92 protein-coding genes, 1 other RNA gene and 1 pseudogene (2 of these 94 cut by a window edge) are annotated in these 115,343 nt (G+C 42.5%); 33 read left to right on the forward strand and 61 right to left on the reverse strand.

The features are described 5' to 3' along the window. The 6 genes from ABIC84_RS04540 to ABIC84_RS04565 form a co-directional block, all read right to left on the reverse strand. Positions 1 to 993, reverse strand: partial view of a DUF4998 domain-containing protein gene (locus tag ABIC84_RS04540; RefSeq protein WP_426588183.1) — the 5' portion only. 252 nt of this gene lie to the left of the window's left edge; the window shows 993 of its 1,245 coding nt (coding positions 1–993); the start codon lies at positions 991 to 993; its stop codon lies beyond the left edge, outside the window. A gap of 34 nt (positions 994 to 1,027) precedes the next feature. Further along, the gene (locus ABIC84_RS04545) at positions 1,028 to 2,233 is read right to left on the reverse strand and encodes a DUF5000 domain-containing lipoprotein (protein ID WP_426588185.1); all 1,206 of its coding nucleotides are present in this window, start codon (positions 2,231 to 2,233) and stop codon (positions 1,028 to 1,030) included. Positions 2,234 to 2,270: 37 nt separating this feature from the next. Next, positions 2,271 to 4,247 carry a RagB/SusD family nutrient uptake outer membrane protein gene (locus ABIC84_RS04550; RefSeq protein WP_426588187.1) on the reverse strand — a complete coding sequence of 659 codons (1,977 nt, stop codon included), beginning with the start codon at positions 4,245 to 4,247 and terminating at the stop codon, positions 2,271 to 2,273. Between the two features lie 18 nt (positions 4,248 to 4,265). Then, a complete protein-coding gene (locus ABIC84_RS04555; protein WP_429262796.1) occupies positions 4,266 to 7,778 on the reverse strand; it encodes a TonB-dependent receptor in 3,513 nt (1,170 codons plus the stop codon). A gap of 239 nt (positions 7,779 to 8,017) precedes the next feature. Then, complete coding sequence (locus ABIC84_RS04560; protein ID WP_426588192.1) at positions 8,018 to 9,163, reverse strand: FecR family protein; 1,146 nt, start codon at positions 9,161 to 9,163, stop codon at positions 8,018 to 8,020. A gap of 37 nt (positions 9,164 to 9,200) precedes the next feature. Continuing rightward, entirely contained in the window at positions 9,201 to 9,731 is a 531-nt protein-coding gene (locus tag ABIC84_RS04565; RefSeq protein ID WP_176624545.1) for an RNA polymerase sigma factor, read from the reverse strand. Between the two features lie 436 nt (positions 9,732 to 10,167). On the opposite strand from ABIC84_RS04565, the gene ABIC84_RS04570 reads away from it, so the two are divergent. Then, positions 10,168 to 10,563 carry a hypothetical protein gene (locus tag ABIC84_RS04570; RefSeq protein ID WP_429262797.1) on the forward strand — a complete coding sequence of 132 codons (396 nt, stop codon included), beginning with the start codon at positions 10,168 to 10,170 and terminating at the stop codon, positions 10,561 to 10,563. A 147-nt stretch (positions 10,564 to 10,710) separates the two neighbouring features. Beyond that, a complete protein-coding gene (locus ABIC84_RS04575) occupies positions 10,711 to 10,962 on the forward strand; it encodes a hypothetical protein (RefSeq protein WP_426588197.1) in 252 nt (83 codons plus the stop codon). A gap of 34 nt (positions 10,963 to 10,996) precedes the next feature. Here the strand turns inward: ABIC84_RS04575 and ABIC84_RS04580 are convergent, their stop codons facing one another. Next, positions 10,997 to 12,850, reverse strand: a complete 1,854-nt coding sequence (locus ABIC84_RS04580; protein ID WP_426588199.1) for a right-handed parallel beta-helix repeat-containing protein — start codon at positions 12,848 to 12,850, stop codon at positions 10,997 to 10,999. A 355-nt stretch (positions 12,851 to 13,205) separates the two neighbouring features. On the opposite strand from ABIC84_RS04580, the gene ABIC84_RS04585 reads away from it, so the two are divergent. Next, a complete protein-coding gene (locus ABIC84_RS04585; RefSeq protein ID WP_429262798.1) occupies positions 13,206 to 14,897 on the forward strand; it encodes a sensor histidine kinase in 1,692 nt (563 codons plus the stop codon). 70 nt (positions 14,898 to 14,967) lie between these two features. Here the strand turns inward: ABIC84_RS04585 and ABIC84_RS04590 are convergent, their stop codons facing one another. The 3 genes from ABIC84_RS04590 to ABIC84_RS04600 all read right to left on the reverse strand — a co-directional run bounded on the left by ABIC84_RS04590 (position 14,968) and on the right by ABIC84_RS04600 (position 20,058). Then, complete coding sequence (locus ABIC84_RS04590; RefSeq protein ID WP_429262799.1) at positions 14,968 to 17,163, reverse strand: DUF5916 domain-containing protein; 2,196 nt, start codon at positions 17,161 to 17,163, stop codon at positions 14,968 to 14,970. 332 nt (positions 17,164 to 17,495) lie between these two features. After that, complete coding sequence (locus ABIC84_RS04595) at positions 17,496 to 18,560, reverse strand: M20 family metallo-hydrolase (protein ID WP_429262800.1); 1,065 nt, start codon at positions 18,558 to 18,560, stop codon at positions 17,496 to 17,498. A gap of 166 nt (positions 18,561 to 18,726) precedes the next feature. Then, positions 18,727 to 20,058 carry an MFS transporter gene (locus ABIC84_RS04600; protein WP_429262801.1) on the reverse strand — a complete coding sequence of 444 codons (1,332 nt, stop codon included), beginning with the start codon at positions 20,056 to 20,058 and terminating at the stop codon, positions 18,727 to 18,729. Between the two features lie 144 nt (positions 20,059 to 20,202). Here ABIC84_RS04600 and ABIC84_RS04605 point away from each other — a divergent pair, with 144 nt between their 5' ends. Continuing rightward, positions 20,203 to 21,489, forward strand: a complete 1,287-nt coding sequence (locus ABIC84_RS04605; protein ID WP_429262802.1) for a DUF2851 family protein — start codon at positions 20,203 to 20,205, stop codon at positions 21,487 to 21,489. A gap of 4 nt (positions 21,490 to 21,493) precedes the next feature. Continuing rightward, entirely contained in the window at positions 21,494 to 21,715 is a 222-nt protein-coding gene (locus ABIC84_RS04610) for a PspC domain-containing protein (RefSeq protein WP_022830549.1), read from the forward strand. Positions 21,716 to 22,137: 422 nt separating this feature from the next. Here the strand turns inward: ABIC84_RS04610 and ABIC84_RS04615 are convergent, their stop codons facing one another. Both ABIC84_RS04615 and ABIC84_RS04620 read right to left on the reverse strand, forming a co-directional pair. Then, on the reverse strand, positions 22,138 to 23,340 hold the full coding sequence (locus tag ABIC84_RS04615; protein WP_429262803.1) for a PepSY-associated TM helix domain-containing protein: 1,203 nt from the start codon (positions 23,338 to 23,340) through the stop codon (positions 22,138 to 22,140). Between the two features lies 1 nt (position 23,341). Continuing rightward, positions 23,342 to 25,699: a TonB-dependent siderophore receptor gene (locus tag ABIC84_RS04620; protein WP_429262804.1), complete on the reverse strand. Its 2,358-nt coding sequence runs from the start codon at positions 25,697 to 25,699 to the stop codon at positions 23,342 to 23,344. A 263-nt stretch (positions 25,700 to 25,962) separates the two neighbouring features. Here ABIC84_RS04620 and ABIC84_RS04625 point away from each other — a divergent pair, with 263 nt between their 5' ends. Together ABIC84_RS04625 and ABIC84_RS04630 are read left to right on the forward strand one after the other, a co-directional pair. Continuing rightward, on the forward strand, positions 25,963 to 26,361 hold the full coding sequence (locus tag ABIC84_RS04625; protein ID WP_429262805.1) for a hypothetical protein: 399 nt from the start codon (positions 25,963 to 25,965) through the stop codon (positions 26,359 to 26,361). Positions 26,362 to 26,411: 50 nt separating this feature from the next. After that, a complete protein-coding gene (locus ABIC84_RS04630) occupies positions 26,412 to 28,583 on the forward strand; it encodes a TonB-dependent receptor (protein ID WP_429262806.1) in 2,172 nt (723 codons plus the stop codon). Between the two features lie 157 nt (positions 28,584 to 28,740). On the opposite strand, the gene ABIC84_RS04635 is transcribed toward ABIC84_RS04630, so the two are convergent. From ABIC84_RS04635 to ppk1, 3 genes are all read right to left on the reverse strand, one after another. Further along, positions 28,741 to 29,304: a UbiX family flavin prenyltransferase gene (locus ABIC84_RS04635; RefSeq protein ID WP_426588220.1), complete on the reverse strand. Its 564-nt coding sequence runs from the start codon at positions 29,302 to 29,304 to the stop codon at positions 28,741 to 28,743. Positions 29,305 to 29,477: 173 nt separating this feature from the next. Continuing rightward, positions 29,478 to 30,356, reverse strand: a complete 879-nt coding sequence (locus ABIC84_RS04640) for an exopolyphosphatase (RefSeq protein WP_426588222.1) — start codon at positions 30,354 to 30,356, stop codon at positions 29,478 to 29,480. A 2-nt stretch (positions 30,357 to 30,358) separates the two neighbouring features. Continuing rightward, complete coding sequence (gene ppk1 / locus ABIC84_RS04645) at positions 30,359 to 32,404, reverse strand: polyphosphate kinase 1 (protein ID WP_426588224.1); 2,046 nt, start codon at positions 32,402 to 32,404, stop codon at positions 30,359 to 30,361. A gap of 193 nt (positions 32,405 to 32,597) precedes the next feature. Here ppk1 and ABIC84_RS04650 point away from each other — a divergent pair, with 193 nt between their 5' ends. The 7 genes from ABIC84_RS04650 (at position 32,598) to ABIC84_RS04680 (ending at position 40,800) form a co-directional block, all read left to right on the forward strand. Beyond that, positions 32,598 to 33,089: a YajQ family cyclic di-GMP-binding protein gene (locus ABIC84_RS04650; RefSeq protein ID WP_274988748.1), complete on the forward strand. Its 492-nt coding sequence runs from the start codon at positions 32,598 to 32,600 to the stop codon at positions 33,087 to 33,089. A gap of 943 nt (positions 33,090 to 34,032) precedes the next feature. After that, complete coding sequence (locus ABIC84_RS04655) at positions 34,033 to 34,941, forward strand: prephenate dehydratase (protein ID WP_426588228.1); 909 nt, start codon at positions 34,033 to 34,035, stop codon at positions 34,939 to 34,941. 90 nt (positions 34,942 to 35,031) lie between these two features. After that, positions 35,032 to 36,162, forward strand: a complete 1,131-nt coding sequence (locus ABIC84_RS04660) for a bifunctional 3-deoxy-7-phosphoheptulonate synthase/chorismate mutase type II (protein WP_110583756.1) — start codon at positions 35,032 to 35,034, stop codon at positions 36,160 to 36,162. Positions 36,163 to 36,169: 7 nt separating this feature from the next. After that, positions 36,170 to 37,483: a 3-phosphoshikimate 1-carboxyvinyltransferase gene (gene aroA, locus ABIC84_RS04665; RefSeq protein ID WP_429262807.1), complete on the forward strand. Its 1,314-nt coding sequence runs from the start codon at positions 36,170 to 36,172 to the stop codon at positions 37,481 to 37,483. 201 nt (positions 37,484 to 37,684) lie between these two features. After that, positions 37,685 to 38,779 (forward strand): chorismate synthase, encoded by a 1,095-nt coding sequence (gene aroC / locus ABIC84_RS04670; protein ID WP_429262808.1) that lies wholly within the window; start codon positions 37,685 to 37,687, stop codon positions 38,777 to 38,779. Between the two features lie 152 nt (positions 38,780 to 38,931). Then, entirely contained in the window at positions 38,932 to 40,164 is a 1,233-nt protein-coding gene (locus tag ABIC84_RS04675; RefSeq protein ID WP_429262809.1) for an MFS transporter, read from the forward strand. Between the two features lie 9 nt (positions 40,165 to 40,173). Beyond that, the gene (locus tag ABIC84_RS04680) at positions 40,174 to 40,800 is read left to right on the forward strand and encodes an HAD family hydrolase (RefSeq protein ID WP_429262810.1); all 627 of its coding nucleotides are present in this window, start codon (positions 40,174 to 40,176) and stop codon (positions 40,798 to 40,800) included. On the opposite strand, the gene ABIC84_RS04685 is transcribed toward ABIC84_RS04680, so the two are convergent. Continuing rightward, complete coding sequence (locus ABIC84_RS04685; RefSeq protein WP_429262811.1) at positions 40,787 to 41,302, reverse strand: DinB family protein; 516 nt, start codon at positions 41,300 to 41,302, stop codon at positions 40,787 to 40,789. The genes ABIC84_RS04680 and ABIC84_RS04685 overlap by 14 nt on opposite strands. After that, complete coding sequence (locus tag ABIC84_RS04690) at positions 41,302 to 42,312, reverse strand: glycosyl hydrolase (RefSeq protein ID WP_429262812.1); 1,011 nt, start codon at positions 42,310 to 42,312, stop codon at positions 41,302 to 41,304. The genes ABIC84_RS04685 and ABIC84_RS04690 overlap by 1 nt, the downstream gene beginning before the upstream one ends. A 225-nt stretch (positions 42,313 to 42,537) precedes the next feature. On the opposite strand from ABIC84_RS04690, the gene ABIC84_RS04695 reads away from it, so the two are divergent. Then, positions 42,538 to 43,980, forward strand: coding sequence for a L,D-transpeptidase family protein (locus ABIC84_RS04695; RefSeq protein WP_426588242.1), 1,443 nt, complete (start codon positions 42,538 to 42,540; stop codon positions 43,978 to 43,980). Between the two features lie 65 nt (positions 43,981 to 44,045). Here the strand turns inward: ABIC84_RS04695 and ABIC84_RS04700 are convergent, their stop codons facing one another. The 3 genes from ABIC84_RS04700 to ABIC84_RS04710 form a co-directional block, all read right to left on the reverse strand. After that, positions 44,046 to 44,810, reverse strand: coding sequence for a murein L,D-transpeptidase catalytic domain family protein (locus tag ABIC84_RS04700; protein ID WP_429262813.1), 765 nt, complete (start codon positions 44,808 to 44,810; stop codon positions 44,046 to 44,048). Between the two features lie 250 nt (positions 44,811 to 45,060). After that, entirely contained in the window at positions 45,061 to 45,639 is a 579-nt protein-coding gene (locus ABIC84_RS04705; protein ID WP_354483064.1) for a nitroreductase family protein, read from the reverse strand. A gap of 67 nt (positions 45,640 to 45,706) precedes the next feature. After that, a complete protein-coding gene (locus ABIC84_RS04710; RefSeq protein ID WP_429262814.1) occupies positions 45,707 to 48,142 on the reverse strand; it encodes an alpha-ketoacid dehydrogenase subunit alpha/beta in 2,436 nt (811 codons plus the stop codon). A 136-nt stretch (positions 48,143 to 48,278) separates the two neighbouring features. On the opposite strand from ABIC84_RS04710, the gene ABIC84_RS04715 reads away from it, so the two are divergent. From ABIC84_RS04715 to ABIC84_RS04735, 5 genes and pseudogenes are all read left to right on the forward strand, one after another. Further along, positions 48,279 to 48,677, forward strand: coding sequence for a DUF1573 domain-containing protein (locus tag ABIC84_RS04715; protein WP_429262815.1), 399 nt, complete (start codon positions 48,279 to 48,281; stop codon positions 48,675 to 48,677). A 134-nt stretch (positions 48,678 to 48,811) separates the two neighbouring features. Continuing rightward, positions 48,812 to 50,044, forward strand: coding sequence for a pyridoxal phosphate-dependent aminotransferase (locus tag ABIC84_RS04720; protein WP_429262816.1), 1,233 nt, complete (start codon positions 48,812 to 48,814; stop codon positions 50,042 to 50,044). 76 nt (positions 50,045 to 50,120) lie between these two features. Beyond that, positions 50,121 to 50,489: a transfer-messenger RNA gene (gene ssrA, locus ABIC84_RS04725) on the forward strand. A 249-nt stretch (positions 50,490 to 50,738) separates the two neighbouring features. Further along, entirely contained in the window at positions 50,739 to 51,017 is a 279-nt protein-coding gene (locus tag ABIC84_RS04730; RefSeq protein ID WP_426588254.1) for an Arm DNA-binding domain-containing protein, read from the forward strand. 48 nt (positions 51,018 to 51,065) lie between these two features. Continuing rightward, positions 51,066 to 51,371, forward strand: a pseudogene (locus ABIC84_RS04735) (phage integrase SAM-like domain-containing protein); the annotation flags it as partial. A gap of 143 nt (positions 51,372 to 51,514) precedes the next feature. On the opposite strand, the gene ABIC84_RS04740 reads toward ABIC84_RS04735, so the two are convergent. The 6 genes from ABIC84_RS04740 to ABIC84_RS04765 form a co-directional block, all read right to left on the reverse strand. Then, on the reverse strand, positions 51,515 to 51,952 hold the full coding sequence (locus ABIC84_RS04740; protein ID WP_429262817.1) for a PfkB family carbohydrate kinase: 438 nt from the start codon (positions 51,950 to 51,952) through the stop codon (positions 51,515 to 51,517). A gap of 13 nt (positions 51,953 to 51,965) precedes the next feature. Then, positions 51,966 to 52,118 carry a hypothetical protein gene (locus tag ABIC84_RS04745; protein WP_426588258.1) on the reverse strand — a complete coding sequence of 51 codons (153 nt, stop codon included), beginning with the start codon at positions 52,116 to 52,118 and terminating at the stop codon, positions 51,966 to 51,968. Between the two features lie 518 nt (positions 52,119 to 52,636). Further along, on the reverse strand, positions 52,637 to 53,422 hold the full coding sequence (locus ABIC84_RS04750; protein ID WP_426588260.1) for a PhzF family phenazine biosynthesis protein: 786 nt from the start codon (positions 53,420 to 53,422) through the stop codon (positions 52,637 to 52,639). Positions 53,423 to 53,611: 189 nt separating this feature from the next. Next, on the reverse strand, positions 53,612 to 54,148 hold the full coding sequence (locus tag ABIC84_RS04755) for an OsmC family protein (protein ID WP_426588262.1): 537 nt from the start codon (positions 54,146 to 54,148) through the stop codon (positions 53,612 to 53,614). A 312-nt stretch (positions 54,149 to 54,460) separates the two neighbouring features. Further along, positions 54,461 to 54,952 (reverse strand): GNAT family N-acetyltransferase, encoded by a 492-nt coding sequence (locus tag ABIC84_RS04760; RefSeq protein WP_426588265.1) that lies wholly within the window; start codon positions 54,950 to 54,952, stop codon positions 54,461 to 54,463. A 25-nt stretch (positions 54,953 to 54,977) separates the two neighbouring features. Further along, positions 54,978 to 56,039, reverse strand: coding sequence for a flavin monoamine oxidase family protein (locus ABIC84_RS04765; RefSeq protein ID WP_429262818.1), 1,062 nt, complete (start codon positions 56,037 to 56,039; stop codon positions 54,978 to 54,980). 196 nt (positions 56,040 to 56,235) lie between these two features. Here ABIC84_RS04765 and ABIC84_RS04770 point away from each other — a divergent pair, with 196 nt between their 5' ends. The 7 genes from ABIC84_RS04770 to ABIC84_RS04800 all read left to right on the forward strand — a co-directional run bounded on the left by ABIC84_RS04770 (position 56,236) and on the right by ABIC84_RS04800 (position 61,623). Further along, positions 56,236 to 57,135 (forward strand): helix-turn-helix domain-containing protein, encoded by a 900-nt coding sequence (locus tag ABIC84_RS04770; RefSeq protein WP_426588269.1) that lies wholly within the window; start codon positions 56,236 to 56,238, stop codon positions 57,133 to 57,135. Positions 57,136 to 57,221: 86 nt separating this feature from the next. After that, positions 57,222 to 57,980 carry an SDR family NAD(P)-dependent oxidoreductase gene (locus ABIC84_RS04775; RefSeq protein WP_429262819.1) on the forward strand — a complete coding sequence of 253 codons (759 nt, stop codon included), beginning with the start codon at positions 57,222 to 57,224 and terminating at the stop codon, positions 57,978 to 57,980. Between the two features lie 128 nt (positions 57,981 to 58,108). Next, complete coding sequence (locus ABIC84_RS04780) at positions 58,109 to 58,396, forward strand: hypothetical protein (protein WP_429262820.1); 288 nt, start codon at positions 58,109 to 58,111, stop codon at positions 58,394 to 58,396. A gap of 70 nt (positions 58,397 to 58,466) precedes the next feature. Then, positions 58,467 to 59,507 (forward strand): NAD(P)-dependent alcohol dehydrogenase, encoded by a 1,041-nt coding sequence (locus ABIC84_RS04785; RefSeq protein ID WP_429262821.1) that lies wholly within the window; start codon positions 58,467 to 58,469, stop codon positions 59,505 to 59,507. 18 nt (positions 59,508 to 59,525) lie between these two features. Then, positions 59,526 to 60,278, forward strand: coding sequence for an SDR family NAD(P)-dependent oxidoreductase (locus ABIC84_RS04790; protein WP_429262822.1), 753 nt, complete (start codon positions 59,526 to 59,528; stop codon positions 60,276 to 60,278). A 69-nt stretch (positions 60,279 to 60,347) separates the two neighbouring features. Beyond that, on the forward strand, positions 60,348 to 60,740 hold the full coding sequence (locus tag ABIC84_RS04795; RefSeq protein WP_426588279.1) for an OsmC family protein: 393 nt from the start codon (positions 60,348 to 60,350) through the stop codon (positions 60,738 to 60,740). A gap of 115 nt (positions 60,741 to 60,855) precedes the next feature. Then, positions 60,856 to 61,623 carry an MBL fold metallo-hydrolase gene (locus tag ABIC84_RS04800; protein WP_429262823.1) on the forward strand — a complete coding sequence of 256 codons (768 nt, stop codon included), beginning with the start codon at positions 60,856 to 60,858 and terminating at the stop codon, positions 61,621 to 61,623. Positions 61,624 to 61,892: 269 nt separating this feature from the next. On the opposite strand, the gene ABIC84_RS04805 is transcribed toward ABIC84_RS04800, so the two are convergent. The 22 genes from ABIC84_RS04805 to ABIC84_RS04910 all read right to left on the reverse strand — a co-directional run bounded on the left by ABIC84_RS04805 (position 61,893) and on the right by ABIC84_RS04910 (position 89,654). Continuing rightward, complete coding sequence (locus tag ABIC84_RS04805; RefSeq protein WP_429262824.1) at positions 61,893 to 62,651, reverse strand: LytR/AlgR family response regulator transcription factor; 759 nt, start codon at positions 62,649 to 62,651, stop codon at positions 61,893 to 61,895. A gap of 10 nt (positions 62,652 to 62,661) precedes the next feature. Further along, positions 62,662 to 63,711 carry a sensor histidine kinase gene (locus ABIC84_RS04810; protein ID WP_429262825.1) on the reverse strand — a complete coding sequence of 350 codons (1,050 nt, stop codon included), beginning with the start codon at positions 63,709 to 63,711 and terminating at the stop codon, positions 62,662 to 62,664. Positions 63,712 to 63,752: 41 nt separating this feature from the next. Continuing rightward, positions 63,753 to 64,127: a DUF2147 domain-containing protein gene (locus tag ABIC84_RS04815; protein WP_429262826.1), complete on the reverse strand. Its 375-nt coding sequence runs from the start codon at positions 64,125 to 64,127 to the stop codon at positions 63,753 to 63,755. A 35-nt stretch (positions 64,128 to 64,162) separates the two neighbouring features. Then, positions 64,163 to 64,339, reverse strand: a complete 177-nt coding sequence (locus tag ABIC84_RS04820; protein WP_426588291.1) for a hypothetical protein — start codon at positions 64,337 to 64,339, stop codon at positions 64,163 to 64,165. A gap of 123 nt (positions 64,340 to 64,462) precedes the next feature. Further along, complete coding sequence (locus tag ABIC84_RS04825) at positions 64,463 to 64,852, reverse strand: hypothetical protein (RefSeq protein WP_426588293.1); 390 nt, start codon at positions 64,850 to 64,852, stop codon at positions 64,463 to 64,465. Between the two features lie 7 nt (positions 64,853 to 64,859). Further along, on the reverse strand, positions 64,860 to 66,191 hold the full coding sequence (locus ABIC84_RS04830) for a TolC family protein (RefSeq protein ID WP_429263050.1): 1,332 nt from the start codon (positions 66,189 to 66,191) through the stop codon (positions 64,860 to 64,862). 1,664 nt (positions 66,192 to 67,855) lie between these two features. After that, the gene (locus ABIC84_RS04835) at positions 67,856 to 68,830 is read right to left on the reverse strand and encodes a hypothetical protein (protein WP_426588295.1); all 975 of its coding nucleotides are present in this window, start codon (positions 68,828 to 68,830) and stop codon (positions 67,856 to 67,858) included. Positions 68,831 to 68,862: 32 nt separating this feature from the next. After that, on the reverse strand, positions 68,863 to 69,558 hold the full coding sequence (locus ABIC84_RS04840; protein WP_429262827.1) for a hypothetical protein: 696 nt from the start codon (positions 69,556 to 69,558) through the stop codon (positions 68,863 to 68,865). A gap of 24 nt (positions 69,559 to 69,582) precedes the next feature. After that, on the reverse strand, positions 69,583 to 71,082 hold the full coding sequence (locus ABIC84_RS04845) for a RagB/SusD family nutrient uptake outer membrane protein (RefSeq protein ID WP_429262828.1): 1,500 nt from the start codon (positions 71,080 to 71,082) through the stop codon (positions 69,583 to 69,585). Between the two features lie 51 nt (positions 71,083 to 71,133). After that, the gene (locus ABIC84_RS04850; protein ID WP_429262829.1) at positions 71,134 to 74,319 is read right to left on the reverse strand and encodes a SusC/RagA family TonB-linked outer membrane protein; all 3,186 of its coding nucleotides are present in this window, start codon (positions 74,317 to 74,319) and stop codon (positions 71,134 to 71,136) included. A 608-nt stretch (positions 74,320 to 74,927) separates the two neighbouring features. Beyond that, positions 74,928 to 75,197: a hypothetical protein gene (locus ABIC84_RS04855; protein WP_426588303.1), complete on the reverse strand. Its 270-nt coding sequence runs from the start codon at positions 75,195 to 75,197 to the stop codon at positions 74,928 to 74,930. Between the two features lie 64 nt (positions 75,198 to 75,261). After that, positions 75,262 to 76,161 (reverse strand): AraC family transcriptional regulator, encoded by a 900-nt coding sequence (locus tag ABIC84_RS04860; protein ID WP_429262830.1) that lies wholly within the window; start codon positions 76,159 to 76,161, stop codon positions 75,262 to 75,264. 501 nt (positions 76,162 to 76,662) lie between these two features. Beyond that, positions 76,663 to 78,534 carry a DUF4859 domain-containing protein gene (locus tag ABIC84_RS04865; RefSeq protein ID WP_429262831.1) on the reverse strand — a complete coding sequence of 624 codons (1,872 nt, stop codon included), beginning with the start codon at positions 78,532 to 78,534 and terminating at the stop codon, positions 76,663 to 76,665. 465 nt (positions 78,535 to 78,999) lie between these two features. After that, positions 79,000 to 79,503, reverse strand: coding sequence for a quinone oxidoreductase family protein (locus tag ABIC84_RS04870; RefSeq protein ID WP_429262832.1), 504 nt, complete (start codon positions 79,501 to 79,503; stop codon positions 79,000 to 79,002). Positions 79,504 to 79,631: 128 nt separating this feature from the next. Then, the gene (locus ABIC84_RS04875) at positions 79,632 to 80,636 is read right to left on the reverse strand and encodes an NADP-dependent oxidoreductase (protein ID WP_429262833.1); all 1,005 of its coding nucleotides are present in this window, start codon (positions 80,634 to 80,636) and stop codon (positions 79,632 to 79,634) included. Between the two features lie 17 nt (positions 80,637 to 80,653). Next, a complete protein-coding gene (locus tag ABIC84_RS04880; protein WP_429262834.1) occupies positions 80,654 to 81,433 on the reverse strand; it encodes an SDR family oxidoreductase in 780 nt (259 codons plus the stop codon). A 40-nt stretch (positions 81,434 to 81,473) separates the two neighbouring features. Continuing rightward, the gene (locus ABIC84_RS04885) at positions 81,474 to 82,574 is read right to left on the reverse strand and encodes an alkene reductase (protein ID WP_429262835.1); all 1,101 of its coding nucleotides are present in this window, start codon (positions 82,572 to 82,574) and stop codon (positions 81,474 to 81,476) included. A 212-nt stretch (positions 82,575 to 82,786) separates the two neighbouring features. Continuing rightward, complete coding sequence (locus ABIC84_RS04890; RefSeq protein ID WP_429262836.1) at positions 82,787 to 83,377, reverse strand: TetR/AcrR family transcriptional regulator; 591 nt, start codon at positions 83,375 to 83,377, stop codon at positions 82,787 to 82,789. Between the two features lie 175 nt (positions 83,378 to 83,552). Next, a complete protein-coding gene (locus tag ABIC84_RS04895; protein ID WP_429262837.1) occupies positions 83,553 to 84,137 on the reverse strand; it encodes a TetR/AcrR family transcriptional regulator in 585 nt (194 codons plus the stop codon). A gap of 35 nt (positions 84,138 to 84,172) precedes the next feature. Further along, on the reverse strand, positions 84,173 to 85,465 hold the full coding sequence (locus ABIC84_RS04900; RefSeq protein WP_429262838.1) for a TolC family protein: 1,293 nt from the start codon (positions 85,463 to 85,465) through the stop codon (positions 84,173 to 84,175). A 10-nt stretch (positions 85,466 to 85,475) separates the two neighbouring features. After that, positions 85,476 to 88,583: an efflux RND transporter permease subunit gene (locus ABIC84_RS04905; protein ID WP_429262839.1), complete on the reverse strand. Its 3,108-nt coding sequence runs from the start codon at positions 88,581 to 88,583 to the stop codon at positions 85,476 to 85,478. A 9-nt stretch (positions 88,584 to 88,592) separates the two neighbouring features. Further along, a complete protein-coding gene (locus ABIC84_RS04910) occupies positions 88,593 to 89,654 on the reverse strand; it encodes an efflux RND transporter periplasmic adaptor subunit (protein ID WP_426588325.1) in 1,062 nt (353 codons plus the stop codon). A 259-nt stretch (positions 89,655 to 89,913) separates the two neighbouring features. Between ABIC84_RS04910 and ABIC84_RS04915 the strand changes: the two genes are divergently transcribed. Beyond that, the gene (locus ABIC84_RS04915; RefSeq protein WP_129570612.1) at positions 89,914 to 90,504 is read left to right on the forward strand and encodes a TetR/AcrR family transcriptional regulator; all 591 of its coding nucleotides are present in this window, start codon (positions 89,914 to 89,916) and stop codon (positions 90,502 to 90,504) included. Between the two features lie 1,086 nt (positions 90,505 to 91,590). Here ABIC84_RS04915 and ABIC84_RS04920 read toward each other — a convergent pair. The 4 genes from ABIC84_RS04920 to ABIC84_RS04935 form a co-directional block, all read right to left on the reverse strand. Then, entirely contained in the window at positions 91,591 to 92,142 is a 552-nt protein-coding gene (locus ABIC84_RS04920) for a hypothetical protein (protein WP_426588327.1), read from the reverse strand. A 127-nt stretch (positions 92,143 to 92,269) separates the two neighbouring features. Next, positions 92,270 to 93,814: an FG-GAP repeat domain-containing protein gene (locus ABIC84_RS04925; protein ID WP_429262840.1), complete on the reverse strand. Its 1,545-nt coding sequence runs from the start codon at positions 93,812 to 93,814 to the stop codon at positions 92,270 to 92,272. A gap of 94 nt (positions 93,815 to 93,908) precedes the next feature. Continuing rightward, positions 93,909 to 95,690 carry a RagB/SusD family nutrient uptake outer membrane protein gene (locus ABIC84_RS04930; RefSeq protein WP_429262841.1) on the reverse strand — a complete coding sequence of 594 codons (1,782 nt, stop codon included), beginning with the start codon at positions 95,688 to 95,690 and terminating at the stop codon, positions 93,909 to 93,911. 14 nt (positions 95,691 to 95,704) lie between these two features. Next, a complete protein-coding gene (locus ABIC84_RS04935) occupies positions 95,705 to 98,965 on the reverse strand; it encodes a SusC/RagA family TonB-linked outer membrane protein (RefSeq protein WP_429262842.1) in 3,261 nt (1,086 codons plus the stop codon). 1,166 nt (positions 98,966 to 100,131) lie between these two features. On the opposite strand from ABIC84_RS04935, the gene ABIC84_RS04940 reads away from it, so the two are divergent. Then, complete coding sequence (locus tag ABIC84_RS04940) at positions 100,132 to 101,535, forward strand: serine hydrolase domain-containing protein (RefSeq protein ID WP_429262843.1); 1,404 nt, start codon at positions 100,132 to 100,134, stop codon at positions 101,533 to 101,535. A 668-nt stretch (positions 101,536 to 102,203) separates the two neighbouring features. Here the strand turns inward: ABIC84_RS04940 and ABIC84_RS04945 are convergent. From ABIC84_RS04945 to ABIC84_RS04960, 4 genes are read right to left on the reverse strand one after another with little or no spacing between them, the layout of a single operon-like run. After that, a complete protein-coding gene (locus ABIC84_RS04945) occupies positions 102,204 to 102,611 on the reverse strand; it encodes a hypothetical protein (protein ID WP_426588337.1) in 408 nt (135 codons plus the stop codon). A 26-nt stretch (positions 102,612 to 102,637) separates the two neighbouring features. Next, the gene (locus ABIC84_RS04950) at positions 102,638 to 104,227 is read right to left on the reverse strand and encodes an MFS transporter (protein ID WP_429262844.1); all 1,590 of its coding nucleotides are present in this window, start codon (positions 104,225 to 104,227) and stop codon (positions 102,638 to 102,640) included. Further along, entirely contained in the window at positions 104,220 to 105,287 is a 1,068-nt protein-coding gene (locus ABIC84_RS04955; protein WP_426588341.1) for an HlyD family secretion protein, read from the reverse strand. The genes ABIC84_RS04950 and ABIC84_RS04955 overlap by 8 nt, the downstream gene beginning before the upstream one ends. A 1-nt stretch (position 105,288) precedes the next feature. Further along, entirely contained in the window at positions 105,289 to 106,608 is a 1,320-nt protein-coding gene (locus ABIC84_RS04960) for a TolC family protein (RefSeq protein WP_426588343.1), read from the reverse strand. 108 nt (positions 106,609 to 106,716) lie between these two features. Here ABIC84_RS04960 and ABIC84_RS04965 point away from each other — a divergent pair, with 108 nt between their 5' ends. Beyond that, positions 106,717 to 107,511 (forward strand): AraC family transcriptional regulator, encoded by a 795-nt coding sequence (locus ABIC84_RS04965; protein WP_208057843.1) that lies wholly within the window; start codon positions 106,717 to 106,719, stop codon positions 107,509 to 107,511. A 222-nt stretch (positions 107,512 to 107,733) separates the two neighbouring features. Here the strand turns inward: ABIC84_RS04965 and ABIC84_RS04970 are convergent, their stop codons facing one another. From ABIC84_RS04970 to ABIC84_RS04980, 3 genes are all read right to left on the reverse strand, one after another. Further along, on the reverse strand, positions 107,734 to 108,651 hold the full coding sequence (locus ABIC84_RS04970) for a helix-turn-helix domain-containing protein (RefSeq protein WP_429262845.1): 918 nt from the start codon (positions 108,649 to 108,651) through the stop codon (positions 107,734 to 107,736). A gap of 78 nt (positions 108,652 to 108,729) precedes the next feature. Next, positions 108,730 to 109,491, reverse strand: coding sequence for an SDR family NAD(P)-dependent oxidoreductase (locus ABIC84_RS04975; RefSeq protein ID WP_429262846.1), 762 nt, complete (start codon positions 109,489 to 109,491; stop codon positions 108,730 to 108,732). A gap of 338 nt (positions 109,492 to 109,829) precedes the next feature. Beyond that, positions 109,830 to 110,270: an Hsp20/alpha crystallin family protein gene (locus tag ABIC84_RS04980; RefSeq protein WP_090525968.1), complete on the reverse strand. Its 441-nt coding sequence runs from the start codon at positions 110,268 to 110,270 to the stop codon at positions 109,830 to 109,832. A gap of 135 nt (positions 110,271 to 110,405) precedes the next feature. On the opposite strand from ABIC84_RS04980, the gene ABIC84_RS04985 reads away from it, so the two are divergent. Next, complete coding sequence (locus ABIC84_RS04985) at positions 110,406 to 110,852, forward strand: acyl-CoA thioesterase (RefSeq protein WP_090525969.1); 447 nt, start codon at positions 110,406 to 110,408, stop codon at positions 110,850 to 110,852. 129 nt (positions 110,853 to 110,981) lie between these two features. Here ABIC84_RS04985 and ABIC84_RS04990 read toward each other — a convergent pair whose 3' ends face one another. Both ABIC84_RS04990 and folB read right to left on the reverse strand, forming a co-directional pair. Beyond that, on the reverse strand, positions 110,982 to 112,379 hold the full coding sequence (locus ABIC84_RS04990; RefSeq protein ID WP_429262847.1) for an FAD-binding oxidoreductase: 1,398 nt from the start codon (positions 112,377 to 112,379) through the stop codon (positions 110,982 to 110,984). Between the two features lie 2 nt (positions 112,380 to 112,381). Beyond that, a complete protein-coding gene (gene folB, locus ABIC84_RS04995; protein WP_426588353.1) occupies positions 112,382 to 112,777 on the reverse strand; it encodes a dihydroneopterin aldolase in 396 nt (131 codons plus the stop codon). A 201-nt stretch (positions 112,778 to 112,978) separates the two neighbouring features. Between folB and ABIC84_RS05000 the strand changes: the two genes are divergently transcribed. Then, positions 112,979 to 114,160: an acyl-CoA dehydrogenase family protein gene (locus ABIC84_RS05000; RefSeq protein WP_426588355.1), complete on the forward strand. Its 1,182-nt coding sequence runs from the start codon at positions 112,979 to 112,981 to the stop codon at positions 114,158 to 114,160. Positions 114,161 to 114,264: 104 nt separating this feature from the next. Next, positions 114,265 to 115,343, forward strand: the 5' portion of a protein-coding gene (locus tag ABIC84_RS05005) for a tetratricopeptide repeat-containing sensor histidine kinase (protein WP_429262848.1). It continues 1,018 nt past the right edge of the window; 1,079 of the gene's 2,097 nt are visible here — the first part of the coding sequence; its start codon is at positions 114,265 to 114,267; its stop codon lies beyond the right edge, outside the window.

A 115,343-nucleotide genomic window follows, 5' to 3' on the forward strand; every position in this document is an offset into this window, starting at 1 on the left:
AACCGATGAATTTGATTGCACTTCCGAATAGGCATCAAATGACACAGTATAACTTCCTGCCGATAGCTGCGAAGACGTAGCCTGATATACTATACCGTTTACAACAGGTGTATTGTTCCATGTTTCCCAGTTAATAGTACCGCCGCCATCAGAACTATAGCCCCCATTGGTACCGCCATCTTTATTTTTGGCCGCCGCATTGGTTATCCATGGCGCGGCGAGGGTTCCCCAACGGCCATCAAAGGTGTTTCTTTGAAAAGGCCCTGTGTTTAAGAGGTAAGCATTAGTTACATCGATTACTTTCTGATCTACGTAATCTGCATAAAAAGTATCGATGGCCGTTTTATTGGGTTTAAAACCTGTGCGGTAACTAAGCGTTTTTCCGGCATTAAATTTAGGCAGAGAGGTGCTTAAACCAGTTGGCTGTGATACAATTACTGTATCGCGTTGTTTATTGGCAGCATCTGTGTATTTTAGTTCCATTGAAACCAATCCGTCATCAGCATTAACGTCAGCCCAGTTAATTAACGCGGAGCCATCTGTTTGTAATTTGACCGCGATTATACCTCTATTGATAAGTGAACTTTGGTAAAGAGTACCATATACATTAGCAGCCAATGTAACCGGAACGGAAATATGGCCCCCGTTATCAAAAGTGCGGACCTCGAAGGTCATTGTACCTTCAGGTAAATTAGGTATGACCAATTTAGCCGTGTCAACCCCTGATGTACGGGTTACAGGCGTTTCTATCGAATCTTGTTTACTGTTCCAGTATACCCGGTATTTCACAATTTTAGGATCAGATGTAAACAGACCAGTTAGCAAAACACGGTTCTTGCCAGAAAACACCTGAACGGAATCCAGTTTGCCCGGATATATTATTGCCCCATTGGGCTCATATTTCTTTTTATAATCATCCATTTTTGTACAGGCGCTCATAGTGAAAGCAGCCAGCACTAAAAGATAGCATGATGTTATTTTATATAGTTTCATAATTGTAATTAAATTGATAAATGCATCGGCCTTGTTACTTTCCAAACATGGTAAATTCACTGATACTCATAAAGTACGATCCTGTCCAGTTACGCAAGCTCCTGATCCTGATGTATCTGTAAGCACTTAATCCGGCCGGAAAATCAAAGCCCCATCCATCGTGTGCGTATTTATAATCAGCGGCTGTTTCCGTACCTGAAGGTGAACCAGATGGTTTTACTATGTTACAGGTTAACAATTTCGTCCATGAAGCATCCAGCGCGCCATTCACATTTGGCGAATTTGATCCCCATATTTCAAAATCACGCAAATTACCCCTTACATAATATACATTACCGATCTCGATGAATGGATTGAGAATAAAGCGGCTGAATACCCTTTGTTTACCAAGATCGATTGTTACCATTTGCGGGCTTCCGGCACTTTCAACCGTAAAGAGGCAATTTGGCCAACCGCCGGTAAAGTTTCCATCAAAAATTTTGGTTACATCGGTATATGAATACAAGTTGGTTGCGTCGCCTGGCAGCTTGTAAACCGACCAATCCGATTTTGAAAACTGCTCCTCATAAAAAGGTGTAAGATTTAAAAATAAAGTGTCGGATTTATTTAAAAATCTATCCCTTACAAAGAATGCGTACTTACGCTCAATAGCCGGCTGACCTCTTACAGCAGCTTTTATTGAGATGCTGTTACTGTAAACATTATCCATACCCTTTGGCTGCACATATAAACCATTGTTAGCGGTATCAACCATTGGTACAATAACCAGGTTATCCTGGGTAAGGTTATCACAAGCAATGTTAAAACCACCGAAAGTAGCAGTTATTTTAAGTGATCGGTAAGCAAGAAGATACGGTGGCGTTAAAGGGTTTGCTGTGACACTAACAGGTGCCGAAACCTTTTCGCTTGAATTTACCGCGTAAAGCTTTATCACATGTGCCAGGGTATCGCCAAAGCCATCAACAGTTAATGTATTGGTGTAGCGTGATGCAATTACCTCGCGTGTTTTACCCGGAGAGGTTTCGTAAACTGCTTTTACGTAAAACAGATCATTATCTCCGGGTAACGTATAAGTTAAACTGGCTTTACCGTTTTCGTTTTGTACCTGCACGTTGGTAACAACTCCAGGCGGGTTGTTATTAGTTATAGTAGGTTTATTAAGTGTTTCCTGCTTACAGCCTGTTATTATTATTGCTAACAACCCGATCCAGAAAGCAGCCCGTAATTTCATTGTTTCCATGTGAATGTTTTTATTGTTAAACATATTGTCGCTATATCTACCAGTTAGGGTTTTGAACCAGGTTTTGGTTAACCAGTAAATCGCTTTCTTTTATTGGCCATAAGTAATCGCGCGGAATCACAAAATGCCTCGAAAAAATCAACCGTTCGCGATAATATAACTGAGGTGAATTTTCGCTTATTGTCCATCCTGTTACGTTTCCATTAAGTTCAACACCGGCTGTTTTCCAGCGTAAAAGGTCCCAAAACCGGTGGCCTTCAAAACAAAGTTCAAGGCTGCGTTCCCGCTGTATGATTGACCTCATTCCTTCTTTCGTAGTATATTTGGTTGGATTAATACTGTAATTAGTCCAGGCATCCTGAACCGTAGGCAGGCCGGCCCGCGCTCTCACGCGGTTTACGTAGGTATATACATCAGCTACAGGCCCCTGAGCTTCATTTAATGCCTCTGAATAAAGCAAATACAGATCAGACAAACGCATTTCGGGCCAAGGGTAATTGATATAGGTAACCGTTGCCCATTCGTAGTGCCAGTTAAGGGCTTTTTTCATATAAAAACCAGCAATTGGTATAGGTGACGATTGCCCAACTTCGGCACCGCGGGCCTTCATCCACCAGGTATCTTCATCGGTTTTAGTTGGGCTGTTGGCCATATACCAAACACCGCGGTCAAATCCAAGGTCGGCATAATAACGTGGCTCCCGGTCAAAATTAAGCCTTGCAGTTGTTTCCCCTTCTTTGATGTTAAAACGCTCGTCATGGGTACCAACCCTTAGCTGAGCTATATCACTAAAATCAAGCGTTTTATCTTCGTTAATCGGCACCCCGTTTTTAGTGTAGAACATCTTAGCCATTTTTAAGGTAGGGCCAAGTAACGGGCGATTGGCTGACTTTGCGGCATCGGCATTGTTAAAATCATATTGCCCGGCGCACATCGACTGGAAGAATGAATTATAGTTGATGTTATTATTGGCAGTTAGCCCCCATATCAGCTCTTCATTCCACTTTTCGCTCATCGCGTTTCTTATACCCATTTGAGTCATAGTAGTTTGACTAAGTGGATTAGTAGGTGTAGGAAACGTATAAAGGCGTATATTTTGCGACTCGCAAAAATCAATGGCTGCTTTGCAGGCATCGGCAGCGCGCTGCCATTTTTCGGCACTAAAAGTGGGGTTAAACAACTGCTCGCCATCCTTATTCTTGAATGAATTATAATCCGGGTTGCCATTAAACAACGGGCTCGCCGCCGTTACTAACAATTTGGCTTTCATACTCAAAGCAGCCGCCTTGGTAACACGCCCCAGTTCACTTCCTTCATTCCTGATTGTTAAAGGTAATTTTGCGGCAGCCTGATCATATAACCCGGCTATATAATTTACTACTTCATCAACCGGCCGGCGTTTTACCCGTATATCGTCAATGGAGGCGTCAATAGGCAGATTTTTATCGATAATGGGGATTGGCCCATAAGCCCTGAAAAGTTGAAAATGATAAAAAGCTTTTAAAAATTGAGCTTCTGCAATCCAACGCTCACGTGTGTCAATATCCAAATCAAGCACTTTGCCTTTGTCGCTTACATTTTCAATAAAAACATTACAATCCCGTATAGCCTTATAATTCGCAGCCGCGTCCCTGGTACCATTCATATAATTAGCAATAGGATCTGACGAGGTTTGGAATCCTCTGGGCAACTGCAGTACATTTGTTGACCGTATGTGATTTGCAGGGTCTTCCACCCAAACTTCATCACCGGCGGTAAGCCCAACATTATAAGTGGGATCTGTTTCCGTAGGTAGGTATGAGTAGCAGGTAAACAAATACTTTTCGGCCTCGGTTTGTGAAACAAAGGCGTTGGCTATTGTTGATACGTTATCAGGTACAACATCCAAAAAAGATTTTTTACAGGATGTTACCGGCACAATCATTATTAAGATCATTATTACCATGGAGATATTTCCCTTTGGTGTTTGATTTAATACCGATTGCTTAATTTTTTGTATAAAATTACTTTTCATATAATTAATTTGAAAGCTTTAAAATTCTACCCGCAGGCCCACGTTAAATACTTTTTGAATCGGGTAACCCAATCCTGAGGTTCCCATTTCGGGATCCCAAAGCTTGAAGCTACTGAAGGTTAACAGGTTTAAACCGTTTAGATAGATACGTGCGCTATTCAAATGGATAAACTTGAGTTGACTCTTATTGAAATTGTATCCAAGTTCTGCCGACTTCAGGCGCAGGAACGAGCCTTTTCTTAACCACCATGTTGATGTTGGAGAATTTGGTGTAGCGCTGTTGTTGGCTTGTATGGTATTACTTAAGCGTGGCCAAAACGCATAAGGGTTACGATTATCTTCAGACCAGTGATCATCGGCAATTGATTTTAACAGACCGCTTTGGTTACCTGTATTAAGGCCGTTGTTCTGCAGGCCGCTCACTAAATAAAACGGAGAAATATCTGCTGAATTGATGACAAAAGAAGACCTTGCCGAGCCCTGGAAAAACGCGCTGATATCAAAGTTTTTATACCCAACAGAAAAACCGAAACCGTAGATAATTTCCGGCACTTGCGGATACCCTATCGGCACTATATCTGAACTGGTTATTTTTCCATCGCCGTTCATGTCGCGGTATTTAATATCGCCGGCTTTATAGTCGCCAAAGCTTTGGACGGGCGAGTTGGCTACCTCTACATTGTCAATAAATAACCGCTCGGCTATAAGGCCATATATCTGGCTTAAGGAATTACCTACTTTGCTCAGGTATTGAAGGTTATTTGGATAAACAGGTTCTTCATTTTTCAACAGCTTGCTCTTAGCATAAGTAAGCGTACCGCGCGATTGGATCCAGAAAGAGTTGTTAAAGTTTTTCTTGTAATCCATAGCAATGTCCACCCCTTTACTGGATGATTTACCTGCGTTTGAAGATATATCAGCTTGCAAACCCATAGAGGTTGGGATGGTGCTGCGTACCATTAAAATATTGTCACGTTTTTGTTGGTAGGCATCAACTGTTAAGGTGAAGTTTTTGGCCACAGTTAAATCCATGCCGAGGTTAGTTTGCCTTGATTGCTCCCAGGTAATATTCTGATTTTCATAACGTCTGGTAGCTACGCCCGGCCTGCTATATAGGTAGTTGGTACCAAACTGGCCATAGGCGCCATTATTTAAACTAACGTCAGACAAATAGAAAAACCGATCTTCCGGCTTTCCGATCTGATCATTACCTACTAAACCATAGGTAACCCTGAATTTAAGGTTATCAATAGTTGAAAGCAATGGCTCAAAAAACTTCTCGTTCGACACTACCCAACCCGCACCTACAGACGGAAAAAAACCAAAACGGTGATTACTTGCAAAACGCTCAGACCCATTGTAACCAAAGTTAAACTCAAACAGATACCGGTTATCATAACCATAGGTAAACCTGCCCGATACCCCTTGATTACGTGACGGCAATGATAATTGTAATGTTTTGGCATTACCTGTAAGATAGTTACGCATAGTCCCGATCAGTAACCCGCTAACAGCATGTTTTTGAGCAAAGGTGCGGTTATAGGTTACCGCTGTTTCGATGTAAGCTATGGAATTAGAAACATTTAACGCCGGATCTTGATTATAAGTCAAATATTCGGTTGGCGTATTGCCAATGCTGCTGCCTGCCAATCCGTTATTAAGTAGCGTTAAGCCGTTAAAGGTTCCGTTAACTACATCTGATTGGTAATAATAAGGACTATACTGACGTGAAACAGTGAAGTATGAATAACGCGTAGTATACGCCATTGCCCTTGCCGATAAACCCTGCGTTATAAAATCAAGCTTTTGACTTAAGCTTAATTGCGCTGTCAGTGTGCTGGTATTTGAGCTTTGGAAACCAGACAGGGATTGCGCATAAGGATTCATATACAAACCGCCACCAGGTATAATGGCATTACCGAAAAGCGGGTGATTTACATATGGCAGCAAATTACCCGGATAAATTGCCGGAAAAGCTACAGGGTTACTCCAAAGGGCGTTTAAAAAAGTGTAACCACCACCGCCGATAGGGCCATGATAACTATCAAACTGGCCTTTTAAGCTCACCACCGCCTCGGTGGTTTTAGTAAGGTTTAAAGTTGTGTTTGATAAAAGAGAATATGATTGCAGCTTAATGTTGTTGCTGAAATTGTTAAGGCTGTTCTCGGCCAGGTTGCCATTATCAATATTATAGGTCATGGCCAGATAGTACTTAGCTTTTTCTGACCCGCCGCTGGCGTTCATATTAAACCGTTGGTTATTGGTTTTGGTTTTGATCAACTGCTTGATCCAATTATTACTGGGATATAACAGCGGGTCATCACCTTTTGCAGTATGGTCTATTTTATTTTGCGAATAAGGCAAGATGCCCAGCGGATTACGGGTAAGTACCGCTTCATTAGCCAATGTCATGTAACTAATATTATCGGCCAGATCAATATTCTTGACGTTTGATGATGTTGAATTTTCACCGCGGATATTGAATTTTACAGCCCCCGTCTCACCACGCTTAGTTGTAACCAATATTACACCGTTTGCCCCCCTTGCACCATATAGTGATGAGGCTGTAGCGTCCTTCAGCACCGAAAAGCCCGATATGTCATCTGGTTGAAGCCTTGCCAGATCGGTGGTGCCCATTTCAATACCATCGATCAATATCAGCGGATCAACCTTACCAGCTCCAAACGTACCCACGCCCCTGATAAAGAACTGGGCATTATCAGCACCCGGTTCACCGCTTCTTTGGTAAGAGATCATCCCCGGTACAACGCCTGCCAACATGGTGGTAAGGTTACTTGACGGCCCCTTGAGCTGTTTAGGGTTTATAGAGGTAATCGAACTAACAAGGCTCGCCTTTTTTTGCGTACCGTAGGCAACTACGGTAACTTCTTCAAGGCCATTTTTATCAGCGCCCATTTGCACATTAATTTTATAAACGCCGCCGGCTGATGGAGAATAGTTTGCAAGATCAAATTCCTGCGATTTTGATCCCACAAATGAAAATACAATAATTGAACCTCCGCCTTCCTTTAAATTAAGAGTGTACTTTCCATCCATGTCTGACTGTGTGCCGTTCATGGTTCCCTTAACCTTAACACTTACACCTGGTAAAGTAAGGCCTTTGTCGTCAGAAACAATCCCCTGCACTTTTTTAGGAACGACGGCTCCTGCAGGTTCTTTTTTGGGAGGGTTTACAACGGGCGCGGGTTCGCTCTTTTCAATAACAACGAGTTGGTCACGCACTACATAATTCAGGTTTTTTCCTTTCAAAAGAACGCCGAACACTTCTTTCAGTTCAGCGTTTTTAAAATCAACAGTAACCAATTCTTTGTCATTCAAAAGAGTGTTACTGTAAAAAACGGTTAGGCCCGTTTGCTTTTTGATTGATTTAAATACATCGGCCAAACTGATGTTAGCCTTTTTAAGTGTTATTGGTCCAGTACCCTGCGCTTGTACAGCGCTATACCGGGTTACCAATAAAAGAAAAATAAAGGGCAGTATAAGCCGCCGGCTGAATAGAATTCTCTCCATATTTATTGGGTTTACGATTGGTTTTCTCTAAGACCTGTTCCTGCTAAAACGGGTGAACGGAAACAAGAAAAATTGTATTTTTTTTATTACAATGAAAAACAAACATTGTTAATCAACACTATTTCAATGCATTACTAATGCTACCCATTTGACAAACAAGGGCAAATGATTCCCATGGCGCTTAAGGGCCAGGCATTAAATAACCGGGAAACAGGTTGTGGTTTAACCGTGGCGCTTTCTTACCTGATGTGTAAAACCCCTTCCTTTAAAAGGGCCGAAACTCCTGCAGATGCTTTAATATTTTGAATGAAAACTTCAATTGGTTTGTTTTTTTGAATAGCACCACTAAATGCTTCGTCGGCTTTCGCTGGATCGTCAAAAACCACTTTTACATCAAACCAGCGGAGCAGCACATCGCTTATATCGTGAAGTTTAATGTTATGGAAATAATAAATATCATTCATCCAGGCCAGTTCAACAGCAGAATCAAATGGTTGGGCCCGAAACCCAGCCCCCGATGTATAAACAGCTTGGTAGCCAGGTTGTAAAAGCATTTTTTGTTTATCCTGACCGCTTGTTGATACCGAGCCCTCAACCAACGAAGTTACTGTTTCACCGGCATGATAAGTATTTACGTTAAACTCTGTACCTAAAACTTTTACATCAGTTTGGCCTGTATGAACTATAAACGGGTGGGCAGCATTTTTTGCAACTTTAAAAAAAGCTTCGCCTGTTAAGTACACTTCCCTGGTTTTGCCTAAAAATGAAAACGGGAAGCGCAGGCTTGATACAGAATTTAACCAAACCTGTGTACCGTCTGAAAGTACTATCCGGTAGTTTAATTTTGAAGGAATAACGAGTGTGCTCCACTCTTCACTTTTACTATTATCCACCTGGTAACTTAAACCGTTAACACTTTTCTTTAAATGAGCAAACGACATATTGATCACCTTTTTGCTGGTATCAGACAGGTTGATATGCTGCCCGTTTGCCAATCGTAGCTCAATGGCCGGTGTTTTAAGATTTCTTTTTGCAGCAACAAGAGCATTAACAGGCATTTGCCGCCAATAATATCCTGCGGTAAACGCGATGCATAATAAAGCTGCTACAGAAAGCCATTTTACTGCGCCTGCCCAGCCAGGCCTGATCGATCGCACCGGCTTTATTTCAGGCTGGATTGTATCCCAGGCTTTATTTTCATCAATATTATTAAAGAAGATTTGAGCTTTATCTGAAGTAAGTACCTGTTGCATTTCATCCCACAGTTGTTTAATCCGGGGATCATGTTGTATAGCCTGTTCAAGCAAATGACTGTCTTCCTCACTTATTACGCCTGTAATTTGCTCAATTATCAGTTCCTGAAAATACGCTTTATTGTATGTCATTATTTATAAGACCTCATTATGGATAAAAAGGGTGAACTTATTTGGCACTCTTTAACCCTTCTTTTAAAGTTTTTATTGCCAGTTTTAAATGAGTTTTCAAAGAATTTATGCTAATGCCCATTTCAAGGGCCGCATCTTTATACTTTTTATGCTCATAATGCACCAGCGTAAAAGCCTGCATCCGTTGTATCGACAAATCAGCCAGCACTTTTTCAGGATAAATTTCCGGTACAGGTGTTTCTTCCTCCTCTATTTCGGTAAGAGTATATTTATAATCTACCAATTTTTTTTGCGTTCGTGTTTCGCTTTCAACTTTTTTGAGGCATCTGTTACGGATTGCTGTAGTTAAATAAGCTTTTAATGACGAATTAATATTGGTATATAATTGTCTCTCCCAAAGATCAACAAAAAAACCCTGAACGGTATCTTCAGCTTCCATTTCATCCCGTAAAATATAAAAGGCCGATACATTAAGCAGCTTATAGTATTTTTTAAATACTGCTTCAAAGGCCTCCTTGTTCCCCAATTTTAATTGCTCAATAATATGAGCATCGTTCAAAATCTCCATGAATTGGTCTTAACTGGTTTATAATTAAATAGGTTGGGCTACTATAGAAAGCTAAATGTAAAAACTTTTATTGTCAAAACAACAATTATTAAAAAAAATTAAAAATCGTCACTTTATTCAAAACGTGAATCTCTAACAAGCTTTCTTTACTAAACTGGCTATTTAAAAATTATAATTTATAGCGGAGATATTATTGATACATCATAAGAAACGGGATATATCTTGCTTTTGAAAAAAATTCAAAAGCAATCGATTTCGTGCAGTAATTATTGTAATAAAAACAATTAAAAAATAAAAATACTACTTTCTCTTTTAATTCTTTTTAACTCAGGATATCCAGTTCAGGATCAAAATTTATCCGGTGCCTTTTTTACAAAACGCCTCCCTTGTGTTTCGCATTTCATTTAATCCGGCTTTTGTTTTTAAATTTGTATTGATGATGAATAGCTTACAAATTAAACTCAACAAAGGTCAGCTTGATGAGCTAAAGAATGAACCTGCAAGCTTGTTAAGTTTTCTGAATGTTATGTTTGAGCCGCTTTCGGCAAACTACGAACAGCTTAAACATGCGCTTGAGCGCGAATTCAGGCCGGAAGGTTCGCCGGAAGTGACCCGTTTAAATTTCGACAGGATCAAATTTGATCGGAACACGGGGCAGGGAAGTTTCCGCATAGTGCTCGACGTTAACTACTCGTTTGGTTGCGAAGATGTTGTTACTTACAAAAAAGATCAAACTTCTGAATGGACTTTCCTTGTTGATCACACGCTTTTGATTGTAAGTTTTTATAGCTCGCCCTTTATTGACAGCCGTAGCACGGCCGACGAGTTTTAGCTCCCGCTGCCTCCGGAAAGTTATATTACAGCCATCGACAAAACGCAACAACATTTTCCTGCGTTTAGCGATGGCGTCAAAATAGATTTCAGAAAAGCTGATTTTGTAAACGAGCAGATTGGCGTTAGTTTGCTGGATGGGGTACTTATGGCAAACTCACTGCATTTTGTAGCTGATAAACCCAAATTGATAAAACAGTTGGAGAAAGGATTTAAAGCTAATCCTCAATTGCTGATTGTAGAATATGATGCCGCTAAAAGTAATCCCTGGGTTCCCTACCCTATATCATTTCAAAAGTTAGAGGTCGAGTTTACTCTTTTAGGTTATAAAACAGTTAAACTGGCACAAACACCATCAAGGCTTGGAGGAATAATCTACTCGGCACTCGCTATTAAGTAAACTACCCTTCTGTTGGCATCTGTTCATCTTCCGATTACTCTTTCTGCTTTGTTAGCTGATTGTTATAAATCCTGGTGTCCTGACAGTCTTTTAAATTTATCAACTGATCAATATTTTTAACACTGCCAGTTGTGGTTATTTTATTCCCTGTAACTTCAATTCCGGATGTACTTGAAGCATCAAAAAATTGGGTATCCTTCAATGTGACGTTATTATTAATTACTTTAATTCCCGAATGAACCGGCGCCGTCGATTTCACTTTATTTTCGGGCGACAAGGCTATAACCGGTCCTCCACACTTATAAAACGTATTATTTTTAATAGTAACATCTTTTGCCGCCCCCGATTCGTACCAGCTTGACGCATCATCATTGATCATAATTGCGCTGTTGCGGGTCCGGTTAATGATATTGTTTTCAATTATTACTTTCCTGGGAGTGGTAACCAGGATACCTCTTGTAGGGATCTTCTCAATGGTATTGTGATGGATCCATACCTGTGGCGTGGCAGTAATGTTCTCCACCACATCGCCTGTTTGCATATCATCAGGCATCGGGTTGCTAAAATTTAGCAAAAATTCCCTGTTATTCAGCTTCTCGACTTTCGATACCTTATTATTTTGATAAGTAAGTAGGTTGGCGGGGTGAACAAGGCCAATACTGTCGTTAGCCGCAAAAGCATCAAATCCGTAAGTTTGATTATGCATGAACCTTACTTTAACCTGAGTTGCGGAAAGTTTTTCTGTTATTTTAAGAAAAGTGCCATGTACATTAATTGCATCGTCATTTGCTGCCGACAGGTATGAGCCTGCAATTTCAATTTTGCCACTACAACCCGAAAAATGCAGAATATCTGCCCAGGCAGCACACGTGCGACCGTCTTTAGCCTTTACTACAACATGATTGAAGTTCAGGTCCTTGCTAAACTGGCTTACTACGCCCATGCCATGCATAAAGTAAATGCGAATATGGCTTAAATTTACATTACTGCTTCTTTGTATAAAAAAACCGGCGCAATCGCGGGTAACATCACGATTTTGATAGGTTAAGCCTTTTTTAAAACCCGGATTGTTTTTGAAAAATATTCTCAGGCTATGCTCTCCTGTGGCTTCATAGCGGAGTACCTCCTGAGGGATTTCCATTCTCGATAATTCATTGGTGGCATGGTCATACACCTGCCAGTATGACCCGGGCTGATAACTCCAGCCTTCTCCAAGCCATGTTAATGTACTATCTTTAATACTGAATTTGCATTCGGTGTTAACCGCGGCATCGGCATATTTTGAAGTTGTTGTTACCACGCTGAACTCGGAAACCGTTGGACGCTGGTAATCGAAACTCAAGCCATTCAATTTGATATGATGACTGTTATTGATATACGTTTCAATCATTTTGCCGCGAAGGTTTACCGTTGCGCCTTTCCCGTTAATATCAACAAACGTGCTGCTATCAAGCATTAAGGCAATTGCTTTTAATCCGTAGGGCACGTCATTAGTATTGGAAATCTGTAATTGTGTTTTGTAAGCCCCATCCGGAAAGAAGTTATACCGCCCAGGGGCAAACCAGATCTTTACCGGCCTGTCTTTCGTTCCATGGGCCATAATTGACAAGGTTTCGTAAAATCCTCCTGGCGACAGTATCTTCACTACATCACCCGGCGACAAAATAAGCCGGTTAATACCTATAAACGTTTTCCATGCGTTTAAACTGGTTAACCCGGTGTTATCATCATTGCCCTTAACAGGATCGATATAATAGGTTCGATTGCCCGGAGAAACACGCCTTGCGGATGAAGCTAAATATTCAACAGGTTTATTTTGAGTTTTTAATACGTTGCATATCAGACACGGACTTAAAATTAACAGGCATTTTATTGTAAAATATCTCATGGTAAATATCAGGTTACTAATATATGCTGTAGATAGCATAACATTTACGCTTAGCATCTATAATTTTGGCCATCCACAACCAGCATTTAAAAATTACCTTGTCTTTACTTCATAACTTATGGTTAAAACAGCGACCCCTCTTTTATATAATATCCAATACGTTTAACATAAGCGAAAATCATTCATTAAAATATAGGTTAAATATTTACCGCTGTGCCAAAGGTACTGACAGTCAATCGTGATAATCACCGGGTGATTATATTATTTTTATCATTATCATTGTTCTTCAAACCATTAGCAACGACGGTATCAATTTCAAATTGACACCAGCCGGAATACTGATGAAAATAACTATATGAACGTTTTATCCAGGAAGATACTGCTTGCTTTTTTAGCCTTTACCATAATTTTAGTTATCGCTGCCCTTTTTGTGAGAGACAAAATCACCGAAAGATTGGCCCATACGGCACAGATCTCGCACCTTATGGACCTTAATAATTCCAGGCCCCAGCAGGCGCTGCTTTTACTTCACCAGGCCGAGGATTTATTTCAATCCTCACTCGTAGACGCCGACGCTGCTAAGGCCCAGGCTTATCAGGCGAAACTTTCGCTGGCTTTTGCTGAAATTGATACCCTTTTAAACATGCAGCATGACACTACCAAACTAAATGCTGAACAGCGGTCTCAACTTCATACATGGCATAATCAAAAGGTAAAACTATCTGCTGATCTTCTTTCTGCCCGGCACGACTTTGATTCCCTGCTCACAACCTATTCAGATTATAGCACAGCAACCGTTCAAAATAAACTTGCCGTTAAAAGTAGCCGTACGGTACAAAACAGCAGCGACACCTTAACCCAACCCGGCCAGGTAAAACGAAAAGGTTTTTTTGCAAGAATTAAAGAAGCCATAAAGAACAAAAACGCCTATGCAACCAATTCGGGAGGTGTTGTTATTAACCACCGGACCCGAATTTATGTCGACTCGGTTACGCAAAAACTTCGCAATAAAGATCAATCCAACTATCTCAATAAAATCAGGCAATTACAACAAAGCAACTCCAAATTACAGGAAGCGCAAAGACAGCTCATCGCCCTCAATATGCGCATTACCCATAAAATGGAGCAGTTAATTAGTACCATTAAGGATATAAATTACAGCATGACCGATGCCTTTAAGGGTTTAGCCTTTAACAGTTACCTGGAAACAACTCGTTTACTAAACAGGCTTTACCTTGTTGCGCTTTTATTGCTTCTGGCTTTCGCAGTGTTGCTGATCGTGTTTGTTATTAAACTGGGAAAATCTGAAGAGCTTTTACTTAAGGAGAATGAGCGCGCAGTAATGATAGCACGACAAAAAATGGACCTGCTGCTGCATATGAGTCATGAAATCCGTAATCCGCTTACATCAATAAATGGTTTTCTATACATTTTCAGCAGAACGACACTCACACCCAAACAGGCGGAAATGTTGGGTACAGTGCGGGCATCATCCGATTTGTTACTACAAACGCTCAATGATACCCTTGATGCCGCAAAAATGGAAAGCAGTGAACTCAAGATCCATCATGATCCATTCTGTCCGGATAAAACGTTAAAAGAAGTAATTGAAAGCATGGCATTTAGTGCTGATAAAAAACAATTGGAATTAAATTATCATTTTGAAGGCGATCCGGAAGCTGAAGTTTTGGGTGATAGTTTCAGGTTAAAGCAGATTATCGTAAACCTTGTTAGCAATGCTATCAAATATACCGATACGGGAAATGTAAAGATCAAAGCAGCACTAAAATTATCTGACAGCAAAGGGGGCCTAACAGTTGATATCAGCGATACAGGAGCCGGTATAAGCCAGGAACAACAGGTTAACCTGTTTTCAAAATATTACCAAACCAATTCGGCAAAAGGAAATAGCGGTACAGGTCTCGGTTTATACATTTGCAAACAATTAATTGAATTGCAAAAAGGTAATATCAGTGTAAAAAGCGATGCGGGCAAAGGAAGTACTTTTAGCTTTGAAATCCCTTACGAAAAGTATGAAATAGATTAACTGCCGGCGTTTTACTTAAAATTTGATGTATACGCCCATAATCTTAGAAAGCTCTTTATCCTCCAGCCAATTATAAGTTACACCAGTACGTCCATTTTAACGTTAACTGTCTGTTTTTTACTGTATACGGTGATGGCGTGGTATTATCGCCGTATACAATAAACAAGTCGGACGCAGGTTTATAGCGCCATTGCAGGCGGGTATTAATGTTGATATTATCCACCTGCTCATTATATTGTATATAGGTGGTAAAATACAAGCTATTGGTGAAAGTAACATCAATTTTTGGCCCTACCAGCCAGAATGTATTATGGCCAAATGGCTGCGGCAACCTTAAATCATTGAAGGAAGTATTGATAGCAATGTTTACATAAGGCTGAAAACGATAGCCTATTAAACCTGTAATGCTATTACGAACGCCCTTATCATAATACCCACCGTGCGATGCTTCCAGCAAATAGGTAAACACATTTTGCGGCTTCGATACAAACTGCACATCAATTGTATTCCAATTGTGCTCAGAGCCGGTAGGTAATAAGCCTTTACCGATATTGGTTGGATCATAAGGCCTTAGGAGACGCACATAATCATTTATGCCCGATACCGACAGTGTTGCGCGGTTACGAAATGTGATCAAATATGACAGGATACTTTCATTATCAGTACGATGGAAAGACTCATCGAAGAAATAATTAGAGGTAAGCTGGATGCCATGGCTTAGAATATTACCTTGCTTAGGAAAAAAATTATGTAGTAACAGCGGGCTTAACTTCACATAACCAACACGGGGAACATAGCCCACTTCGGCATTGTAATTTTTACCTACGTACTCCTCCTGCATATAAAGCGTCCAGTATTTGCTCAGGTATTGGAAATGATCGGATACCACGTAATCGTGTCCGCTTACGCCGGGCGTAAATGATTTAAGGGCCAGTACTTTGCCTGTCCAGATATTGCTGCGCGAGGCAAGGTTAAACTCGGCGCCTATATTGCGGTTATAAGCAGTTGATCCGGTATTGGTGCCGGGAATATTGGCAGTAGCGTCCTTATTTACAAATAGGAAAGCAATGTTTGAACGATCAAGGATCCGTCTTTGCAAGGTAATAATGCCGTAGTTTTCAGGAGCCTGCCGGGCGCTGCCCGAGCCGCCTGTTTGAATATCCATAGCGCCTATACGCCAGTCCTTATCCAATTTACCGGTGAGTCTTGCTCCAAAATCAATCGGTACGTTGAGGCCTATCCGCCTTGAAAAAAATGGGCGAATATCTGAGTAACCAAAGTTGGCAAACAGGTCACCGTTTTCTAAAAAAAACTGCCGTTTTTCAGGAAAGAAAAGTTCGTATCTGTTGAGGTTGATTACCTGTTGATCAACATCAACCTGCGAAAAATCGGGATTGACTGTTAAATCGAGGTTAAGCGCTGGTGTGACGGAGATCTTGGCGTCCCCTCCTATTTCATGTTTATATTCGGTTTTGGTATTATGCTGATAATCTTTAGATAAACCCGTAAGCGCGTATGGGATTATAGATACGTTGCTGCTGGCCGTTGGAGGCGCTTCGTCCCAAACAAGTGTGCCGGTGTAAGCCAATGAAGCTGTAGGAAATTGCCGCGGGATGGGTGTCCAGCTTGATTTTTCGGCAGTCTTGAGATCATTACGGCTAAAGTTGATCCCCCATTCCTTTATACCTTTTTTATAACGGATACTCTTAAACGGGATGGATGCTTCCCAAACCCATTTATCAGGATAATTTTTTACTGCCGAATACCAGCGATTATCCCAGCTAAGGTCAACCTTGCCGCCTTCATACATGCTGCCATCCCACTGCCCTCCCGCCGCGTTGGCGCCAAAGCTAAAGCCATCGGTGCGGGCATCAAATGGGTCCATGAAGATCAGGAAATTATCATTTTTCACAAAATTGAAATCACGTTTTAACGATTCAACCATGTAAGGCCCTTGCACCGAATTATAATTGATAGCTATGATGTACAGGTTTTTATCATCATAGGTCATCCGTACCTCGGTTTTAACAGTAGCCTTACTGGTATCCATCGGCAATACCATAAAAAAATCGCCTGCCGAATCGGCCTGCATCCAGGCTTGCTCATTCATCACCCCGTCTATATTAATAGCCGAAGCTGCCCTGCGGATATGGTACTTATACCCCGCGTTCTTTTTTTGAGCCGATGCATAAAAGCAGGTTATACAGCATAAGATGATGAGCAAGAATGTTTTTGCCGAAAGCCAGCAATAGCGTTTTAAGGGCATTAAGATAAGGGTATATAAACTTATTGGTTCACGAATTTTAAAACTACATTTTTTTAGTAAAAATCAACGCCTTGTATCATATAATTTACGGCCCGGGTTCTACACAAACAATTATACATCTAACAATCAGTGCATTATATATAACCCCTGTAAAGCAGGTTTAATCTTATAACCAAACAGCCCGCTTAACCGATCGGTTAAGCGGGCTGTAATTTTACCCGTTATCCTGAACTTATCTCGGTACCTTACAGAACAAGTACCCGACATGCGATGTCTGCTTACCCTGCGGAGTAACCGAAAGAAGTTCGGCATGACCTTTTATTTTTAAAATGTTAATTAATACTCTCCAGCATCTTAATGTACAACTCAATGCCCTCCCTGATCTCATCTACATAAACAAATTCATCGGCAGTATGTGAACGTGCGGAATCGCCGGGGCCAACTTTTATGGAAGGGATATCCAGCAATGATTGATCTGATGTGGTTGGCGAGCCGTAGGTGGTACGGCCAAGCGCTATACCAGCCTGAACTATGGGATGTTCTCTAGGGATAGATGATGGTTTTAACCTGATAGAACGCGGTTTTACATCGCTGGCAACATGCTCACGGATAATCTCCAGTACTTCCTCATTACGATAAGCATCAGTTACACGCACGTCAACAGTATAGACGCAACTGGCAGGCACAACGTTGTGTTGTGAGCCGGCATTAATAATAGTCACCGACATTTTTATCGGCCCAAAAACTTCTGATTCTTTCGGAAATTTAAAAGTACGGAACCATTCAATATCTGTTAACGCTTTGTAGATAGCGTTCTCCCCTTCTTCGCGGGCGGCATGGCCGGCACGCCCATGAGCGGTACAATCCAACACCATTAACCCCCGTTCGGCAATTGCCAATTGCATCAGGGTTGGCTCACCTACTATACCAAAAGATAGTTGCCCCAAATCTGGAATGATCAGCTCCAGGCCGTTCACGCCTGAAATTTCTTCTTCGGCGGTAGTCGCCAGGCAGAAATTATATTTCAGGTTCTCCTTATCATAAAAATAAAGAAATACCGCTATAAGTGAAACAAGACAGCCTCCGGCATCATTACTGCCAAGGCCATATAATTTACCATCTTCAATTTTGGCATCGTAAGGGTCGCGTGTATAGCCCGAATTGGGCTTAACGGTATCGTGATGTGAGTTAAGGAGGATAGTTTCTTTAGCCGGGTTGAAATGTTTATTCCAGGCCCAGATATTGTTAAGCTTACGATGAGTGGTTACCCCATGCGACTGCAGAAATTCGTTGATCAGATCGGCTGTGCGGTCTTCCTCTTTACTAAACGATGGGATGGATATTAGTTGTTGCAGTAATGTTACCGCCAGTTGAAATAAATTGCTTGTGTCAGTCATAAATTTAAGGGTTATCCCTTGTGATGAACGGGCAAAATTAATACTTTTTATTGATCAGAATTTTCAGAATTCGAGAATTCGCAGAATTGACATCAGAAATATCAGCCCCATGGATCTATAATTAACCATTAAATAACAATTAATTCACACAACCATTCAGTTAATCTTAAAATTCTGTAAATTCTGGTTCAGGCTCGCAATCTTCCATTTTTGAATATTTGCGGGTATCATTCATGGTGATATATAAAACCAATGATAGCGCGATACAAACAGTTACATACCAATAAAACCATTGCGCATGATGTTCATTTTTAAACCACAGGGCAATATATTCGGCAGTGCCGCCAAACAGGGATACGGCTATTGCATAAGGGAAACCTACGCCCAGGGCGCGCACATTGGCCGGAAAAAGTTCGGCCTTAACAACAGCATTGATTGAGGTATAGCCGCTTACAATGACCAGCGCGCAAAGGATCAGCGCGAATGCAACCCATACATCTTTAGTATGGCTTAGCAATGTCATGACAGGAATTGTACAAAGGGTACCCAATATGCCGAAACCAATTAGCAATGGTTTTCGGCCAATTTTATCCGATAGTAAGCCAAATAAAGGTTGTATCACTATAAATACAGCTAATGTTAAGGTTGAGATGAGCGTAGCGGCACTCTTACTGAAGCCGGATGTATTAACCAAAAACTTTTGCATATAGGTGGTAAAGGTGTAAAACGCCAGCGTACCGCCAATGGTTAATCCAATTACCGTAAAAACAGCTTTAGGATGCTTTGTTAAAGCTTTTATAGTGCCATTCAGGGCATCTGCTTTTTTTCTTTCTTTATCAAACGATGCTGATTCCTGTAAGCTTCGCCTTAAATACATAGTGGTGACAGCCAGTATTGCCCCGATTCCAAACGGAATGCGCCAGCCCCAGTCATGCAATTGTTTTTCAGATAAAAACGCTCTTTGCAGTAACACTAAAACGCCCAACGCCAGTAATTGCCCCATAATAAGCGTTACATATTGAAAGCTTGAATAAAAACCACGATGCTTTTTTGTAGCCATTTCGCTCAGATAGGTGGCGCTGGTTCCATACTCCCCTCCTACACTCAGGCCCTGGATAATGCGGGCCAACACCAGCAGTATAGGCGCAGCAACCCCGATGGATTTGTAGCCAGGCGTTATGGCAATGATCAATGAACCAACGCTCATGAGCAGTACCGAAAATGTAAGCGCTGTTTTACGGCCGCGTTTATCGGCAAAGGAGCCCATTACCCAACCGCCTATAGGGCGCATTAAAAAGCCGATGGCAAAAATGCCGGCGGTGTTTAAAAGCTGTACGGTTTGGTCATCTGAAGGGAAAAAAGCATCTGAAAAATAAAGAGAAAAAGCTGTGTAAGCATACCAATCGTACCATTCAACCAAATTACCCAGAGATCCGCCAATAATGGATTTAATGCGCCCACGCGTGGTCCGGGGTACTGGTGATTTTATTTCATTCATAGGCTTGGCAAATATTGTTGGTTTCCGTAATATTAGGAATTTTAAAATAGAGGCGCAATACCAATATAATAACAGGCATATTTGCTTTAATAAAACTTATTCAACCTAATCTAACGGTATCAACCATTCACCCAAAACATAACCATGCTTTTCACCGAAGATTTTTTGCATTACATCTGGAAATTCAGGCTTTTTGAGCGCGAAAACCTTCAAACTGTAGATGGCGAAGAACTGGAGATCTTTTCGGCAGGGCTGCACAATTCAGATTCAGGTCCCGATTTTCATAATGCGAAGATCCGTATTAGCGAAACTGTTTGGGCAGGCAACGTAGAAGTACACCTTTCCGCGTCCGACTGGCAAAAGCATGGCCATACTAATGATGGCGCTTATGATAATGTGATATTACATGTGGTTTATCGTAACGATGCGCAGCTGTTTTTACCAAACGGGCGCAAAGTTCCAACTCTTGAACTGCAAAGCCGTATTAGTGAAACACTTTACAACAAATACCATAAACTGGTTTTCGGCAACCAAAGCTTTATACCCTGCGAAAACGGCATCGCTACAGTGGATGCCCTCACCATGCAAAACTGGCTTACCCGCGTACTCGTTGAGCGGATGGAAAAACGATCGGCCAATGTGGTGGCGGCTTTGGCACTTAACAAACGCGATTGGGAGGAAACTTTTTACCAGTTTTTAGCGGCAAACTTTGGTTTTAAAGTAAACGCCCTGCCGTTTGAGCTGATGGCTAAATCGCTGCCTCAGCTTATCCTCGCCAAAAACAAAAATAACCCAATGCAGATAGAGGCTTTGATATTTGGACAAGCAGGCTTTTTAGAGGGTGAATTTAAAGATGATTATCCGCTCAAACTTCAAAAGGAGTATGAATATCTGCGTAAAAAATACAACCTTAAACCTATAGAAAGCCACCTGTGGAAGTTTATGCGGCTAAGGCCCCAAAACTTTCCAACCATCAGGCTGGCGCAATTTGCCGCACTTATCGTACAGTCAAACCACCTGTTATCTAAAATATTAGAAATTAAAGAGGTAAAAGCACTGCGTAGTTTATTTACAGAGATCAAAGTAAACGATTACTGGGAGGATCATTACCGGTTTGATGTACAATCCAAGCCGTCATCAAAAAACATGGGCGATGGATCTGTTGATATTTTGCTGCTCAATGCAGTGGCCTTGTTCCTGTTCAGTTACGGCAAGCAGCATCAGCAGCAATATTTTATTAGCCGTAGTCTTAAATTGTTAGAAAATTTACCGGCCGAAAAAAACAATATTATTGCTGATTTTGTTAACTTAGGAGTGAAAATTGAAACTGCGTTTGAATCACAGGCATTGCTTGAATTAAAAAATAATTATTGCAATTATAAGAAATGCCTGCAATGCGGCGTTGGTAATAAGATACTAAAACTGGCCTGACACCATGCTACAGCGGATACTTACTTTCTTTGAACGGTACTCTTTTGGTGTATGCACCTACCTTGGCGAACGCTTTAACATCTCGATTTCCAAGATCAGGCTTTTCTTTATCTACTCGTCTTTCCTGGCAGTAGGCTTTCCGCTTATATTTTATTTTTTTGCAGGTATTGTGTTGGATATCCGGAACTTTATTAAACGCAAGCATACCGGGGTTACTGATCTTTAACCGTTGACCGTAATATAGCTTCGAAGACTAATTATTAATTCATTAAGAGTACCTGAATAATTATACTCCTCAATTGCAGGATATTTAGAACTAATTCCCGTCACAAAATACACGGAGATACTTACGATTCCAATCAGACTACACCCAAACACAAATTTAGGGAATTAAAACTAAAAATGTCAATGCGTTTGAGTGGAGCCGAATCTACCTTTGCTGACTGAAATGATCCTATTGGGTATGCTTTGGGCTTAAAGAATATATGTATTTGTTTATTACTGTAAGTTGCTCGATCATATCTCAATATCCTGCTCAATTTCGAATGATTAACAATTCCTTTTACGTAAACTGAAGTTAGGATAAATACCGTGGCGCCTGAACTGCCTGCCCGAAGATCAGCTTCGGGGCAGGCAGGACTTTGATCCTTAGGCCAATGGCGAGGCTGCTTTTTTCTTCTTTTTACCCCACCTGCGGTTATACCAGATCAGCGTGCCCGTTACCGGTAAACTCGCGCCGATCATACACGCGACGAAAGCCAGTATTTTGGTCGGCAGTCCGAGGATCTGACCGGTATGGATATCGAAATTCATGCGGTATAGTTTTTCGCCCGCAGACAGCTCGCCGTAAGGGCGGTCTTCCTCATCAATATAATGTAATGGTTTAAGTGTGCTTTGATCATAAAAATAGGTTGCGCGGTTATAAATAATGGTGCCGTCACCGAAGAATACCATCGCCTCGTAAGGTTCTTTGGCTTCATGGGGGGCGGTTAAAACGATACGCCCGAAATCCGGATGGCGTTTGGCCGTTTGCCGCCAGATATGGTCCAGTGCCACGGCTACCACAGGCTTGTTTATAAGCGTCGTATCTGACGATGGCTCATCTTCTTTGAGTTCAACGGGCGTTTTCCAGGTCAGCGTACGGTACATGCCGTGTTTGAACCAATCGAACGTAAAATAGATGCCTGTAACCGTTAAAAAAAGGATAAAAATGGAAGCATAAAACCCGACCACATTATGCAGGTCGATATTCAATCGTTTCCAGTTGGCGTTCCATTTGATCTTAAAGCTCCTATTGCGGTTTTTTTGGCTCCAGCTTCGCGGGTACCACCAGATCAGGCCGGTAATGATAATGACCAGGAATATCAAACAGGCCGAACCGACGATGGGACTGCCGATCTTTTGCGGCAACCATAGAAAGCGGTGCCCTGCGCGTACAAACAGGATAAAGAATTCGAAGGACGAAGGCTTACGTTTATCCAGGATAATATGCCCGTCATAAGGATCAACATAGATATTGGCAATACCTTTTTTACCGAAAGTATAGCCAACCATGACCGAACGCCCGCGGCCGTTATTGATGAGATTGCTCAGTGTTGCCCCGGTATCTTTTTTTCCCCCAAGGTAAGCCTGGGTTTTGGCAATAAGCGCGGAGGGCTGAAGATACGGCCTATCACGTACTTCAACGCGCTGGTATTTTTCCGTAAAATAGCCGATCTCGTAGCGCCAGACCCAAAGCCCCCCTGTAAAACATACAATGAAGACGATCAGGCCGGAGATCAGCCCCAGCCATAAATGCAGCCATTCCGCTACAAGGCGGAAGGCTGATTTCTTTTTTCTATTCGTTACCATATTAAAACTTGATCGTGAGATTAGCGACTATATTGGCCAAAGGCTGGGCTGAACCGGCAAGGTCCCAATACTTTTGTTTGGCGAGGTTATTTACCTTAAAATCAAAGCGCCATTTCGGCTGATCATAAAAAACAGCCGCGTTTAGGATAGTATAATGCGGCAGGCTGTAAGTGTTGTCTGCGGTTAGAAAGGCCTTGCTTACATAGTTGCCGCCAAAGCCGATCCCGACATTTTTTAAAGTCTGCCGGAAGCGGTAGCTGACCCACCAGTTAGCGATCCTTGCGGGCGCGGTAGCTGCCATATTACCTTCCAGGGCAGGATTGGTAGTTTTTAAGATCTTATTGTTATTATAAGCATACCCCATGATGATGTTCAAACCAGGCAAGGGGTTGGCAATCAGCTCGGCATCCACTCCCTTGCTAACCTGCCTGCCGTCCTGAAAGGTAAAACCTTTTGAATCCGTTCGGGTGGCGTTGGCGATGTTGGTATAGTAGTAACTTAAGGTCAGGTTCACTTTTTTTTCAAATGCTTCGGTCTTGATCCCACCCTCCGTTTGGTTGGCGAAAATGGGCTTCACTACGAATAAAGTACCGTCGGGTTGTTGGACTGGGGCAATATTCTGGAAACCGCTCATGTAATTAACGAACAGCGAAACCTGGTCTTTAACCGCCTGGTAAACCAAACCCAGTTTTGGAGCCACTGAGTTTTGGGTATAAGGACTTGATAGGCTCGGGCTGGTATAGCCTTTATAGCGGTAGTGATCAAAGCGGAGGCTCAGCATGGCGAAAAGGCGTTCATTCAGGCTGATCACATCCGTCGCATAGGCGCTGGTGGTAAACTGGTCTGAAACACCGAATGGAGCAAGCATGCCGTATTTAAGAAAATACTCATCTACTTTAGCCTTGCCCACAGCAACCGGGTTAGGGGTTTTGTTTACATCTACCGTGTCGATAAACCGGTTAGCCGGTGTAAACGTACTATAGAAATTGCCGTTATAATAACGGTAGCTCAGGCCAATCAACACTTTATGTTTGATTGCGCCTGCTTTGAATTCTCCATTGATGTTTTCCTGAAAATTGGTATAATTATTAAACATCGGGCCATAAAGCACCACATTGCGGGCCACTTTTGTCGGAGAGATCCAGGTCGGATAATATTGATAGCTCTGTTTAACGTTCTCGCTTACGAAAGAGAATAAAGTGGTCGCGGTCCAGTTGTCTGAAATCTTGTACTTACCTTCCAAAAATAGTTTATTGGAACTGGTCAGCGCGTTGGCATCGTCGAGATACAGTGACTTGTTATAAGCCAGCGGGATTTGGTCGGCACTGGTGATCCCTGAAGCAGGCGTTACGCGGGTATACATGATCCTGGTCTGGTCGGTATTGAAATACTCTAAATCGGCGCTCAGTTTCAGGCGGTCGCTGACCTGGTAAGACAAGCTGGGCGCAATGAGCACGGTGTTATTATGCCCGTTGGTTAAAAAACTGTTCTGGCGGTTTACAGCGGTATTGATCCGAACCAAGGCTGTTCTTTCAGAATTTAGCGGAGCGTTCACGTCCGCACTGACCCGGTTCAATCCGTAGCTGCCCAACGTGTATGAGGCTGCGCCGCCAAACGTATCGTACGGCCTCTTGGTGACCACATTGACTACTCCGCCGAAAGAAGAAATATTAGCTCCGAACAAAGTACCTGAGGGGCCCTTCAGCACTTCTATACGCTCGATATTACCGATATCCAAGCCAGAACGGCTGGCTACCGTTTCCATCCCGTTACGGGCGTTAATCCCTGTAATAAAGCCGCGTGAAGTAATGGCGAAGCCACCCGCCGGGTAGGTATTTGGCGCAGCCCCTGTAATGTTACTGGTGGCCTGGCTGATATTGGTTGCCACCTGCTCACGCAGTAATTCCTTAGTCACTACGCTGTAAACCTGCGGGTTTTCCAGATTGGCCAGCGGCATCCTGGCCACCAGCTCGCTTTTTTTATTGGCAAATTTGTTGGTTTTAGCACCCTTTACCACTACTTCCTGCAATTGCTCATTAGTCTCGGACAATACAAAATCAACGGTCAGTGTTTCGCCGGCTTTGAGCTCCACTTCTTTGTTTTGGGTGATCAAGCCTATAAAACTGGCCGTCAACGTATAACTGCCCGGAGAGACGTTTTTTAATTGATAATTGCCCTTTTGATTGACGGTCGTTCCCCTGGTTGCACCATTCAAGCCGATCGTCACAAATTCAGCGGGCTGGCCGTCCGAGGTTTTGACGGTCCCCTTGATGGTCCCGGTCTGGGCGAACAGGACCGCCGAAAAAAATAATGAAAGAAAAGTAAAGTAAAATTTTTTACTGCATAAGAAAGAATACATCTTTGTTTAAATGATTAATGGGTTGAAGGATCTGTTAACATTGGCCGGTAGGAAGTTTGGCGACGGATCACCGGCTTTTTTATGCGTATTAATTTATTACATAGGGCGCATCTTATTCGTGGCAAAGAAACACGTTATTTAGAATAAATCCAAATAAAAATAGCGCCACCTGCATACACTAATCGCATGTAATATTATACACCCGTTTTTCCATGAGATGTAAACTCAGTTTTCCTACAGAATTTATTAGTTAATTTACGCTCATGCTCAAAAGGATCGCGGCTTTTTGGATGATCGGATATTTGCTCTTTGGCTGCATTGTTTTGCCATTGGGTGATTTTTCGCTGCTTAACGAATTACCGCGCATGTACCGGGCTTATGAAAAGGTGGTCACACCTGACGAAAAAGGCGTACTGGATTTCATCGGTGATTACCTGCTGAACGGCAAAGATCTGTTAAACCATAACCAGCATGATCAGCCATCAAAACCCGGTGCGTTGCAATTCCAGGGTACGCCATCCTTTGCTGTTAATATTCAACCGGTTAGCCCGTTTTTGGCTGAACCGTTATCATTAGGCTCCATCATCCCAGCTTTGTTACATCATAGCTCCGGTGCTTTGAGTTATTACCACCCTTCTTTGTTTCGTCCGCCTTTAGCATAGGAAAACCCTCATTTTCTCAATCATCAATTTCTTATGTTTTAAGCTATTTCATGCGCTATTTACTTTTAGGCGCTGTGTTGCTGGCTTCAGTGGCTGCACGTGCACAGCATATTTTATCTATTCTGGTCAAAGATGACCAAACCAAACAGTCCATAGCCGGTGTGACGGCTTATATCAACGAATTAAAAAGAGGCGCTGCTGCGGATAGCAACGGGCATATTCTGTTCAACCTGCCCAGCGGCAAATACGAGATCAAATTCAGTATGGTGGGTTATCTACCGCAGGAAAAAACTTTCGTGTTGCCAGTCAAAAATATCAAGCCTGTTATCGAGGTTTACCTGGAGCCAATGGCAGGTGAATTGGCGGAGGTGGTGGTACAAACCAACCGCACCAATCAAAACCGCAGTGATGTGCCTACCCGTATCGAAGCACTGCCTGCTGAGGAACTGGACGAAAAACGCACCATGCGCCCCGGCGATATAAAAATGCTGCTGGGCGAGATCACGGGTGTACATGTACAAGCGACTTCGGCGGTAAGCGGCACAGCGAGTTTCCGAATCCAGGGGCTGGATAGTCGTTATACGCAGTTATTGCAGGACGGATTGCCAATGTACGATGGCTTTTCGGGTGGGTTAAGCTTGGTGCAGGTTTCGCCACTTAACCTGAAGCAGGCCGAGATTATTAAAGGTTCGGCATCGACACTTTACGGTGGTGGGGCTATTGCTGGTTTAGTTAACCTGATCACCAAAACGCCAGCGGCTAAACCCGAATTGACCTTGCTGCTTAACCAGAATTCGGCCAAAGGCACCGATGCCAGCGGTTTTTACAGCCAGCAATGGACACACATTGGAACAACAATTTTTAGTTCTTATAACTATAATGGTGCTTACGCTCCGGGTAATACAGGGCTCTCCGCGGTGCCTAAAACCAATCGCTTCACGCTTGCGCCAAAAGTATTCTTAAAGCCAGGCAACCGCGATCAACTTTGGTTTGGTGTTAACTTCATGCACGAAGATCGTTTAGGTGGCGATATGCAGGTCATCAACGGCCATGCCGATAATCAGCACCAATATTTCGAGCATAACCTAAGCGCCCGTCTTTCCACGCAGTTTTCCTACACGCATAAGCTTGACTCGAACAACCAACTGAACTTTAAAAATACGATTGGCTACTTTTACAGGACAATAGGTGAGCCGCAGTTTCTATTTAAGGGCAATCAATTATCATCTTATACCGAAGCTAACTATGTCCGTAATGGCAACATTGCAAGCTGGGTAGCCGGTGCGGATGTTTGGACAGATCATTTGTCGCAACCAAACGGAAGTGTAGATTTAAGCTATAGCCGCAACACTTACGGAATTTTTGCTCAAAATACCTTCAAACCCACAAAATGGTTAGCTGTAGAAAGTGGTATTCGGCTTGACGAAAACTCGCCGTCATCTGCAAGCTCAAACGGGTTATTCCTGTTGCCACGCGTTAACACGCTATTTACGCTCGATGAACATTGGAGTAGCCGCGTAGGCGGCGGTTTGGGCTATAAGATGCCCGATATTTTTAATGACGATGCCGAAGAACAGGGCTACCGGTATTTGCAGCCATTAAATATTGGCGCAACCAAAGCCGAACGTTCGGCCGGTGCCAACGCAGATGTAAATTATAAAGGCGCAGTAGGCGATGCTTTTTTGCAGGTTAATCAGCTATTCTTCCTCACCAAAGTGAATGATCCATTGGTATTACAAAATAATGCCTTTATAAACGCTACGGGTTACCTGATCAGCAAAGGGGCCGAAACCAATGTTAAGCTGCTGATGGATGAGTTAGGGATTTACCTTGGTTATACCTATACAGATGTACAACGCCATTTTAACGGGTTAAGCAGTGCTCAGACATTAACACCCAAACACCAGTTAAACGCAGACCTGACCTACGAAGTGGAAAACAGTTTCCGGGCAGGCGTTGAGGGATTTTATACAGGTTCACAATTATTAGATGGTGGCACAACAGGTCGTGATTATTGGACTTTCGGACTGCTTGTGCAAAAGATGTGGAAGCATTTTGTTATTTTCATTAATGCCGAGAATCTTACTGATCAACGACAAAATAAATGGGGACCGATTTATACTGGCTCGATTTCTAATCCCGTGTTCAAAAATATTTATGCGCCGTTGGACGGTAGAGTTATTAATGCTGGAGGTATAATAAAGCTGCTTAACAATAAATAAAAGAAACGCCCCCTCGGTAAGTTGTCAATTTTATTGGCAACTTTTTTATGATTAAACATTACTATGTTGCCTGGCTAACAACTTTCTTTGATTAAAACCATACTATATAAGCAACTGATTAATAGACTATTGATACTTAACCGAAGTGATGTAGAATTCAGATCCCCTTCCACTCATAGCTTTTACTTTCCAGACCTATTAAATCAATAACCCGGTTTACTACTGTCATAGCCAGCTCTTCAATAGTTTGGGGCTTGCTGTAATATGATGGGATAGCCGGGCATATGATACCCCCTGCTTCTGTAACTGCCGCCATGTTACGGATATGGATCAGGCTGAGTGGCGTATCACGGGCTACCAATACCAGCTTCCGGCGCTCTTTAAGGATCACATCGGCCGCACGGGTGATCAGGTCGTCGGAGATCCCTCCTGCTATCCTTCCAAGCGCCCCCATAGAGCAGGGAACAATTACCATGGTATCAAACTTTGCCGAACCCGAAGCAAAAGGTGCCATGAAATCATTTTTAGCGTAAAATTTAAAAGGGAACCGGCTGTATTCTTCGTTGTCGAGTTCAAACTTCCAAACATCTTTGGCATTATCTGACATAACAACGCCCACTTCGGCAATTTGATCCTGCAATTGAGTTAGTTTTTTCAGCAGCAGACTGGCATATATTGAACCACTGGCGCCCGTAATAGCAACAACTATCTTTTTCTTCATAATTACTCCGTCAACAACCCAAACACACAAAAAGTTAGGGGCACAAAAAAGGGTCGAATAACTTGTACCCGACCCTACATCTACCTATGAAAAACATGCCCTTGAGAGGGCACTACAAATATAATAACACTTTTTAAATTATTAAACAATTTGTTAAAATAATTTTAACCTGTTTATTGAATATTTTTTTCTATTAAAGTTTGGATAATTCCATCAACCATACCTACCCTGGGCACATATATGTTTTTGATATTAGCATTTTTCATTACCGTAAGATAAATTTCACAGGCGGGAATAATTACATCGGCCCTATCCTGGTTTAGGCCAAGCACGTTGATCCTGTCTTTCAGTGAAAAAGAGCTCAGGTACGTATATAATGATCTTAGTTTAGCGAAAGTTAGCGGCATATCTTCTTTTTCTTCGGATAGCCTGAACAGTTTATTAATGTTGCCGCCGGTACCTATGCCCGATAATTGCTTAAAGCTACGGGTATTGTCGCGCACAAAATCCTTCATTTCGTTCCAGGTTTCTTCGGTGTCCTGGTTATCAAGAATGCGGATGGTGCCAATGTTAAACGAACGCGAAACGATCAGCTCCCCTGCCGAAAACAGCGAAAGCTCTGTACTGCCGCCACCTACGTCAATATAAAGGTAGTTTTTGCTTTTATCAATATTTTGCTCGGCATGACTGGCATAAATGATACTGGCTTCTTTAGATCCATGTACAATTTCAATATCGATGTTAGCTTCACCCTTAATCAGCTTCACAATATCTTCCCCGTTTTTGGCTTCGCGCATGGCCGATGTTGCACAGGCTAAATAATCGGTAACCTTATATACATCCATCAGGTTACGAAAAGCAACCATTGATTTAACCAGTTCTGTAGTTTTTTTCTCAGATATGTGCTGCTGTATAAAAGCATCGTCTCCCAAACGCAACGGAACACGGATCAATGTATTTTTTTTGAACGACACCGATCCGGTGTTTTGAATTATGTCGGCAATTAACAGCCTCACGGCGTTTGAACCTATATCAATGGCGGCGTATCTCAATGTTATTTCGTTTTATTTTTTAAATAATTATATATTTCAATTTGCGCCCGGTGGCTTTCGGGCGAATTTGTTTTGTGGTATTTATTGGTATTCTGACTGTTGATCTCGCGGGCTTTGGTGTTATCCTCAAGCTGGATATCAATAATATCCCTTATCTCCTGCTGCAGCTTTTCGTCATATATCGGGAAGCCAACTTCAACACGGTTGTCAATATTTCGGGTCATGAAATCGGCCGATGTAAGGTAGATGAGCTCCTTGCCGCCATTGCAATAAATATGTACCCGGGCGTGTTCAAGGTATTTATCTACAATACTAATCACCTCTATATTTTCGCTATAGCCCTTCACTCCCGCAATTAAGCAGCACATCCCTCTGATGATCATCTTAATTTTTACGCCTGCATTACTCGCCTGGTATAACTTGCTAATGAGATCTTCATCAGCAAGACTGTTCATCTTCAGGATCATATATGCCTGTTTGCCAGCTTTCGCGTTTTTTATCTCGTTATCTATCAACCTGTAAATGGCAGGCCTTGAGTCAATTGGGGATACAATTAAGCTTTTAAGCCCCTTGGGTAATAATCCCTTGTTGATAGCTTTGAAAACGTTCACCAGGTCATCGGTGATTCTTTTGTTAGCTGTAAAAAGGGTATGATCGGCATAGATCTGCGCTGTTTTTTCATTAAAATTACCAGTTGAAAGGCAGGCATAATAAGCCAGCTTACCTTTTTCGGTACGGCTAACCAAACATATTTTTGAGTGCACCTTGTAACCGGGCACACCGTACAATACTGTTACGCCCTCCTCTTCAAGCCTGTTACTCCAGTGAATATTGTTTTGCTCATCAAAGCGGGCCCTTAACTCTACAAGGCAATTTACCTTTTTGCCGTTTTTAGCGGCATTGATCAAAGCATGGACCACTCTTGAGTTTTCGGCCAAACGATATACAGCAATGCTGATCTCTTTTACCTTAGGGTCTATAGCGGCCTCGCGCAAAAAATGGATCACGTAATCATACGATTGATAAGGTGTGCTTACCAGGTAATCCTTTTTGGCGATGAGCCCTATAAGGCTTTTACCAAATGAAAGGTCGGCCACAGGCAGTGCTATATATTTGCTATACTCAAGCTCCGGTCCGCCAACGTTGGGGAACGAAATAAAATTCTTGAAATTATGGTACCTGTTACCCGGGATAAGACTTTCGCCATGCAGACCCATTTTGCCTACCAGGTATTTCAGCATATCCATAGGCATCTCTGAGTCATAAAGCAAACGCATCGGCTTACCTTTTTTGCGCTTTTGGAGGCTCTTGGCCAGTGAATCGACAAATTTTTCACTCACCTCTTTATCCAGGTCAAGTTCCGCGTCGCGGGTAAGCTGGATGGAGTAAGCCTCGATACTGTCATGTTCAAAAATGAAAAAGATATCCTCCAAACTGTACCTGATAATATCATCAAGCAAAATAATGAACTTCAGGTTATTGGTATCAGGCAGTTTAACAAAGCGTGAAAGATTATCCGGGAACTCAATAAGGGCAAACCTTGTTTTTTTATTGGTGGTAAGCTTTACAAAAAAGTAAACGGCCCTGTCCCTAAGCTCAGGCAGCGGTAAAGTGTCATTAAGCATAATAGGCACCAATGTAGCCAGCAGCTTCTCCCTGAAATAGTTTTTCACGAAAGTACCTCGGGTTACGTTAAGCTGTTTATCATTCAGGATAAAGATCTTTTCTTCGGCCAGCTGTTTGACAATAATGTTTTCGTACAGGTTGTTGAATTTACGTTCCTGCCTTACTACAATATTCTTGATCTGGTTAAGGATCTTTTTAGGGTTATAACCAAGTATCTCTTTCGATTTTTCGTTGAGTGCAGCTAAACGGCTTAGTGTAGCAACCCTCACCCTGTAAAATTCGTCAAGGTTAGATGAAAATATAGCTAAGAACCTAATCCGGTCTATCAGGGGGACGGTTGGGTCGGCCGCTTCTTGCAAAACCCTATCGTTAAAATATAGCCAGCTTATTTCTCTGTTAATTAAGGGAACCTGTTTATCCATAAAAATTTCTCGCTTTACAGCCAGATGTTACAAATCTGCTTATTTATTTGTTAACTTAATATTAACTCATGAGGAATTAACCTGTTTTCATTCATCATTATTTATTGCAGAAATTAAACAATTTGTTGCAATATTGCGCTGTATGTTAACAATACATTAGTTTTGCAAAACTTTTATAACCAACACACTACTTATGCCAACATTTGATATAGTTAGTAAAATAGACGGGCAAACGCTTGATAACGCTATAAATACCGCCAAAAAAGAGATTCTTAATCGTTACGACTTTAACGATTCAAAAAGCACTATCGATCTTGATAAAAAAACAAACCAGGTTACCATAGTTACTGAAAACGATATGCGCCTTAAAGCCATACAAGACAGCATCATAAGCCGGATGGTTAAACAACATCTTGACCCCAAAGCGTTGGATTTTGGCAAAGAGCAATATGCATCGGGCAACATGATCCGTAAGGAAATCAAGATCAGGGAAGGTATAGATAAGGAAGCTGCTAAAAAGATAGTAAAGAAAATTAAAGATAGCGGTCTTAAAGTGCAAGCCTCTATCATGGACGACCAGGTGCGGGTGCAAGGAAAAAAGATTGACGACCTGCAATCTGTTATCAGCCTTTGCCGTTCCGAGGATTTTGGCCAGCCATTGCAATACATTAATATGAGAGACTAATAGAAATCTCTGATAAGAATTTAAAAGATCCTCTTAAAACAAAAGAAGCCGTAGCAAATGCACGGCTTCTTTTGTTTATCTGAAAGTACTATAAACCATGTTTCAATTAACATCCAAACTCCTGCACGACTTTTTGAGCAGACACTCAATCTGAGTTCATTTGAAAAACACTTCTTTAATATCGGGAATCAACCACATTTCATGACCAGTGACTTTATCTATAGAGTTAACCCGGTGAGAATATTTGTTCTTGCAGCTTTTTTCTCAATATATCTATTATTTGCCATTTCAGCATTTTGTGCAAGCGTACTTCATATTGGCAGTGGTTCGTATCCAATAACGCTTCTCTTAATAATTCTTGGACGACTGGGGATATTTATTGGCAGTATAGCCTCTGTAGCGATAAAAGGTCGTAATCAGTATTTGCGAATATCACGTGGCAACCACTTATTCTATTACGGGATTGACGAAAAACACATTAAAGAGTACAATAAAGCCGACGTAGCAGAACTTGCTCATAGAACAACGACGAGCGACCGGAATATGGGTAACGTACAAATCAGGTTCAAAAACGGAGAATTTATACAACCTAAGATGTTAATCCATGATAGGATCTTATTCAGAAGTTTCCGGAAAATTGGGGAATAAAGATAATCTATCCCCAAAATTCTCTTTTCAAACGCTCCCAAAGTGCCGAACACAGAATTTAATTTGGTTGACCTATTATTTTTTACAAAAAATAAAATTTTCTATTGACAAACTCTTTTTTTACCGTACATTTACGTCGTAATAAAAAAGCAAATGAAATTAACAGGTGCATACTTCTTTGGCTACTACTTTTACTTTACCAGTGAGAGCCGGGACTAATATGTACAAAACAAACATATAAAAAAACTAAAAAGTCCCGGCCCACCAGCCGGGACTTTTTGCTTTAAGCAGGTTTATGAAAATAGAACAACCAAAAGTCGCAATTCAGGGTATCCGGGCCTCTTTTCACGAAGAAGCTGCATTGAGATACTTCGGCGAAAACACCGAGACCATTGAATGCAACTCTTTCAAACAAACGTTTGAAAGTTTAAAAAACCGTGAGGCTGATTATGTGGTAATGGCTATCGAAAATAGCATTGCCGGCAGCATCCTGCCAAACTATACCTTGCTGCTTGATTATGGCTTTCCCGTAGTTGGTGAAATTTACCTGCCCATCCAGCTGCACCTGATGGCTTTACCCGGGGTAAAATTCGAGGATATTAAATATGTAACCTCCCACCCTATTGCTTTGCGCCAGTGTGTTGATTTTTTTGATGAGTATCCACACCTTAAAATTGTGGAAAGCAGTGATACCGCGGCCTGTGCTAAACGCATTAGGGATGAGCAGCTAACAGATACGGTTGCTATTGCAAATTCCTTAGCCGCGAAACTTTACGGCCTGGATGTTTTGGAGCGTCGCATCGAATCGAACAAAAGAAACTTTACCCGTTTTCTGATCCTTACCCATCATGATAATATCGAGAAGAAACCGGCTAACAAAGCTTCTTTATGCTTCCAGGTGAGTAACAAAGTTGGTGCATTGGCTAAAGTGCTTAATATTTTTGCCGAAGAAGGCGTAAATATGAGCAAAATTCAGTCGATGCCAATTTTGGGCAAGCGCAACGAGTACAATTTTTATGTAGATATAGAATGGGAGGAGCAAAAACAATATGACGCTTCCATAAGGCAGATCCTTAAGTACACCCATAACTTCAATATCCTTGGCGAGTACGAAAGGCACGATGATGAGCATGCGGTGAGCCCAAAACCTCGCCGGGCCGAACGGAGCATCCGCAAGTATATCAATATCAGGCGTAGTGTATAATAAAGACAATTGGCAAACAGAACCCAAAAAACTAAATAATTTAAATTATCAACTAACACTCCCGGCTACCACCGGACAAACAAAAAAACGATGAAACTAAATTTAAACATACAGCCGCTTAACACCTGGATTAAAACAGGTAAGGAACCTTTGGTTATTTCAGGCCCTTGCAGCGCTGAAACAGAAGAACAATTAGTAGCTACAGCTCATTTATTAGCCCAAACAGGTAAAATCTCAGCTTTGCGTGCAGGTATTTGGAAACCACGTACCCGTCCGGGTGAGTTTGAAGGTATTGGCAGCATTGGTTTGGAGTGGTTAAAACGGGCCAAAGAAGAAACAGGCTTGCCAACTGCTGTTGAGGTTGCTACTGCAAAACACGTTGAAGAAGCTTTAAAAGCGGGTGTTGATATCCTTTGGGTAGGTGCACGTTCAACAGCTAACCCTTTCACCGTTCAGGAAATTGCTGATGCTTTAAAAGGTGTTGATGTGCCTGTAATGGTTAAAAACCCGGTAAATCCTGATCTTTCATTATGGGTTGGCGCATTAGAGCGTATCAACAACGCCGGTATTACCAAATTAGCTGCAATTCACCGTGGTTTCTCATCTTATGAAAAATCAGCTTTTCGTAACGAACCAATGTGGGATGTTGCTATTGCCTTAAAAACACTGGCTCCTGAATTACCTTTGATTAACGACCCAAGTCACATTTCAGGTAACCGGGATCTGATCGGTTATGTGTCACAAAAAGCTTTAGATCTTGATATGCAAGGCTTAATGATCGAATCACATATCGATCCAAGCGTAGCATGGACAGATGCTAAACAACAGGTTACTCCTGCTGCCCTTGCTGATATCATTGACCATTTAACTTTACGTAAGCCAGAAGTTAAAAACTCTGAAGTGAGCGATAAACTGGCTGAACTACGTAACCAGATTGACAAAATCGATGACCTGGTGATCCAAAAAATTGCTGAGCGTATGCAGATTGCAGAAAAAATCGGTCAGTACAAAAAAGACAACGATATAACCATTTTGCAAGTTGGCCGTTGGGATGAGATCCTGCAAAAACGTACTACTTACGGTAAAGCATTGAAATTAAGCGCCGAGTTCACCGAAAAACTGCTTGAACTGGTTCACAACGAATCTATCCGCAGGCAAACAGAGGTAATGAACGCAGGCGCCGCTCAAGGTCAGGCAGCAGAAAAACTTACACACGCTTAATTTTATAATGATGCAAAACATCATTCTTAAAAGAAACAACAAGATCGTTAATGGTACGGTTAACCTCACAGGTTCAAAAAGTGAGTGTAACCGGGCCCTTATTATCGAAGCACTAAGCGAAGGCAAAGTACACGTTGAAAATGTATCTGACGCTGCCGATGCTGTTTTATTGGCAGGTATCTTAAGGAAGAGTCAAGAATCAAGAGCCAAGAGTCAAGAGGTTTTGGCAGGAGATGCCTCTTCTAATTCCGAAATAGCAAATTGCAAATCCGAAATTGTTGATATCGGCCCGGCAGGCACGGCTATGCGTTTTTTGACTGCTTATTATGCTATTCAGGAAGATGAGGTGATCCTAACCGGCAGTAAACGCATGAAGGAAAGACCAATAGGTATATTGGTTGATGCATTGCGCGTGCTGGGTGCCAATATTGATTATGAAGAAAATGATGGGTACCCACCGATTAAACTGAAAGGCGGCTTTAAACAACAAACCGGTAAAATCAGTATTAAAGGCAATATCAGCAGCCAATTCATTACCGCATTATTACTTATTGCCCCGGCTTTACCTTTAGGCCTGGAGCTGCATATTGAAGGTGAATTAACTTCGCGCCCTTATGTTGAAATGACCCTGGCCATGCTGGAAACCGCCGGTATCAAGCATACCTGGCAAGACAATCTCATTGCAATTGCTAACCAGGAATTTACAACAACATCATTACATGTTGAACCTGATTGGAGCGCCGCTTCCTACTGGTACGCTATTGCTGCGCTTGCAGATGAGGCCGAACTGTTTTTAACAGGCCTTACTCCTTACAGTTTACAGGGCGACAGCGTGATCACCGAAATCATGGCTAACTTTGGTATTACTTCGCAGTTCAGGAATGGTGGCGTTCATCTTAAAAAAGAGAACAAACCTATCTCCCGCCGTGAGTTTGACCTGAAAGAATGCCCCGACCTGGCACAAACAGTAATTGTTGTTTGCGCAGCGCTTAATCATGAAGCATCTTTTACCGGCCTTGAAACTTTAAAGATCAAAGAAACCGACCGCATCCTGGCCCTGCAAACAGAGCTTGGCAAAATGGGTGTTAAACTGATTGAAAAAGATGAAGTTTACACGCTTGATTGCAGCGGGAAATTTATACCTGATAGTATCTTCATCAATACTTATCATGACCACCGCATGGCAATGGCCTTCGCGCCGCTGGCTCTCATTCTTCCGCAAATGGAATTTGAGAACGGGCCGGTAGTTGATAAATCATATCCCGCTTTTTGGAATGACCTGGAAAAGCAGGGGTTTGAAGTGGAAGAGAAGGAAGCTTAAAGCTGAAGGCAGAAAGCCTAACGCAAACGTACAAAAGTGCGTTATTACGGGAACAAAGCAATCTCAAGCGAGATCCAGATTTACGAAGTTTTGAAAACTTCGTAAATCTGGATTTTACAATGACAGTTATAAAATAACCAATTAAAGATATTCAGATAGGATTTTCTCCTGTCTCCCATCTAACATTTCATATCTAAAACTATGGCAGGCAATTCATTCGGGCAAATATTCAGGATAACTACTTTTGGCGAATCACATGGCGAGGCCATCGGTGTAATTATTGACGGATGCCCGGCCGGCTTACAAGTTGATCTTGATTATATCCAGGGCGAACTGGATAAACGTAAGCCTGGCCAGTCAAAGATCACTACCCAGCGTAAGGAAAGCGACACGGTAAAAATCCTTTCGGGTGTATTTGAAGATAAAACTACGGGCACCCCTATTGCTATGCTGATCCCCAATGAAGACCAGCGTTCAAAAGATTACGGCCACAACGTGGATGTATATCGCCCGTCGCATGCCGATTATACCTATCAAACCAAATATGGCATTCGCGACCATCGCGGCGGCGGCCGTTCCTCTGCACGCGAAACTGCCGCCCGCGTTGCGGCAGGCGCTTTGGCCAAACTGCTGCTTAAAACACAGGGTATAGAAATTGTTGCCCATGTAAGCAGCGTAGGTAAGATCAACGCACCTAATGTATTTATAAACGATCCGATTGAGTTTATTGAGGAACGCGAAAAAAACATTGTGCGCTGCGCTGATCCGGCAACAGCCGAAGAGATGATCGAATTTATTGATAGTGTGCGTAAAGATGGCGATACCGTTGGCGGCAAGATCAGCTGCTATATAAAAAACTGCCCGGTAGGCCTTGGCGACCCTGTGTTTGATAAACTGCATGCCGATTTGGGCAAAGCGATGCTAAGCATCAATGCCGTTCATGGCTTTGAATTTGGTTCTGGCTTTGAAGGCAGCGAAATGCGAGGATCTGAGCATAACGATATCTTTGTAAAATCGCACCTGGGCGATATACAAACCATTACCAATTTCTCGGGCGGGATCCAGGGAGGCATTAGCAATGGTATGCCTATCGAATTTAAGGTAGCCTTTAAACCTGTAGCCACCATCATGAAAAACCAGGCCACAATTGATAGCGAAGGCAACGCTGCCGAAATATCAGGCAAAGGTCGTCACGACCCCTGCGTAGTTCCGCGCGCCGTATCTATTGTTGAAGCCATGGCAGCCCTTGTATTAGCCGATCATTGGCTCAGGAACAGAAACGCCCGTTTAAGCTAAAAGCGCTCAGTTAGCCTAAAGCAAAAAGCCGAAATCTTAAAGCGTTCCACTGAGAACATTTTGAGTTTTCGGCCTTTTATTTTCACCAAGCTTCTTTTGCTTTTGGCTTTCTGCTTTAAGCTTTCAGTCCAATAACCTACCTTTGTAAAGCCATGCTTATCTCAATTATCCAATTATACAAACAAGCCTATAGCGGACTATCAAAAAACAGCTGGTACCTGAGCATCGTAATGCTTATTAACCGTAGTGGCACCATGGTTGTACCTTTCATGACCATTTATACCATCAGGCAGCTGCATTTTACCATTGAGCAGTCGGGATATATTATGGCTATTTTTGGCGTGGGTGCTGTTTCCGGCGGCTTCATCGGTGGTAAGCTGATCAATAAAATAGGCTTTTATGACTTGCAGGTTGGGGCATTGCTTACCGGCGGATTACTATTTTTGATCCTTGGTTATCAAACCAATTTCATCAGCATGGCCATTTTCACCCTCGTGTTGAGCATTTGCAACGAATCATTCAGACCTGCCAATTCAACGGCTATAGCACATTACAGTACAGAAGAAAACAAAACGCGCTCCTACTCACTTAATCGGTTGGCTACAAACTTAGGCTGGGCTTTTGGCGGCGGCTTAGGGGGATTATTGGCATCTATAAATTATCATTTGCTTTTTTGGGTAGATGGTTGTACAAATATCGCGGCAGGTATATTATTGCTCACCTTGATGCCCCGTTCAAAAGTGGCAAAAACAATCAAAGAAGCAGTGGCCGGTTTTGATGAAGTGGTTTCATCGGCTTATAAAGATGGGCTTTACTTGGTGTTTATCTTATTGGCAACCCTGTTCGCAACTTGTTTTTTCCAGTTTTTTATTATGCAGCCTGTATTTTATAAAATACAATGGCATTTTAACGAGCGTTTTATCGGCTTTCTGCTGGCATTGAATGGTATACTCATCGTGCTTGTTGAGATGATACTAATTAACTGGCTCGAGGGTAAACGCCATGCTTTATCTTACATCATCTCCGGCATTTTAGTTACCGGTGCCGGCTTTGCATTACTTAACCTGATGCCGCATGTGCCTTTGGTAGCCATATTAATTGTATGCATGATAACAATGGGTGAAATGCTTTCCATGCCATTTATGAACACGTTTTGGATAAGCCGTTCAAATGTGCGTAACCGTGGTGAGTATGCCGCGTTATATAGCATGTCATGGGCCGGCGCGCAGATCATCGCTCCATTTTTGGGTAGCCAGGTTATCGCCTATGGAGGGTTTGAAATGCTTTGGTGGCTATTGGGTGGCGTTTGCCTGATTGTGGCCTGCGGATATTTGATCATGAAACGGTCAATATATACCACTAAACGAGTACCTGTTTTACCTTAATTTGCTATCATGAAAAAAGCCATCATATTAGATCTTGATAATACCATATACCCGGTAAGTTCCATTGCCGATCATTTGTTTAACGAACTGTTCAATTTTCTTGATCAGCATATAGCCGGCGAAGGTATTGATCATATCAACAAAGCAAAGGAGGATTTGAAGCGCATCCCATATCAAAAGGTGGCAGACAAGTACCAATTTAGCGAACTCGTTAAAAACAAAGGGCTCGAACTATTAAATAACATCGAGTACAACCGGCCAATGCAGCCTTTTGATGATTATAAACATATCCGCGAAGCAAAGGTTACCAAATTTTTGGTTACCACAGGTTTTACCAAACTGCAATGGAGCAAAGTTAAAATGCTGAACATTGAAGCAGATTTTGAAGCTATCCACATTGTTGACCCTGAACTTTCGCCCCTCACCAAGAAAGATATTTTTGCGTCGATATTAGAGAAATATGATTACAAACCCAAAGATGTACTTATTATTGGAGATGATCCGGAATCTGAAATAAAAGCTGCAAGCGAATTGGGTATCGATACTTTTCTATACGATCCCGAAAATAAACATCCAAACGCCCAGGTAACCTATCGCTCACAAAATCTTAAAGACGCGGCCGCTATTGTTGCTTAAGCACCTTTACCGTAACCAAAAGCTGCCCGAGATGGCGCATGGTATGCTCAGCCGAATGCGTGTACAAGCCGATAACTGTTGATGGTAATTGCGCCCGGCCTACTCCTCTCCACTCGGTTAATGTATTTGCATCGGTAGCTTTAAGTTGATCAATAGCACTATCTACCTGATTATTAAACGCCTTTATCAAATCAGCTACGCCGATGATATGTTCACCAGGTTTACCTTCGGCTGCAAGATAATTTAGTTGTGCCGCACTAAGCGCTTCACCTTTTGCATAGGTAAAAAGCCGGTTAAGTACCCCGGTGAGGTGTTGCAAATGAAAACCCGGCGAAGCCATGCCGGCAAGCTTTTCCCACAGCAGCTTTTCCGGAAAATCGATCATCAATTCATTAAGTTCTTCCCTTGCCTGTAACAGCGCGTGTGCAACGGAATGAAGCAGGGCCGGCACATCATCCAGCGGCCCACGAAGCCAAACTTCAGGTAATTTTTGAGTAGACATTAGTTTTTATTTAACATGGTTTTCACTTGTTCATGATTCAGCGTTTGAGGCAAACCATAAATGGTTCTTACGCGCTCATGTGTATTATCAGTCCAAAGCCAGCTCGTCCACACCATAAACCAGGCCCATTCGGGTTGGGCTGCCAGAATTTCGGGTTTTGGAAGTTCGCCGGTTTCTGTCAGCGCAATAACCTTGCCATTAGCGACCTTTAGCAAATCGTTATAATCCCGTTGTTCATAATCGAAATGATAGATATCAGCACCTAAAATGTCTACGTAATCGGCGCCCGGATAAAAGTCTTTATAGTCATACGCTTCATCTAATGGAAGGTCGCGCAAACCGTTTGGGCCCCATACCCAAATCAGATTATTTAAATGATGATAATTGGTATACCGATCGTACATCATTTTCCAGAGCTTGATGATACCGTCGTTCCCTTTTTTGTTTCCCCACCAAAACCATACGCCGTTCATTTCATGATAAGGCCGCCACAAAACAGGTACATGGGCATCCCTGAGCTGTTTCAGGTAACCAGCTACCACGTCAATTTGGGCAAGCCATTTTTTATTCAGATCGGTATTGGGTGTAACTAACTGTTTCCATTGGGCATCAGTTATTTTGCCCTGAATACTTTGCTTCCAATCATATGGCGGGTTATCCAAAGGGCGCCCCTGGTGCCACATGAGTGTTACCAGATAGCCATCCTGCCATTTTTGCTTAGCTTCGTTTACCAGGTCCTGCCCCAGATCTTTGTCTCCCCAAAGCATGAAATCAGAGCCCCAAACGGCAGGATATTGTCCTGTAATTGACTTGGCACTGTCTGAAAAAACGTCACGATCACTGTTATAATTTTGCTGCCCTGATAAGATATGCTTGCCTTTTATATTATAAAGGAAGCTAAGCAATTTATTTACCTCAAGCGATGCTTCTTTATTTACTGGTTTAAAACTTTGTGCTAATGCCATGAAAGGCAATGATATGATGAGAGCAAGCGGGAGTAGTTTTTTCATTTTAATTAAACAGGCTATTCGGCTTAAAGGCGATAACGGGCTTTGTTCAAAAATAAATAAAAAGCGCGGCCGTTTATGGTATGGCTATTGCTATTCATAAGCAATATTTAACTATCTTTCGTCTATATGATACCTATTCCCTTTAGGAAACACTTTATCCCGATTATACTTTCCGCGTGTTTGGTTTTACCTGCTGTATTACAAAGCTGCAAGAAAAAGCATGAAATGATTGCTGAAGATATGTTCAGGATCACACAAAATGAAATTTTTAAAAAGGCAGATACTGAAGGATACATCCCTGTTTTTAAAAGAGTATTCACAAAATACCGGTCCAAGACAGCTAATCCGCTGGTTATCGAATCATTTTTCAAAAAGAACGAATACCGGCCCCTTTTAGTTATAAACCACTTAAACAATGGTGATCTCGAAGCTTTAACAGAATATCTTGATAAAATCAATGAACACGGCCTCGATCCAACTGTGTATCCATCGGCAGAGATCAAAGCACTTGTAGCCAAACTCAAAGACAAAAAGGCTATAAAAACAATTGATGAAGCCTATGAAACTGTTGCCAAACTTGAGGTGTTAACAGCGGGCGCTTTGATAAAATACTCCAATGCGTTGCAATACGGAGTGATCAATCCTAAAAAGATCTACTCGAGGTATTTTATGGCCACCCGCCGGCCCGATAGCACAACGATGCTTGCGACTTTAAACCGGGCAGATTTTAAAACATTCCTTGACAGTATCCAACCCAAAAGCCCTCAATATTTAGCGTTGCAAAAAGCATACAGGGACAGTGCAACTATCGAAGGCCTTTCCCGCGAGGAGAGTAAACGCTACTTATTGGTTAGCCTGGAGCGGCTGCGTTGGAGAAATAAACCGTTTGAACCCAAATATGTGATTGTAAATATCCCCGATTTCAGGCTTGACGTTATGGAAGATGGCAAATCGGTTTTAAATATGAAAGTTTGTGTAGGCCAGGGACGAAACATGAAAAACCAGAACACACTTGAACATTTTGATGATACAGCGAGGGCCGATAAACCTTTTCCCCGGGAAACGCCGATACTGAACAGCCTCATCCATAGCGTTGAAGTAAACCCTATTTGGAATATTCCCCGTAGTATTGCCACAAAAGAAATCATTGTTGAGGCTGCCGAGGACCGTTACTATCTCTCCAACAAAAACATAGATGTTTTTAAGGACGGTAAAAGGATTGAAGACCCGGAAACCATCGACTGGTCGCAGGTTACGCCCGACAATCTGGAATACGAGTTTAAACAACGCCCCGGAGAAGACAACTCGCTGGGTAAAATAAAGTTTCTGTTTAAAAACCGCAGCAGCGTTTATCTGCACGATACACCTAATAAAGAAGCATTCAGACATGCTATGCGTGCAGTAAGTCACGGCTGTGTACGATTAGGTGATCCGCTTGGCCTGGCACAAAACCTGTTTGGAGAAGGCGCCGCCCTCGACACCATTTCGAAAGATATGGTTGAAGATAAACCGAACCCTACCAATATAGGCTTGCCAAAGAAAACGCCTATTTACATCACGTATGTAACCTGCTGGGCAGATGACAATGGCACCATCCAATACCGCCCGGATGTTTATGGCTTAGATATAGTGCTTTATGCACACCTGCAAAGCTTTATGGCCAAATAAAAAAGAGCCCGGCAAACTTTTGAGTAAGCCGGGCTTCATGATTTGGTTTATAGTTGGGTTGGATTTTAAAACTTTGTAAAATTGAATGAGGTATCAGCGCTCGCCATTAAGTTGAGCGGCCCCGTTTCATCCAGGTATTTTGAATAGTAAGACTCATCGTTTCCGTTAATAAATAAAACGGTTTTGCCGGCAATGGTATTGATAACTTTATTAACAACTTTTGGCGATACCGCGGGGCAGCCGAAGCTTCTGCCGATATATCCCTGCTCATTAATAGCAGCAGGCCCAACATAATTAGCGCCATGTACAACAATGCTGCGCATACGGGCATTGCCGTTAAAGCCTTCATCCATACCATCAAGATATAGTGAACGGCCATGTTTACCATTATAAACCTTATCAGTTACATAAAATCCGAGACTGCTTTCATGTGAATCGTTGGCATCCGAAAAATGATTTGCCATTTCCTGCCCGCTGCCTGATCCATGTGCGACCCATGTATTAAGCACCAGCTGTTTGTTTAACAAATTTATAATCCACATACGCTTTTCACGGCTTGATTTGGAGAAATCAACCACCGTGAGCACGTCACTGCTTTGAGGTACCTGGTGCGAAAGCTTCAGATTGTTATAGCCTGTTACAGCTTTTTCAAACACATTAAAAGCTAAACCAGCCTCTTTAAGGCGCGCTGCCTCATATAAATTATTAACGTATTGCTCAAATAGTTCTTTAGTTGTAAACGTTGCATTTTCTTTCCTTACGCTCACTGATCTGTTTGCACCATCCGATTTCCAGCTTAAAATTGTTGCTGAAAGAAAAAAAATCGACATAGTGACCCACAAAAAATGTTTCCTCATACGCTTTCCTGAGTTTAATTTAATTTTAATTAATTAGGGTATAGTAACAGGGTTTGGATAAAAGGTTAACCTGCTATTAACAGATTAATACAAAAATATACTTTAAAACTTGAAATCCAAATCAGCAACATGATATTTTTTACTAAAATGAAAATAAATTTAAAAATAAGCAATATTTTAAACTGTTATACGGAGCGAAAAAAGGAAAGGTTATAGATTAAATTTATTTAACCCATTTAATTTTATTTTCAAGCGGAATAGTGCGTTTACCTTCGGGATACTGGTCGGCATAACCAAGATATAATACGCCCATTACATTATCTTCATCCCGCAAATTCAAAAATTCTTTAAAAGCGGGTTTCAGGATAGCACCGCCGGTACTCCAGAAGGAGGCCATATTTAAGGCGGTTGCACCTAAAAGGATATTCTGAATAGCGCTCGACACAGCTGCAACTTCCTCGAACGGCGGTATTTTCGGCAGATCGCCGCGCTGCATTACCGTAATAATTACATGCGAAACTTTGCTGCCCAGGGTTTTCAGGTTATTGTATGCAGCCTCATTAAATTCTTCGGCAGATACGCTCTGTTTATAAACTTCGGCATGTTCGGCACAAAACTGATCGGGGTTTTCATAAACAATAAAGCGCCAGGGCTCGGTGAAACCATGGGTTGGCGCCCAGTCGGCAAGTTCCAGCAGGGCGGCGATATGACCGTTTGGTGCCTTATGACCATTCATCATGGCTGGTTTTACGGTACGACGGGTTTTGATATTCTCGGCAACAGTTAAAAAAGTATTGTCCATTTCAGATAAAAAACGGTTATTGAAATCAGATTATGAATCACTGATTCAACAACCTGCAGTTATGTTATTAATAAATAGCGGGATATTTTGAAGGACTGGCCTCATGCATCATAGCGTAAACGGTTTCAACAACATCATCAACAGATGGCTTGCTGAAGTAGTCACCGTCCGAACCATAAGGCGGCCTGTGTTCTTTTGCGGTAAGCGTTTTTGGCTGGGCATCAAGCGCATAATAGCCATTTTGGCCCTCCATTATCTTTTGCAGGATATAAGCTGAACCCGCTCCCGGTAAATCCTCATCAACAACAAGTAACTTGCTGGTTTTCTTTAATGAAATACCACAAATCCCCTCTGTATCAAATGGATATAAAGTTTGCGGATCGATAATTTCGATATTGATGCCCATTGCTGCAAGCTCTTCAGATGCTTCCTGTACGATGCGCAGCGTTGAACCGTACGATACCACAGTAATATCGCTGCCTTCGCGCAAAACCTCGGCTTTACCAAGCGGTACGGTGAATTCGCCGACATTGGCAGGCAGCTTTTCTTTAAGACGATAACCGTTCAGGCATTCTATTACCAGCGCAGGTTCGTCGCCCCTTAACAGCGTATTATACATACCTGCTGCCTGGGTCATGTTACGGGGCACACAAATATGAAAGCCGCGCATCGACCCTAAAATAACACTCATTGGCGAACCTGAATGCCAGATCCCTTCTAAACGATGGCCACGGGTACGAATAATCAGCGGAGCTTTTTGCCCGCCCATCGTACGGTAGCTTAAACTGGCTATATCATCACTGATAATGGTTATGGCATAGATCAGGTAATCAAGGTACTGGATCTCAGCAATCGGCCTTAAGCCGCGCATTGCAAGTCCCATACCCTGCCCTATAATACTTGTTTCGCGAATGCCGGTATCTGTAATGCGGATTTCGCCATATTTTGCCTGTAAACCGGCAAAGCCCTGGTTAACATCGCCTATCGCACCCAAATCTTCACCAAATGCAACAATACTTTTATCGCGTGCAAAATTGGCATCGAAAGCGGCGTTCAATACTTCTCTTCCGTCCAATAGCTTTGCATCATCGCTATAAATAGCAGGCACAATAGGCACATATAGAGGCGATTCAGGAGTTCCTGTAAACAGCTTTGAGTTGTAACGTTCCGTATTTTTTGCTTTCTCAACTTTTAACCATTCTGTTAAAAGCTGGCGTTCAACATTATTTTCGGTGGTAGTTAACCGTAATGTTTTGCGGATGGCTGAAAAGATTTCGCGACGCCCGGCATCAATACTGGAGCGCAAACCAGCGGATAATGCTGATATTGCTTCTTTTTTATCCGGCACTGTTTCGGCAAAGGCATCGATCAGGGCTGCAGCTTCTTCTATTTCGCTTTTTATTACGACAGCTAATTCATTAGCCGCCTCACGCTGACATTCGCGTACATACCTTTTCGCTTCGGCTTCAAGCTCTTCCAGTTCTATTTCGGTCGAGATAGCCGATGTGATCATCCATTCGCGCATTTTTTGCAAACAATCGTGCTCATCCTCCCAGGTAAGGCGTTCCCTGCTTTTATAGCGCTCATGTGAACCAGAAGTTGAGTGCCCCTGTGGTTGGGTCATTTCGGTAACATGAATCAGCACAGGCACATGTTCCTCACGGCAAATATTAATGGCACGCTCGTAAGTTTCACAAAGGGCAATATAATCCCAACCACGCACTTTAAAGATCTCGTAACCATTGCTTCCATTTTCGCGCTGAAAGCCTTTTAATATTTCAGAAATATCTTCTTTGGTAGTTTGCAGGTTTGCCGGCACCGAAATAGCATAAGCGTCATCCCAAATAGAGATGGCCATAGGCACCTGTAGTACCCCTCCCGCATTAAAAGTTTCAAAAAATGAACCTTCGGATGTGGCGCCGTTACCAACGCTGCCAAATGCAACTTCATTACCATTAACCGAAAATTGTTTCAGGTAATCCAGTTCTTTATTTTGGCGATATAGCTTTGACGCGTAAGCTAAACCTAATAAGCGGGGAATTTGTCCGGCGGTGGTTGAAATATCCGACGAACTGTTCATCGTTTCGGCCTGGTTAACCCAACTGCCATCAGTATTTACAAAACGTGTAGCGTAGTGGCAGTTCATTTGCCTGCCGCCAGAGGCCGGATCTTTTTCAATATCGGGGTTAGCATATAACTGGGCAAAAAACTCTTTCATATTGCTCATGCCCGTAGCAAACATAAAAGTTTGATCGCGGTAGTAGCCCGCGCGCCAGTCGCCGGCGCGGAAAGCCTTGGCCATTGCCAATTGCGCAACCTCTTTACCGTCGCCGAAAATACCGAACTTTGCCTTGCCCGTTAGCACTTCCCTGCGGCCTATTAAACTGGCCTGACGGCTCTCATAACCAATGCGGTAATCATCAATAACAATCTTCTTGAAATCATCAAAACTGAGCTCGGCAGTATTAAATTTACTGGTAGCGCGTGTTGTAGTTTCAGGCATATAAAATTTTGTTTAGACGGTAAAAGTATAAAATTCTATTCTGTATTAAGCAAACTAACAGATAAAACCCCGAGTTTGAGTAATAGTTTTGTAATTACATTAAACCTTTTATATTTGTAATAATCAAATATAACGTATGAAAAAGATATTAATGATTTGCGCGGTAATATTAGGCTTTGCCTTTACCGCATCAGCACAAGATAGCGGAAAAGCTGAGTTTAAATTTAACGAAGAAAAGCATGATTTTGGTAAAATACCACAAGGCACTCCTGTTACTACCGTGTTTGAGTTTACCAATATTGGTAAAGAGCCTCTTATTTTAACAGAAGTAAGACCAACCTGCGGCTGTACCATTGCCGACTATACAAAAACCCCTGTAAAAAGCGGCGATAAAGGCACCATCAAAATCACTTACAATGCTGCCGCTGCTGCTCCGTTTAATAAAACTATCGTAGTAAAATCAAACGCAGTAACGCCCGAAAAATATTTGAATATTGTTGGTGAAGTAGTAGCTAAATCCGCGGCAAGCAAATAATTGATTGCATGCTTGATATATCCCGTATATCAACCGGGGTATTTAAAAATATATTTAAAAGACCCGAAACCGGGTCTTTTTTCGTTTACAAAGGTTTTACAAAACAGTATTTTCATTTTTAGTAAATTTGCAGGATGCCAAAAATATCTGAAAAAGGGCAACGGATGCCCGCATCACCGATAAGAAAATTAACACCTTACGCTGATAAAGCTAAGCAGGATGGAAAAAAGGTGTATCATCTCAACATCGGCCAACCCGATATTGCTACGCCCGATGGCATGCTGAATGCCATTAAAAATATTGATTTTAAGGTTTGGGCCTATACCCCAAGCGAAGGCACATTAAGCTATCGCAAAAAGCTTACTGAATATTATAACAAACTGGAGTATAATATCACTCCCGAGGATATTATTGTTACAACAGGAGGCTCTGAAGCGATTACAATTGCCATGATGGCCTGCCTTGATTCGGGCGATGAAGTGATCATCCCTGAACCTTTTTATGCCAATTATAATGGATTTGCAAGTCAGGGCGATGTTGTGGTTAAGCCTATATTGTCATATATTGATAATGGTTTCGCGCTCCCTCCCATCAGCGAATTTGAAAAACTTATAACGGATAAAACCAGGGCCATCATCATATGCAATCCTAACAATCCTACCGGGTATTTATACTCAAAAGAAGAGATGGAAGCATTGAAGCAACTGGTTTTAAAGCATGACCTTTACCTTTTTTCGGACGAAGCTTACCGCGAGTTTTGCTATGATGGCCGTTCATTTATATCACCGGCGCACATGGATGGGCTTGAAGAAAACGTTGTAATACTGGATACAGTAAGCAAACGCTACAGCGCGTGCGGGGCCCGGTTAGGCTGCCTGATCACTAAAAATAAAGAGCTGCGTGCCACAGCTTTAAAATTTGCCCAGGCCCGTTTAAGCGCAGGCATGGTTGAACAAATTGCCGGCGAAGCTGCAGTTGATACTCCGGATAGCTATTTTGAAGCAGTAAATAAAGAATATACGAGCAGGCGTAACACACTTGTAAGTGCATTGAACAAAATGGATGGCGTTTACTGCCCTAATCCGGGTGGTGCCTTTTACGTGGTTGCCAAACTGCCCATTGATAATGCCGACAAGTTTTGCCAGTGGATGCTGGAAACCTTCAGTCTCAATAACGAAACAGTGATGATGGCTCCGGCAACCGGCTTTTACAGTACACCGGGAGCCGGATCAAATGAAGTACGCATGGCTTACGTTTTAAATAACGACGACCTTAAAAAAGCTATGGTTTGCCTGGATGAAGCATTGAAAGTTTATCCGGGCCGCGTGGTAGCTGAAAGCTTAAAGCAAAAGGCCGAAAGCGTTTGAATTTGCCCAGTTTGCTAAAATTTTATATCTTTGATGGCTTTTTGCTTTATCCTTTCAGCTTTAAGCTCCAATAAATGGGGTCGACCGGAATTGACAGGATGGAGATAAGTAGGTAAGCATGCAGCGCGTTGGGTGAATTAGCGCTTTAATCTGAACACTCAAACTTACAAATGGCGAAAATAACTACGCCTTAGCTGCCTAATTTAGAATTAGCATAGCTTTTGTCCCGCCGGTTTTCCGTTTCATCGGATCGGCAACCGGGGCATCGAAAGATGAAACTGGCCTGCTTAGGGTGTGATAAGCGGGTAAGATAAAGCACCTAAGGAAGACGGTACAGGTAAGCGACTGACCTTCCCCTTCCCTACAATTAAACAGAAGCTAAGCATGTAGAAAGCTTACCTTATACCATGTTTGGACGAGGGTTCGAATCCCTCCGGCTCCACTAAGACAGGACTTCAACAGTCTAAAACGCTATAAATTGACCATTTATAGCGTTTTTTTATGTTTTATCATCCATAACAGTCTTTAAAAGTGCATAGCTCTGGAGACCTAAAGTAGGAGACCTATTTAGGTCTCCTACTTTAGGTCTCTCGAAATGCTTGTAGCATCTGTAAATCACATAAATATACAAAAAGAAACTATTTGATTTACCGGTGCATAAAGCAAGAATTTTAACACTTTAATAAGCACTAGAATGCCTAAATCATTTGCTCTTTTGTTCCAATTGAAAAGGACAAAAATGCAGTCCGGCGGGACTGCCCCTATTTATCTGCGGATAACTATAGAAAAAGAGCGAGTTGAGATTGCGACGAAACGCTCTATTGACCCCGAAAGGTGGAACTCTTTAGCCCAAAAAGTAACAGGAAATAACCCCGATGCACGTTCCATTAACGCACATCTCAAAACCCTCGAACAAAAGCCTTACGAGGTTTACCGCGAAATGATTGAGAAAAAAATTCCGATAAATTCATAATCAGTAAAAGATCATATCAATGGTATAGATAAGGCCGAACCCTGCCGTATGCTGGTAGAAATATTTGAAGATCATAATCGCCAGATGGAGGCGTTAATAGGTCGAGAATTTGCGCCAGCCACAGCTATACGTTACCTAACCACCCTCAAACACGTGACAGATTTCCTTAAATGGAAGTACAAAATTTCCGACATCAACATCCGTGAATTAGATCATGAGTTTGTAACCTCATTGGAGTTTTGCCTTCGAACAATGAGGAAATGCAACAATAATTCTGCAATTAAGTACATCAAAAACCTGAAAAAAATAGTTCATATCTGCGTTGCTAATGACTGGCTTCCGAAAAGCCCGTTTATCAATTATAAGTCGAAAATCAAAGAAATTATCAGAGTTCTTTCAAGCCAAGAATTGGAAACCATGGCCAACAAAAAATTAGTTAGTGCGAGGTTAACGCAATTATGTGATGTTTTTTTGTTTAGCTGTTATACTGGATTAGCCTATGCTGACGTGAAGAAATTAAACCGTGCAGAAATCAGCACTGAAATCGATAACCACAAGTGGATATTCACTACCCGACAAAAAACAGAAACAGCAAGTCGAAGAGCCGCAAGGAACGAATCACCGCTGCCTATGGTATCGGCCACGTTTATTTTATAAGCGGGGTAATCGTACCTGAACATCGGGGTATGATAAGTGGCACCGGTACCACCTTTGGTGATCAGCACTTCCTTTACCCCGAACCGCGAGAACAGCAGGTCTACACAATCGCTTTCTATTTCGCAGGCAGCATCGTGCCAGTTGGCAATTATCAATAGTTCGACTGCATTTAGATTTACGAGGTCCGCATGGTTCAGCAGATCGGTAATGGTGCCAACTGAATAATGCGGTGTCCGCAGGTTGACATCAAACACACGGTAGCTGGCATGGCCTATCATTTTTAAAAGCGTACTACGAGCCTATTACCGTACCCATAAGCGCGATAGAAATAGTCAGTCCGTGTTCTACTACTGACAGGTGCCAATATTGCTGAATTGATTTTTCAGCGCCCGATATTACCGCTGTATCAAAGCCAAAAAGGAAGCCGCCAAGGGCTACGACCATGGACTAGGCCAGGACAGAATGTTTTCTCATAAATCTAATAAAGGTGTTACCTTGGTTTTAACTATCGCAAAGTAGTTGCATTCTCGGATACACCGTTACCAATTTCATATCAAAAACGTTCAAATATTGAACAATAAATAATATATTGATTTACAGGTTATTATAATCAACCCACAGTAACCTTTAAATCTCCGGATCTGTTTTTGTAACCTGCTTAAGACAATTTTGATACATTCAGTAAACAACTCAGGGTTCACCACCCAACAGCTGTTGTAAAGGTCACAAGTACCGGTAGCCCACCATTGTCTTATTGATTTATATTTAGCGTCCGAGACTTTAAAAACGACTGTACTTACATCGCTTAAAGACCGCTTGCTATCCATCTCAGGCATTGATGAAACACGTGTAGCTGGTATGTATGACTTGTTTTAGTTAAGGTCTTTTTCGAGACTGCGGTTAGTTGAAACACATTATAACCGGAATTTCTTATTCATCCGTGTATATTTATTAGCCTGCTTTCATATCATTATTTCTCCCTGCATATACAATACCGCCCGGCCGCTGATATTAACCCTATTGTTCAGCAGACGGCATTGCAATTCACCGGAACGTTCGGATAGCTGGCGGGCAAGAAATTCTGTTTTAGCCATTTGTGCTGCCCAGTAAGGAATAAGTGTTGTATGAGCGGATCCGGTAACGGGGTCCTCATTTACGCCAACAGCGGGTGCAAAGAAACGGGACACAAAATCACTATCAACGCCTTTTGCTGTTACGATCACCCCTCGTGCATCTAAGTTCGCGATCGTCTGCAGCCTGGGTTCCAGTGTGGCAATATCTTCCTGGTCTTTAAATACTAACATGAAGTCTGTTTTGCCTTTGTAAGCTGCAATGGGGACCTTGTCCGTAGCCATTAAAAGTTCTGCTGTCATACCTACCGGAGAAAACTGATCCGCCGGAAAGTCAAGTACATATTTATCGCGTTGAACCGTTACGGGCAAGGTACCACTACGTGGAGAATGGAACGGGATCGTGTTATCGCTGAAGTCTTCATACTGATGCAGTACGAAAGCCGTTGCGAGTGTAGCATGGCCGCAAAGGTCGACTTCTGTATTGGGTGTGAACCACCTAATTTCGATAGCGGCAGCCCGTCGTACATAGAAAGCCGTCTCCGAGAGATTGTTCTCTTTCGCAATTCGCAATAATATGTCATCGTCCAACCATTCTTCCAATGGACACACCGCTGCCGGGTTACCTTTGAAAATCGTATCCGTGAAGGCGTCTACCTGATAGATCTTTATTTTCATAACTGTTATATTTAATTGTAGAATTACAAACCATTTTCTTTTCTTTTTATAGTCGCATTACAGCTTTGCTTTGTTCTTTGTGTAGCAACCACAATCAGCGCTGTAATAGGAGAACAGACGTAAAAACCCATATGATCTGCACTGAAAAGACCGGGTGGTTTGCCCGGTCCTTCAAACCATAAGCATGGGTTAAAGTTGCTTGTTGATCGTGATTTTCACTGGATCGGCCATGGTCCTGTAGCCGGGCGAAACCTTGCGGACATGCTCAACCAGGTCATCATAATCTTTCTGCGTACCGCTTCCGGACACCTCAAAGTTGAACTGTAATTCCTCAAAGCCCACGCTTACGTCCGGGTCCACTTCAAGAAACCCTCTCAGATCAAGATGACCTGCAACAGATAATCTTACATTGTCCAAACGGATACCCTTGCTTGTCGCTCCGGCGACGAAACCAACCATCATACAGCCGGCCATACCTGCAAGCATATAGTCCTGTGGATTAGGGTTAAGATTATCTCCTAATAGCTCTTCCGGCTCCCCGATCATAAAAGAAAACTGCCTGGCGATTTTGGAAGATCCTACTTGTTTGGGATGAGTAGTAATCTCCGTGTTGACGCCACCTTTCCAATTTGCGGTAACTCCTACCGAGGTAATTGCTTCATCAGCATTACTTCTGATCGATTCGATATAGCCGTTTAAGGCTTCTAAATTAATTTTGTTTAACATAAACTTACTTTCTAAATAACCTGAACAAAGGTATGAGGACACGATATGGCTTAAAATGGACATAACCGTAAATAAATGGTAATAATGGGGCATACCCGGACCAGGGAGAAGCCCCTGTTGTTTGCCATCATGAGCAAAAAATTTCAGGCAACTTCCTGTAAGGCGAATTGTACACCTATTGCCTCAAGTTTTCTTTCAAGTCCTGATGTATGAGTGCAAAAACCAAAACATTGTAACTATTGTTTAAAGGGAAATTCTTCCCTGTCAAAAAGCATTTCGGCTTCTGCTACTTCATGTGATTGCCTGTTTTCATCATTGGTTTTCCTGGAGGCTTATATTTTTTTCCATGTAAACCGTTCCGATTACCGGATTATTGAAATAGGGTGGTATTTCCTCAAACCCTAAAGAATGGTAAAGCGATTTCGCTTTTAGCAATGAAGGGATCACATCTAGCCGAACCTTTTTGTAACCCAGTTGCTGCGCACTTTCCAACACTTTCTGTAACAGAATTAATCCAATCTTCAGGCCGCGGTAAACATTTTTAACGTAGAGTCTTTTCAATTCTGCCATTTCCCAATTTATCTTCCGGATTCCCACACAGCCTGCAACCAGATCACCATCAAATGCGAGGATAAATACACCTTCAGGTGAACTATATTTCTGCTCCATGGAGGAAAGCTCATTCGGAAGATCCATATAGGTCAGATCGACGCCCAGGGTTTTCACGTATTCCAATATGATTTCTCTGCAGCGCCCAAAGTCGTCCCGGCTTTCAGCAATTTTGTAGGTTATGTTCTTTTTCATTTACGTGAGTATTTTGGGCCGAGACTTAATCCTTAACTAATCGTAAGGCAGTTTCCTTTGCGGAAGCAACCGCGCCTTCCATATACCCCCCAAATTGCCAGGCGGTTTCTGTTCCGCAAAATAACAATTTTCCGGCCATATAGGATCGCTTCAACAATGGGTGCCCGTTGTTCTGGTGTGGCCGCTGGTTGACAGGGCTGCCGGATATCAGGTATTTATCGTTCCAGACCTTATCCAGATATACGGAAGGTGCGGCGGCCTGCTCGCCAAAAAGCTCAACCAGGTGCTTCTTTACCAATTCCTTCCTGACTTCCTGACTATAGTATGCGGCCCCGCCATTTAAAAAGCCGGTAAATCCGAATTTGTTCCCCGCCTTGTTGGTATGGTCATACATTTCAGAGACGATCCCGGCATGACTGTAAAGCATGCCCGAATAGCCGTTTTTCCGCCAGAATGCGCTGGGATATTCGAGCGCGAACTTAACAGAACCTGCCATCCATGTCTGCACAGCGGGCAACACTTCTGTAATGTCGGAAGGTAGCGCAGGATCAAAAGATAACTCAGCGGATATGAGCTGGGGAGGCAAACAAAGTACAACCTTCCCGGCAAAAACAGATTCGCCTGAATCGGTGAATATTTTCAGACTTTCACCATGATCTTCAATTACTTTTATTTTTGTACTTAGTCTGAGGGTATTGCTCTTTATTTTTTTTTCAAGGGCGTCGATTAATTGTTGAGTGCCGCCGCCCAGGCGATATGAGGGAGACTCGGATTCCGGTACAAAGAACTTTTGCGGCGGCTCGAAAGATTTGGTTTGAAAAAGTGAAATGCCTCTGGCAAACTGATGAAATTTTTCAAGTCCAAGCTCATCGATCAGACCCAAGAGATTAGTGTGCAGGTCAGAGAACCAAGTAGCTCCAAGTTCCAGCGGTGTTCCCAATGTGCCCTCGATGGTCTCTATCCTTCCTCCCACCCGGGCAGACGCCTCTAAAATGACAGGCGTAATCCCTTTTTTTGTTAACTCATACGCGAGTGACAGTCCGCTTAACCCCGCCCCGGCGATAATGATTTGTTCGCTCTTTTTCATAACGCGAAATTGAAGTATGAGGTGAATGATAAAAACGGACATATTGGAAAAGAAATGGTAGATATCGGCAAGAAAAATAGTTGCATGGATTGTTTGATCGTTGAACGGATATAAATCTATAATTTAGATGTCTAAATAAACAATACAGGTTAGATGTGACTGCACAGCACGCCGCAATAATAAGGAACTACATAGCATGAAAAAACAGGATACAGACAAAATAAGCGAATACCACCTTAACCTGAACCAGCCGAAGAAACCGCAGTTCACTATGTTCGATCTCGGCGAATACTTAAAGGAACATATAGTACATGCGAGTAAGGCCCACATCCATAGCTTTTACCAGATCATCTGGTTCAGGGGAGGCCGCGGCAGGCACTTCGTGGACTTTAAGGAATATGAGGTTACAGACAATTCCATTTTCTTTATTGCTAAAAACCAGGTTCATTATTTTGACGGAAATCCGGATTACCGCGGTATATTGATTCATTTCAATGAACCTTTTCTGGTTCAAAAAGACAGTGAATTCGAATTCTTTCTGAATTATGACCTGTTTAACAACCCTTACCAGCAACCTTCCTGTTGTGTCGGAAGCGGTATAGACCATATTTTAGAGGGATATCTGGAACTGATGAAAGCCGAGCTGGTCAACCCTGAGGCCTTTGCCCAGGAAGAATTACTGCGGATCTACCTGAAAGCTTTTATGATCCAGGTACAACGGCGCAGAAATGAGTTCCAGGAAAAGGATGGAAAGGCGGCTTCTCAGATTGACGAAAAGCGGCTTCAGCTCATGCGGTTTATTAACATGATAGACGAAAATTATAAAAAAGGTTTCACTGTGGCCGAGTATGCGCAGGCTTTGTATGTATCCGCCCGGACTTTAGCCGACCTCACCAATCAGCTGGTAGGCAAGAGCCCTTCGTTGATGATACAGGAACGGATCATCCTGGAAGCCCAGCGCATGCTCTTGCATTCCCCCCTCAACGTAAACCAGATCGGCTATAGCCTGGGCTTCGATGACGCTTCTTATTTTGTAAAGTATTTTAAGAAACATACCGGGATATCTCCGTCCGAATTCCGCAGATCAGTTTCCTAAAAGTACCATTTGTTTTCGGATCTGTTCATTTTATATGACCGGCGCCCTGTTGAACTTTGCTTAAACAAATATTCACAGGACAATAAATGGAACAGGCATTAATTATAGGAGGCTCGACCGGGATCGGCAAAGCTACGGCTGCCAGGTTGTTACAAGAAGGTATTGAAGTGACACTTGTCGGCCGTCACCTTCGCACCCTGGAGGAAGCAAAAAAAGAACTGGGAGATATCGGCCCTATTGTTCGCACTTTTTCTTTGGACCTTGCTAATATGAAAGATGTCGAATGCTTCAACAAGGAGCTAGGCACCTCATTGCCTCGTCTCAGATATCTGGTTAACTCCGCCGGTTATTTCTTCCTCAAACCGTTTATGGAGCATACCACGGCTGATTATGACAGGTACCAGAGCTATACGAAGGCTTTCTTTTTCATCATACAGGCATCGGCAAAAATCATGAAAGAAAATGGTGGCGGCTCAATGGTCAATATTGGCTCTTTTTCCGCTAACCAGGCCTTGAAAAGCGCCCCTGCCTCAGCTTATTCGGTTGCAAAGTCGGGTTTGCTCGGTCTTACCAAACAATTGGCTGTTGAACTCGCGGACTGGAACATCAGGGTCAATGCGGTATCCCCCGCTTTCGTTATTACACCGATTTATAAAGCATTTATCCGGGAAGATCTGATCGCAGAAACGCTGCACCGGTACGACGGGTTCCATCCAATCGGGCGGGTCGGTCTGCCCGATGATGTAGCAGGTACAATTGCCTTTTTGTTGTCGGATAAGACTGCCTGGGTCACCGGTGCCATCTGGGATGTTGATGGCGGGGCAATGGCAGGCAGAAGCGAGTAATCGTTCAAGCCTTCTTCTTGCCAAAATCTACCATTTTAATACCGATATCTCCATTTTATCAGCGGAAGTTAAGACGGAACTTTGTATCACAATTTAAAACAAATATTTAATCATTAAAAATTAAAGAAATGTCAAAAGCATATTTAGCGATCACCTTAAAGATTGATGAGGCAGACAGGGCAAATGCTGCCGGAGTTTATACAAAATTCAAAGCGCCATTCCTTGATACCATCAAAGGGGCAACCTCAAAAGAGCTGCTGATCCGTGATCAGGACGTACAGGTTCTCCATGGTTTTAATTCTGCCGAAGATGCAGGCGCGTATCTGTCAAGTGAACTCTTCAACAACGATGTTGTGGTGGGATTAAAACCTTTTCTTAAAGACAATCCTGATGTCAGGATCTATTCGGTTGCATAAGAAATAATTTTAAACAACTGTGGAAATGCTGTCCGGTGGCAGCATTTTCATACTTAAAACATTCAGAGTTATGATAAAATCAAAAGGATATGCGGCGCATAACGCTTCATCCGGGTTAGTACCTTTCGAATTTGAAAGGGCTGAACCAGGCAAAGAAGAGGTGTTAATAGATATTTTATACTGCGGCATCTGCCATGCAGATATTCACCAGGCAAAAAATGAATACGGTGGCACGATGTATCCGCTGGTTCCCGGACATGAGATCATCGGAAGAGTTAAGGCAACGGGTGAAAATGTGACAAAATTCAGATCCGGTGATCTGGTAGGAGTTGGTTACTTTATCGATTCGTGCAGGCATTGCAGTAGCTGCAACGAACAGGAGGAGCAATACTGCGAGAACGGTATTACCCCAACACAGAACGGAAAAAAAGCTGATGGGACAGTAACCAAAGGCGGTTATTCGGACAGTATCATTGTCGATGAGCAATATGTGCTGAAAGTTTCAGAAGACCTGGATTCAGCGGCGGTAGCCCCGCTGCTGTGCGCCGGCATTACCGCCTATTCTCCTTTGCGGCATTGGAAAGTGGGAAAAGGGCATAAAGTTGCCGTGTTAGGATTGGGCGGTATAGGTCATATGGCCGTTAAGTTCGCCTCATCGTTTGGAGCAGAGATTACTGTGCTGAGCGGCTCGCCCTCAAAACAAGAAAGTGCATTAAAACTTGGCGCGGATCATTTTGTGCTTACATCTGACAAGTTACAGATGAAAGATGCTGCTTCGTCTTTTGACTTCATCATTGATACGGTATCTGCCAAACATGACTATAATACCTATCTGAACCTTCTTAAAAAGGACGGTACCATGATACTGCTCGGCGTACCGCCGGAAGCACCACAGCTTGCGGCATATATGCTGATCTCAAAAAGAAGACGGGTGGTAGGTTCGATGATCGGCAGTATTGGCGAAACGCAGGAAATGCTGGATTACTGCGCAGCGAACAATATCACTTCAGAAGTGGAAGTAATCGCGCCCGATTATATCAATAAAGCTTTCGAGCGGACTTTGAAAGGCGATGTACAGTACAGGTTCGTCATTGATATGAACATAATATAAAAATTCAAGAAAAAAATCATGATACAGGCATTAATTATTGGCGGCACAACCGGAATGGGAAAAGCCACCGCGCAGCTTTTATTACAAAAAGGAATAGAAGTTACCATTGTCGGCAGAGCCGATAAAAATCTTGACAACGCAAAAGCGGAATTATCAGCGTTTGGAGCGGTAAAAACGAAAGGCGTAGATCTTTTCGACTTAGATAAAGTAAAAGCATTCGCCGCTTCTTTGCAAATTGAAATGCCCGATTTGAAACACCTGGTAAATGCAGCAGGCTATTTCAGCCCAAAATCGTTCCTGGAACATACTGAACAGGACTACGACGTTTACCACAACTTCAACAAAGCCTTTTTCCTGATCACCCAGGCAGCTGTCCGGGTAATGCAGGGGAATGGCGGCGGTTCTATTGTGAACATCGGGTCTATGTGGGGTAAACAGGCCATCAAAGCTACCCCGTCATCCGCTTATTCTATGGCCAAAGCCGGCTTGCATAGTTTAACACAACACCTGGCCATGGAATTGGCAGACAGCAACATCCGCGTAAATGCGGTTTCCCCGGCCGTGGTAGTAACACCGATCTATGGTTCGTTCATTGAAGAAGGTAAAATTGAAGAAACCTTACAGGGCTTCAATGATTTCCACCCAATTGGACGGGTAGGCAGGCCGGAAGATATCGCGAAAACCATCGCGTTCCTTTTATCGGATGACGCAAGCTGGGTTACCGGAGTGATCTGGGACATAGACGGCGGCGTAATGGCCGGCAGAAATTAAAACTAACTAATAATTTATCCTGTAAAAAGGGGACGGCTAATGGCGTCCCCTTTTATAAAAAATAAAATCATGTCAAAAAAAGTCGAAGTAAAATATCAGGGAAAATACAAATCAACAACCAAATCCCCCTTAAATGAAGAAGAAATAACCGTAAATGCTGTTCGTTTTACACCGGTTGATTTATTGGCTAGCGCTTATGGAAGCTGTCTGCTGGGGACAATAGACTATGAAGCACATAAAAATCAATTTGAAACGCCGGCGGCGAGAAGCGAAATTGTATATGAAATAGACGATGTTAAATCGAAAGTATCCGAAATCAATGTTAAGATCTTTTTGGGAAAGGAATATACCGCCGAACAAAAAGGCGTTATTGAAAAGGCGGCGAAAGAGAAATGTCACGTCGGCAATACCATTGATCCGAATATTCCAAGGAAGTACGAGTTTTTTTATAACGCAGAATAATTTACGGTCCGTGCTAAGGGAAATATGGGCGCATTAAAATGCCTCATATTTTTCATTACCATAATAGCTCGGGTGCTTTCAGACGCCCTCAATCAGGGAACAAAATAGGTTAAGTATGTCAGATATAACGAGTATAGAATTGATAAGGAATGCCACGTTGCTTATCAATTATGGAGGCAAGAAGATTTTGGTAGATCCGATGTTTTCTGCAAAAGGAGCATTTGAATCTTTTGGCGGCATAGCCAAAAACCCGGTCGTCGATCTTCCTGTCAGCATCAAACAAATAACGGAAGGACTTGACCTTGTCCTGGTCAGCCATACACATATCGACCACATGGATCCAAAGGCACAGAAAGTACTGGATAAGAATCTTCCTTTTTTTATCCAGCCGTCCGATAAGGAATTCTTTGTGGGAAAGGGTTTCAGGAATGTAAGGGTTATCGAATGCACTACCACCTGGGAAGGTATTACCATTTGCCGGACGGTTGGGCAGCATGGCAGCGGGGAAATTCTCCAAAAAATGGGGCATACATCGGGATTTATTCTGCAGAAGAAAGGATATCCAACCATATATATCATAGGTGACAGCATTCTGACGCTGGAGGTAACGATGACCATCGAAAGGTTTAGGCCGGATATCATCGTAACAAACTCAGGCGGTGCCGTAGTACCCGGGTTTGAAGACAGTCCTATTTTAATGGAAGAAAAACAGACGATGGAACTGATAAAACGAAGCGGTAGTGCAAAAGTAATAGCCGTGCATATGGAAGCCCTGGATCATTGCAGGACCACAAGAGCGTCTTTACGGCAGTTGGCTATTCAGCAACATATCAGCGAAAGCAAATTACTGATCCCGCTGGACGGTGAAAAGATACTTTTTTAAATTGCCTAAAGTTCTGTTCACTTAAACGGTTGTATTCCCATATCTACGAAGCTTTTCAAAGCTCATGCGGAACGTCTATAAAAGCGGTCAGGCCATCTTTAGGAGTTATAGTTTTATACGGATCATTTTTTTGACAAAGTAATTCAACAGGATAGCTATACCAGCTTCCTGCACATTTTTAAACATTAAATTAGTTTCTTAAATCAGGATTTGAATGAGATCAATCCCATTATCCAATAACGATGAGGTTTTTCGCTGCTCTATCAATCCTATTGGTTCAACCACTTTTTGAGTTGGGTCGATCTCTCCCTGCTCATCAGCACATGCTCATCCAGTGGTGGCAAAAGTTCTATTTTCAATTGACCGTTAAAAGACTGATGGATCTTATGGATGGCTTTTAATGAAACGATGAATTGTCGGCTTATCCGGAAGAAGATCTCCGGGTCCAACTCCTTTTCCAATATTTCCAAGGTTTGATCTACAACAAATCGTTGCGCATTGTGCGTAACCAAAAACGTTATCTTATTTTCCGAAGTAAAATAGGCAATGTCCCCGCCGATAATGAGGATATACCGGTCCCGGTAAGCAACCAGAAACCTGGTCCGGTAAACAGGTTGTTTTGACTGCATACTTTTAATCAATTGCAGTATGCTTTCATCACTTCCCGATCTTGAAAGTGACCTGGCCTTGCGGATGCTTTTCTCCAGTTTATCGGCTTCCAGGGGTTTCGGCAGGTAATCAATACCATTGACCTCAAAAGCTTTTAACGCGTACTCGTCATAAGCCGTAATAAATATAACGGGGGCCGTGATGGTTACCTGGTTAAAGATCTCAAAGCTTAATCCATCGGTTAGCCTGATATCCATAAAAATCATATCCGGCTGCACATGCGTTTTCAGCCATTCGATACTGGCTTGCACCGTTTGAATACTCGTTATCACCGTTATATTGTCGTCTAAAGCGTGAAGCATTTTTTCGAGGCGTTGTATGTTAGGCAGCTCGTCTTCAATGATTAAAACACCTGGCATAATATCTATTTTAATAATTATCCGAATCGATTAATGGTATTTCCACCTTGAAAAAAGCACCGTCGTCCTTAATAACAGGCGCTTGCTGATTCATCAGACGATACCTGTCCAGGATATTGTTAAGCCCCATTTGTATGCCGGGTTCGGTAGTCGCTTTGGGCATTTTATTATTTTCTACGATCATGGCATTTCCGCCGGGGAAATAGATATGGATGTTCAGCGGTAAGCCGGTGCTGAATACATTGTGTTTGATGGCATTCTCTATCAATAGCTGCAGCGTTAAAGGAGGCAGACTTGAATGTAACGCCTTTCCCATATCCCCTATCCGGACGTTTATGCCTGCTCCATACCTGATCTGGTATAAAAACAAATAATTCTTAATAAACTCCAGCTCTTCTGTCAATGGAATCAGGTTCTGCGCCCGGTTCGTGAGCATGTACCGATAGATCGAGGATAATTTGGCGACATAGGCAACAGCCACAGCGGGCTGATCTTCGATCAGCGCGGTGACGATACTCAGGTTATTGAACAGAAAATGCGGGTCAAGTTGCAATTTAAGGGCCTCCAGTTGTGCCTGCGTGGTTAACTGCTCCATTTCAAGGATCAGTAACCTGGCATCGTTCCATTTGTAAAAGAAATGTTCTGCCGCGAAAACGGCTGTGACCAAAAGAGAAAATATTACACCGATGATAACCGTCTGTCTTTCCATTAGTTCATCATAACCGAAATATGCCGGAAACCTAACTTCAAAGAACAAACGCAGTATAATGTAAATAACGACAATATGCAGCGCGAGCTGAATGCCAAACCTGCTTTTAAACCTGTTTTCCCATGGATACCATTTGTTCAGCATCCCGGTAAGCTGAATTCCTGTTTCAAATAATACGGCCGCGTAGGCAACACTGAAAGTAAACTCCAGGAGGAAATCGCCAAATGCATAATAACGCCAACTGTTAAAAGTCCGCTCGAAGGGATTGATCAGCGTCAGGATCCGGTATAAAACCAATCCAAACCCCGGATAACCGTAAATCCTGAATAACCGGTAGCTGTGTTTGCGCATGTGTTAAAATAAGGATAACTGTATTAAATAAACAGAATGGTTCAATTGACACGTTTCCAGGTTTCATTAAAGCTTAAAAAGCCCCATTTAACTTTGAGCTGCAGTTCCGTACCGGTATCGTTGATAATAAACCACCCGTGATAGGTTTTATTATCTTTAGGGTCGATCACAATCCCTTCAAAAATCTTCGCCGCTGCCGGCTTCAGTTCCTTAGCAATGATCTTGTTGTTGTTATTTTTATCTTTTTCTGTTTCGGTACCGATCTGTCTGGCTGTAAACAGTTGTCCTTCGGGATAAAATTCGATAATATCTTTATCCGGAGTTTGCCATTTGCCTGTTATCGCCAACTGTTGTGCATGAGAGATCAGACCGAAAAAAACTGAAAACATGGTAGTCATAAAAGTGTATTTACACATGATCATAAAATTTAAAAGGCTGTTATACTTATAATTTATAAAGGGGCTTTGATACCGATGAGCGCGCTGATACCGCTCAGGTGCGTGTTAGAACTTTTAGGAACGTTGGGTATGGTGGACCCCTGCCCTTCCAAAAAGAAGGTAAACGATTTAGATATTTTATAATTAATACCGGCCCCCGGCATTGACATACAGGTAAGTACCAGATACATTGTTGTAGTTGATGGTATTGGTGTTACTATCAAACGTAGTAGCCGGGTAATCAATAAAAGAAGCGCCTACCCCGGCTAACACGAAGGGCTGCCATCGGCCAAAGCTATGCTGATAGCCTGCGCTTAGGCCCAGGTTGGTGCTATTGGCTTTGACATCGATCTGTGATCTAATGCCATCAATGTATTCTGGGATTTAAAATTTACTGCGGTTTGGCCGAACTGAAGCTTGACAAAATAATTCTGATGATAGTTTAGCTGCAAAGAAGTCATTGCATTGGAACCGAAATTTGTTTTTTTATCCTTAACATTATCGTAGGGAATAAAAACACCGACGGAGCCGCCAAAATCCAGGTACAGGTTCCGTGTGGAATGATCGTCGGAATTTTGCGCCGGGGCAGCGTGGGCCGATAAAATCGTAAATATCAATACCAGGAGCCATTTGTTGTTCATGAGCGATGTTAACGGGTGGACAGGTTTTATACCCGAGTTATAATAATTCATTCTGTTATTCATATTAGTTTTAAAGTATGTTCCCGGTCGCCTTGTAATAGCCGGCAACCGCGGCGAGGTATTCAAAAACGCTTTGGGTATAATCATTATCCGCCTGTACCATTTGCAGTTCCGCGTCAGCGACATCGGTATATTTGGCGAAACCTTTTTGCCATCTTGCCTTTATAAAGGCCAGTGCCTGTTCCCGGGCATATTGGATATTTTTTTGCCCCTTTATCTTTTCCGTACTTTCTGTAATAGCCAGGCGGTTATTGCTCACCTGCAGGTTGGCCTGGTTCTCTAATACGCTGCGCGCTGTGATTGCCTGCTCTAATGCCAGCTTGCTTTGTTTAACCCTGGCATCTGTACGGAACCCGGTGAAGATGGGGATACTGAGCTGTACATCTACATAAAAACTGTTGGGTACGTTGTAACGGGCAAAATTGAAATTATCAGACTGTGCCTGCAGCGTATACTGGCCGACGAAAGCCAGTGAAGGCAGATATTTTGACTGCTCGTTTTTAACCTGCTGCTGTGCGATCTGTGTTTTCCAGTCGTTAGCCCTGAAATCGGGGCGCTTGAGGTTATTGGCCTTCAGGGTATCATTGATCAGGTTTTGTTGTTCGCCTACCAATTGTACACCGATGCTGTCTGTCAGTTCCAGATCTTTGTCAAGCGGCAGATTTAAAAGAGATTTCAGGTAATTACCTGATTGCTTAACGGCTGTACCTACTTTACTGCAATTGATCTTCATCAGTTCCACATTACTCCAGGCGCCCAGCGTATCGCTTTTATTGGCGTAGCCTTTAACAAATAATTGCCGGCTGTCATTTAAATTACGTTCGGAGCGCTTCAGTGACGCGTCGGTCAAAACCTGGTTCTGCCGGGCGATTAAAATATTGAAATAGGCTTTTCTGATCTCATCGGCGAGTTCCCAGCGGCTTAATTCCAGGTTGGCATTATTCAGGCTTTCATCCAGGTGTGCTGTCTTTACATTTCCCGATATTTCCTGGTTAAAAAGCGGCATGCTGACATTGACATTGCCGTTATACGCGTTTTTGGATGATGCCGGTATAGCCTGTAATTGCTTGTCATCAAACACGATCTGCGAAGCGGAATTAATACTAAACACGGGTAAAAAGAAAACTGCCGGTTTAATGTTCCTAACGTATTCGACAGTAATCCCAACCTGCGGATACAGGTATGACTGCGCTTCTTTAAACCATATTTTGCTTTCTGCGCATCGATCTGTGCTAACCTGATCTGCTGATTGGCGTCCAACCCAGCTACTACCGCTTGTTTCAGAGATAGCGGCACTTTTTCCTGTGCATGAGCAGGACCCATCAGACCAAAGCTCAGCAATAAACCTATGGTAGCAGGCAGCACGGTTTTAGCCGTTTTATTACTAAACAACCTTTCCCATAATTTACCCAGGTTTGTTGTCAACCGCATCATCGCATTATAAACCACCGGAACAACAACCAGTGTCAGGAACATGCTGCTGCTTAAACCGCCGATGAGCACCCAGGCCAGGCCGCTGCTGAAGGTTTCTGAATGCGGTTTTAAAATAATTGCAGAACATACGATTGTGTTTTAATTTTTCGAGAACCCGGTTTGGTGGGCTTTCCGAACACAATTACCGGCCGCCGATGCGGCAAAGTGGCCAACTTATCAAATGGCCATTCTTTTTTCAGGTTGTTTTTGTATTCCACAGGGGTCTTTCCGGTCATTTCTTTAAAAACCCGATGAAGGTTCTTTGGGAATTGAATCCCGACTCGAAGGCGATGCCGAGCAGAGTCAGATGGTCCCGGATGATGGTCTCGAGCTTAAATATTCCCTTGCTGGCGATACCTGCCTGACTCAATAAAGCTTGTCATGATCGTTTTCACAACGACAATTGTTTCGCAAATTTAGATGGCCTCGTTTTAATCAACTGATAAAGATATTATCGTGGGCAGAAAAGTTAAGGTAACCGATAGCATAGGCGATCTCGCTAATAGGTCAATAAGGTATTACATATAGTGGGAGTCTTTCGATAGTTATAGCTATTTGCTATATTTGAATAACCAATTATGTTTCTATTTTTTTTGAGGAGCTGCCTAATCTCCTTACACGGCTACCATCGTTGCACTCGCCCCTGCTCCCAAAAAGACCTGCCCTTGTGGCAAAAAAAAAACGGATCCAAACATGGAACGCATTCGCCGAACGTTTTTCATGAAGACATTTCTGTTTTGGCTTCCGTTGAAACGTTATAGATGTTATGAGTGCACGCGTAACCGGTGGACCTTTGGGTAATATTTGAAAGCGGGGACGCATACCATAACCTTCTACCCTACGATCAACAAATGGGAATACGGCAGCGACCTTTTCGATGGGTTCGTCGTTACAGAACTTCGACATATAGGTGACTTAAGACAAAAAAGCACAACAGCAGGAAAGCCTTTGTAATCGTCGAACGTCATTCAGCTATCGCATATCAGAAAAAGATTGCTGTTCAAAATATACCGGCCTTCCCTATGCATCTGGCAGTTGTCCAAGCGGTACCAGGAACATTTGTCCGTTGTACGTAACCGGCAGTTCAGCTATATCCGGGCTGGAAGGATACGTAAGGGCGGTGTTACCCTAAAACAAATTAAAGTAACTTTGCAGTAGCTTATGTGAGGCGTCTTTAATTTATGCGATGCTCCAAAAGCAGACCGGCTCATGGTTCATTGGCTCAATGACAGCGACCAAATTTGGGTCGTGCGTGCGTAGGTTAATTAATAAGGCAAATTCAGTCCTTTGTATCCCGATTATTATTGAATAAATGCTCAAAAAGTTGCGAAATCGCGGAATAGCCTCCATTAAAGAAGAAAAAGTTCACCATCTGTTGATCGGTGCAGGCATACACCGATCAACAGAAAGTCTTTTTTTAAGGTCTTCCCTGAAAGGAACCGCAAGGAATTGTCTTGCGCAAATTGATAAGGATTAAATGCTAGTTTGATTGCACTTTACGAGATAATGAATACAGCCGGAAAATGACCTTACTTAAGGGACTCTGGTCACGTCTGTTACTGTAGTTGTAACAACAAAAGTTCCCTTTGTCAGAAAAAAACCCACAGTTAAAGTCGTATTAACAGCCATTGCAACATCAGTGTGCTTTCCAACAATACTGTAATAATAAGGTCCACCGACAAAACCGGGATAGTTTTTTGAAGTGGTAAAAACCGGGAAAACTGGAACACCACCCGGATACTTGTATTCTAATGAGGTATCTGTTTTCGCCACTGGATAATAGGGGTCGAAGTCCGAAAAATTCGGTCTTCCAGGCCGTCCGATAACTTCCCCGTTGGCCGGGTTCCAAGGTTTGCCATTTTTATCTTTCCATACATAGATGATTTTGTCCGGACCGTCCGGCTTATAGGTAACTTTAATATCTAATAACGAAGCCGAAAAACCCACGAAGTTAGTATACGTTGCGTCAGAATGGTTATATGCTTTGTAACTTACCGTATCCGGTATGCTGCCTACTACGTTTATTTTGCAGGCGTTCGTTAATATCCGTGTTCCTCTGACGTTAGATACCTGTAAATCGATATTGTAAGACCCTACAGGAACAAACTTGGATGCTTGCGTAAACTGAAGCCGTCCACCTATCGGATTAATACTAAATGGAGCTAGTGTACTATCCTTAAGTTTTGTACTCAACAATGCAATCGTAGAGTCGTCAGCAGTAACATTGCCTTTGTATACCCGCACAGTATCCTTTGTCAGCAGATATTTAGAAGCGTCAGCGCCTGTTGCCATATCTTTGACTGCCAGCAATTTTACATTGACGGGTGTCGTGGAGCCATCAATCACTAAGCCGGCGGACACGGTTGTAATTCCTTGTGCTACAGTAAACGGATTGACATTATAGTAGATGTTGTCACTTATAAACCCTGTTTTTATTTTATTGCAACTGAAGGTTGCTATCGTCAGCAGCAGCGTTACTGCTATCCAATATGTAAAATTCTTACGCATGATAATTGATTTAAATACGTTGATAATTTATTTTATAACTTTCTCAATACGGCAAAGTTAGCCAGCACGTGAAGCGTGGTGCCCGTACTGGTTTGGATACCTGACGTCTGGCAGGGTAAATTTGCGTCGACCAGGTCGCCTGGAGACGGACCGGAGGGGCCATCTATCGTACCGTTCACCACTATATACTCTAACGTATAATAATTATAACTTAAAGCGCTGTTGGACAAATAGACAGAGCTTATTCCTGCAACTTTTTTTATAGCACACGGAGCCGCGGAACCCGCTTTGTTGGTGTAAGAAACCGCTGTAATACCTGCCCCGTCGAGCGTAATGGTGTGGTTAAACATATATTGTTTAAACAGATTGGCACTGACAGAATCTGTAAGCTGTTTCAGAGTGGTGATTGGACTGGAAAGTATGGCACCATCTACTTCTCTCTTTATAGTTATTCTTTTCATTAACAAGTTGATAGCCATATCGGGCGGTGCGAAGAAGGTCTTGCTGTTATTTATGCTGTCCTTTAATTTGTAGAAATCAATTAAAGTAAGCAAGGTATCAAATTGGTGAAATTTGTTGTTTTTCAGATAATCATATGTTGAGAACGGAGTTGCAGCTTTTTGAAGTCCACCGTCGGTGAGGTAGCTATTCTTTTTACAGGCACCTAAACAAAACAGGAGCAATAGTGCCACTGGCACAACACTTAAATAATGATTTGATTTTTTCATCGTATGTCTTTATTTATTTGTGGATCAATTAACTTTCCCGATCCAGAACGGGGTCTGGATAATTTTAGAATTATTGAGAAACAAATTTGGATCGATAGGCCAATAAGTTTTCCCTGCCGCAAATTCACCCGGGGTGACATTGTCAAACTGTTGTTCCTTCGTAATTCTTTCCAGCCTGATCAGGTCAAATGTTCTATGCCCTTCCAGGAACAATTCACGCCCTCTTTCATCGGTTACAGCTTGAACAACTGCCGTGCCCGAGACGCCGGCCAGGGGTTTGGCATTTCTGGCACTGCGTACCGCATTAACAAGAGATAACGCTGCAGCATAGTTGGTGGTTTGCCCTGCACTTAGTGCCTCTGCTTTTAATAATATGATATCAGCCAGCCTGAATATCACTATATTATTAAGCGCAACCTTTAACGCAGTATTGTTATTAACTGTTTGAATGTTAGTATATTTGACACATTCGTAAAAAGATGTCGTTCCATTTTTTACTATTATAAATCCCTTTTTTAAGCGTACGTCAGCCGTATCGCTGTATAAGCTCTGAACAAGCGAATTATTCACATGCCAGACAGGAACAGTGTTATTTAAATAAGGAGCAGTAAGTGTCTGGGATGCCAGGGTGTAATAAACGTTTGCATTGTAACCTTCCGTCAGCGTGTTTTGCGCAATTTCAAAAATACTTTCCTGCGACTGGCCTTTATAGATATCCATAAAGGATGCTGCAGGCATTAGGGAATATGATCCGGAGTTAATAATGGCGTCACAGGCGGTATTGCAGGCAGGATAATCACCCATCCATGCGTAAATATGAGCTAGCAAAGCGTAAGCTGCACCCTTATCTGCACGAACTGAACGATCAGACGAACCACTGTCCTTCCAATTTAGGTATTGAATGGCTAGGCTAACATCTTTGATTACCTGCTTAAGCACATCAGTTTGCGGAGACCTTGCATACTGTTGTGCCGCCGTCGCGTCGCTATTCTCCAACACCAAAGGAACATCTCCCCATATCCTGGCCATTGTGAAATAACAAAATGCTCTGGTAAAATAAGCTTCGCCCAGATATTTGTTCTTTTGGGCAAGTTTTTCAGCATCTGATGCCCCGTTAAAAACGGTGACCGGCATGGCTGTAATAAACGATATTGCCCTGTTACTTTGTGCAATGGCGGTAAAAAAAGGAGTCCATAACCTTAATTTTAACAACGGGTTATCGGTAGCCGTTGAAGCTACTCCCGCGCCAAGGTTAAAGTCAATCACTTTTTGAAAGTCGGGCTGGTCGGAGCTGCTGAATTCGCCCGACGCAAGATCTCCATATGCATAATATCCTATGGAAGCGTTAAATGCCGCTCTGATCAGGGAGTAGCAAGCCGCTACGCCGGTATTCGCATCACCGTCGGCTTGCCATGTAGTAGCATCTGTAGGTGTGCTTACGGGCGTTTGATCAAGAAATTTGCGGCAGGAAGCAGTAAATAACGCCGCAGCCACAATATATATCAATATGTATTTTCTTTTCATTGGAGTATGATTTATAAGTTATTTACGATAATTAAGGTTTATCCCGCTCTTTTAAAAACCGATGTTAACGCCAAGGGTAAATTTCGCCGCTGTCGGATATATGATGTTTGCGGAGCCTGTTGTCGGGTCTACCAATTCGGGATCTGCTATATCCTTGGCTTTTTTCCACATGGCCAGATTGTCGCCCATTACGTATATATTAAATCTGTTCATACCGAGTTTCTTGATCCATATGTCTGGCAGATCATAGCCTAAAGTCACGTTTTTGAGTTTTACAAAGCTTCCGTCCTCCACAAAGTATTCGTTTCCTATATTCCAGGGATCCTTCACGTTGGCGTCCGCGTTACTGTAAACTAACCTCGCATATTTAGTTTGGTCCCCAGGATTTTGCCAGAACTGGTTAAGCAGGCTGACATAGGTAGCCGGCCCCGCTGTAGTACCATAACTACCTGGGTATTTGCTGCCGTTTAACTCGTCGGAAAGCGCTCCGTTTAATATTTTCCTTCCAAAGACATACGATGCGAAGAAGCTCAGCGAAATGCGTTTGTATCGGAATGTACTACCGAGCCCCCCTGTGTATTTAGGATTGGGGTTACCTCCGTCATACTTATCGTCATTGTTAATGTTATAATCGCCATTTACATCGACATATCTCGGATCACCGGCTTTCAATGGCACACCGTTAGCGGTTTCTTTTGCGCCCGTAGTCGGATCAATAGGAACTTCCGCATCTGTGGCATAAACACCGTTGGTATGGAATATCCGGTAACTGAATATCGGTTTGCCTAAGGTTAATGTTTTGTAAAACCATGGCACATCAAACAAGAAATCGCGGTTGTTATTTGGCAATTTGGTCACCATGTTTTTGTTGAAGGAAATGTTAAAGTTGAAGTTCCACTGAAAAGGGGACTTGGCACCTAAAACGTTGATGTTAGCAGCAAACTCCAGGCCCTGGTTACGCAAGTCGACATAGTTACCGGATTGATATTGATAGCCACTCGTCGCCTGAGCGGGGACATTATAGAAGAATACATCTTTTGAATCTTTCCTGTACCAGTCAAAAGTTAAATTAACCCGGCTGTTAAAAAGCTCCACATCAGCACCAAAATCCAGTTGGGGGTCCCTTTCCCACCTTACCGTTGAATTTGCCTTTGTTCCATAGTTCGAAAAGTTATTGTAATAAGAAAAAGGAGATACAACCGTAGTGCCGTTATAAGTGCTGGCATTTCCACCTAACTGTCCAAAGTTGTTAATTGTTCCGTTTGTACCGCCGAAGTAGCTTGCATCGTTTGACAGTGACTGGTATTTAGAATACCATTGCCCAGGATCTTTTCCGGTTATGCCGTAGCTTGCACGGATCTTAAAGAAATTGACAGTTTTTTTTATTGGCTCAAAAAATGATTCGTCCGAAGCAATCCACCCGGCAGCAACCGCTGGAAAAGTGGCCCATCTATAGGCTGAACTATATATAGAACTTGCGTCTCTGCGTATGCTGGCGGTTAAAAGGTACCTGCCTGCATAATTATAGTTAACACGCGTATAATAAGACTCGGTTGTTTTTCGCTGATAAGAGGTAGACGCATTCAGGTTCGTTCCCGGAGGGACGGTCTGGACGGTACTTATCCCCGAAACGGAAATACCTGCTGCAGAAGCATAATTATAGTAACTTTCATAGCTATAGAGCGAAGCCCCTGCGGCAAGCAGAAAGTTGTGCTTGCCAATCCGTTTGTTGTATTGCAGAAAATTCTCAAATGACCAGGATGGATTGCTGGCATAAATATCGTAAGCTGTATTTAATGTGCCATTTAATTCAACCGGAGAAAAGTAACCGTATTTATTGGTATAATTGGTCGACCCGTAGGTGCTGTTAAACATAAGGTCAGCAGTGATCTGTTGTTTCAATTGTAAAGAGCCGATAATTGAAAATGCACGATCATCATCATAATAGTGTTTTTTGCCGGTGTAAACGTCATATTGGGCCTGTGTCAACGGTGCAAAAGAAGTTGGAAAATTCCATGCACCAAAAAGATTGGCCCCTGCTCCTCCAACCCCATGTTGCTGGCGCTGAGAAGACATTAACAGGTCGGCAGTTAATTCCATGCCTTTCAACGGTTTGATCGTGAGATTTAAGTGAGGAGAAAACTTTTCCAGCCCATAACCGTGCAAAACGCCCTGTTCGTTGTAGTGGTTGATAGATAGCCGGTACGATGTCGAACCAGTGATCGCAGAAATTGCCACATCCTGGCTATTGACCAATGATTGTTGCCGAACAAGCAAGCCCTGCCAATCAACATCGTTGTTAAAAGCAGAATTGAGACTATCGGTTATAGCCAGCGGTATGACACCCAGTTGCCGGTCACCATAGGTAAGCTGCTGCAACAATGCAAGCTTAAGCGACCTCTCTGCCGCTCCCGTCGAAACTTTGATAAAATTAGGCTTGGTAACCGAACCTACAAAAGCGGATACGGTAACCTGAGGCTTTCCCTGCTTGGCTGACTTTGTTTTTACAATAATTACCCCATTACCCGCCCGTGCACCATATATGGCAGCCGCGGAAGCGTCTTTCAGCACATCTATCGATTCAATATCGTTAGGGTTGATGAGTGATAAAGGATTGTTATTCCCATAAGCGCTACCCATAGCATTGACGTCGAAAATAATACCGTCTATGACATATAGGGGTCCTGTGTTCCCACCGTTGGCGTTCCCAAAGTCTATATTGGCTGACCCCCGGATTACAATAGCGGGCTTTGACCCCAACTCGCCGGTGCTTGACAAAACGCTCACACCGGCAAGGCGCCCTTGAAGCGTCTGATCGAAACTTGCTGCCGGTATATTGGCAATGTCCTTTCCACTTAAAGAAGATACCGCCGCGGTGACTTCCCGTCTGTTTTGTTTCTGGTAGCCTACAATAACGATATCTGATAAAGAATTTTCCTGAATTTGCAGGGTTATTGTTAATGGTTTGCCGTCCGTTTTAATTTCCTGCCGTCTAAAACCGATTAGACTGACGGTGATAGTATTTAAATTGCCCTTTAAGGTAAGCTGAAATTTACCATTAAGGTCGGTGGTAGTACCGTTAGTGGCCATTCCTTTTTCGGCCACAGTAGCTCCCGGCACCGCTTTACCCTCGTTGTCCTTAACTACGCCGGTTACGGCATTGGTCTGCGCCAGAACTTTTGTAACACTATTGCAGAGGAAGTAGCAAAGCATTAAAATTAGTAAACGTTTTCCCATTTCGTTGATGTTTAAATTTAATTAGTGGATATTGAACTTTAATTAACAGGTTGATGTACTGGTAACACCTGTGGAATGCCACCGTTTGTTGTTATGTCATAGGCAAATCTTAATTTTAAATAATCAGTTTAACCGCCGTTGAATCGGTATATTACTGCCGGGTATTCAGTTTTAGTTTTGTAATGGCTGTTTTAATTCCCTACAATAACTTGCTGTTAACCAAATGTAAACAGATATTAAACTGCCATTTAGTCAGAAATTACCCTTTGATAATAACATTTTGTAAATTATTTGAATGAATAAATGCAGTCTAAATACGCCGGCGGCGGGCGCATTTCAATAACAAACCAACCCGGACCTGTTGTACCGGTTACAGTCGACGCAGCATGCATACATCGATAGAAATCGACCATTTATACAGGAGCGAACCACACCAATGATTAATGGAATATATCGTTGTACTTAAAGTTTAGATGAGCCGTGAAACTTATGCTTAAGCAAGGCGGGTATTGCCGCACCGAAAGATTTCGGTTTCGATCATTGAGAAGCGCCCGAAGGTTACTCCGATTAACAGCACGGCGTTTCGCAGCTATGGCTGATGATCAAGGTCATCCCGGATCACCTGACGCCCCGGAATGATGTTCCAGGTTTTTACCATTTGTCAGACCTGATAACAGATTCCCTGATCGTGGAATTTGTAAATACTTGTTAAAACTCCAGCCGTCCTGCGTATTGGTTTGCACGCGCCGGCCCGGTTGAAAATAGGTAAACAGGCCGCTCCCCGGGCTCTTCCACATCCATAACGTTTTGAGGCTGAAACGATTGAAGTTAAGTTTACTGCCGAACGTAAAAGGGTACCCATCAATAATTCTTTTCACACCGGTTTATCGTACTTTAAGTAAGTAATAATTTAATCGTACGTACGGTTAGAAACGTGAAACATCAACCTGCCTGGACGTTAAATGCTAAAATATTTTGGTTATAATTGTCCATATAATTTTTGGGTGTTATGCCGATAATTAATTTAAACACCCGGTTAAAATTGGTGATGCTTTTAAATCCGCATTTATAGGCAACGGTATTTATGGTTTCAAATCTGTTTGCTACAAGCTTTTTACAAGCCTCATTAATTCTCACTTCATTTAAAAAAGAAACAAACGTGTGTCCGGTATGCTTTTTAAAATATCTGCAAAATGATTCCGGGGTCATAAATGCTATTTTCGCGACATCCTCCAAGGTTAGTTCCTTACCATAATGGTGGATAATATAGTCGTAAATGGTGCCAATCCGGATACCTTCATGATCAGTAATTACAGGCAGATTTCCACAGGACAATGGATCAAGTTTTGTTTTTATATCAACAACCAATTTAAGCAGGTCGAAGAAGGCAATTAACCGGTCAATCCCGGAAACCTGTTCTAAATTAACCATAGCGCTTGATATTTTTCCCCGCAGATAAGCCGGAAATTTAAACCCTTGCTGGTGTTGCTGTATAAAAAATAATGTTTGCTTCATTTCCGGAAGGTCAAACAATTGGGTGAGTCCTCCCTCTGGGTTAAAGAATATGGTAAGAGCCTCTACTTCCTTATCCGGGCTTGTAAGAAAATAATCCGGGTTACTCTTGAAAACGTGCGGCATATTAGCTCCGATAAAAAACATATCGCCGGCGGTATAATCATGCATATGGTTTCCCGCTATCAACGTTCCTTCTCCCTTTCTGATCCAGGTAATTTGTATTTCTTTATGGCGGTGCAGATAAGGATAATGGTGTTTCTGGCAAACTTTTTCTGCGATCACAGTTTTATCGTAAGCGACAGGGATGGTAAACTGCAAAACTTTCATACAGGGGCTTATTAATTGTTGTTTAATTTACAATTAATAAACACCGTGAAACAAGCTTTTAAAGTTTTTGGATAATTTAATATAATGAAAGGATAATTTATTGCCGCATATACCTTAAAAGTGAAAATTTATAGAATTATTGATAATTATAATTGTATTTTATACGTTTATAATCAATCAAGGAGATGTGGTAATATTAGCTAATTGATTAACTATATACCTATCTGAATCCAGGTTGGTTAGAAAACAATAGAACTTAAATGCCGTACTAAATAATTTCACGCTAGCATTCCCAAACTATGTACATCTTGTACTTCTGCCTTGCCGGCTATCAAATACAACAATAGAATTAAATTCACCTTAAAAGAAATGAGCCCGATAAATACCGGGCTCATCATGAATAATTAAATTAGTTTGTCTAACTTTTCGGTTACACTTCAAATAGTGATACAGCTTTGTGTTTTTTAACTTTTCGAAAACGCGGCGCATCTTCAAAATTTATTACAAAATAGTAACGTTAAACGTAAAGGTTGCCTTTGCGCTATTGTTGCTTGGTGTGGTGTATATCAGAGCTTGTTTGATTGTATATTTATCACCTGCTTTCACATGTCCCGGATATTGGCCCACAGTAAAAATAAAGTTCTTCTCATCATATTCGGACCAGACCACTGCGTCCGTTCCCCAGGGGACTACGTTACCGGAGGTATTAAACCATTGGCCGTATCCGTTGGCAGTCGTAGTTGCATTTAATTGTCCATTACTTTCAACAGCATAAAACTTAATATTCGAGCCCATAAGGCTCGTCAACTGATCGGACTGCAACAAAAATGCACTGATAAGTTTTGAAACATCGACATTTATCTGTGTAGAGGCGTAATTAATGTCATCATGGGCTATAGACACATCATATGAAAAAGATACATCTTTAGGAATGGCAGAGCTACCTGGGGTTGCATAACCTAAAAGGTTGGTGTTGGAAAACTTTATTTTATAAGGCCATTGCTCATCGTTGCTGTTATCATTGTCCCAGGCATGTCGTGAATATGTTTTAGGCGCTCCCGTAACCACAAACCAGAGGCGGTCGCAGTTGGCCGGTACGGCAAACGTTGCTTTACCGTTATTCTTACTGAACATGTTACTATAAACACGGCTTCCGTCCTTCATCAATGTCACAAATCCATATCGCCAACCAGCATTGGAAGGATTGGCAACCTGATTAAAACCTACAGCATTTGCCATACCCGCAAAATCGGCACTTACCGTTGTGCTTCCCTCGGGTAAGTTGAGCGGAAGCGCGTTAAATCCGGTTGTTTGCGGGCAAAAGCTATAATCAGGCTGAAACCATCCGTTTTCCAGCGGGGTCATCTTGTAATACAGTTTCCCGATATAAGGCCTGCCATCGTTCCTTAAAGCATCCAGATCCCAGGTAACTACTTTACTTGCCTGCTCGTAAATTTCATCATTGAATTTGTTGTTATCAATTCCGGTTAATCTTTGGTATGCCTGAATCGGGTCTTCAGGCTTAGCAGACTGCCGCCATATCCTGGCGATAATATCCACCCCGTGTTTCTGGGCCCAAAAATCATTAATGATGTAACTTGCATAACGATAATCTTCATGAAGGAGATGTTTATTGTAATTCTTATAGTAATCTGCAAATTCCCAGGCGGTAAATGTTTCTGACGGATAAGCTTGAAATGCCTGCCATTGCGCGGTTTGTTCCCAATATCCGTTTCCACCGGAAGCGTCCGGCCCGTATCCATATCTGAAACCATGTGTTAGACCCAAATCGCATGATACCTGATATTGGAAGCTATGGCCGATTTCGTGGGCAATTACCGAGCCTACAGGTTTACAGGTTGAAGGGCTAACCCATAAAGCACCAATTGTATCATCGTACCCCGAACCAGTTGCCAGCCAGGCATCCTGGTGGTAAAGAAAGATCAGCATTTTGTATTTACTCAGTTGGGAGGTTTCGCTGCTTATGTCGGCAAACTTGAGTTTGTTAACGTTCAGGTCATAAAAGGTTTCTGCTTTACTTAAAAGGTCTTCGATGTCTACCCGGTAGGCATCAGGTACAGTACTTGCGGAAGGCAGATCCTTACCATATTCTTTAGACCAAAAAAGGATAAAATGAGCTGATTGTTTTGAACGTGCATAGCAGAATTTGCTGGTGTCAGCATCCCAGTTCATATTCTGCATTTCTATCGGTTTATAGATGGCAAGCGTCTGAGCTTGGGGCTTTACAACCGCCGTTTCGGGATCATTGGGTTTGGTTATTTGTTTTTTGCATCCGTTTAAGGATATAAGTAAGGATAGACATAGGACAACAAAAAAAGTTTTTGTTATTGCCGTGATGGAAAAATTGTTCATAGTGATTCGATTTATAATTAATTAAAAATGGTTATAAAGGTTAAACAAAAATGCGGCGGTTTACGACAAAATCTATGTAGGGCAAAAGCCAGCCCTCCTAAATATTTGCTTATCTTGATTTTAACTTTTTTAGAACATAAGAACCTTAAGCCCCGTTTATATACCAGTTAAAAGACCTAGCAATTTTATCAAACAATTGGCTATCAGGCTATACAAGAATTATCCAATGACAATCAATTATTAACCTCTTATAAACCGGGCTGGCATATGTGACAATTCGGAACATTTAACTTAGTCAAAAAAGGTGGCCAATATGGCCGTGTTCATTTAGCATGATATGCGACTCAATGAAGGCTTCGGATCCAGAATTAAAATTGGGAATGCTATTATTTGACAACATGCATAAAATCAACCCGGCTGGGTAAAAGGACAGGAAGGGAAAGAAGCGGTTAAGGTTTACATCAATCAGTCGGCTTCTCCACTGTGTTTAGACCGCACATTTGCAATAACCTCCGAAACAATAAGTTTTGCTAACTGTATGCTGAAAGAACCGAGACCACCGGCTGCGCCTTCTACTAAAACAGTGTCCCTCGGCTGGATACGCGCTGATTTTTTTAAGGCGACCACTGCGGTCAGCGCATGCACAACCAGCGCTGCCACCTGCTCTGGCGAGAGTCCCGGAGGAAGCGGGATAACGGTTGCCGTAGGCACACAGATGTATTGAGCGTACCCGCCGTCACCTGGTGTAGCAAAAACCGGAGTACCGACCTCCAAACCTGTAACGCCTTCACCCAATTCTGCCACGGTGCCTGCGATCTCGGCACCCAGCGTAAACGGTGCTGGTGAGGGAACGGGAAAAGGGGCGCCGCGGCGGCGCATTACGTCGGCGAAATTCAAACCTACGACTTCAATTTTGATCAGCACTTCGCCTGCTTTGGGGCTTGGCTGCGGAACATCTTCATGTACCAAACACTTCGGGGTCACCAATGTGGTGGAATCTTACTGCTTTCATTTTATTTTTTTTACTTTTAATAGCACAGCGGAGATTGGGAGTTGGGGCACTTCTTGTAACCGCCATAATCTACAAGAAGTACTTTTTATTTAATTTTTATTACAACTTTTCCTTTTGCACGTCCGGATTCCACATAAGCCAACGCTTCGTTGGTTTGTTCAAACGCAAATAATTTGTCTATCACCGGTTTAATCACACCTGATTCTATCAATGATGTAATTTTTCCTAATTGATTGCCATCTGCCCGCATAAACAGGAACCGGAAACTGCTATTCGCTTTTTTTGCTTTTTTCTTCGCGCCGAAGCTCAATAATTTTGTCACCAATTTTAAATACCAGGGCAAGTCTAATTCCTGTGCAAATTCCGGGGTTGGGGGGCCAACCAATGAGATCAGTTGCCCGCCGGATTTTAAAACGCGGAATGATTTTTCCAGGATCCTGGGATTCCGGTTACTATGTATCACCAGATCGTAATCTTTAAGTTTGGGTTCAAAATCTTCTGTTTTGTAATCGATCACCAGGTCGGCACCAAGCTTTTTAACCCAATTTATATTAGCTGTACTGGTAGTTGTGGCAACATACGCCCCTAAATGCTTCGCCAGCTGAATAGCGAATGTACCCATACCACCGGAGCCTGCCTGGATGAAAACTTTTTGGCCTTTTTTTACATTCCCGATCTCAACAAGTGCCTGCCAGGCAGTTAAGCCAACCAATGGAATGGAGCACGCTTCGTCCATGGTAAGATTTTTGGGCTTTAAAGCTAAATCACCTTCATTTACAGCAATATATTCAGCAAAAGTGCCTATCCTGTGATCACCCACCCTCGAATATACTTCATCGCCGACATTGAACCGGCTGACTTTTGAACCAACTTTAGTTATCACACCTGCTAAATCATGACCGTTTACAAATGGTGGCTTGTAGGGTAAAAACAATTTGAAATCACCGTTTCTAATAAGTGAATCGAACAAATTGACACCTGCTGAATGTATTTGTACCAATACTTCATTTTCCTTTACCTTAGGTTCTGGCAATTCGGTCAGATGTAGTTTTTCTTTTTTGCCGTAGCTTTTTACTATGAATGCCTGCATGATTTTATTTTTTATGGTTATAAGGATTTCTGTGAAGCTATTGCTTTGTAACTTCTTTTAGGATTAACCAGACCAAAAGTCAGTTTTGGAGCAAGCCGGTTAAGGACAGAAGCTAATTTGGTATCGCCTACACGGATAGTTAAGTGATCCTTTTGAAGACCGTTGATAAACGCTTTCACCAGGGCTTCAGTAGTTATTCTTTTGCCCTCCATGTTAGCCGCCATTTCTGTAGCAACAAGCGGCGGTATCAGTTCGAACACCTTTACGCTGCTGTTTAAAGCTTTTATGTGCTCTCTTAGCGATACGGTGTAAAAATGCAACGCTGCTTTGGAAGCCGCATATGTAGCTTCCAACAACGACGGAACAAAGCTCAGTATGGATGTGGTATTAATGATCGCGCTGTCTTTTCTTGATTTCAGCATCTTCATAAACAGGTTGTTAAGCCTGATCACCGACAGGTAATTAACGTTTATCTCATAAGCCGCGTCGTCAAAATGCCGGTCATCCGTCAAGCCGAGGTTGATCGGGTCGGCTAATACACCTGCATTGTTGTATAAAATGTCTATACCACCCAATTGCTGTACCTGGTTGAAAAGCTTTTTTGCGTCATCTGCATCTGATATATCACTTTTAATAGCCGTAATAGCCGGATACAGTTTCTTCGCATCTTCTAATTTTCTCTGGTTTCTGCCGGTGACAATTACACTGGCGCCTATGGCTAAAAATTGTTTTACAGCTTCCAGCCCGATACCTGATGCACCTCCTGTGATCAATATCGTTTTTCCTTTTAATTGCATTGTTTAATTTTATGAGTTCTGTCGAATCCTGTTGTTTTGATTATGATTGTTGGGCCAGTGTTGGATAATCGGTATAACCTTTTTCACCCGGCGTATAAAATGTTGATGGATCGGGCTGATTGAGCGGTGCATCTGTTTTAAAACGTTCAACAAGATCTGGATTGGCAATAAAAGGAACCCCGAATGATACCAGGTCGGCATCACCGTCGTTCAATACCTGGCTGGCTGTTGCCTTGTTAAATCCGCGGTTAATGATAATGGTGCCATCATAAAGCGGGCGATAACGTTTGGCAACTTCTTCAATACCCCAGGGATTGCCCGTTATATCGGTAAAAGGCTCGGTCAGGTGGAGGTAAGCCAGGTTATATTCATTCAATTTGGCGACGATGTAATCGTGCACAGCCATCGACTCCTCGTCAAGCATCATTCCCTGGATACCGTGAAGAGAAGGATTTAACCTTACACCCACCCTCGTGATATCAATTACCGTGTGTAGTTCATCAAGAATGTCAAATAAAATGCGGGCACGGTTCTTTATCGGGCCGCCGTACTGATCCTGGCGTTGGTTTGAGTAAAGGTTAAAGAACTGGTGCAGCAGGTAGCCATTGGCTGCATGCAATTCCACGCCGTCGAAACCCGCCTCTACCGCGTTTGCGGCAGCCTGTTTAAAATCATTGATTGTTTTTTGAATTTCTTCCGGCGTCATCTCCCTGGCATCAACCGTGTCTTTAAAGCCTTCGGGGGTGAATGCTTTGGCAAGCGGATTTAATGCCGATGGCGCCAGCGGAAGTTCACCGTCAAGCAGGTCTGGGTGCGATAATCGTCCCACATGCCATAATTGGGCGAAAATTTTCCCACCCCGCTGACGCACCGCATCTGTAACCAATTTCCAGCCTGCAACCTGCTCTTTTGTATAGATCCCGGGTACGTTCAGGTAACCTACTGCCTCCCGGCTGATATAGGTTCCCTCGGTGATGATTAGGCCAGCCGAAGCGCGCTGCTGATAGTAGCGTGCCGTCAGTTCGGTGGCCACGTTGCCCGGATTTGCTGACCGGTTACGGGTCATAGGTGCCATAACTATACGGTTGTTCAGTGCAAGGCCATTTAAATTATATGGCTCGAAAATAATTTGATCATTCATTTTTTCAGTTTTAAATAGTATCAGGAAGCAGGTTTGCAACCTTATTCATTGTCGTTTAATTGTTATTTTATACTTTTTAGTATATTCTATTTCATGTTGATTGTTAGTATTCCTTGCTATATCATGTCTGCGGCAGTGGGTTGAATACTTGATCACAAATACAATCCCATTGTCTATAAAAAAGACTTTTTAGTATATTCTATATCAAAAAATTATATTGCATAACTTTCTAACTCCGCTTTCAGGTCCTTGAGTAAACCGGCCATCGGTTTTGCGGTATTCATCGCCCTGCACATTACAACTGCACCTTCAACCGCAGCTACCGCTTTGAATGCATAAACAGCCGGATCAAGTTTGTCAGAAAATTCACCATCGGCAATGCCCTGATTTAAAATACTAACAAATACTTCCTGTCCGTGGCGAATGACACCGGCTATCTTTTCTTTAATAGCCGGAAAGTTATCATCGGATTCCACTGCAATGTTAAATACAGGACATCCGCCTTTAAGGTAAGTATTCAAAGGATCTTTATAAAAATCGAGAAAAGCAAATACTTTAGCCTTCGCTGTTTTACCCTTGCTAATAGTTAACAACATTTTTTCGCCGTTAGTATTCAACATGTGGTCAACAACCTGCAGAGCAAGGTCTTCCTTTCCTTCAAAATGACCGTAAAGGCATCCCTTAGTCAATTTTGTGGCAGCAAGCACGTCGTCTATATTAGCGCCGGATATTCCTTTCTGATTAAAGATAGGCGCCGCTGTTTCCAGGATGAATTGCTTTGTTCTTTCGGCTTTAGTAAGCATGTTAATAAATTTTACGATACAAAAATATACTAAAAAGTCTAATTAAAAATACTTTTTAGTATATTATATGCTTTATGATATGAGAATGACAATCACGGTGATTCTTAAAAATATCCGGAGTTTCGCTACTGATATAGCCTGCTTAACAATACGTTATACAGAGCGCTGCTTCCTTTTACTTGGTATAATTTGCGAGAAGACGCCGCCCGTCATCGGTAATTATTCCGTTTATAAATAGCCGGAGCGCTTCAAATATATCAGCCGGGGTTCCTACAGTATTATTAAACAGGTAAAAGTCTGCTACCGATATATAGATGGCTGCTGTAGCCGGCACATCCAGACCAGTGCGGTACAATCCCATTGCAATGCCATCTGCTAAATTTGATTCAATAATTATCTTCAGATGATTGATTTTAAACTCATGGAAAGCTTTCATGGCCCTCGGGTACCTTTTCAACATCATGTCGTTAAAAAGGTACCGTAAGGCGATCAACTGTTTAAAAAGCCCTTGCTGAAGAACCAACTCCTGTACCGGGTCATCTGCGGCATAGGTATTTGAACTGATAATACTTTTAGATTGACCGATCAGTTGGTCAACAATAGCTTCGACAAGGATTCCCTTATTGGCAAAACATTGGTAAACGGTTTTCTTCGACATACCAGCTGCTCTTGCTACTTCATCCATTGTTACACTGATGATACCATGGTTGATAAAAAGCTCAATAGTAATATCAATCAGACGTTTTCGTTTATGTTCCATTCCCGTAGCTAATTTGTTAGCTTTTTAAATTCAGGTCAGGGCTGATTTCCAGTTTTCGCGGTAACATAATTATATACCGCCGACCTTACATAAAAATCAGCAAATGCCGTAGCAACGGTACTTGAGGCCTGCTGATAAGCAGCCTGGGCATCCAGCACCTCCGAAATGGTAGCCAAACCGGCTTTGTAATTATCCTGGTTAACTTTCAGATTTTCGGCAGCCTGTTCCAGGTTGTCTTTTGCATAGCTGATTTGTGTAAGCTGGTCCTGCATATCATACCAATAGCGCATAATGCCTACTCTCAGCTGGTTTTGTCCGTCGCGGAAATCATTTTGAGCTATTTGCTCATTGATCCTTTGCTTCTGCATCTTTTGCTTGCCCCGGCCCCATAAACCGCTGGAGATGGGAATACTCAGGGTAACAAAACTGGCCGGTGCAAAGTTGCTCCCGATCCCGCTGTTGATTGACCCCGTTTGTGATGCACTTAGACCAACTGCCAGGCTCGGCAAGTTATCGCCATTGGCTAACCTGGTCTGTAGCTTTTCGCCTTCCATGCGTTTGGTCAGTAGCTGATAATTGGCATTACGGGCCAGGTTGGTATCTGGCTGCAGGGCAGGCAATACCGGCGTGCTGTTTGTATTAAGGGTGTCTTGCATTGCCATGAGCGAATCAAAGGCAATACCTGTATACATGGAAAAATCCAGCAGGGCCACCCGGCGGCCGTTCTGCAGCTTGCTTTTATTAACAAGCAACTGGCTTAGCTGAACTTTTACTTTGAGCAGATCGTTACGGGCAATTAATCCGGATGCTAGCATGTCCTTTTGCATTTTCAGTACAGTGTTAAGCAATGCTTCGTTAACCAGTATGGTTTTCTGCTGTTCCTGTATGTTGACGAGGTTCCAGTATTTCTGTTCGGTAAGCAGTATCACAGAATCTGCTGATTGCTTTTTCCTGATCTGGCTGACCTGTAGCTGCAATGCCGCTAACTGGTTACCCGTTTTAATTTTGCCGCCGGCATAAAGGGATTCCGTGCCGGTTACGCCAAACAGGTAAAAGTTATTGATGCCTTTTTCCAATAATGGCGGCGCGGCCGATACGAAGTCTTTAAACCCAAATAAACCCAGCCCGGTTGCGCTGACCGATGGGAGATAATCTGACTTGGCTGCAGCTACATCGGTTTTTGCAGAGCTTATCCTCAGCTCACCATTTTTTAAAGCGTAACTATAGGCTATAGCAGCCTGCTTACTTTCCTGCAGGGAAATGATATGCTGTTGGGCACCAACCTGCAGACATGTAAAAGTGAATATTGATAATAGGAATGTTTTCATGATAATGAGCTTATGCAGTTACAGATTCCGGTGTTTTGCTTTCCGGATGCTTTTGATCCTCCTTGCGGAAGAACAGCCAGTATAGCGTTGGCAGCACGAATAGGGTCAGCAACATGGATAACAGTAACCCGAAACAGATCACAGTACCCAACGGCCCCCAAAGCGAAGACCTGCTGATTACCATCGGTATTACACCCACGGCCGCTGCCGAAGAGGTTAAAAAGATCGGCCGCATCCTGCGTTCGGCAGAAAGCTTTGCAGCTTCAAAAACAGATTTACCCTCATGTAATCGTAGTTCTTCTGCAAAATCTATCAGGATGATGCCGTTACGGACCACGATTCCGCAAAGGGCAAGTAAACCGAGGAACGACGTAAAGCCAAAGGGATAGCCCATGATAAAAAGGCCAAAAGATGCCCCCAATAAGCTTAATGGCATAGTAGTAATGCTCAACAGGGCATGTTTAAGGTGCTTAAAGTGCCATAATAAGATAAGGAATATCAATATGATACTTACCCCAAGCGCGGTCCCCATTGGGCCCTGGTTCTCTCCCTGCAATTCCAGTTCGCCCCCATAACGCAGTTCAACACCGGCGGGAAGTTTTATTTTTTCGATGGCCGGTTGCAGTTCCTGCAATACGGCATTGGCAACAGCGTCCTGGGTTACATCCATACGTACCGTCAGCGTACGTACACTGTTTCTGCGGGCAATCTGGCCGTCATTCCACTCCGGGTTTACGTCTGCAACCTGTCTTAAAGGGATCAGGGATTTAGTTTGTGGCGCTACGATATTCAAGTCACGCAGGGCTGAAAGGTCAGTCCGGGACAGTTTAGGCGATTTGATTTTTACATCTACCGCGTAATTGTTTTCCCAAACCTGTGTAGCTGTAATCCCTTCTGAATGCATGGCTATTGCATTAGCAATATCGCCCTTGCTTAATCCAAGCCGTGCAGCTTCTGCTGTTTTTACATCTATTTTTAGGGTTGGCTGTATCTCGTTATAATCTGTCCGGGCCCAGGTAACCTGTTTATGCGTTTTGCCGATGGCTAAAACCTGATTGGCTACCTGTTTTAAGGCTGGAATATCATTTCCGCTGATCCTTACCTCGATAGCTGCCAGCGCATTGATCATGTTTAATTGTTTCATCCGGACATAAGCAGCCGGAAACAGGTTACTGTATTTATGCTGATAGTCAACAATCACCTCTGCGGTTGCGTCTTCAGATACTGTTTTGACCAGGATCTGCGCATAATTTTTTGACGGAAGATTTGGCGCATATACCGAGTGGAAACGTGGCGAACTGCTGCCGATAAAGCTGGTATAATTAAGAATGCGCTTATCCTGTTTTAATATCTTTTCCATTCCCTTCACCACGCTGTCCGTTTGCGAAAGCCTGTAGCCCGATGGCAGGTAGATCTCCATTGCAAATTGGTTTCGTTCCACTTTAGGAAACAACTGTTGCGGCAATACTCCCATAATCCCTATGCCAATCACCACCGACAGTACCGCAAAAAATACGGTTAGCTTATAGTGTTTCATGGAATTACCGATATGGTTATTAAAGAAATCCTGTAATTGGTCCAGGAAAGATCTTTTTTCATCTGCCTTATTATGCAGCAAGCCTTTTTTGATGAACAGCGTATTGAAAAACGGTACCACCATCATAGAGATGATCAGTGACAGTGTCAAAGCAATCATGATCGTTACAGGGAACAGGCGGATAAAATCTTTCGCCGTACCGGTCATAAAAAATGCCAGTGGCACAAAGGTTGCTGATATGGCCAGCGTAGCCGTAAACACTGATGGAAACAATTCCTTGGCGCTGCTAATGGCGGCATCCCAAACCGACATGCCGTGGTCCAGCTTTTCTACGTGGTTATCAATTACCACAATAGGGTCGTCAACCACAATCCCCAGCACCACAATCAACGCTGCAAGCGTAACAGTGTCCAGTTCTATACCTGTCATATACATAATACCCAGCGTTGCGGCTATGGTAATTGGTATAGTGGCGGCTGCAACTGCGGCAACCCTGAAAGGAAGCAAGAGTAAGGCAACGCACACTACGCCGATAAGCGCAAAAGCAAACTCTTTCATAAAGTGACTGATCGAATCATCTACCACCTCAGGCTGATCGGCCAGTTTTACCAGTTGGATATCAGGCGGCAGGTGCTGCTTTACTTTTTCGATATGTTCTTCCAGCTCCTTACCAAACTGTACAATGTTTTTGCCGGTGATCATTTCCAGTGATATCACGATGGATTTAGTGCCGTTGGAGGTTACATAGCTGTCCGGCTCATCATACTCACGTTTCAGGGTTGCTACATCACGAAGGCGCACCGAATTGCCGCCAGGATCCTGCCTGATGATCTGTTCAGCAAGCTCGGCCTCGGTTTTATAGTAGGTGCTTAAATGAATGGGCTCATCTACCACCTTTCCTTCTACTTTACCGGTAGCGTTAATAGCGCCGTCATTTTGTAGCACCTGCATCACATTATTGACCGATACCCCTTTTTGCAGCAGTTTATTATTATCTACATAAATGGTGATCTGCTCGTTCAGGTTGCCGGTATGGGATATCTTGGCAACGTCCTGTACCTGCCTCAGTTCTGCCTCGATGTCTTCTACATTACGAAGCAGTTCCTTATAGGGCCGTGTCTTGGACTCTACGGACAAAAGCATGGCAGAGGTATTACCGAAATCACTATCGATATAGAAGCCTTTAACTTCTTTAGGAAGCTGGCTTTGCAGAATCAGCATCCCGTTTTTGATTTTGTTCCAAAACGCTTTGGTTTGGATGGCATTTTGGTTATCTGCTACCTCCACAAAGATGTACATTACGCCATCCCGGGAAAAGGAGTAGGTTTTTTTTTTGTTAACCTCGTTATTACTAAAAAGGTATTCTTCTACTTTTTTTGTCAATTGCTCTTCTACCTGTTTGGATGAAGCGCCGGGGTATTGCCCCACGATGAGGCCCTGCCTGATAGTGAAATCCGGAAATTCGTTTCGGGGCATATTGAACAGCCCGGATAGGCCGAGCAGCACCAATATGGCCGATAGCGCAAGCGGGAACACATGGTACTCCATCGCCCATGCTATTAAATTCGAGTTCTTCTTCATGATAGGCGATTATTTACTAACGATAACAGGGGTTTGATCGGCAAGCTTCTGATAGCCGGAGGTAATCACTTGTTCGTTACCTGACAGGCCTGACTTGATGGCGATACCGTTGCTGTAAAGCTGTCCGGTGGTCACATCTTTACGTACCGCTTTATTTTGAGCATTCATAATGAATAAGAAGTTGTTTCCTTTATCGTCAACCTGTACAGCCTGTACAGGTACGATGATCTCTTTAGTATCTACTAAGGTATTGCCTTTTTTTTCTGCTGCGCCAAATGACACTTTACATAGCATGCCTGGCCTTAATTGGGCGCTGGTATTGGGTAAGGCTATTTTTAGATTGTAATTGGCACTGCCGTTCAAAGCAAGCACGCCGACTTCGGTCACTTTACCCTGTAAAGTCTGATCGCCGAGCGCATCGATTTTTATGAATGCCGGGGTCCCGGCTTTATAGTGGTTGATCTCACTTTCAGGCACGGCGACCAGCACCTTTACCGAATGGGTATCCAATAATTGTAACACTGGCTGGCCTGGATTGGCCACCGCACCGGCTTCTGCCATTTTAGCGCCAACATATCCGCTTACCGGGGCGTAAAGATGTGTATGTGCTATATTCTGGTAGGTTGCATTAGCAGCTGAAGTCGCTTGCTCGTAATTGGACTTAGCCTCCAGCATTTTGATCTCGGCAACGCTTCCCTTTTTAAAAACCTCGCTGATACGGGTATAGTTTTCATTGGCCAGTTTAGCCTGCGCCAGTTGTGCGTTGTATTGGCTGCGGTAGGTGGTTTCATCCACAGACCCGACCAGTTGACCTTTTTTAACGTAATCACCAGTTTTGAACGGGAATGACAAAATGGTACCCGAAACCTGGAAACTCAGGTCGATCGTTTTTTCTGCTTCCAGGGTTCCGTCATAAACAATGCGATCATTGATTGCCTGGGCCTCTGCCGACAAATTAAATACTTTTACCGTGAGCGTATCAGGTCCCGGCTTCAATTTGCTGTTGTTGGAGCAGCCGGTAATCCATAGGGCAGTTAATACCGCTCCGGCCAGTGTGATCGTTGTTTTCATTGAGTTAATTGAACGTTTATTGTTTTTTTGTCGATTTTTTTTTCATAGGAAACATCAGATTTCGTTCTTTTTCTACCTCATTGGGGTGAACAGTAATCAATCTTGCCGAAACCAATTTATTTTAATTTCGACAAATATACATTTTTTGTATTTGATTTTTTTTCAATTTAATTGTCATAAATTCCTTAAGTCGGGTCCTTTGCGCCCAAATCATAAAAGACGACGCCCGTATTAAACAAATAATGTATTTTTGTCGACTATGAAAAGAGTAGAAAATGATCAGGTGCGGGAAGAAATAGTTTTAGCTTCTGAAGCGGTTTTTGAGCGTTACGGTTATCTCCGGGTTTCCATGCAGGATATTTCTAATGAATGTAAGAAAGGCCGAAGCACCATATACCATTACTTTAAAAATAAGGAGGAGGTGCTGGACGCGGTGTGCGAGAAGATTTTTTTGAATTGCCTGGCGGAGAGCGAAGCTACTATCAGTAAAAGGCGCTCCTTTTCGGCTAATATCGAATCTTTTAATATCACCAAATTAAAGAACCTCCGTCAGATGGTCTCAAAGTATAAGTTAGCCATTGACGATTTGCGTTTAGACCCTTCAGGCTTTATATTCAAATTGAGGAGATTTGCTGAAAAAGAGGTTGCCGTTGTCAGTCAAATCATCGTATGGGGCGTCGAAAACAAGGATATTGGCGAACTGACAAAGGAAGACATTGATTTTTTGTCAGAAACATTGAATGCTGCCTTCAAAAGTTTTGAGCAGGAAGTACTCGTTTTTGGCAAATTTCCGCAAAGCGACAGCCAGGTGGCCTGGTTGGCGCAGATGCTGCATAAGGGTTTGTTATAGCCCTTGAAACGGATTGTTGACGTTGCTCTTCTGACCTTTAACTACGATGACATGATCGTTATACAGGATATTGTTGTTATCTTTATTTATAACTTACACGGAGGAAGGCTCAAAGCTTACCCGGCTGTTCTCTAAATGGACGTTAACGTACGCTGCCGAGCCTCGCGCTGTCTGGTATAAAAGCGATCGCCCTGTTTTCATACTGAAGTAAAAATAATTTCATAATTGGTTGTCATTATTTGGAGGTTTTTTTAATTTTTATGATTTATCCAGCCGGTAACCATTATCCTGGCAGCATGCACACCGGACCATTGTGATTTTAGCCGAATCAAAAAAAACCTCCGCCCTCCCAGAAAAAAAGTTATTAGCATAATTGGTCAACATCATCCTAAACTGCCCCGGATCATTTGCAACTAATGCAGGGCGCTAATAGAGACTATCGTTAAAGCAAACATATTATTACCGCTATCAAAATTCATTAGGCAGATTCGAGCATTTACATGCAAATTCAAGAAAACTCATTATCACATAATAATCAATCACTTACAAAAATCCACTTACTAACTCATAGTTGTGCGATCTTCGAACCATTAGTACATTTACCGAATTCATTAAAAATTATTTTCAATTCAAATTAAGAAAATAAACCCTATAGAAATTCACGACCGATCTTTATACAAAGAGAGTCAATAAGATCTATCGTAAAAAAAGCGCTCCGTATCTCACCCCGGAGCGCAATTCAATGTTCCTACAAACACTGTTCAACTAAACTCAGATCTCTACAATCTAAGATTCATACTGTTCAATAACGTATGCTATAAATGCAAGGGTACAGAAAACAGGGGCAATAATCGCCTATATATCATAATATTTACAATTCAATAGAAAAATAAATTTGAAATTCAAACAAAAATCAACACCGACTTATTTTTTCACAACAGATACTGCTATTTCTTATATGAAAAATGACAATATCAATCAACGAAATGATATTTAATACAACATCATAAACATAGTTGCGATATAAACTCATCCGGAAACGAGCAATTGCAGGCAACTCGAAAAAAGAAAATCAGGGGGAGGTATTTAGCAGTTAGCCTTGGGCGGCTGTTTGGGAGTTTTTATACAACGGGTGGTTTCAAACTCAAAACTGTACGCATCAGCTGATGTAAGCTTTGTTTCAAAAACCCTGAAATCAATGGATTGAAATGACTGGGCAATCAATACATCCGCAAAGGAGATGCCCACATAAGGTACATGTTCTTTTTGAGGTACGGGTATACCTTTTACCGGCGCTGTATGCAATACATTATCTGCATTAAAGTGCGTTTCTGTATAGGTGGGGATACATTTTAAGTATAATTTCTTACTTGTAACCCGCATCTGTATGTAATTATATGCCTGCTCCCCAAACTGGATCTGCCCCCTAATATTCTCATAATTTTTCCAATCATGAATACCCGGAAGGTTTACAGGGATAGCTATTTCCTTAAGGTCATGAACATCATATAAGCCTTTTGACGCTTGCTTATTATAAAAATCTTCCATCCTCCATGACAAATATTGTTGCAAAATCAGCGATCCGCCCGAACCATAGGTATGCACGATCAACAACAATATGGCAACAAATTTCTTCAAAGGTTGTATAATTTTATATCTGTAAATATAGAAAACCCGCAACATTTATGCAACAATTCACGAAACTATTTTATTCAATTATTGCACTTATTTAAACAAAACACACACTTTTGCCTATTATTAAAACTTATAACCGCCGCTTTCCAATATTCGAAAGCAAAATAAATGGCGCAACCGGGTTCCACCCCGGCTTAACCCCCTGCTGATTAATAAAACCTGTAGAATAATTACCGAGCAGGATATCTGGTTTGCCATCTTTATTAAAATCCCCTACGTCCATACAGATCCATCGCCCTTCATGCTCAATCGGTAAATTATGCGGCATAAAATGCAGCGGACTGTCTTGCTCAAAATACGTAAAGCCTTCTGCAGGATTATTTTTCAAATCTGAAAAAAAGGCGATCACCGCAATATCCTGCAAGCCATCTCCATTGAAATCAGTAGCTACTGCTTTTGTAGCACCGTTAACCGGGAAGAAATAAGCCTTTTTGTATTTAAAATCACCCTGATTCAGGAAAATGTAAACACCATGAAACGGTTTCAACACACGGGAATAATCGCTGTTATCACCGCTTGTATACAGGATATCCAGCTTTCCGTCTCTATTGAAATCAACCAGCTGAAAACTGCTCGACCCGTAAAATGGAGGGACCCGCAACAAATTGCGTGTTGTAAAACCACCTTTGTGATCATTCAGAAACAACCAGATCCCTTCGTCGGCCTGGGCAAATAAGCAGGCTACATCCGGCCATCCGTCATGATCAAAATCGCCTGTTACTGCCTGCTCAGCTCCTGGCATTGAGCTAACAACATGCTTTTTAAATTTTTTATCGGGCAGCTGCGTGTATAAATACAAGCCTCCTGTGTTATGGCCAAACCCGCATACTACAAAATCATTCAATCCATCTTTGTCAAAATCGGCGGTTAATGATTGAACAGGTCGAGGCAAACCGTTCGCTATTTCTTCATCCTGCCAGGTCCCATTGTCATTGAGTGTAATGTCAGTCAAAAAGCCATTAAACACGTCAACTGCATCCATCGATCCGATAAAAGTAAACAAACCATGTTCTTTGCCCGTTGCATCTTTTGCAAAACTGGCATCAACAGCAGGCGAGCTATACCGGTGCGCCGAAAGCTGAACCAGTTTATCAGACCATTGATAGATGCTTTTGTCGTTACGGTCGCTGGTGTAAACCTTGCGCCCAATAGTATCAAAGGCAATCATTGTGGTTGTGGCATCGAGGGGTTTGTAACCGCTGGGCTTTTCCAAACTAAAAACACCCCAATCTTTAACCGGCTTAACAGGTTGCTGTGCCGGTTTAAGTGCCTTCGGCGCCGATTTGCTATAATAATCTACTATTTTCAGCCACTCATCATATGACAAAGCCGATTTTGCTGATGGATTATTCACATACTGATCTTCATCATAAACCTGTATCCCAAGCCGGGGCGCCATTGCAGGCAATACATGTTTAACCCATGTTTCTTTATCAAGAAATTGAGCTTCCGGGTACTCATGACAACTTTTGCAATATTTTAACGATAGCGACTTACCATCATTTTTTGCCAGGTCGCGCTCGGTTGCCGGTTCACCGCAGTTAAACTGCATAAAGCATACTACAACACCAATCAAAAATACACAAAACGATAACCGGCGTTTTCTCGGATCCATTTAAGCTTGCTTATACCTTACCACAATATTAAAATACAAGAAAGAGGCAGCAACAAGCACCACCTCTTTCTCGCTAAAAACAGAATGATTGAAATTAATATTTAGGATTTTGCTTCAAAATAGAAGTCCCACCTATTTTTTCAAGATCTATCTGAGCTTGCGGTATCGGATAAACCTCGTTTTTTCCAGTTGTAAAATGAGCACCTGTAACATCGGTAATCACTTTACCATCAAAAGCAAAGTATACTCCCAAAGCTGCTTGTGCTATCCCCCAGCGCGAAAGGTCAAAGAAACGATGTCCTTCCATGGCCAGTTCCAGCTTACGCTCAAAGTAAATCGCTTTTAAAGCAGCATCTTTGCTTGCAAAAAAGCCGGCTGGGTATTGACTTACCACATAATTAGCTGCGGGAGTCGTTGTATAACCTCCCATCGGGCTTGCCGCGTCTTTGTAAGTATATACAAAACTGGCCGGGTTAGCAGCCCGTGCGCGCACCTGGTTTACATAGCCAAGACCAAGATCACCTGTACCTAATTGTGCTTTTGCTTCGGCAGCCATCAGGAGCACATCTGCAAAGCGGATCACATTAACCTGGTTTGCATTGCCCGGGGCCCATGAGTGACTATCGGCATATGTGCCTTTGGTAGCCTGGTAATAAACATTCTTTTTAGGTGAATACGGACCTGCCGAGCTTTGTTCACGGATCCAGTTCATACCGGGATGGTTACCCCAATCAAGATAAGGGATTCCACGACGGCCAACAGTCCAGTCCAAACGCGGATCAAGGTTACCGGCATCAAGTGTAAATGGTTTATCCGATGCAATGTTCATATCATTTGCAACCGGATGTGAATTATAATCGTCAAGATATGGTAAACCGGCGGCGTCAGTTCTAAACGAGTTAGCAAGATCTAAAGTAGGCTGAAAAAACCCGCAGCAACCGAACGGGCTGTTGTACGGGTAGTTAAGCATATCACCATTGTTGGCCTCACCGATAGTGTTAGTGCCATCATTTGCTGCCTGTTGGATAGCAAACACGGTTTCCTTGTTGTTTTTGGTGGCAGCGTTGAAGTTATCAAAATAATTATCAGTTAAACCGTATGCTACGCCCTGCGAATTAGTACCTCCGTTGATCACCTCGGTAAATATCTTATCGGCATTGGTATAATCCTTTTGATACAGATACGTTTTCGCCAGGTATGCGCCTGCCGCCCATTTATTTACACGTCCCTTTTGTGCTTGCGTGCCGGGTAAATTAGCATAAGCATATTTAAAATCATCAACTATTTTAGGCCAGATATCTTTGTCGTTAGGTTGTACATAGTTGGTTGTCGTTTCATCAATATAGGGCACATTGGCAAACATCTTTTTCAAATCAAAATAGTAATGTGCGCGTAAAAAACGAGCCTGGGCTATAATATTGGTTTTATCGGCATCAGCAATCCCGCTTGCTCCCGCAACTGCCTTTAACACGTTGTTGGCGCGGCTTATACCCTCGTAATCAGCCTTCCATTTACTGTTTAAAAATCCATTACTGGCATCAACAGTGAAAGTAGCAATGGAGTTAATAGCCGGCTGATCGATACCAGAACTGCCTTTATGCGCATCGCCTCCGGCAACGCTGCCGTAAATCCAGTTATCCGGTGATACCTCCCAGGCACTACCACCACCTAAACCGGCATTATTTCCGTTACCTCCCTGCCCGTCAAGTGCAGAATAAGCCCCTATCAGCAACCCGTCAACGCCGGATTTTGTAGTAATTTGCGCTGAACTAAGTGCACCTATAGCCGGCTGATCGAGATATGCCTTTTTACATGAACCCTGTAAAATACCAGCAGCAATTAATGCTAATACTGATACACGTTGTATATTTTTCATAATGATTTCTCTATTTAAAATTTAGCCTGAACACCTAATAAATATGTACGATTTGGAGAATAGTTACCACGGTCAACACCAAAGTTTGTGCTGCTGTTGGTATTACTATTGGTACCTCCGCCAACAATCTCCGGATCAACTCCCGAGTATTTAGTTATGGTAATAAGGTTTGCACCCGATAAATACACACGCAGGCTGCTCAAACCGATTGATTTGATGATTTTAGGAGCAAACCTGTAGCCTATTTGCATATTTTTCAGTCTCAGGTATGAGCCGTTCTCAACATAAAAAGAGTTGGGAACCGTGTTGGTACTGAATGAGCCATCAATTTCCTGGATAGGAGCTTTGGCATTGGTGTTTGACGGTGTCCAAGAATCATATAAAGCATTTTTGCTTTTTGCGCCGGCAAAGTTGGCATAAAAATCTGTCCACCACCTCACGTCATTCCAGATCTTGTTGCCGTATGATCCGTACCAGAACATGTTAAGGTCAAAGTTTTTATAGCTAAAATCAAGGTTTAAGCCACCTGTGAATTTAGGGTTGGGATTACCGAGCAAGGTACGATCGTCGGCAGTAATTTTTCCGTCACCGTTTATATCTGCGTATTTGAAACGACCAACTGCGGCATCGTTCTGATAAGTTCCGCCAGCAGCCGTATTTGCGGCGTCAATTTCAGCTTTCGAACCCCAGAAACCGTCAGTTTTATAACCAAAGAAACCGCCAACCGGGCCACCTACGCTGTTTCTAATAATTGAGCTGCCATTAAATCGGCCAGAGTTTTGCTCAAAGTAGGTTTGTCCGAGAGTTACTTGCTTAATAACGTTGTGATAAGTTGTAAACGTTAAGGCAGCATTCATTTTCAGATCGTGGGTTATATTGGTGTGGGTACCAATTGTAATATCCAAACCGGTATTATTCATTGCACCTACGTTGCTGTACGGTGCAGTTGCCGAACCGGCAGTACCAGGAAGTGCAGGATTAAATAACAGATCAGTGATGATCTTTTTATAATAATCGGCAGAGATGTCCAACTTTTGACCAAAGAATGAACCATCAAAACCAACGTTGAAGTTTTTATCTTTTTCCCACTTGGCATCAGGGTTACCTATACGGTTTTGAGCGAAACCGGCAACCGTACTTGTAGAGGTACCGTTAATATCGTAGTAGGAGTTTGTTTTGTTACTGCCAAATGTAGTAAAGGCATTTGCAGGGTCAACGTTAATCTGGTTACCCATAATACCATAACCACCCCTGATCTTCAAATCGTTAATCCACGATACACCTTTCAGAAAATCCTCCTGAGATATACGCCAGCCCGCGCTAACGGCCGGGAACCATCCGTATTGGAAAGACCTGAACCTTGAAGAACCGTCACGGCGGATGGTAGCGTTCAACAGATATTTGTCGGCAAAGGTGTAATCCAAACGGGCAAGCAGTGAAAATATCTTATCCCGTGTTAGTGTGCTGTATGCAGTTGGTGTACCGGTACCTGTAGATATCGTGGTATAATCCTTATCAAATGTAAAGTAACCAGTATTGGTTGCTCCTAAGGTTTCGTACCTGTTTTTATAAGCTTCGGTACCTGCCAATACTTTGATATCATGTTTCCCAATTGTTTGATGATAGGTTAAGGTATTTGTCCAGGTATAGTTATATCCGTTAAATGAGTTTTCCGAATATGAATTGGTCGAGTTGTTTTCAGAGTTCTCATATTCCGGGAAAGTAAAGCTATGATTATAGTCTGAATAATACTCACCACCAAACTGCGTGCGTAAAGTGAAGTACCTCAGAAAATCCACCTCGGCAAATGCATTACCAAACAACCTGTTAAATGCACCGTAGTTATTTTTAGTACGATCCATAATGGCTACCGGGTTACGCGCATTACCTAAGTTGGCAGTATTTGAACCCGCGTAGTTGCCTTTGATGTCATAAACCGGAATAATAGGCTGCTCGCGGAATGACATGCCGATAGCCGAACCCTCATCATTTTCGTTGATCAGCGGGTTTTCGGTTAATGAATATGACAAGTTCTCACCTATCCTGATATGTTTGGTTACGTTGTAGCTTGTATTAGCCCTTACGGTGTAACGCTTATCGTAGGTATTTTTCAGGGTACCCCTTTGGTTAAAGTAATTCAATGAAAACAAATAAGTAGCGGCATCAGTGCTTCCGCTCATAGCCAGGTTATGGCTTTGAATCGGCGCCGATTTAAATATCTGGTGGTACCAATCAGTACCGGCTTTGTTTGCTCTTGTAATACGATAAAAACCCGACGCATCGCCTGACGTATAAAACGGGTTCACATTGTATTTAGCAGGATCAACAGCAGGATCACCATCATGTACTCCAGCTGGGCCTACGCCACCTGCACTGATATAATCAGGCAAAACATCGCCGTTAGCGCCGTAAAGGTTGCTGCTCAGGTCAACAGGAATATTTTTAAGTGCTGCGGTATTTTTTATAGCGAGGGCTCTTAATTGCATCATCTCGGTTGGATTCAGCAAATGGAACACATTACCGCCTTTCGGCACCTGTGTACCATAGTAGGCATCGTAGGAAACGTTGGTTTTTCCGTTACCTTTTTTGGTGGTGATTACGATTACACCGTTTGACGCCCTTGCACCGTAAATAGATGCCGAGCTTGCATCCTTAAGTACCTGCATGCTTGCCACGTCATTGGGGTTAATATCGCTTACGTTAGTTGTTGGTACACCATCAACCACGTAAAGCGGCTGGTTATTACCAAACGTGTTAGCACCACGGATTTTTACAGAAGGATTTTCACCCGGTTGCCCTGAAGCGATAACGGTCACACCGGCCGCCTGACCCTGCAGCTGGCTTTCAACCGATGAAACCGGCTGACGGGTCAGTGCAGCAACGTCGACAACGGCTACAGCACCCACCAGGTCTTTTTTACGTTGTGAACCGTAACCTGTAACCACTACTTCATTAAGTGCATTGCTGCCCGCTGTAAGCGTAATCCTTAAACTAGGATCGGCTCCTACGGTAACTTCAGTTGTTTGATATCCAATATAAGATATCACTAATACATTGCCTGGTTTTAAGCTGAGTGTAAACTCGCCATTAACATCGGTCACCGCACCTGTCGTTGATCCTTTGAGCCGGATAGAAGCACCAACAACCGGCTGCTTGTCATCGCTGCCGATAACCTTTCCTTTGTACTTTGTTTGGGCCATAACTACCACCGAGGATATCAGGCAGCACAACAGTACAGCCAGAAACCTCCCTCTGAGAAGTAAATTTTTAAGCATGATTTTAATTTAATTTAGTTAATATATTTGATTAAGAACATAGCCCAAAAAGCTGAAATACAGCAACTTGGTTTCGGCAGTGGTAGAGGCAGCGCCTGGGATTTTTTTAGTTTTTGGCTTAAAGCAATGGTAGAGACATTGCTGCGAAATAAATACTTACTCCGGCAAATACAACGTTACAGGCTTTCGTGTAGGACAAAGCCATATAACAACCAAAAAACAAATGCAATACTGATTATTGTGTAGGCAATAACGGTTTTAAATTTACTCAAATGCAAATCATTGCTCCGTGACTGAATGTGAGATAAGCCTTGCGGCAGTAGCCACGAAAAATGAAATTCATTCATCTAACATGTAAGGAGAAAAATGCCTTTCATCATGTTGATTGCCTCTGGATTGAATTGTGAGATAAGCCTTACGGCCGTAATCCAAAAACTAACAATGATCTAAACATTACTATCCTTTCAAAGTACTAAAAAACTTAATTTTATTGGTGATAAAATAGTATTAAATAAGGTTATTTATAGTGTTGGTTTATTTCTGTTTGATTAACCCTAAAATAGGCATAGTGTACTATTTGCACAAATCACTTTTTAGTTTTACGAATTAAATATTAAACAAGGCTTAAAATTATCAATAACAAAAGCAAAATATTGTTTTAAAAAAATATTTCAGCAAAATTGCCACTTTTATTAAAAATTGATTTTTACCTGTATTTTTTACAATAATCATATATCGGGATAATATGCGGTAAAAAAAAGAGTTTTTTTATAAACCAATTGTTTGTTGAAAATAAAAACATAACATCATCTGAATTTAATGTCAAAATAGTATTAGCAAAAATAAGAGACTTGTTTATCATTTTACTTTTAGAGATTCCTCTTAACTGGGCGGAATTCGAACCAACTTTAAGATCAAATGTGCATTTTAAACCAATTAGAAACTTTTAATGAAACCCTTAGTGGGCGTTTTCGAACCACATATTTTGGGTTTGAATCCGATTTGGCGGGTGCGTTATTCGCTAAAGAATTTTGAGACACATTGCAAATTAAACATAGATTAAGCGTTCACAAAGGGCGAATCTGGCGTCAAGCCCATTCCAGGTTAAAAACACAAATCCCAGTAACAATACTATCAGTTCAAATGTCTTAATATTAAAGGCTTCAATGAGAATGTTTATATTGTTTTTAATCTGTTTAATTTCCTTTGGTGAGATCGCGCAGGGTCAGAGTTGGCAGGATACGATCGGGCAAATCGATCAATTGTTTGATCACTACAGTTCTGATAATCCCGGCTATCAACTCGCAATCAGCCGTCATGGACAAATAATTTACTCAAGAGCACAAGGCATGGCTGACATGGAACGCTTTACTCCACTCAGCAAGATTTCGCTTATCGAAGCCGGATCTGTATCTAAACAATTTACGGCGGCTGCTATTTTACTTTTACAACAGGAAGGCAAGTTGTCACTCGATGATGATGTCCGCAAATATATTCCGGAACTGCCCTCGTACGGAAACACAATTACCCTATCACAAATGCTGCACCATACAAGCGGACTAAAAGACTGGGGTAGCTTGATGAGTTTATCCGACTGGCCTCGCGGTACAAAAGTATATACTAATACAGAAGTGCTTTCAATCATGACCAAACAAGGTTCATTAAATCAAGAGCCAGGAACTGTATATGCTTACAGCAATACTAATTATGTACTGTTGGCGATTATCGTCGAGCGAACAAGCGGGGAAACCCTCGCAGATTTTACACGAAAACGGATTTTTATTCCAGCTGGCATGAATCATACCCAATGGAGAACGGATATCAGGACAATTGTGCCAAACCGCGCTATTGCCTATACAAAGGGCGAAAATGGTTTTTATACAGATATGCCAAACGAAGATGTTTATGGGAATGGCGGTCTTTTGACTACCGCTGAAGATCTTTTACGTTGGAACATCTTCTATACAAGCGGGAAACTGGGCATGCCGTCGTTGTTTCCAGAACAGTTGCATTTGGTAAATCTAAATAATGGCCAACAAAATAATTATGCCGCCGGCTTGCGTATAGATTTCGTTAAAGGCCGAAAAGTAATTAGCCACGACGGGGCCACAGCGGCCTACCGCGCTTTACTTGAGTATTACCCCGATGAAGATGTGTCAATAGCCTGGCTTAGCAATAATGCAGAATCAGACAAATTCACCAATGACTTTACAGCATTACACTACTTGTTATTTAAAACATTGCAAGATCTGAATACAGGTATTAGTGCACCTGCTGCAAAACCAACATACTTTCATCAAATACCTAGTAAATTGGCGGACTATATAGGCAAGTACTACTCAAATGAGGTTGAATCGGGATTATTTATTAGCCTTACCGAAGGGAAACTAATAATTACCCGAAAGAATAAATCTACCTTCACTCTTGTAAGAACAGCACCGGATAAGTTTCAAATTAGCGATTCTAATGTGACTGTGTATTTTGAACGGGGATTAAACCATAAAGTGAAAATGCTAGCCTTTGCCACGCCGAAGGTTCACAATGTATTATTCAATAAATTGCCCAAGTAAACAGCGCTATCGTTTATAGTTCCCCTAACTGGGCTCGAACCAATAGATAATTTGATTAGCGATTCATTAATGAATAACGCTTAAATGGCCTAATATATTCAACAAGTTACATCACTTGCGTATTCTAAAATCTGCAAAGATTTTAAAAAGCTTTTTTGATAATGAAATCAGCAAAATTATAACCCCTGATTTACAAACCTATAAGAGTGTTCGACTATCGAACATTTTGAGTATACAAAAATGTCGCCATAAATCGCTTTCAAATAAAAACGAAGAAAACAAACCCTTTTTTTATGTTTCGCCATAGAGCTATATAATGTTTAAACTATTTGATTTCAATTCATTAAAATAAAAGTAGCGACATTAACTGTTCGATAGGATTCCCTCCGGCTCCACTAAAACGGTATCAAACACAACTAAAACCCTTCAAATGCTACGTTTGAGGGGTTTTTGGTTGCATTTTGGTGTCATTTGCTCACCGTTGAACAGCCATTTTGGTGAGTATTCTGGTGAGCACCTAATTCATAAATAAGTGCTCACCAGGATTTCAGGCGGTTTGCTTTTAGATTAAGATCTATGGTAGAACCTTCCAACTGAAGTTTTTGGATGACTTCAGATGCCGTGGTCATGATATTGTTGTTTTTTTATAATCTCGGTATTGTTAATGCTTAGTCCCAGTTGCCTGATAGCGTAACATCCATGTCTTCGTTTTTGACATCCATCTCTAACGGAAAGATGATTTTATAACTGTCCATATTCATTTTTTGCGAACTAATCAAACCTGTAGAGTCGGCCCACAACTCCACTATACATGTTTGTTTATATAGCGCTTGTTTGAGACTCGAAGTTATACCCAGCGTAACCGGCAATGGCAGGTTTGACGGATATGAAGCAGATTTACCGATAACTCGCTGCTGATCCGCGGCGTCAACAATCCTGACGTAAACATGCTGCAAGCCGGAGTTTTTGTTTGTGTATGCGTTTATGGTAACCGTTTTTAATTTAAAGTTTTGGTTATCTTTTTGGCATGCAGTCATACTGACGATGATAATAGCCAACAGGGTTATATATTTCATTTGTCGTTTAATATTGAGTAATTAGATTATGCAGGTACTAGCCGGCGCGAACGCAGGTAAACCGCTGTACGATTTAGATAAGGGAATAAAGCAATAAGTAGCAAGGTTGCTACTAACATCATTGACATCATCTCGTAATAATCCATAGCGAACCTGATTTGGATTTGCTGATTAACGGCGCCCACCAACTGCTTGTTTGCGCCTTTGCTGGCTTGCTTTAACGAAAGCCCCTTTGACAACAGTTCGGTCCCACGCGTGGCCAGCGCGTGCAATGCAAACCGGTCAACTTTTGTTAGATGGTCCTGAAATGCGTTGTAATGCCGGCTTTTTTCGTAGAGCTCGCAAAAATTGATGATTGCAGCACTAACACAGAAGCCAACATACCCCATAGTTGAACATATCGAAGTTGCTGACGGGCCAATTGCAACAGGCACTGCAGAGATGGCATACACAATGGTGGGTACCATGATCATCCCCACGCCTATCCCCTGCATAAAAAGCGGAGCGTAAAAGTTGTTTTCATTTGCCTCTGTAGCAAACAAAAAGAACATAATGACGTGAAAAGCCAGCAATAATATAAAGCCCGGAAACCAGATAAACCTGATATTTTTTTTCTGCAGGATCATAGCACCGGAAATTATAATACCAATTATGAGGCCGCCCAGGTTGCAACTGTTTATATAGCTTACGTGAATAGGATCAAGCTTAAGCACACCTGTAAAAAATGAATTGGTGATATTAACCGCAAACCGACATATATAAAGTATTAAGATGAGAAAGGCCGCGAACTTAAAATTGCGAAAGCGAAATATACCCAAATGCAGATATGGTCTTTTTAAACCTCCTTGGCGTACAATGTAAATCAGTGTGCTAACTATCATAGCGGCAACGCTATAGTAAATGCGGGCATCATCCAACCAATAATATTCCTGCCCATAAATACTAATATACCCCAGCAAAGTGAGCATGATGCTCCAAAACACAAAACTCTGCCAGTCGAGCTTGTATAAGTGAAACCGGGCGTTTAACCTTACGTTATTCATACACAGCATGATAAGGCACAGGCATGGCAGGTAAGAGAATAATGCGCCCTTGTAAACCAGGTTAAAATTATAAGAGTCTATCAAATCGGCGGTAACCAGATTGGTAAAGGGCAGAATACATATCAGCATTCCGAAAAAAACCGAGAAGCTTATTTCGCGGGCCCTTTCACTGTGCAAGCGGGTAAACATGAGGGATAAAGACAGGTTTACTGTACTGCAGAATAACATCCCCTGGAAAAAACGGATCGGGAATAATATATAAAGATCATTGGTTAAATAGCATACCACTATTGTCAGCAACTCCAACATTGTAAAAATGATAAAATATTCTTTTGCTGCCAGGAAGTTAAAGAATCGCCGTTCAAGGCTGTAAAAGGCTATATACCCGGCATAAAACAAGGCTACCGCAAATTGTATATCTGCCGGTTCGCTGCCATAATAGCCTGCTGCCGCATTAATGTTTGCAAATGGCAGAAAAAAAAGCACCAGCGTGGGCAGGATAAGCGAAAACAGGATGATCTTAATAGCCCACCCCGGGACCCAGCTTTTAAAAATTGGAATACCCCTATCCATGGCGCTGCTGTTTTTTAGGGACGTAAACATTAACATTCATCCCCACCCTAAGCATGGCCAGCTGCTTTTTTTCAGCATCGACCCTGATGCGTACCGGCACACGCTGAACAATTTTCACATAGTTACCGGTAGAGTTATCCGGAGGCAGCAACGAGAAGCTCGAACCGGTCGCGGGCGACAATGAAATGATAGTGCCCTTAAACTCCTGGTCCGGAAATGCGTCGGCAACAAATTTTACAGTATCACCTATATGCATGCCGGCAATCTGGGTTTCTTTATAATTGGCTATTACCCATTTGTCAGTTTCGTTATCAACTATATAGGCCAGCACTTCGCCAACATTAATCATTTGACCAACCTCTACCGTTCGACGGCCCATTCTTCCATCATAAGAAGCCCTAATAACGGTATATTCAACATCAAGCATGTTGCGGTCAAGCAAGGCTTTTAAACGTGCAATTTCTGCCCTTAATACCGTCTTTTCTGCTATAATATCTTCTATTTTCGATTCTGCAGCTCCGTAGTTTTCCTCTGCCGACTGGAAATCGCTATTGTTTACATCCAGGGCAGCCTGAACATTTTCAAGCTGTTGTTTAGTTGCTGACTCCTCTTTATAAAGGCGCAAATAACGTTCAAAGTCAAGCCGCTGTTTCCAAACTTTTGCAGCGCTTGCTTTAATTTGAGCTTTAGCAGAACCGGCAGTTTTTTGCGTGGTGTGTATGTTACTTTTTAATACCTCTAACTGTGCTTCGGCTTTTTGTATAGTTGCCCGGGTCTGCGCAACTTGTAAAGTGTACTCCCGGTTATCTATAATTAATAAGGTATCTCCCTTTTTTACCGGCTGGTTCTCTTCAAACCTTACGGCCACTATAAAACCTCCCGCACGCGATATAACAGGGTTTACGTACTCCTGTACCTGTGCGTCATTAGTTTGCTCATACTCATGATACTCCCAAAGAGTAAATACAGCCCAAATTGCCAGGGCTACAATGGTAAGACCGGCTATCCAACCGGTTATCTTAGTAATAATTCGATCTGTTACTATATGCTTTTTTTTCATGTTAAAGTACGCCGGTGATGTTTTGAAGTAGATAATATTTGTTTTGGGCCACAATACGTGCGGTTGCCAGCTCAAAGCGCGTTTGCAGCACCTGCACATCGGCATCAAGCAAGTCGGTAATTAATGAAGTTTGATTGAAATATGTATTTTTAATAATGCGGGCATTTTCCTGTGCATGGGCCACATCAACCTCGGCCACACCAATTTGCACCAGCGATTCCCGATATCGTAAGTAAGCCTCTTTAACCTGTTGCCGTACTTTGTCCTCAATGTCTTTATGAGTGGTTTCTTCTTTATCAAGCTCCAGTTTAGCCGAGTTCACTTTATGCCTGTTTTGATAAAGTTGCGATAGCGGCATAGTAACCCTGATACCGGCAACACCAAGCGAGTACCAGGCAGGATTGTAAGGAAATAAGAATATTTGCGGGTTAGCGTATGAAAAATCGCTGTAAAGCCCAACCTTTGGCTGATAGTTGGCTTTTACCTGGCTAAGATGCAGTTTACTAACCTGCGTTTGCTTTTCAGAAATATGGTAAGCAAAGGAATGTTCCATTGCGTCGGCGAGGTATTTTTCATAAGGCAATTCTGGCACGTCAACTGAATCGAACTCCGTGGGGATGATCACACTTTCATCCGGTTCGCCCATAATGATGTTTAGTTTCTGCGTAGCGATAAGAATATCATTCTCTATGGTTACCAAAGCCATCTTACGCCTGGAAAGATCCAGTTCAACACGCAGCACATCGCTTTTTAAGACCACCCCATTTTTTTGAAGGGCTTTTATCTCCAACAATTGCTTTTCCTGATCGGCAATATCCTTAATGATCAGTTTCCTGAAGACCAAGGCCTTTTGAAGATCAAGATACAGCGCGGCCGTTTTATACCTGATGACAGAGATAGCTTCGTTATTATGGATAACCGCAATCTGGTACAATAACTTATTCTCCTCAATTTTAAGGTTAAGCTTATTGCCATTATAAAGGTTCAGATAAAAATCGGCCCCCGCTTTGTATAAAGTGTGTATAATTTCGTGTTCCTGCGTGTGCGAAGAAAAAAGGCCATTTTCATAAATGGGCATATTGGTTGCCTTTTCAATGCTGCCAAGCAAACTTACTTCGGGCAACCGTTCCATTATTGCGTCCTTAATCTCCTCGTCAGCAATCAAATTGGCTTTTTTGGTAATCTCAATCTGCCTGCTGTTTTGTTCGGCTTTGCGCCAGGCGTCCGGCAATGTAAGGATGGCAGTGTTTTTAGACTGGCTGTATGCGCTATTTGCGGCTAACAAACCAGCAAATGCGATCAATATTTTACTGTAGTACATATTTGTGGCAAAAATATGCCTCTCACAACTGTTCACTTTCGCCTAAGTTGCCAATATTTTCATCATTCCGGCCAATTTTTATTAACTTTGAATTGCGATGATATTCTAATGACGAAGATTGGATTAATAGCTTCCCTTCCCGAAATTGATAATAAGCCGGATTCGGTTTTTGTGATGCATGAAAGATCAGAGAAATTAATCCCTTTTCATACCCATACCAAGGGCCAGTTAAGCTACGTTGAGGGCGGTCTGGCTTACATCACTACACAAAACAAAACCTATGTAGTGCCCGCAAGGCACTATTTCTGGATTCCGCAGGGCTTGATACATGAACTTCGGGTGGGCGTCTTCGCAACCGCTTTAAGATCACTTTATTTTTATTCCACCAACGACGACGCGAACGAATTTTATGGCAAACTGGGTATTTATCCGGCCAGCGAGTTGCTGATCCAAATGATCAATTATACCGAGCGTTGGGACGAACTCCATATAGGCATTGGAGATCGTAATTTCGATTTCCTAGTAGCGTTAAAGAATATGCTGCCCGACTTAAATAAAAGGTCGTTGCCTATTATGTTGCCCAAAACTGAACATGAGCTAATGCAAAAGATCATGAATTATTTAGAAAGCCATATAAGCGAAAAATTAGTTATAGCTGATGTAAGCGGACATTTTGCCATGAGCGAGCGGTCGTTATCGCGCCTGTTTCAGTCGCAATTACGTATTTCTTTTTTACAATATGTTAAGAGCCTGCGTATGATAACGGCGATAGAGATGATTGTTAAAACACAAAAACCTATCGCTGATATTGCTTTTGAGGTGGGGTATGCCAGTGTGGCGTCATTTAGTGATACATTTTATGCTTTCACCTCATCACGTCCGTCTGACTTGCGGAGGCGTTGATCTGAAAAGTCAGCCGAACGCTCAAGTTCCCACTACCGCTTACCCACACACGTACACTTTGCACCTCTATAGTAGAATATCCAATCTCTACCCTGTCTGTGGCGCTTGCCAGCTTTTAAGTCTGCCTGTGAAAAAATAGATGTCATTAAACCCTTGTCTTCATTTATTCCCATACAAAGGTTTTGGGCGCTGGCCCCATCCGCTAACAGAAAGTAAGTTTAATCAATTCAATGAAGATTTGAATTGAGCAGGCGATAGCTGCGTTTTGGTCTTAAAAAGGCGGCTAAACGATTGCGGATGCCCGAATCCCAATCGATAAGCGACTTGGCTAATGCTTAATGTGGAGGTCGCAAGTAATTCTTTAGATCTCTCGATCAGTTGCTCCTGGATGTGCTGCTGTGCGCTAAGTCCGGTGAGCGAACGCAACAGATCACTCAGGTAATTTGGTGTGTAGTTTAATCGATCCGCCAGGTGCTGAACAGTGGGCAGCCCCTTTTTTGTTGGCATTTCTTTTTGGAAATAATTATTGAGTGCCGCTTCGAACTGCTGAAGCAGGTCGCTGGTGGCGGCCTGTCTCGTCAGGAACTGACGTTTGTAAAAGCGTTTGGCGTACGTCAAAAGCAATTCGATCTGCGCAATGACCACTTCCTGGCTGAAATCGTCGATGCGGCTGTTCAACTCTTCTTCAATGATCTTAAAAATGGATGAAATGGTCTTTCTTTCCTGTTCAGAAAGGTGAAGCGCTTCGTTTGATGAATATGAGAAAAAACCATACTGCCTGATCTTGGCAGCTAAGGGAAAACCTTGCAAAAAATCCTGATGAAAGATCAACGAATAACCTTCATTTCCTTTATATACGGCTGTACTGCCAACCACCTGGTTAGGTGCGGTGAATACCATACTGCCTTCGTCAAAATCATAATAGCCCTGCCCGTATCTAAACTTGCCGCCCAGCTTTTCAATAAAGGATATCTTGTACAAAGAGGTCACGTAACTGACCGGTAAGCAGCTTAAATTCATCCGTTCGTCGCGTGTATCAAACAAGGTAATCAACGGATGCTTAGGCCCTGGGAGATCCAGCATACGGTGAACCTCTTTAATCGATTCTACTTTAGCGATTTTAGGCTTTTCTATTTTCATAGCTAAAATTACTTAATATGACCGGCAACTGCCTCAGCCGCCGGTCATTTAAGTGCCAGGTAATAGCGATTAATCGAATTACCAGGGCAGTTTTCCTTCCGGACCGGTAAATCCACCTGTCGGGCCATCTGTTTCGAGTGCGACGCGTACTGGCTCACGCGAACCCACCTCCAGGCTATCTGTTCCCTGGAAGTTATTGAGCGCAGTAGCTGTATAACCTGGGCTGGTCGCGTTTACCTTGATCCCCTCTTTCTCCAGCTCTAAGGCGAAAGCCAGGGTTACCGCATTTAAAGCAGTCTTAGATGCAGCGTAGACGATGCCGAAATGTTCACGTGCCCAGCATTCCGGATCGGAGATCCAGGTAAGGGAGCCAAGGCCGCTGGATACGTTAACGATGCGTGCTGCTGCCGATTTTCGCAGTAAGGGCAACGCCTTCTGGGTTACAGCGATCACACTGAAAACGTTGGTTTCCCAAACAGTACGTACTTCATCCAGCGATACGTTAATGGCACGGCCGGTGGCCATTAACTCTTCCGGTTTTTTGGGAGATGTTCCTGCGTGAGAGATACCTGCGTTATTCACTAGCAGGTCCAGGCGTCCATATTCACTGGCTATTTTAGCTACCGCCGCATTGATACTTTCCTGCTGTGTGACATCCAGCTGTACTGCTTTTGCATTATTACCAATCTCGGCGGCTGCCTTTTCGCCGTTCTCCAGGCTACGGGAGCCCAAATAAACAATATAGCCGTTAGCGGCAAGCGCTTTAGCAATTTCATTCCCTACACCCTGATTAGCGCCCGTTATCAGCGCGATCAGTTGATTATGATCTTGACTTTCCATTTGCTTAATGTTTTTAGTAGAACAAAGGTCTGTGTCACGATCTGCACCGTTTAAACCAAATCAAGGATATTCCTAACCAAATCATTCTTTTATTAACAGGGCTACCTATCCTAAGACATTGCCCTGACGCCATATTCCGACCATTAGATTATCCTTAGTTAATCAAACGGGAGATACAATCTACGGTCATCTCTTTGGATGGTCTTTGTTTAATTTAATTACTAAAAAATCAATTAAAATATCTTACAACCATAGCTTGGTTATTTTGCAAAAAAAAACCGCCCCATAACAGGGCGGCCTTCAAACCAAACTAACTACTTTATGAAAACAGTCTTTAATTATTTCACAGCTATTTCTCTTGTTTGAAATTTAGCTTCTTCTCTTTTTGCTACGGTGAGCTTCAGGATACCATCGGTATAATCTGCTTCAATTTTTGACTGATCGGCACTTTCAGGTAATGTGAATGACCTTACAAATGAATTGTAGCTATATTCACGTTTGCTGAATTTTTTACCTTCTTCAACATTTTCGGCTTTCTTTTCTGCAGCTACACTTAATACATTTTTGTCGAGATTGATTTTAAAATCTTCTTTCTTTAAGCCAGGTACAGCCAGTTCAACATGAAACTCATTTTCGGTTTCTGCGATGTTAACTGCAGGCACACGGGCAATCAGTTTATCACTTAAAAATGAATCATTGATCAGTGAATCAAATACATCGCTAAAAAATGGGTTAGCTGAAGTGTTTTTAAGGCCGTTGTTAAATTTTACTAATGTCATTTTTATATCCTCCTAAAGTTTTGTTTTTGTTAACTTCGTAACCTATTGATCAACTGCTGTACCAACAGCAAAACCGCCTATATCAAACGACAAAAAGTCACTATTAAATATTTTAGGCAGACAAAATGACTGAAAATGGCTGAAAAACTTACAGATTATAAATATAAAACCCTTATCCCTATCCGCTTTTCGGATATCGATTCATTTGGACACGTAAACAACGCTGTATATCTTACTTATTTTGAAATAGCCCGGATTGGTTATTGGAAGGAAATTATCAACTGGGACTGGAGCAATACCGGCATTATCCTGGGCCGGTCGGAGATCAACTATCTTAAGCCTATTACTGTTCAGGATAATATTGCCTGCTATGTACGTACCATCCGCATAGGCAACAGCAGTTTTGATATGATGCATGTATTGGTAAAAATAACCCCCAATGGCGAAGAAATTGTAACAACCGGCAAAACGGTTTGTATCAGCTACGATTACTCGGCCAATAAATCTGTTTCTATTCCATCGCCCGAACGGCACAGGATGATCAATTATGACGAACCGAGGTTAATTCTGAATACGAATTGATGTGCAAATTTCAAATGTGCAGATGAAGCGTGTATTGTGCAGATTTCAAATATGCAGATGGAGCTACATATCTAATTCAAACATTTACGCACCTGAAATCTGCACATCCATAATCTGCACATCTGAAATCTAAAATATCTTTCCCGGGTTCAAAATTCCTTTAGGATCAAACACGTGCTTTATTCCTTTCCACAACGCAAAATGCATTTCCGAATATTTTATTGGCATAAACTCTTTTTGCACCAGGCCAATTCCGTGCTCACCCGACAAGGTGCCGCCAAGCAATACAGTTAATTCAAATATCTCCTGGATGCCGGATTTGAGCTTATTATTCCAGTCTTCATCGCTCATGTTGGCTTTAATGATATTTACATGCAGGTTTCCATCACCGGCGTGGCCATAACAAACTGATTCAAAGCCATATTTGGCCCCGGTTTCTTTTATTCCTTTAATCAACTGCGGCAGTGTAGCGCGAGGTACAACGGTATCTTCCTCTTTATAAACCGAGTTTGATTTCACCGATACTGCCATGGTACGCCTTAAACGCCAAAGCTCCTCTTTCTGGGCAGTAGAATCGGCAAACAACACGTCGCGGCAGTCAAACTCTTCAAGTACTACATTTATTTTTTCACAATCGGTAAAAATCACGTCCTGGTTGGTACCATCTACTTCAATCAATAAGAACGCTTCAATACCATCCTGCAAATCAAAAGCAATATCATCATGCTCCTTAACCCACTCCACTCCTCTTCGCTCCATAAACTCCAGTGCAGACGGGATGATCCCTGCCCTGAATATAGCCGAAACAGCTGCGCAAGCCATTTCATTGGTTGGAAATGAGGCCAGCATCAAAGCATCTAAAGTTGGAGCAGGAATAAGCTTTACCACAATTTTGGTAACAATACCAAGAGTGCCCTCCGAACCAATTATCAATTGGGTTAAATTATAACCCGATGCATATTTAAGGGTATTTGCACCCGTCCATATGATCTCGCCCGATGTTAAAACAACCTGTAAGTTCAGCACATACTCCCTGATGGTACCGTATTTAACAACCCGCGGCCCGCCTGAACCATGGGATACGTTGCCTCCAATAAAGCAGCTGCCTTTACTGGCCGGGTCAACAGGGTATAATAAGCCTTTTGCAGCCACTGCGTTCATGAACTCTTCGGTTATAACGCCGGGCTCTACGGTGGCCTGCAGGTTTTGTTCATCAATTTCAAGGATTTTATTAAAACGCTCCATGGCTATCAGCAAACCGCCATTAGCCGGCAGGGCGCCACCGCTTAAACCAGTACCTGCTCCACGCGGTGTTACCGGGACCAGGTTTTCGTTACAGATTTTCAACAATGCAGCAACCTCTTCGGGGCTTTGCGGTCGGGCTACCACTTCCGGATAATAAACAAGGTCTTCGGTTTCGTCATGGCTGTACTTTTCGAGGCTTTCTCGGCCGGTTAAAACATTACCGGTGCCAACAATTGCGGTTATGGCCTCTAATATTTGAGCCGATATTTTATTGAATTCCATGATCAGGATTTCTTGTAATTTATAATAACAGCCGAATGCGCTACCTTACCGCTTAAGGGCGGAGTAAGTTTTTTAATGGTAACCTCAATACTTTCAACAAACGGGTATTTCTTTTTTACACGATCGATAATTGCCTGGCCAACGGTTTCAATCAATTTACGTGGTTGTTTCATCTCTTCGCATGTTATAATATACACACGTTCATAATCAACAGTTTTGCTTAGATTATCTTCCAGCAAATCGCCGGGAGGCACAAAACCAACATTCACATCAACTAAAAAGCGGCAACCTATTTTTTGTTCTTCGGGATAAAATCCGTGGTACGCGAAAAACTCCGCGCCCTGCAAGGCTATATTGATCATGGCCAAAAATAAAAAAAAGCCCTCTCTAAATCTCATTCTCTATAGAAAGACTTTTCAAAATATTTTTATTTCAGCTGATTTCCGGCACCTCAGAAAATATTTTGCAATCAAAAACATGCTTTAAACCGTTTAAACCTGCTTTTTACCATAAAGTGGCTTCACGCATCAAAAAACGGCCTTTTCGACTTGCTTTTACCGGCGATAAATGCTTTATATTTGCCCACCAACTATAATATTATGGCCAAAACAGATCTGTACGAAGCCCCCGATTATTATTTATTAGATGAGTTACTAACCGATGAGCATAAGTTGATCCGCTCATCAGTTCGTGATTGGGTGAAGAAGGAATTGAGCCCCATTATTGAAGAGTACGCTCAAAAAGCTGAATTCCCTTCGCAACTGTTAAAAGGGCTTGCCGAAATAGGCGCTTTTGGGCCTACCATACCGGTAGAATATGGCGGAGCGGGCTTAGATTATACTGCTTATGGCATTATCATGCAGGAATTAGAGCGGGGCGATTCGGGCATCCGTTCAACAGCATCGGTTCAGGGTTCGCTCGTGATGTATCCTATTTATGCCTACGGCAGTGAAGAACAGCGTAAAAAATATCTGCCTAAGCTGGCGAGTGGTGAATTAATGGGATGCTTTGGGCTTACCGAGCCCGATCATGGCTCAAACCCTGGTGGCATGACCACCAACATTAAAGATTCCGGCGACCATTATATCCTTAATGGCGCTAAAATGTGGATCTCCAATTCGCCTTTTGCTGATATTGCAGTTGTTTGGGCCAAGGATGAAGCTGGTAAAATTCGCGGGCTGATAGTTGAGCGCGGCATGGAAGGTTTCACTACACCTACCACTCATAATAAATGGTCGTTAAGGGCATCGGCAACTGGTGAGCTTGTTTTTGATCATGTTAAAATCCCAAAAGAGAACCTGCTGCCTAATGTAGCCGGTATAAAAGGCCCGCTGGGTTGTTTAAACCAGGCACGTTATGGCATTGCCTGGGGTGCATTAGGCGCTGCGATGGATTGTTACGACACAGCCCTCCGTTACACCAAAGAACGTGAGCAGTTTGGCCGGCCGATAGCCGGGTTTCAGCTTCAGCAAAAAAAACTGGCCGAAATGATAACTGAAATTACCAAAGGACAGTTGTTAGTTTGGCGCCTTGGGGTACTTAAAAACGAAAACAGGGCTACTCCTGCCCAAATATCAATGGCTAAGCGAAACAGCGTTGAAACGGCCATTACTATAGCCCGTGAAGCCCGGCAAATGCTCGGCGGTATGGGCATTACCGGCGAGTATCCTATTATGCGGCACATGATGAACCTTGAATCAGTAATAACGTATGAAGGTACGCATGATATCCACCTGCTTATTACCGGTATGGATGTTACCGGACTCGATGCTTTTAAGTAATAGATAATCGATATACTTTGACTTTTAGCAGCGCCGGTGTTATTCATGCGCATAAATATTGCTCATTATAATTATGAGCGTTATATTTGTTGTGTAACCACTTAATGTTGTCAACCCCTGATAGCCCAGTTAGTTTAAACAAACTGCTGGTCAACCATTTAATTTGGCTGGCCCTTGCTTTTCTATTGATATTTAATTCCTGTGCAAATAGCATCAATGATACAGGCGATTACTCCAGGCAGTTTAAAACAATATTTGATACGGTAAACCTGTATAATGGCGAAAGAGCTCAGCCGCATAAGGGTATTCAGTACCTTGACTCGGCTTACAGAACAATAAAATACCCGTTTGTAAGCGACAAGTTCCGTTTTTATGCCTTCCATTTTCTTTACAATTTAAAAGGACTGCATGACCCCAAAAAAGCCATCCTTTATGCTGACACTATGTGTGCTGTGGCTACCGAAAGTGTTACCCCGGATCAGCATATTAAATTAACTGCCGAAGCCGATTTCGCTACCGGCGATGCCTATTCGGCCCTGGTAAGGTACGATCAGGCTTACAGGTATTTTTACAAAGGTTACTCTATCGGCAAAAACGCCATCGACGATGCCATCCTGGCCGAATACACCTACCGGATGGGGATGATCATGTTTAAACAGGGGCATTTTAGAGAAGCGGCCAATTATTTCAAGATCAGCTACAGGCAAAGCTATGCCTATACTGATGATTTTAAGGCCTTTTATCAACGGCAGGAGCTTTTGGATAATATTGGCGAGAGCTATAAAAACAGTGGCGACATTGACAGCTCAATCTTTTATTTAAATAAAGCGCTTGTTTATATCAATGAAAATAGTTCAAGGTTTTCCGAAAGGGCAAACCTGCTTGAAGTTGCAAGGGGCGTGGTATACGGCAACCAGGGCGATCTGGCTTTATTAACCCATAATTATAACCAGGCACACGAATTACTGAAAAAAAGTATCGCTATTAATTTAAAACAAGGTTATGACAACCGCGATGCCGAATTAACCGAAATAAAACTTGCCCGGCTATATTTAATAACCAATAAACCAAACGACCTTTTTGAACTGCTGAAAAACCTGCGCACCCAGCTCGATACTATCAAAAACGATGATGCTGAAACCAACTGGAATGGGTTAATGAGTACTTATTACCTGCAAAAAAA

Origin of the sequence: Mucilaginibacter sp. 3215, from assembly GCF_050433785.1 — a bacterium.
GTDB lineage: Bacteria > Bacteroidota > Bacteroidia > Sphingobacteriales > Sphingobacteriaceae > Mucilaginibacter.

What these genes read in the sequence shown, in the direction of transcription:
- ABIC84_RS04820 (WP_426588291.1), bottom strand. Translation starts at nt 64,339, where the DNA reads ATGTATCTGGTACTTACCTGTATGTCAATGCCGGGGGCCGGTATTAAT.
- ABIC84_RS04985 (WP_090525969.1), top strand. Translation starts at nt 110,406, where the DNA reads ATGGCTGAAAAACTTACAGATTATAAATATAAAACCCTTATCCCTATC.
- ABIC84_RS04710 (WP_429262814.1), bottom strand. Translation starts at nt 48,142, where the DNA reads ATGCCTGAAACTACAACACGCGCTACCAGTAAATTTAATACTGCCGAG.
- ABIC84_RS04545 (WP_426588185.1), bottom strand. Translation starts at nt 2,233, where the DNA reads ATGGAAACAATGAAATTACGGGCTGCTTTCTGGATCGGGTTGTTAGCA.
- ABIC84_RS04965 (WP_208057843.1), top strand. Translation starts at nt 106,717, where the DNA reads ATGACGAAGATTGGATTAATAGCTTCCCTTCCCGAAATTGATAATAAG.
- ABIC84_RS04905 (WP_429262839.1), bottom strand. Translation starts at nt 88,583, where the DNA reads ATGAAGAAGAACTCGAATTTAATAGCATGGGCGATGGAGTACCATGTG.
- ABIC84_RS04730 (WP_426588254.1), top strand. Translation starts at nt 50,739, where the DNA reads ATGCCTAAATCATTTGCTCTTTTGTTCCAATTGAAAAGGACAAAAATG.
- ABIC84_RS04635 (WP_426588220.1), bottom strand. Translation starts at nt 29,304, where the DNA reads ATGAAGAAAAAGATAGTTGTTGCTATTACGGGCGCCAGTGGTTCAATA.
- ABIC84_RS04880 (WP_429262834.1), bottom strand. Translation starts at nt 81,433, where the DNA reads ATGCAATTAAAAGGAAAAACGATATTGATCACAGGAGGTGCATCAGGT.
- ABIC84_RS04780 (WP_429262820.1), top strand. Translation starts at nt 58,109, where the DNA reads ATGTCAAAAGCATATTTAGCGATCACCTTAAAGATTGATGAGGCAGAC.
- ABIC84_RS04940 (WP_429262843.1), top strand. Translation starts at nt 100,132, where the DNA reads ATGAGAATGTTTATATTGTTTTTAATCTGTTTAATTTCCTTTGGTGAG.
- ABIC84_RS04925 (WP_429262840.1), bottom strand. Translation starts at nt 93,814, where the DNA reads ATGGATCCGAGAAAACGCCGGTTATCGTTTTGTGTATTTTTGATTGGT.
- ABIC84_RS04580 (WP_426588199.1), bottom strand. Translation starts at nt 12,850, where the DNA reads ATGAGATATTTTACAATAAAATGCCTGTTAATTTTAAGTCCGTGTCTG.
- ABIC84_RS04775 (WP_429262819.1), top strand. Translation starts at nt 57,222, where the DNA reads ATGGAACAGGCATTAATTATAGGAGGCTCGACCGGGATCGGCAAAGCT.
- ABIC84_RS04620 (WP_429262804.1), bottom strand. Translation starts at nt 25,699, where the DNA reads ATGTATTCTTTCTTATGCAGTAAAAAATTTTACTTTACTTTTCTTTCA.
- ppk1 (WP_426588224.1), bottom strand. Translation starts at nt 32,404, where the DNA reads ATGGATAAACAGGTTCCCTTAATTAACAGAGAAATAAGCTGGCTATAT.
- ABIC84_RS04950 (WP_429262844.1), bottom strand. Translation starts at nt 104,227, where the DNA reads ATGGATAGGGGTATTCCAATTTTTAAAAGCTGGGTCCCGGGGTGGGCT.
- ABIC84_RS04990 (WP_429262847.1), bottom strand. Translation starts at nt 112,379, where the DNA reads ATGGAATTCAATAAAATATCGGCTCAAATATTAGAGGCCATAACCGCA.
- ABIC84_RS04760 (WP_426588265.1), bottom strand. Translation starts at nt 54,952, where the DNA reads ATGAAAAAGAACATAACCTACAAAATTGCTGAAAGCCGGGACGACTTT.
- ABIC84_RS04885 (WP_429262835.1), bottom strand. Translation starts at nt 82,574, where the DNA reads ATGAATGATCAAATTATTTTCGAGCCATATAATTTAAATGGCCTTGCA.
- aroC (WP_429262808.1), top strand. Translation starts at nt 37,685, where the DNA reads ATGGCAGGCAATTCATTCGGGCAAATATTCAGGATAACTACTTTTGGC.
- ABIC84_RS04960 (WP_426588343.1), bottom strand. Translation starts at nt 106,608, where the DNA reads ATGTACTACAGTAAAATATTGATCGCATTTGCTGGTTTGTTAGCCGCA.
- ABIC84_RS04980 (WP_090525968.1), bottom strand. Translation starts at nt 110,270, where the DNA reads ATGACATTAGTAAAATTTAACAACGGCCTTAAAAACACTTCAGCTAAC.
- ABIC84_RS04755 (WP_426588262.1), bottom strand. Translation starts at nt 54,148, where the DNA reads ATGTTAAACAAAATTAATTTAGAAGCCTTAAACGGCTATATCGAATCG.
- ABIC84_RS04720 (WP_429262816.1), top strand. Translation starts at nt 48,812, where the DNA reads ATGCCAAAAATATCTGAAAAAGGGCAACGGATGCCCGCATCACCGATA.
- ABIC84_RS04685 (WP_429262811.1), bottom strand. Translation starts at nt 41,302, where the DNA reads ATGTCTACTCAAAAATTACCTGAAGTTTGGCTTCGTGGGCCGCTGGAT.
- ABIC84_RS04715 (WP_429262815.1), top strand. Translation starts at nt 48,279, where the DNA reads ATGAAAAAGATATTAATGATTTGCGCGGTAATATTAGGCTTTGCCTTT.
- ABIC84_RS04785 (WP_429262821.1), top strand. Translation starts at nt 58,467, where the DNA reads ATGATAAAATCAAAAGGATATGCGGCGCATAACGCTTCATCCGGGTTA.
- ABIC84_RS04675 (WP_429262809.1), top strand. Translation starts at nt 38,932, where the DNA reads ATGCTTATCTCAATTATCCAATTATACAAACAAGCCTATAGCGGACTA.
- ABIC84_RS04805 (WP_429262824.1), bottom strand. Translation starts at nt 62,651, where the DNA reads ATGCCAGGTGTTTTAATCATTGAAGACGAGCTGCCTAACATACAACGC.
- ABIC84_RS04585 (WP_429262798.1), top strand. Translation starts at nt 13,206, where the DNA reads ATGAACGTTTTATCCAGGAAGATACTGCTTGCTTTTTTAGCCTTTACC.
- ABIC84_RS04840 (WP_429262827.1), bottom strand. Translation starts at nt 69,558, where the DNA reads ATGAAAAAATCAAATCATTATTTAAGTGTTGTGCCAGTGGCACTATTG.
- ABIC84_RS04790 (WP_429262822.1), top strand. Translation starts at nt 59,526, where the DNA reads ATGATACAGGCATTAATTATTGGCGGCACAACCGGAATGGGAAAAGCC.
- ABIC84_RS04630 (WP_429262806.1), top strand. Translation starts at nt 26,412, where the DNA reads ATGCGCTATTTACTTTTAGGCGCTGTGTTGCTGGCTTCAGTGGCTGCA.
- aroA (WP_429262807.1), top strand. Translation starts at nt 36,170, where the DNA reads ATGATGCAAAACATCATTCTTAAAAGAAACAACAAGATCGTTAATGGT.
- ABIC84_RS04845 (WP_429262828.1), bottom strand. Translation starts at nt 71,082, where the DNA reads ATGAAAAGAAAATACATATTGATATATATTGTGGCTGCGGCGTTATTT.
- ABIC84_RS04575 (WP_426588197.1), top strand. Translation starts at nt 10,711, where the DNA reads ATGGCAAACTCACTGCATTTTGTAGCTGATAAACCCAAATTGATAAAA.
- ABIC84_RS04910 (WP_426588325.1), bottom strand. Translation starts at nt 89,654, where the DNA reads ATGAAAACAACGATCACACTGGCCGGAGCGGTATTAACTGCCCTATGG.
- ABIC84_RS04565 (WP_176624545.1), bottom strand. Translation starts at nt 9,731, where the DNA reads ATGGAGATTTTGAACGATGCTCATATTATTGAGCAATTAAAATTGGGG.
- ABIC84_RS04970 (WP_429262845.1), bottom strand. Translation starts at nt 108,651, where the DNA reads ATGAAAATAGAAAAGCCTAAAATCGCTAAAGTAGAATCGATTAAAGAG.
- ABIC84_RS04700 (WP_429262813.1), bottom strand. Translation starts at nt 44,810, where the DNA reads ATGTCGATTTTTTTTCTTTCAGCAACAATTTTAAGCTGGAAATCGGAT.
- ABIC84_RS04795 (WP_426588279.1), top strand. Translation starts at nt 60,348, where the DNA reads ATGTCAAAAAAAGTCGAAGTAAAATATCAGGGAAAATACAAATCAACA.
- folB (WP_426588353.1), bottom strand. Translation starts at nt 112,777, where the DNA reads ATGAGATTTAGAGAGGGCTTTTTTTTATTTTTGGCCATGATCAATATA.
- ABIC84_RS04740 (WP_429262817.1), bottom strand. Translation starts at nt 51,952, where the DNA reads ATGATAGGCCATGCCAGCTACCGTGTGTTTGATGTCAACCTGCGGACA.
- ABIC84_RS04860 (WP_429262830.1), bottom strand. Translation starts at nt 76,161, where the DNA reads ATGAAAGTTTTGCAGTTTACCATCCCTGTCGCTTACGATAAAACTGTG.
- ABIC84_RS04895 (WP_429262837.1), bottom strand. Translation starts at nt 84,137, where the DNA reads ATGGAACATAAACGAAAACGTCTGATTGATATTACTATTGAGCTTTTT.
- ABIC84_RS04555 (WP_429262796.1), bottom strand. Translation starts at nt 7,778, where the DNA reads ATGGAGAGAATTCTATTCAGCCGGCGGCTTATACTGCCCTTTATTTTT.
- ABIC84_RS04935 (WP_429262842.1), bottom strand. Translation starts at nt 98,965, where the DNA reads ATGCTTAAAAATTTACTTCTCAGAGGGAGGTTTCTGGCTGTACTGTTG.
- ABIC84_RS04615 (WP_429262803.1), bottom strand. Translation starts at nt 23,340, where the DNA reads ATGGTAACGAATAGAAAAAAGAAATCAGCCTTCCGCCTTGTAGCGGAA.
- ABIC84_RS04660 (WP_110583756.1), top strand. Translation starts at nt 35,032, where the DNA reads ATGAAACTAAATTTAAACATACAGCCGCTTAACACCTGGATTAAAACA.
- ABIC84_RS04900 (WP_429262838.1), bottom strand. Translation starts at nt 85,465, where the DNA reads ATGAAAACATTCCTATTATCAATATTCACTTTTACATGTCTGCAGGTT.
- ABIC84_RS04690 (WP_429262812.1), bottom strand. Translation starts at nt 42,312, where the DNA reads ATGAAAAAACTACTCCCGCTTGCTCTCATCATATCATTGCCTTTCATG.
- ABIC84_RS04605 (WP_429262802.1), top strand. Translation starts at nt 20,203, where the DNA reads ATGCTTTTCACCGAAGATTTTTTGCATTACATCTGGAAATTCAGGCTT.
- ABIC84_RS04975 (WP_429262846.1), bottom strand. Translation starts at nt 109,491, where the DNA reads ATGGAAAGTCAAGATCATAATCAACTGATCGCGCTGATAACGGGCGCT.
- ABIC84_RS04610 (WP_022830549.1), top strand. Translation starts at nt 21,494, where the DNA reads ATGCTACAGCGGATACTTACTTTCTTTGAACGGTACTCTTTTGGTGTA.
- ABIC84_RS04750 (WP_426588260.1), bottom strand. Translation starts at nt 53,422, where the DNA reads ATGAAAATAAAGATCTATCAGGTAGACGCCTTCACGGATACGATTTTC.
- ABIC84_RS04550 (WP_426588187.1), bottom strand. Translation starts at nt 4,247, where the DNA reads ATGAAAAGTAATTTTATACAAAAAATTAAGCAATCGGTATTAAATCAA.
- ABIC84_RS04595 (WP_429262800.1), bottom strand. Translation starts at nt 18,560, where the DNA reads ATGACTGACACAAGCAATTTATTTCAACTGGCGGTAACATTACTGCAA.
- ABIC84_RS04770 (WP_426588269.1), top strand. Translation starts at nt 56,236, where the DNA reads ATGAAAAAACAGGATACAGACAAAATAAGCGAATACCACCTTAACCTG.
- ABIC84_RS04705 (WP_354483064.1), bottom strand. Translation starts at nt 45,639, where the DNA reads ATGGACAATACTTTTTTAACTGTTGCCGAGAATATCAAAACCCGTCGT.
- ABIC84_RS04650 (WP_274988748.1), top strand. Translation starts at nt 32,598, where the DNA reads ATGCCAACATTTGATATAGTTAGTAAAATAGACGGGCAAACGCTTGAT.
- ABIC84_RS04560 (WP_426588192.1), bottom strand. Translation starts at nt 9,163, where the DNA reads ATGACATACAATAAAGCGTATTTTCAGGAACTGATAATTGAGCAAATT.
- ABIC84_RS04915 (WP_129570612.1), top strand. Translation starts at nt 89,914, where the DNA reads ATGAAAAGAGTAGAAAATGATCAGGTGCGGGAAGAAATAGTTTTAGCT.
- ABIC84_RS04825 (WP_426588293.1), bottom strand. Translation starts at nt 64,852, where the DNA reads ATGAATAACAGAATGAATTATTATAACTCGGGTATAAAACCTGTCCAC.
- ABIC84_RS04745 (WP_426588258.1), bottom strand. Translation starts at nt 52,118, where the DNA reads ATGGTCGTAGCCCTTGGCGGCTTCCTTTTTGGCTTTGATACAGCGGTA.
- ABIC84_RS04930 (WP_429262841.1), bottom strand. Translation starts at nt 95,690, where the DNA reads ATGAAAAATATACAACGTGTATCAGTATTAGCATTAATTGCTGCTGGT.
- ABIC84_RS04865 (WP_429262831.1), bottom strand. Translation starts at nt 78,534, where the DNA reads ATGAACAATTTTTCCATCACGGCAATAACAAAAACTTTTTTTGTTGTC.
- ABIC84_RS04765 (WP_429262818.1), bottom strand. Translation starts at nt 56,039, where the DNA reads ATGAAAAAGAGCGAACAAATCATTATCGCCGGGGCGGGGTTAAGCGGA.
- ABIC84_RS04590 (WP_429262799.1), bottom strand. Translation starts at nt 17,163, where the DNA reads ATGCCCTTAAAACGCTATTGCTGGCTTTCGGCAAAAACATTCTTGCTC.
- ABIC84_RS04600 (WP_429262801.1), bottom strand. Translation starts at nt 20,058, where the DNA reads ATGAATGAAATAAAATCACCAGTACCCCGGACCACGCGTGGGCGCATT.
- ABIC84_RS04875 (WP_429262833.1), bottom strand. Translation starts at nt 80,636, where the DNA reads ATGCAGGCATTCATAGTAAAAAGCTACGGCAAAAAAGAAAAACTACAT.
- ABIC84_RS04955 (WP_426588341.1), bottom strand. Translation starts at nt 105,287, where the DNA reads ATGAAAAAAAAGCATATAGTAACAGATCGAATTATTACTAAGATAACC.
- ABIC84_RS04680 (WP_429262810.1), top strand. Translation starts at nt 40,174, where the DNA reads ATGAAAAAAGCCATCATATTAGATCTTGATAATACCATATACCCGGTA.
- ABIC84_RS04570 (WP_429262797.1), top strand. Translation starts at nt 10,168, where the DNA reads ATGATGAATAGCTTACAAATTAAACTCAACAAAGGTCAGCTTGATGAG.
- ABIC84_RS04835 (WP_426588295.1), bottom strand. Translation starts at nt 68,830, where the DNA reads ATGCGTAAGAATTTTACATATTGGATAGCAGTAACGCTGCTGCTGACG.
- ABIC84_RS04695 (WP_426588242.1), top strand. Translation starts at nt 42,538, where the DNA reads ATGATTGCTGAAGATATGTTCAGGATCACACAAAATGAAATTTTTAAA.
- ABIC84_RS04655 (WP_426588228.1), top strand. Translation starts at nt 34,033, where the DNA reads ATGAAAATAGAACAACCAAAAGTCGCAATTCAGGGTATCCGGGCCTCT.
- ABIC84_RS04945 (WP_426588337.1), bottom strand. Translation starts at nt 102,611, where the DNA reads ATGAAATATATAACCCTGTTGGCTATTATCATCGTCAGTATGACTGCA.
- ABIC84_RS04625 (WP_429262805.1), top strand. Translation starts at nt 25,963, where the DNA reads ATGCTCAAAAGGATCGCGGCTTTTTGGATGATCGGATATTTGCTCTTT.
- ABIC84_RS04815 (WP_429262826.1), bottom strand. Translation starts at nt 64,127, where the DNA reads ATGTGTAAATACACTTTTATGACTACCATGTTTTCAGTTTTTTTCGGT.
- ABIC84_RS04850 (WP_429262829.1), bottom strand. Translation starts at nt 74,319, where the DNA reads ATGGGAAAACGTTTACTAATTTTAATGCTTTGCTACTTCCTCTGCAAT.
- ABIC84_RS04810 (WP_429262825.1), bottom strand. Translation starts at nt 63,711, where the DNA reads ATGCGCAAACACAGCTACCGGTTATTCAGGATTTACGGTTATCCGGGG.
- ABIC84_RS05000 (WP_426588355.1), top strand. Translation starts at nt 112,979, where the DNA reads ATGGCCAAAACAGATCTGTACGAAGCCCCCGATTATTATTTATTAGAT.
- ABIC84_RS04890 (WP_429262836.1), bottom strand. Translation starts at nt 83,377, where the DNA reads ATGCTTACTAAAGCCGAAAGAACAAAGCAATTCATCCTGGAAACAGCG.
- ABIC84_RS04800 (WP_429262823.1), top strand. Translation starts at nt 60,856, where the DNA reads ATGTCAGATATAACGAGTATAGAATTGATAAGGAATGCCACGTTGCTT.